A 114518-nucleotide genomic window follows, 5' to 3' on the forward strand; every position below is an offset into this window, starting at 1 on the left:
AGCAGGACCTGCACGAGATCTACGAGGGCGAGGTCCGCTACGCCCGGGACGCGTTCGAGGGTCTGCGGCTGATGGACGCGCTGATCGCGGTCAAGCGGGGGGTGCCGGGTGCGGTGCTGCCGGAGCTGAAGCAGCGCCGGCACGCCCGGGTCGAGGTCGCGGAGGTCGAGGAGGAGAACCTCGGGCAGATCCGCTCCGACGTCTCGGTGGCGAACCGGGTGCCGGAGCCGCCGTTCTGGGGTGACCGGATCGTCAAGGGAATCCCGTTCGCGGACTACTCGTCCTGGCTGGACGAGGACGCGCTGTTCAAGGGCCAGTGGGGTCTGAAGGCGGCGCGGGCCGGTGACGGGCCGTCGTACGAGGAGCTGGTGGAGACGGAGGGGCGGCCGCGGCTGCGGATGTGGCTGGACCGGCTGCAGACCGAGGGGTGGCTGGAGGCCGCGGTGGTCTACGGGTACTACCCGGCCGCGTCCAAGGGCGACGACCTGATCGTCTACGGCGAGGACGGCGCCGAGCGGACCCGCTTCACCTTCCCGCGCCAGCGCCGCGGCCGGCGGCTGTGCCTGGCGGACTTCTTCCGTCCGGAGGAGAGCGGCGAGCGGGACGTGCTGGGCCTCCAGGTCGTGACGATGGGCAACCGGATCTCGGAGGCCGCCAACGAGCTGTTCCAGGCGGACGCCTACCGCGACTACCTGGAGCTGCACGGCCTGTCCGTCCAGCTGGCGGAGGCTCTGGCGGAGTTCTGGCACGCCCGGGTCCGTTACGAGCTGGGCTTCGGCGACGAGGACCCGCAGGACGTCCGCGACATGTTCGCCCTCAAGTACCGGGGTGCGCGGTTCTCGCTCGGCTACGGCGCCTGCCCGGAGCTGGAGGACCGCGCGAAGATCGCCGACCTGCTGAAGCCGGAGCGGATCGGGGTGGTGCTGTCGGAGGAGTTCCAGCTGCACCCGGAGCAGTCCACCGACGCCATCGTGATCCACCACCCCGAGGCGAAGTACTTCAACGCCAGGTAATCCGACCGCCGCGCTGCGTTCGTCTCTTTCCGGCCGCGCAGGCGTATTCTGGATGATCCCTCACGGGCCGGTCCGCTGACCAGCGGGCCGGCCCGTGCCGTCCCCGGGCGCGCTCCAACGGGAAGGACCCACCAGTATGACGACCATCTCGACCCCCTCCGGCAGCCTCGACCGCTCCGGGGGCGACGGCCTGCAGGCGGTGCTGCTCGACATGGACGGCACACTGGTCGACACCGAGAACCTCTGGTGGCAGGCGGAGGTCACGCTCTTCGCGGAGCTGGGCCACCGGCTGACCGAGGCGGACCGGGCCCACGTGGTCGGCGGCCCGATGAGCCGGGTGCTCGACTACCTGATCGCCACCACCGGGGTCACGCTCAGTGCGGCCGAGCTGACCGTCCTGATCAACCAGCGCTTCGTCGACCTGCTGGCGGGCGGCGTGCCGCTGATGCCGGGCGCCGAGCGGCTGCTCAACACGCTCGGCGCGCACGGCATCCCGGCGGCCCTGGTCTCCGCCTCGCACCGCGCGATCATCGACATCGTGCTGCAGAGCCTGGGCGCCCAGCACTTCGCCTTCACAGTGGCCGGCGACGAGGTGGCCCGCACCAAGCCGCACCCGGACCCGTACCTGTACGCCGCCGCCCGCTTCGGTGCCGAGCCCGGCCGCTGCGTGGTGGTCGAGGATGCCCCGACGGGCGTGCTCTCCGCCGAGGCGGCCGGCTGCCCGGTGATCGCGGTGCCGTCCGTCGCACCGATCGAGCCGGGCCCGGGACGCACCGTGCTGGCCTCGCTGGAACTCCTCGATCTCGACCTGCTGCACGCGGTGGTCGCGGCCCACGTGTGAGATTGCTCTCTTTCTCCCGGCCCGCCGCATCCGCGCTGCGGCGTGGCGGCCACTGGTTGTGCACGGCATAGGGGAGAAATCGGGCATTGGCTGACAAGTCATCGGCCTGCTCAGGTCGATGTCCCGTCAGGCCGTCCGATGGGGTACTACTGGATGATTTTCGTCCGTGCCCGATGTGGCACGCTACATCCGATCAGTCCCCCCACGGCTGCATTCGACCCCTCGCACCGCCGCCCTCCGCAGGGTGATCCCTCCGGCCCGGCCCGGCGGTGCGGTCGTACGGACCCCGCGACGACGTCGTACCCCGACGGCGCCGCGGCAGCCACCGGCTCCACCGCCGGCCCGCATGGAGAAGGAACGTATTCCGCATGACTTCAGCCAAACGACTGGCCGTTCTCGGGTGCGCCGCCATGGTCGCCACCACGGCAGCGGGCTGCGCCTCCGCCTCCCGGGTCGTCGGCGGCGGTTCGAGCAGCGCGATCACCATGGGCACGGTCAATGTGACCAACGTGCTGGACCCGGCGGGCGCGTACGACGCGGGCTCCTGGCTGGTCCTCAACAACACGTTCCAGTCGCTGTTGCAGTTCCCCTCCGGTGCGACCGTCCCGCAGCCGGACGCCGCGCAGGCGTGCAGCTTCACCGGTGCCGACGCGACCACGTACGACTGCACGCTGCGCAGCGGCCTGAAGTTCTCCAACGGGCACCCGCTCACCGCCGCCGACGTCGTGTTCTCCGTGCAGCGGATGCAGAAGATCAACGACCCCAGCGGCCCTGCCGCGCTGCTGTCGACCATCAAGTCGGTCGAGGCCAAGAGCGACACCGAGGTGGTCTTCCACCTCAACACGCCGGACGCGGTGCTCCCCGCGAAGCTGGCCTCCGCCGCGGGCTCGATCGTGGACCATCAGGTCTTCCCGGCGGACAAGCTGCTCGCCAACGACAAGCTGGTCGGCTCCGGTCCGTACAAGATCGACTCGATCGAGAACATGACGGGCTCGGCCGGCCACGGCCCCGCGAAGATCGCGCTCTCCGCGAACAGCCACTACCAGGGCGACGACAAGCTCCAGAACAGCAAGTTCGTGGTGCGGTTCTTCAACCAGGCCGACGACCTCAAGACCGCCCTGGACAAGGGCGACATCGACCTGACGGACAACAACAGCCTCGACCCCACCGTCGCGACCCAGCTGAAGCAGGACCAGATCGCGGGCAACAGCAACGTCCAGGTCTCCGAGGGCGACAGCGCCGAGGTCAGCTTCGTGGTCTTCAACACCAAGGACCCCGTCACCGGCAACCCGGCCGTCCGCCGGGCGGTGGCCCAGCTGCTGGACCGCCAGGCCATCGTCCGCGACGTGTTCGCCCGCTCCGTGCAGCCGCTCTACTCGGTCGTCCCGGCCGGGATCGCCGGTCACAACACGGCGTTCTTCGACAAGTACGGCGAGCCGGACGTGTCGAAGGCGAAGCGGTTCCTGACCGACGCCAAGGTCTCGCTGCCGGTCAAGATGACGCTGACCTGGTCCCGCGCCCGCTCGGGCGAGACCGAGATGGCCACCATCAAGAAGCAGCTGGAGGCCTCCGGCCTGTTCCAGGTGACGGTCGTGCAGGAGCCGGACTGGGGCAAGTTCCAGGACGGCTGGAAGGCCGGCAGCTACCAGGCCTACGCCGCCCGCTGGGTCCCCGACTACGTCGACCCCGACGACTACATCACCCCGCTGGTGGTCGGCGGCGGCGCCTACCACAACGGCTGGGACAACCCGCAGATCAGCCAGGAGCTGGTGCCGCAGAGCATCAAGCAGACCGACCGCTCGGCCGGCGGCGCCTACGGGCAGATGCAGGACATCGTCGCGACCGAGGTGCCGCTGGTGCCGGTCTACCAGAACAAGGCGTTCTACGCCTCGCGCAGCGACATCACCGGCGTCGACTCCACCGTGGACAACTCCGGCATCTTCCGCTTCTGGGACATCGGCCGCAAGAACTAACTGCCGGCCAGCAGTACGAGGGGCGCGGGGGACCGCGCGGGACGGGAAGAGTGCGGCCGCCGCACCTTCCGCCCCGCACAGTCCCCCGCGCCCCTGCGCGTAGGGGTTGGCGGGAAGGGGCGCGTGGGGGCACCTCCCGGCCGAAGGCTGGGGGAGAACTGCGCGAATCCGGAAGGTACGGCGCCGCACGCACCCCCTCGCACAAGCCCCCCCGCGGAGCCTAGAGCGCTCCGGGCCGCACCAGCCCGCTCTCGTAGGCGTACACCGCGGCCTGGACGCGGTCCCGCAGCCGGAGCTTGGTGAGCACGTGCCCGACGTGGGTCTTCACCGTCGTCTCGCTGACGAACAGCTCTCCGGCGATCTCCGCGTTGGACAGCCCGCGCGCGACCAGCTTCAGCACCTCCAGCTCGCGCTCGGTCAGCGAGGCCAGCGCCTGCGGCGGGGTCTCGTCACCCGAGGGGAGTTTGGTGGCGTACATGTCCAGCAGACGGCGGGTGATGCTCGGGGCCAGCATCGCGGCGCCGTCCGCGACCACCCGGATCGCCTGCACCAGCTCCTCGGCCGGGACGTCCTTGAGCAGGAAGCCGCTGGCGCCCGCGCGCAGCGCCTCGACCACGTACTCGTCCAGGTCGAAGGTGGTCAGTACGAGCACCTTGGCCGGGCCGTCCCGCCCGGGGCCCGCGATCCGGCGGGTGGCCTCGACGCCGTCCATCCGGGGCATCCGGATGTCCATCAGCACCACGTCCGGCTGGAGCGCGCGGACCTGCTCCAGCGCCTGCTGCCCGTCCCCGGCCTCGCCGACCACCACCAGGTCGTGCTCGGCCTCCAGGATCATCCGGAAACCGGTGCGCAGCAGCGGCTGGTCGTCGACCAGCAGCACTCGGATCGTCACTTACGACTCCTTGTTCGTCGGCATCGGCTCATCGTGCGGTCCCGCCTGGACCGGCAGCGGGTACGGCGGGGGAGTGCCGCCGAACTCGGGGCAGCTGGCCTGGTGGTCGCACCAGTCGCAGAGCCGGTTGCGGGTGGCGGGGAAGTCGCCGGTGGTGACGGCCCGGGTGATGGTCTCCCAGAGGGCCGTCAGCTTGCGTTCGGTCGCCAGCAGGTCGGCCTCGTCCGGGTCGTAGGTGACGACGTCGCCGCCCCCGCCGAGGTAGACCAGCTGGAGCCGCTTGGGGACCACGCCCTTCCAGCGCCACACCACCAGGGCGTAGAACTTCATCTGGAACATGGCCTTGCCCTCGAAGTCCCGCCTGGGGGCCCGCCCGGTCTTGTAGTCGACCAGCCGCACGTCACCCGTCGGCGCGACGTCGACCCGGTCGATGTAGCCGCGCAGCAGCAGGCCGGACTCCACCACCGTCTCCACGTAGAGCTCGCGCTCCACGGGGTGCAGCCGGGTCGGGTCCTCCAGCTTGAACCACTGGTCGATCAGCTTCTCCGCGTCGCCGAGCCAGCCGGCCAGCGCGGCGCCGTCGGCGTCCGCAGGGCTGTGTTCGTCGTTCCCGCGGAACAACTCGCCGAGCTCCGGCCGCTCGCCGAGCAGCCGCTCCCACTGCGGACGCAGCAGGCTCAGCGCCCGCTCCGGGGTGCGTTCGGCGGCCGGGCTGTCGAAGAGCCGCTCCAGCACGGCGTGGACCAGCGTGCCGCGGGTCGCCGCCGCACTGGGCGGCTCGGGCAGGCGGTCGATCACCCGCAGCCGGTAGAGCAGCGGGCAGGTCATGAAGTCCCCCGCTCGGGAGGGGGACAGCCCCGTAGGCGCCGAGGCCGGCCGGGGCACGGCGGCGGTGGTCGGGCCGCTGTCGGTCTGGTGCATACCCCGAGCCTATGGCCCGCCACTGCCATCCCGCTGCCAGGGCCGCCCGCCGAGGGGCACGGATCGCGCTGACACCGGCGTTGAACGGGTATGACACCACCGGGGGCGCACGCGGATTTCACTTCGAGATCACGTAGCGTGGGCGGTCAGGCGGGGACGGATCGAGCGAAGGGGCCACGGTGAGTGACACCAGGGGGCAGCAGACCTCCGAGCAACCACCGGCGGGCGGTGCGCCGGCGCCCGGCGGCCAGGGGCGTCCGGAGCGGTCCGGCGGGATCCTGGTGGGGCGCCCGTTCGGCGTGCCGATCTACGTCACCCCGTCCTGGTTCGTGATCGCGGCGCTGATCACCTGGATCTTCGGCGGCCAGCTCACCGACGTCCTGCCCGAACTGGGCGGCACCCGCTACCTGGTCTCGCTGTCGTTCGCGATCGCCTTCTACGGCTCGGTGCTGGTCCACGAACTCGCCCACACCCTGGTAGCGCTCCGCTACAAGCTCGGGGTGCGGCGGATCCAGCTCCAGTTCTTCGGCGGCGTCTCCGAGATCGACAAGGAGGCGGAGACGCCGGGCCGGGAGTTCTGGCTCGCCTTCGTCGGACCGCTGCTCTCGCTGGTGCTCGGCGGCGTGTTCTACCTCGCGCTGCTCGCCGTCCGGCCCGACACCGTGCCGGGCGTGCTGCTGGCCGGGCTGATGGTCTCCAACCTGGTGGTCGCGGCGTTCAACCTGCTGCCCGGCCTGCCGCTGGACGGCGGGCGGATGCTGCGCGCCGTGGTCTGGGCCGTCACCGGCCGCCCGATGTCCGGCACCGTCGCCGCCGCCTGGGCCGGCCGCGGGCTGGCCCTCGTGGTGCTCTTCGGCCTGCCGATGCTCTCCGCGGCCCGGGGCGGCGCCAGCCGCAGCACCACCGACAGCCTGATCGACGGCGTGCTCTCGGCCGTCCTCGCGGTGATCATCTGGAACGGCGCGACCGGCAGCGTGCGCAACGCCCGGATGCGCGAGGCGCTCCCCGCCCTGCGGGTGCGGGAGCTGTGCCGCCGCGCCGTCCAGGTCGCCGCCGACACCCCGCTCGGCGAGGCGCTCCGCCAGGCCCGCGAGGCCGAGGCGGGGGCGATGGTGGTGGTGGACGGCCGCGGCGAGCCCATCGGCCTGGTCAAGGAGGCCGCCGTCACCGCCGTGCCCGAGCACCGCCGCCCGTGGGTCGCGGTCGGCGCGCTCGCCCGCGACCTCGAACCGGGCCTGCGGCTCGGCCTCGACCTGACCGGCGAGGAGCTGCTCGGGGCCCTGCGCCGGACCCCGGCGACCGAGTACCTGGTGCAGCGGCCGGACGGCTCGGTGTACGGGGTGCTGGCCCTGATGGACATCGAACGGCGGCTCAGCACCGCCGTCTCGGGGCGCCCGGCGCCCGGTTAACGATCAATCTGGTCGGCCGGACCCTCCGGTTCCCTTAGGATTGACCGCATGTCCGAACCGACCGGTGCCACCCGCCGACGCGGGCCCTTCCAGGTCGGGGACCAGGTCCAGCTGACCGACCCCAAGGGCCGCCACTACACGTTCACGCTCGAAACCGGGAAGCAGTTCCACACCCACAAGGGTGCCTTCCCGCACGACGAGCTGATCGGCGCTCCTGAGGGCACTGTCGTGCGCACCACGGGCAATGTCCCGTATCTCGCGCTGCGCCCCCTGCTCCCCGACTACGTCCTGTCCATGCCGCGCGGCGCCGCCGTGATCTACCCCAAGGACGCGGGGCAGATCCTGGCGATGGCCGACATCTTCGCCGGCGCCCGCGTGGTCGAGGCCGGCGTCGGCTCCGGCGCGCTCAGCACGTACCTGCTGCGCGCGGTCGGCGACACCGGCGTGCTCGCCTCGTACGAGCGCCGCCAGGACTTCGCCGACATCGCCCAGGGCAACGTCGAGCGCTACTTCGGCGGCCCGCACCCGGCCTGGAAGCTCACCGTCGGTGACCTCCAGGACAACCTGGTGGAGACGGACGTCGACCGCGTCATCCTCGACATGCTCGCCCCGTGGGAATGCCTGGACATCGCCTCCAAGGCGCTCGTCCCCGGCGGTCTGATCTGCTGCTACGTGGCCACCACCACCCAGCTGTCGCGGACGGTGGAGGCCCTGCGCGAGCACGGCACCTTCACCGAGCCGCAGTCCTGGGAGACCATGGTCCGCACCTGGCACGTCGAGGGCCTGGCAGTCCGCCCGGACCACCGGATGATCGGCCACACCGGCTTCCTGCTGACCTCGCGCCGGCTCGCGGACGGCGTCGAGCCGCCGCTGCGCCGCCGCCGGCCGGCCAAGGGCTCCTACGGCGAGGACTACGAGAACTCGCCCGAGCGCACCCTCGCCGAGCGCGCGGCCGCCCGTGCGGCGGCGCGTGAGGACGCGCCGGAGCTGGACTAGGCACTCGATCAGCCACGGACAGGGGCGCGGGGAACTGCGCGGAGCGGTAGGGCACACGTCGGTGCCTTCCGGTCTCGCGCAGTTCCCCGCGCCCCTGGTGGTTGGCCGGTCGCGTGCGTTCCCCCGGTGCTGTCGGACGTACCGCGATGTGGGACGATGCTGCCTCACATCACCCACCCTGGAGGGGACAGCGTTGGTGGAAGCTGCGGTCGAGACGGGGCAGAGCACGCCGATGACGGACGAGAAGCAGACACCCGCCCATGCCAGGCCCGCGCTCCGGCACTGGGCCCTGGTGGCCGCCGGCTGCGGAGCGGTGATCGCGGGCGCACTGGCGGTGAGCCCGGCACAGGGCAGTACCACCGCCAACGGGGCCGCCGGGCCGGTCGTACGGCCCGTCCCGGACGCAGACGCACCCGATCCGGCCAAGGCGGAACTGCCGCTCGACTGCGGGCCGTTCCCGGTCAAGGTGGCACTGCGGGCCAGCGCGAGCTTCGACGGCCGCGCCGTCACCGTGGCCGCCGCCCACTGCGCCGCCGACAACGGCACCCCGCCCGACGGCGCGTACCTGCTGGGCGCGGGCCCCGACGGACGGCCCGTGGTCCAGGCCACGCTGGTCCGGCCGGAGGAGGGCCTCACCCTCGCCGAGATGCGGCTGCGCAGCGACGGCACGATAACCGGCCGCGCCAAGGGCTACTCCAGCACCGACGTCCCGCACTGCTGCCCCGACCTGACGGTCAGCCTGACCTGGACCCCGCAGCACGGCCAGTGGACCCGCACCGAGACCAAGACCCCCCTCACCGGCATCTGACCGCCTCGCGCAGCAACCCCAAAAGGGGCGCGAGGAACTGCGCGAAAACGGAAGGCACACCGCCGCACCCTCCCGCCTCGCGCAGCCCCCGCGCCCCCGAAGAGCACGGGCCGGCCCGCACAGAGCGAGCCGGCCGCAGGTCACTCCGCGTCGGGCCCGAACACCTCGACCTTGTCCCGGACCCGCCGGACGTGGATGCAGTCGCCGGGGCACTCCTTCGCGGAGTCCACCACGTCCTGAAGCAGCGTCAGCGGCACCGGCACGGTGTCACCGGGCTGCTGGAGCAGCTCGTCGGACTCGCCGTCCCTCACGTACGCCAGGCCGTCGATGTCCAGTTCGAAGACCTCCGGGGCGTACTGCACGCAAATGCCGTCGCCGGTGCAGAGGTCCTGGTCGATCCAGACTTCGAGCTCCTCGCCCGCCACGGTCTCAGCCACGGTTTCGCCGGTTGCCGACATGTCCCCTGCCGTTTCTGTCCCAGGACGCCCTTCTTGGGGGCATTCCTGCCATTCGTACAACGATCCGACCGGTTTCCACGGTCACGATCAGGTATTGACCGCACCGACGATACCTCTGGTCCGCTTTGAGTGTTGAACGGTGGGTATCTCATGGGCAGAGGGGAAGCATGCAAGGGCGAAGATCGGACACGCCCGTTCCATCTTTCTGATCTAGGGGTTTACGAACGCCTGGGTCCAGGTAGGGTCTGGAAGCGTCCAGCTCCCCCCGGAGGAGGTGAGGACCGTGGCAGCCCACGATGACGACTACACCCGCAGCACCGGTAAGCCCGCGCGAGGTTCCGACGAGGCAGCTCAGCTCTCGTACCTCGAGCAGGAGATCGCCGTCCTGCGCCGCAAGCTCGCCGACTCGCCGCGCACCTCGAGAGTCCTCGAGGAGCGAGTCGTCGAGCTCCAGACCAGTCTGGCCGGCGTGACGGCTCAGAACGAACGGCTCGTCTCCACCCTGCGTGAGGCCCGCGACCAGATCGTGGCCCTCAAGGAGGAAGTGGACCGGCTCGCCCAGCCGCCGGCCGGATTCGGCACCTTCCTCAGCCAGAACGAGGACGGTACCGCCGACATCTTCACCGGCGGCCGCAAGCTCCGCGTCAACGTCAGCCCGAGTGTCGAACTCGACGAGCTGCGCCGCGGCCAGGAAGTGATGCTCAACGAGGCCCTCAACATCGTGGACGCGATGGCCTTCGAGAGCATCGGCGACATCGTCACCCTCAAGGAAGTCCTGGAGGACGGCGAGCGAGCCCTGGTCACCGGGCACACCGACGAGGAGCGGGTGGTCCGGCTCGCCGAACCGCTCCGCGACATCACCCTGCGCTCCGGTGACGCCCTCCTGCTGGAGCCCCGCTCCGGCTACGTCTACGAGGTCGTCCCCAAGTCGGAGGTCGAGGACCTGGTCCTCGAAGAGGTCCCGGACATCGACTACCGGCAGATCGGCGGTCTGGCCAACCAGATCGAGCAGATCCGCGACGCGGTCGAGCTCCCGTACCTGCACGCCGACCTGTTCAAGGAGTACGAGCTGCGCCCGCCCAAGGGCGTGCTGCTCTACGGCCCGCCCGGCTGCGGCAAGACGCTCATCGCCAAGGCGGTGGCCAACTCGCTCGCGAAGAAGGTGGCCGAGGTCACCGGGCGTCCGCAGGGCAAGAGCTACTTCCTGAACATCAAGGGCCCCGAGCTGCTCAACAAGTACGTCGGCGAGACCGAGCGGCAGATCCGCCTGGTCTTCCAGCGGGCTCGTGAGAAGGCCAGCGAGGGCACGCCCGTGATCGTCTTCTTCGACGAGATGGAGTCGCTCTTCCGCACCCGTGGTTCCGGTGTCAGCTCGGACGTGGAGAACACCATCGTCCCGCAGCTGCTCGCCGAGATCGACGGCGTGGAGGGCCTGGAGAACGTCATCGTGATCGGCGCCTCGAACCGCGAGGACATGATCGACCCGGCGATCCTGCGGCCCGGCCGCCTCGACGTGAAGATCAAGATCGAGCGCCCGGACGCCGAGGCCGCGAAGGACATCTTCTCCAAGTACCTGAAGAACTCGTTGCCCTTCCACCCGGACGACCTCAAGGAGCACGACGGCTCGGTGGACACCACCGTGGACGCCATGATCCAGGCCGTCGTCGAGCGGATGTACACCGAGACCGAGGAGAACCGCTTCCTGGAGGTCACCTACGCCAACGGTGACAAGGAGGTCCTGTACTTCAAGGACTTCAACTCCGGCGCGATGATCCAGAACATCGTGGACCGGGCGAAGAAGATGGCCATCAAGGACTTCCTCGACCACGGCCAGCGCGGGCTCCGCGTCTCCCACCTGCTCGCCGCCTGTGTGGACGAGTTCAAGGAGAACGAGGACCTGCCCAACACCACCAACCCGGACGACTGGGCCCGGATCTCCGGCAAGAAGGGCGAGCGGATCGTCTTCATCCGCACGCTCGTCACCGGGAAGCAGGGCGCCGAGTCCGGCCGCTCGATCGACACCGTCGCCAACACGGGGCAGTACCTGTAACCGAGTCGGTGCCACCGTCCGGCTGCGGCGCCCACGGGCCCCGCAGCCGGACGGTGCGTCTCGGCTCCACAACGGCGCCTGGAGTTCTAGGCTCGACCCGTCGCCCGGCGGCAGTCCCGCCCGGCGGCGGTTGCAGTGAGCGGTACGTCAGTGCTCGGCCCGGTGGGGGCGGAGCGCAGGGCAAGGAGGGCCGCATGACCGTACGGCGCGTGATGGGGATCGAGACCGAGTACGGGATCTCCGTGCCCGGGCACCCGAATGCCAACGCCATGCTCACCTCGTCCCAGATCGTCAACGCCTACGCGGCGGCGATGCACCGGGCGCGGCGGGCTCGCTGGGACTTCGAGGAGGAGAACCCGCTGCGCGACGCCCGGGGTTTCGACCTGGCGCGCGACGTGGCGGACGCCAGCCAGCTCACCGACGAGGACATCGGCCTGGCCAACATCATCCTCACCAACGGCGCCCGGTTCTACGTCGACCACGCGCACCCCGAGTACAGCTCGCCCGAGGTCACCAACCCGCGCGACGCCGTGCTCTGGGACAAGGCCGGCGAGCGGGTGATGGCCGAGGCCGCCGCCCGTGCGGCGGAGCTGCCGAACGGGCAGCGGATCAACCTGTACAAGAACAACACGGACAACAAGGGCGCCTCCTACGGCACCCACGAGAACTACCTGATGAAGCGGTCGACGCCGTTCGCCGACATCGTCCGCCACCTCACCCCGTTCTTCGTCTCCCGCCAGGTGGTCACCGGCGCGGGCCGGGTCGGGCTGGGCCAGGACGGCTCCGCCGACGGCTTCCAGCTCAGCCAGCGCGCCGACTACTTCGAGGTCGAGGTCGGCCTGGAGACGACGCTCAAGCGCCCGATCATCAACACCCGGGACGAGCCGCACTCCGACGCGGAGAAGTACCGCCGGCTGCACGTGATCATCGGGGACGCCAACCTCTCGGAGATCTCCACCTACCTCAAGCTGGGCACCACCTCGCTGGTGCTGGCGATGATCGAGGAGTCCTTCATCGCGGTCGACCTGGCCGTCGACCAGCCCGTCCGGACCCTGCACCGGGTCTCGCACGACCCCTCCCTCTCGCACCTGATCACGCTACGCAGCGGCCGCAAACTCACCGCCGTCCAGCTCCAGATGGAGTACTGCGAGCTGGCCCGCAAGTACGTCGAGGACCGCTACGGGCAGGACGCCGACGAGCAGACGGTGGACGTGCTGACCCGCTGGGAGGACGTGCTCGGCCGCCTGGAGCGGGACCCGATGAGCCTGTCCCGGCAGCTCGACTGGGTGGCCAAGAAGGAGCTGCTGGAGGGCTACCGCCAGCGCGACGGCCTGGACTGGGACAACTCCCGGCTGCATCTGGTGGACCTCCAGTACAGCGACGTCCGGCCGGACAAGGGCCTCTACAACCGCCTGGTGGCCCGTGGGCGGTTCGAGCGGCTGGTCACCGAGGACGAGGTGACCAGGGCCGTCCGCAAGCCCCCGGAGGACACCCGGGCGTACTTCCGCGGCCGCTGTCTGGAGCAGTACGCCGAGCACGTCGCGGCGGCCTCCTGGGACTCGGTGATCTTCGACCTCCCGGGCCGGGACTCGCTCCAGCGGGTCCCCACCCTGGAGCCGCTGCGGGGCACCCGCAAGCACGTCAAGGAACTGCTGGACCGGTGCCGGACGGCCGAGGAGCTCGTCCGGGTGCTGTCCGGCCAATGAGACGTCCGGTAACTTTTCGATCACTACGGGTGAACGCCCCCCGAATGGGAATCATTCGGGGGAGCGCGGAGCGTTGAAGTATCAGCGCCCACCACGAACCGGGGGCGAATCGGGCCCCCGGTGTATAGGGTCTGAGGAGCAGCGCAGACCGTACCGTGCCAGACGAGTCGAGCGGGGTGAGGAAAATGGCGAGCAAGGACACCGACGGCGGCCAGCAGCGGGCGAACCGCTCCTCCGAGAAGGCCGAGGAGGAGGCTGTCGAAGCGCAGAACTCCGACGACCTCAAGGAGCGCCAGGAAAAGCTGAGCGATGACGTCGACGCGGTACTGGACGAAATCGACGACGTGCTGGAGTCGAATGCCGAGGACTTCGTCCGGCAGTTCGTCCAGAAGGGCGGACAGTAGCCTGAATGCCCGATTCCGTTAATCGGGCAAATCCCGGGATCAGCCTCCCGGCCGTCGTTCGCGCGCAATGGGTCCTCGGGACTTGTTGCGCGCGAACGCGCACCGAGCGCGGCCGCGACGCCGGCCGGCGTGCGGCAGCGGTGCCCGCGACGGCGCGTGCCGGTGGTGCACACCGGCGGCGTGCGGTGACGGTGCGCGCCGGCAGCGCGCGCTGCCGGCGGGCGCCGGGCGCGCCGGGGCGGATCGCGCAGAATCGGACGGGCCCGGTAGGTGGACCAAGCCGTCGAACCGGGTAGGGTCCGGGCATCCTTGATGATCTACCTGGAAGGAATCGAGTGGAAGCCAACACTGGTGGCACCGGGCGTCTACCGGCTGCCTTCCTGACCCCCGGGTCCTCGTCGTTCATCGACTTCCTGGCCCAGCACTCGCCGCAGCTGATCCCCGGCAGCCGGGCCCTCCCCGAGGGCCTGACGATCGAGGCGCCGCACGGCACCACCATCGTCGCGGCGATCTTCGACGGCGGCGTGGTGCTCGCCGGCGACCGCCGGGCCACGATGGGGAACGTGATCGCCCAGCGCGACATCGAGAAGGTCTTCCCGGCCGACGACTACAGCGCGGTCGGCATCGCCGGCACGGCGGGCCTGGCGGTCGAGATGGTGCGCCTGTTCCAGCTGGAGCTGGAGCACTACGAGAAGATCGAGGGCGCCGTCCTCTCGCTGGAGGGCAAGGCCAACCGCCTCACCACGATGATCCGGGGCAACCTCGGGATGGCCATGCAGGGCCTGGCCGTCGTCCCGATGTTCGCCGGGTACGACCTGGAGCTGAACCGGGGCCGGATCTTCACCTACGACGTGACGGGCGGCCGCTCCGAGGAGCGTGGCTTCGCCGCCACCGGCTCGGGCTCGGTCTTCGCCCGGGGCTCGATGAAGAAGCTCTTCCGGGTCGGCCTGACGGCCGACGAGGCCGCGATGCTGGTCGTCCAGGCACTCTACGACGCCGCCGACGACGACTCCGCCACCGGCGGTCCGGACCTCGCCCGGGGCATCTTCCCGATCGTCTCGGTGATCACCGAGGACGGCTTCCGCCGGCTCTCCGATGCCGAGGTCTCGGCGATCGCGATCTCCGTCACGGACCGGCGCCGCGAGCAGCCGGACGGCCCGCAGGCCCCGCTGATCTAGGGCCTGTCCGACAAGCCCCAGTCCGCCCCACCCCACCACCGCCCTCCTCGCCCGCCGCCCGGGCGGGAGGGGCCCGTTTCCAGAAGGGGATGACCCGCCGGTGTCCACACCGTTCTACGTCTCGCCTCAGCAGGCCATGGCGGACCGCGCGGAGTACGCCCGCAAGGGCATCGCGCGCGGTCGAAGCGTGGTCGTGCTCACCTACGCCGACGGCATCGTCTTCGTCGCGGAGAACACCTCCCGCGCCCTGCACAAGGTCTCCGAGATCTACGACAAGATCGCCTTCGCCGCGGTCGGCCGCTACAACGAGTTCGAGAACCTGCGGATCGGCGGCGTCCGCTACGCCGACCTGCGCGGGTACTCCTACGACCGGGCCGACGTGACGGCCCGCGGCCTCGCCAACGTCTACGCCCAGACGCTCGGCACCATCTTCTCCTCGGTCGGCGAGAAGCCCTACGAGGTCGAGCTCGTGGTGGCCGAGGTCGGCCGGACCCCGGAGGACGACCAGATCTACCGGCTCACGCCGGACGGTTCGGTGGTCGACGAGAAGAACTCCGTGGTGGTCGGCGGCAACGCCGACTCCATCGGCACGTACGTCGGCGAGCGCCACCGGGTCGGGCTGACCCTCGCCGAGGCGCTCAAGGTGGCCGTGGACGCCCTCGCCAGGGACCCCAGCGGCGGCACCCCGCGCACCCTCACCACCGAGCAGCTGGAGGTCGCCGTACTGGACCGCCAGCGCTCCCAGAAGCGCAAGTTCAAGCGCATCCTGGGCGGCCAGCTCACCCGCCTGCTCGGCGGCGACGAATCCGCCGCCGCCGAGGACGAGGACTCCCCGGCCGCACCCCAGTAGCCCGCCCGCGTGAATCCCGTGCGAAGGCCTCCGCCGTCGCACGGGATTCCCGTGCGCCTGCGGCGAATTGACGGCACATCGTGATCGGATTGCCATCCTCCGAGAGGGTTTCGGAAGGCTCCGAAAAGAGAAAAGATGCCTCATGGACCGCCGAATTTTCGGGCTGGAGAACGAGTACGGTGTCACGTGTACGTTCCGGGGACAACGACGTCTGTCTCCGGACGAGGTGGCCAGGTACCTCTTCCGCCGCGTAGTTTCCTGGGGCCGCAGCAGCAATGTCTTCCTGCGCAACGGTGCCCGCCTGTATCTCGACGTCGGCTCGCATCCCGAGTACGCCACGCCCGAGTGCGATGACGTCACGGAGCTGGTGACGCACGACAAGGCGGGCGAACGCATCCTCGAAGGCCTCCTGGTGGACGCCGAACGGCGCCTGCACGAGGAGGGCATCGCCGGGGACGTCTACCTCTTCAAGAACAACACCGACTCGGCCGGCAACTCCTACGGCTGCCACGAGAACTACCTCGTGGGCCGGCACGGCGAGTTCTCCCGGCTCGCCGACGTGCTGATCCCCTTCCTGGTGACGCGTCAGCTGATCTGCGGGGCGGGCAAGGTGCTGCAGACCCCGCGCGGTGCGGTCTTCTGCGTCAGCCAGCGGGCCGAGCACATCTGGGAGGGCGTCAGCTCGGCGACCACCCGATCCCGTCCGATCATCAACACCCGCGACGAGCCGCACGCCGACGCCGAGCGCTACCGCAGGCTGCACGTGATCGTCGGCGACTCCAACATGTCGGAGACCACCACCCTGCTCAAGGTCGGCGCCACCGACCTGGTGCTGCGCCTGATCGAGGCCGGCGTGGTGATGCGCGACCTCACGCTGGAGAACCCGATCCGGGCGATCCGCGAGGTCAGCCACGACCTGACCGGCACCCACCAGGTCCGCCTCGCCAACGGCCGGGAGGCCAGCGCGCTGGACATCCAGGAGGAGTACTACTCCAAGGCCCTGGAGTTCTGCGACCGCAAGGGCATCAACGAGGGCACCATCGCCAAGGTGCTCGACCTCTGGGGCCGCACCCTGGAGGCCGTGCGGACGGAGGACCTGGCCAAGGTCGACACCGAGATCGACTGGATCATGAAGTACCGGCTGATCGAGCGCTACCGGGCGAAGCACGAGATGACCATGTCCAACCCGCGGATCGCCCAGATCGACCTGACGTACCACGACATCCACCGCCGCCGAGGGCTGTTCTACCTGCTGCAGAACAGCGGGAAGGCCCAGCGGGTGACCACGGACCTGAAGACCTTCGAGGCGAAGTCGGTGCCCCCGCAGACCACCCGGGCCCGGCTGCGCGGCGACTTCATCCGCCGGGCGCAGGAGCAGCGCCGGGACTTCACGGTCGACTGGGTGCACCTGAAGCTGAACGACCAGGCGCAGCGGACGGTGCTCTGCAAGGACCCGTTCCGTGCGGTGGACGAGCGGGTGGAGAAGCTCATCGCCGGGATGTGACCCGGTCACCGCGAGTCGCAGGGCTGAACCGCCTGGAGTGAGCAGAAAGAGGGGTGCCGACCGGAGCCGTCCGGTCGCCACCCCTGTGTCCGTGGTTGTGCCTCCCCGGCGGGGGACGAATCGGGTCATACGCTGACGGTCAAGACCGACCGACAGTTAGGACCGCCGTGCGTCGTATCGCCGGGTTGCTCGTAGCGCTACCGGTTGCCCTGCTCGCCGCGTGCAGCAGCGGGTCGCCGTCCCCGGCCGGGTCCTCGGCGTCCACGCCGGCCTCGGCCCCCGCCGTGCCGACCCCGGTCGGCTCGGCCTCGCCGATGCCGACGGTCACGGGGGACTTCGGCAGCAAGGCCGCCATCACCATCCCCGCCGGGCAGCAGCCGAGCGGGCAGTACGTGGTGCACACGGTGAGCGAGGGCGACGGCGCGACGGTCGCCAAGGGCGACTGGGTGACGGTCAACTACACCGCGAAGGACTGGACCAGCGGCAAGGACCTCGCGAGCTCGTACGACTCCGGGCAGAAGCCGCAGCTCTACCAGGCGGCCGGCGGCCAGCTGGTGCCCGCCTTCGACCAGAGCGTGCTCGGCAAGAAGGTCGGCAGCCGGCAGCTGGTGGTGGCGCCCCCGGCGGCGGCCTTCGGCGCGCAGGGGAACTCGGCGCTCGGCGTCGGCGCGGGGGACACCGTGGTCTTCGTGCTGGACATCATGGAGTCCGTGCCGCAGGACTCCACCATCGCGGGCACCATCACCCAGCCGCCCGCCGGTTCGCCGCAGGTGAAGGACAACGGCAAGGCCGCGCCGACCATCACCGTCCCGCCCGGCCCCCCGGCGCCGCCCGCCGACCTGCAGAAGTTCGTGCTGGTCAAGGGCGACGGCAAGCAGGTCCAGTCGGGCCAGACGCTGGTCGTGCAGTACACCGGCGTGCTGTGGAGCAACGGCCAGCAGTTCGACTCGTCCTGGAGCCACGGCGGCGCGCAGGCGCTCCAGGTGGGGACGGGCAGCCTGATCAAGGGCTGGGACCAGGGGCTGGTCGGCCAGACCGTCGGCAGCCGGGTCCTGCTGGTGGTGCCGCCGTCGCTCGGGTACGGCGACAAGGCGCAGAGTTCGGTTCCCGCGAACTCGACCCTGGTCTTTGTGATCGACATCCTGGAGGCTGTGTAGCCGTGCCGTGTGGCACACCCGACCGGGCCTGTTCGGGCCCACCCTCATCATCACCTGACATACTGCTGCCCGTCCGCACTGTGGTATGAGTCGTCGGGCCCCTGGTGAGGGCGTAGGACGGCTGGATGGATGGGGAGTCATGTCTGAGAAATCGTCGAGCCCGGGCGAGGCCGGTACCGCGAACGGCACCGCCGACCCGGCCGCCTCGCGGCCCGGCGGTCCGCTGCCGGGCGACGGTGAGTCGATCGTCGTCCCGCCGTCGATCCTGAAGCAGCAGGCGGGCTGGGGCCAGACCCCGGCGCAGCCGCGTACGGACGGGGTGAAGGACGACGAGCCGCAGGTGTTCGCGTCCACCGTGCGCCGCAAGGACCTGTCCGAGGCGGGCTACGACGAGAACCCGCCCGGCGCGGGCAAGCTCGGCGTGATCCTCGGCACCGTGCTCGCGCTGCTGCTGGTCGGCAGCGGCGTCACGCTGTACATGGTGAACCGGCCGGACTCCTCGAAGACCAAGGCGGCCGACGCGGCGCCGACCACGGCCCCGCCGACGCCGACGGCCGACCCGGTGCCGCCGATCAAGGACAGCGCCAAGGTGCTGCCGACGGTGGCCGGTGACTTCGGCAAGAAGCCGGTCATCACGCTGCCCACGGAGAAGCCGGACGGCACCTTCGTGGTGAAGCAGGTCAGCGAGGGCGACGGCCCGAAGGTCGACAAGGGCAACTGGGTCACCGTCGACTTCGCCGCCAAGGACTGGGCGACCGGCAAGGACATCGCCGGCTCGTACGACAACGGCAAGCCGCAGCTCTACCAGGCCGGTGCGGGCAAGCTCATCCCGGCCCTGGACGCCGCGGTGGCCGGGCACAAGGCGGGCAGCCGCCTGCTGGTGGTGGCCCCGCCGGCGGCCGGCTTCGGCTCGCAGGGCAACAGCCAGATGGGCGTCGGCGCGACCGACAACCTGGTCTTCGTGGTCGACATCAAGCAGGCCACCGCGCCGGACGCCACCATCGGCGGCGACCTGGCGCAGCCGCCGGCCGGCATGCCGACGGTGAAGGACAACGGCAAGAAGGCCGCCGACATCACCCCCGTCCCGGGCGTCGCGGACCCGACCGAGCTGAAGTCGGCCGTGCTGATCCCGGGCAAGGGCCCGAAGGTCGAGAAGGGCGAGAAGGTCGTCGTCCAGTACACCGGCGCGCTCTACAAGGACGGCAAGAAGTTCGACTCCTCGCTGGACCACGGGCAGGCGTTCAGCTTCGTCACGGGTGGCGGCAGCGTCATCGCGGGCTGGGACCAGGGCGTCGTCGGCCAGAACGTCGGCAGCAAGATCGAGCTGGTGATCCCGGCGTCGCTGGCGTACAAGGACCAGCCGCCGTCCGCCGCGATCCCGGCGAACGCGACGCTGGTGTTCGTGATCGACATTCTCGATGCGGGTGTCGGCGCTCCGGACCAGTAACCTGACCCGGATGGGCGGCGGACGCCCGTACCGTAGTGCTCGGACAGGCTGCGGCACGGAGGTCCGCCGCTCCGTCATGTACGTACCACCGAACGAGAAGAGTCTGTTGTGAGCATCACGAAGCCTGAGATCGACTTCCCGGGCGGCGAGGCGCCGACCGAGCTCCAGATCCGTGACATCGTCGTCGGCGACGGCGCCGAGGCCAAGTCCGGTGCGGTCGTCGAGGTCCACTACGTGGGCGTCGCGTTCAGCACCGGCGAGGAGTTCGACGCCTCCTGGAACCGCGGCCAGACCTTCCGCTTCCCGCTGGGCGGCGGCCGGGTCATCAAGGGCTGGGACCAGGGCGTCCAGGGCATGAAGGTCGGCGGCCGCCGCGAGCTGGTCATCCCCGCGCACCTCGCGTACGGGAACCAGTCGCCGAGCCCGCTGATCAAGGCCGGCGAGACCCTGATCTTCGTCGTGGACCTGGTCAACGTCTGACGGTCGCCGCGCGGTCGGAATTCCGAGGGCCGTGCCCCGCTCAGGCGGGGTACGGCCCTCGGCTTTCCCCGGCGCGGCCCGTACCGGTACGGTCGGGTCGCCGGGTCCGTGATTCCCGGCGGCGCACCTCGCGCGCAGTACCGTACCGGAAGGGTCAGCGATGGCGATCGCCAAGGCGGAGCGGCTGATGAACCTCGCCCTGTGCCTGATGAACACCCGGCGTCCGCTCTCCAAGAAGGAGCTGCGGGAGTCCGTCGAGGCCTACCGCGAAGCCTGGCAGCAGGGCAGCGAGGAGGCCTTCAACCGGATGTTCGAGCGCGACAAGGACGACCTGCGCGAACTCGGCCTGGTCATCGACGTCGACGAGAACGCGCTGGACGGCGAGGTCGGCTACCTGGCCCGCCGCGACCGCAACCGGCTGCCCGAGATCGCGCTGGACGCCGAGGAGGCGGCGGCGCTGACGCTGGCCGCCCGGGTCTGGCAGCAGGCCAAGATGTCCGGTGCCGCCAGCGGCGCGCTGCAGAAGCTCCGCGCAGCCGGCGTGCCGTTCACCGAGGAAGCCGAGCACAGCGCGCTGCAGCCCCGGATCCCGGCCCGCGAGGTCGCCTTCGAACCGCTGCTGGTCGCCGCCCGCGACCGACGCCCCGTCAGCTTCGAGTACCGCAAGGCCGGCGCCGCCGCCCCCGAACAGCGCTCGGTCGAACCCTGGGCGCTGGAGTGCTGGCGCGGCCACTGGTACCTGGCCGGCTGGGACCGCGACCGCGAGGCCGCCCGGGTCTTCCGGCTCAGCCGGATCACCGGCAAGGTCCGCTCCCGCGCCGGGCGGTTCACCGGCACGGTGCCCGAGCACGTCGACGTCCGGGCCGTGGTCGCCGCCTTCGCGGGCGAGGGCGCCACCGCCACCGCGACGGTGCGGATCCGCCGCGAGGCGGGCTTCCCGCTGCGCACCAAGGCGCTGGACACGCGCCCGGTCGACGCGCACTGGGACGAGCTGGAGATCCCGTACGGGCACGGCCTCGGCGCCCACCTCGCCGAGTTCGGGCCCGACCTGGTCGTCCTGGGGCCGGACGACCTGCGGGCCGATGTCATCGACCGGCTGCGCGCGGTGGCCGGCCTGAGCGCTGCGGGAGTGCAGGCATGAGCAACGCCATCGACCAGACCCGCCGGATGCTCTCGCTGGTCACCTATCTGAAGGAGCGCCCCGGGGCCGAGGTCGCCGAGGTGGCCCGTGCCTTCGGGATCTCCGAGCGCGAGCTGATCAACGACCTGAACGTGCTGCCGATGTGCGGCACCAGCTTCCGCGGCGGCGACCTGCTGGACATCGACACCGACGGCGACCGGATCTGGTGGCACAACGTCGACGACGTCGCCCAGCCGCTGCGCCTGGCCGCCGACGAGGCGACGGCGCTGCTGGTCGCGGCCCGCGCGGTGGCCGGGCTGCCCGGCCTGCGCGAGCGGGACCGGCAGGCGCTCACCCGGGCCGTCGCCAAGATCGAGGACGCGGCCGGCGAGAGCGCGGCGGGCAGCGCCCGGGTCGGCGTCACCTTCGAGGCCGAGGGCCAGGTCTTCGCCGACATAGACCGCGCGCTCAGCGAGGGCCGGCTGATCTGGCTGCGCTACTACTCGCACGGGCGCGGCGGCATGACCGAGCGCGAGGTCGACCCGATCCGCCTGGTCAGCGAGGGCCACACCTACCTGGAGGGGTGGTGCCGGGTCTCCGAGGACCGCCGGCTCTTCCGGCTCGACCGGGTCGCCGAGATCAAGGTGCTGGACGAGCCCGCCGACCCGCCCCGGCTGGAGCCGCGCGACCTGTCGGCCGGGCTGGTCAGCCCGGCGGCGGACGACCCCGAGGTGGTCGTCGAGGTCGGCCCCGGCGGGCGCTGGGTCGCCGAGTACTACACCCACGACTCGGCGGAGGAACTGCCCGACGGGGGTCTGCGGATCACCCTGCGCAGCGCCGACCCGGCGGGCCTGCGCCCGCTGGCGCTGCGGCTCGGCCGGGACGGCCGGATCGTCGCGCCCGCCGAGCTGGCCGAGCAGGCCAGGGCGGCGGCCGAGGCCGCACTCCGGGGCTACCAGGAGGGGCAGGCCTGAGCCGTGGGGGACAGCACCAGATTCAAGGTCTACTGCTCGGACTGCCGGGAGAAGGTCGAGCTCGCCGCGGCGGCGTTCCGGCTGGCGCTGGGCGCCACCAAGGAGCGCACCTTCTACAGCTTCACCTGCCCGGCGTGCGGCGCGGTGGTCCGCAAGCCCGCCGGTGAGAAGATCGTGGCGGCGCTGACCGGGGCCGGGGTCAGCACCATGCGCCTGCTGCCGGTCGAGGGTTAGGGGAGTCCGCCGTGCCGTGGACCGTTGTCGCCGCAGTCCTGCTGTCCACCGCCGGGCTGCTGGTCCTGGGGGTGCTCGCCGTCCGGCTCTGGCTGGACGTCCGCCGGCTCGCCCGCGAGGTGGGCACGGCGGCCAAGGCGCTCGCCGAGGCCTCGGGAGAACTGAGCAGGCCTTAGACCGACCGGCACATGGTGGGCGGCGTCGCGACGCCCGGGCTGTCGCCTGGACGGCTTCTCCTCAGTCGCCGCAGCTCCGCTGCTACTCCCTCGTCGGCACCGCCCAGACTCGGCCCGGACGCCGCTCCTTCCTCCACCCAGCATGTGCCGGTCGGTCTTAGACCCTGTCCCGAGGCGCGCGCCCGTACGTGAGCGGGGCGCCGCGGAGGTGACTGCTCCCTGGTCGGAGGGGTTGCGTCTTCCTGGTGGTTATCGCCGCGTCACCGCCACGGGCTACCATCGCCCGCAGTGGGGGAGTGCTTCCTCCGCGAGGAAGGTGGTCGCAGGATGAGGTCGCCCACCGCGATCCTGGTGCTCGTGGTCTTCGCCGTCGTGCTCTTCGGTGCCAAGCGGCTCCCGGACCTGGCCCGCGCGCTGGGCAGGTCGGCGCGCATCCTGAAGAGTGAGGCCAAGTCGCTGCGGTCGGAGTACGACGAGGCGGCCCGGCCCACGGCCGAGGCCCCGAAGGCGGTCAAGGCCGCGCCCGGCGACCCCGGCACGGCCGCCCGGCCGGTCCGGGAGCCCGACGCCGGGCAGAACAAGTAGCGGAACCCGCCGCCCGGCGGGTTCCATCGCACGAGTTGAGGACCGGGGTTGAGCAAGTCTTCGAAACCGCCCAAGGACCCCGAGGGCCGGATGGCCCTCACCGACCATCTCCGTGAGCTGCGGAGCCGGTTGGTGAAGTCGGTCCTGGCCATCGTGCTGATGACGATCGTCGCGATGATCTACCACCGGCACATCGAGACGTTCCTGATGGAGCCGCTGCCCAAGTGCAACACCCCGGCCGAGATCGCCGCCTTCCAGGCGTCGGGCAAGAAGTGCGCGCAGGTCTCGACCATCGGTCTGACCACGCCGTTCACCCTGACCCTGAAGGTCGCGCTGACGGCCGCCCTGGTCGCGACGGTGCCGGTCTGGCTGTACCAGCTGTGGGCCTTCATCACCCCCGGGCTCCACAAGCACGAGCGCCGGTACGCGCTCGGCTTCATGGCCGGCGGCGTCCCGCTGTTCCTCTCCGGGGTGACGACCGCCTACCTGCTGCTGCCGACGACCGTGCAGGTGCTGATCTCGTTCGCCCCCGGCGACACCACGCCGATCCTGCCGCCGGAGAACTACTTCAGCATCGCGACCCGGCTGGTGCTGCTGTTCGGGTTCGCCTTCGAGTTCCCGCTGCTGCTGGTGATGCTGAACTTCGGCGGTGTGCTCAGCGGTAAGCGCCTGCTCGGCTGGTGGCGCGGCATGATCATGGGGATCACCGTCTTCGCGGCGTTCGCCAGCCCCAGCGCGGAGCCGATCAGCATGCTCGCGCTGGCGGCGCCGATCTGGGTGCTGTACTTCGTCGCGGTCGGCATCGCCCTGCTCAACGACCGGCGCCGGGCGCGCCGCAACCCGGACGACGGGCTGGACGACGAGGAGGCCTCGCACCTGGACCTCTCGGTCGAGGAGGTCGCCTCCGCCGAGGCGGTGGGTGCCTCGGCGGCGCCGTCCGCGCCGGTGCCGGTGTCCGCTCCGGTGCCTGCCGCCCGGCACGAGCAGATGGACGACATCACGTAGCCGTCTGTCGTGGTCCAGGGCCCCGATCCGCCGTCTCCCGGCGGGTCGGGGCTTTTTGCTTTTGCATGCTCTTGGCAAGCCGCCATGCAGTGTGACATATTACTGAGGTGCTCAAGAGATCTTCCCACGACGTCGTGGTGATCGGCGCCGGAGTCGTCGGCGCCGCCTGCGCCTACTACGCGGCCCTGGCCGGCCTCTCGGTCGCCGTCGTCGACCGAGGACCGGTCGCGGGCGGCACCACCGGCGCGGGCGAGGGCAACCTGCTGGTCTCCGACAAGGAGCCCGGCCCCGAACTCGACCTCGCGCTGCTCTCCACCCGGCTCTGGCGCGAGCTGGCCGAGGTGCTGGGCGGACCGGCCGAGTACGAGCCCAAGGGCGGCCTGGTGGTCGCCTCCGGCGAGGCCGGGATGGACGCCCTGCGGGCCTTCGCCGCCCACCAGGGCGCCGCCGGGGTCGAGGCCGCCGAGATCCCGGGCGAGCGGCTGCGCGAGCTGGAGCCGCACCTGGCCCCCGGCCTGGCCGGCGGCTTCCACTATCCGCAGGACGCCCAGGTCCAGCCCGCACTGGCCGCCGCCCACCTGCTGCGCGCCTCGGGGGCCGACCGCTACCTCGGCGAGGCCGTCACCGCCGTCCGCACCGGCCCCGGCGGCGTGGTCACCGGGGTCACCACCGACCGCCGCCGGATCGACGCCCCCGCCGTGGTCAACGCCGCCGGCACCTGGGGCGGCGAGGTCGCGGGGCTCGCGGGCGTGGCGCTGCCGGTGCTGCCCCGGCGCGGCTTCGTGCTGGTCACCGAGCCGCTGCCGCGGATCGTCCGGCACAAGGTCTACGCCGCCGACTACGTGGCCGACGTCGCCAGCGGCTCGGCCGCCCTGCAGACCTCGGCCGTGGTCGAGGGCACCCCCGCCGGGCCGGTGCTGATCGGCGCCAGCCGGGAGCGGGTCGGCTTCGACCGCACCCTCTCGGTCGAGGTGCTGCGCCGGCTGGCGGGCCAGGCCGCCGCGCTCTTCCCGGTGCTCGCCGAGGTCTGCGTGCAGCGCGCCTACAGGGGCTTCCGCCCCTATCTTCCGGACCACCTGCCTGCGATCGGCGCCGACCCCCGGGTGCCCGGCCTGTACCACGCCTGCGGCCACGAAGGGGCGGGCATCGGGCTGGCCCCGGCCACCGGGCTGCTGATCAGCCGCCAGCTCTGCGGCACCCGGCCGGAGCTGGACCTGACCCCCTTCCGCGCCGACCGCTTCGCCACCGAACGGGGAGCGGCGTCATGACGAATGGAGCCGGCATGCGCCGTACCCCCGCCTCGCTGGTCGACGCCCGGCCCGGCCCCGCGCACACCATCGAGTTCGACGGCCGGGAGATCCCCGCGCTGCCCGGCCAGAGCATCGCCGCCGCCCTCTGGGCCGCCGACATCCTGGCCTGGCGCAGCACCCGGGTCGAGGGCCGCCCGCGCGGCGCGTTCTGCGGGATCGGCGTCTGCTTCGACTGCCTCGCCACCGTCAACGGCCGGGCCAACCAGCGCACCTGCCTGCTGCCCGCCCGTCCGGGCGACACCGTCCGCACCCAGGAGGGCCACGGCCGTGCCGACCTCGCCGTCTGACCCCGCGGCCCGCTCCGGGCGCTCCGCGCCGTACGACCTGGCCGTGATCGGCGCCGGCCCGGCCGGGCTGGCCGCCGCCACCACGGCCGCCGACCTCGGGCTGAGCTGCGCCCTGCTGGACGCCGGCCCGCGGCCGGGCGGCCAGTACTACCGCCACCCCGCCCCCGGCCTCGGCGCGGCGCACCCCGAGCGGCTGCACCACGACTGGCCCGCCTTCGCCCGGCTCTCGGCCCGCCTCGACGCGCACACCCGCGAGGGCCGGATCGACCACCTGGCCGAGCACCAGGTCTGGACGGCCGAGCGCGGCGAGGTCTGGACCCTGCACGCCACCCTCGGCCCGGCGGCGGACGGCCGCGCGGCCGTCCGGGCGCGCGCGGTGCTGCTCGCCACCGGCGCGTACGAGCGCCAGCTGCCCTTCCCCGGCTGGACGCTGCCCGGGGTGGTCACGGCGGGCGGCGCGCAGGCGATGCTCAAGGCGGGCCTGGTGCTGCCGGGCCGCCGGATCGTGGTCGCGGGCAGCGGCCCGCTGCTGCTCGCCGCCGCCTCCTCACTGGTCGCGGCGGGCGCCGCGGTCCCGGCCGTGGTCGAGGCGACCGGCTACCTCGGGTACGCCCGGGGGCTCGGCACGCTGGCCGCCAACCCGGCGAAGCTGGCCGAGGGCGCCCGGCACGGCGCGGTGCTGCTGCGCCACGGCGTACGACTGCGCCGCAACAGCGCGGTCGTCGAGGTGCACGGCACCGACCGGGTGACCGGTGTGACGGTCGCCCGGCTGGACGCCGACTGGCGTCCGGTGCCGGGCAGCGGGCGGCGGATCGACTGCGACGCCGTCGCGACCGGGCACGGGCTGCTGCCGCAGATCGAGCTGGCCACCGAACTGGGCGCCGAGACCCGGCGTGCCCCGGACGGCGCGGTCGCCCTGCGGGTGGACGACGGGCTGCGCACCAGCCTGCCCGGTCTCTGGGCGGCCGGGGAGACCGGCGGGGTCGGCGGCGCGGACCTGGCGATCGCGGAGGGCGAGCTGGCGGCCCGGGTGATCGCCGGCCGGCCGGTGCCGGCCGCTCTGAAGGCCCGCCGGCGCCGTCGCCGGGCCTTCGCCGAGCTGATGGCGGCGGCCCACCGGCCCGGCCCCGGCTGGACGGACTGGTTGCGCGCGGACACCGACGTGTGCCGCTGCGAGGAGGTCCCGGCCGGGCGGATCCGGGAGGCGGTGGAGGAACTCGGCGCGGGCGACGCCCGGACGGTCAAGCTGCTCACCCGGGCCGGGATGGGCTGGTGCCAGGGCCGGATGTGCGGCCCGGCGGTGGCCTGTCTGGCCGGGGACACCGCACCGCCCGCCGACAGCCGCCCGCTGGCCTGCCCCGTTCCGCTCGGGCAGCTGGCGGGGCTCGCCCCGGCGGCCGATCCCGCCGACTGACCGTTACCAGCGGGTAGCCCTTGTGGCCGCCCTGCTTCTCTTAATAAAATGTCACACCTCACATTTAGGGAGTTGCCCCCGTGTCCCTCGCTTCGCACGAGCCCACCCGTCCCTGGCGCGGCATCATGGTCGCCACCACGCTGCCGCTGCGCGCCGACCTCTCGGTCGACTACGACGCCTACGCCGAGCACGTCCGCTGGCTGATCGACTCCGGCTGCGACGGCGTGGTGCCGAACGGCTCGCTCGGCGAGTACCAGACGCTGACCGCCGAGGAACGCGCCCGGGTCGTCACCACCGCCGTCGAGGCGGCCGGGGACGGCTCCCGGGTGATGCCCGGCGTCGCCGCGTACGGCAGCGCCGAGTCCCGCCGCTGGACGGAGCAGGCCGCCGAGGCCGGTGCCGGCTCGGTCCTGCTGCTGCCGCCGAACGCCTACCGCGCCGACCACGCCACCGTGCGGGCCCACTACGCGGAGGTGGCCAAGGCCGGGCTGCCGGTCGTCGCGTACAACAACCCGTTCGACACCAAGGTCGACCTCGTCCCGCAGCTGCTCGCCGACATCCACGGCGACGGCTCGATCGTGGCCGTCAAGGAGTTCAGCGGCGACGTCCGCCGGGCATACGAGATCGCCGAGCTGGCCCCCGGGCTGGACCTGCTGATCGGCGCCGACGACGTCCTGCTGGAGCTGGCGCTGGCCGGCGCGGTCGGCTGGATCGCCGGGTACCCGAACGCCCTGCCGGAGACCACCGTCCGGCTCTACCGGGCCGCCGTCGCCGGTGACCTGGAGACCGCCCTGCCGCTCTACCGGGCCCTGCACTCGCTGCTGCGCTGGGACTCCAAGACCGAGTTCGTCCAGGCCATCAAGCTCTCGATGGACATCGCCGGGCGCCCCGGCGGCCCGGTCCGCGCACCGCGCGGCCCGCTGTCGCCGGAGATCGAGGCGGCCGTCCGCGCGGCCACCGAGAAGGCGATCGCCGACGGCCTGGTCTGACCGACCCCGCGACGAAGGCCGGCTGCGGGGGCAGCCGGCCCGCCGCCCCCACCGAGCCGCCAACCCGCCGACCCCACGAGGGAGAACCCATGCGCAGCCGTCACGTCTTCCACGCCGTCGACTCGCACACCGAAGGCATGCCGACCCGGGTCGTCACCGGCGGGTTCGGCGTCATCCCGGGCGCCACCATGGCCGAGCGCCGGGTGCACTTCCAGCAGCACCTGGACCACTTCCGCACCCTGCTGATGTACGAGCCCCGCGGCCACGCCGCGATGAGCGGCGCCATCCTGCAGCCGCCCACCCGGCCGGACGCCGACTTCGGCGTGCTCTTCATCGAGGTCTCCGGGCTGCTGCCGATGTGCGGCCACGGCACCATCGGGGTCGCCACCGTACTGGTGGAGACCGGCATGGTGGAGGTGGTCGAACCGGTCACCACCGTGCGCCTGGACACCCCGGCCGGTCTGGTGGTCGCCGAGGTGCGGGTCGAGGACGGCGCCGCCAAGGCGGTGACCATCCGCAACGTCGCCTCGTACACCGTCGGCCTGGACCGCAAGGTGGAGGTGCCCGGGTACGGCACGGTGACCTACGACCTGGCGTACGGCGGCAACTTCTACGCGATCCTGCCGCTGGCGGACCTCGGCCTGCCGTTCGAGCGCGAGCGCAAGCAGGACATCCTGGACGCCGGACTGGCCGTGATGGACGCGATCAACGCCACCGACCTCCCGGTGCACCCGGAGGACCCGTCCATCCACAGCTGCCACCACGTCCAGCTGCTCGCCCCCGGCTCGACCGCCGAGCACTCCCGGCACGCGATGGCCATCCACCCGGGCTGGTTCGACCGCTCCCCGTGCGGCACCGGCACCTCGGCGCGGATGGCCCAGCTGCACGCCCGCGGCGAACTGCCGATCGGCCGGGACTTCGTCAACGACTCCTTCATCGGCACCAGTTTCACCGGCCGGCTGGTCGGGGAGACCACCGTCGCGGGCCACCCCGCCGTCGTCCCGACCGTCACCGGACGCGCCTGGGTCACCGGCACCGCCCAGTACTTCCTGGACCCGTCGGATCCGTTCCCGGCCGGTTTCCTGCTCTAGCCCGACCGGCCCCGCACCGACCGCGGACACTCCGCACCAGACACCGTCCAGGACGCGGGAACCGCGCGGTCCGGGAGACGCGGCGCCGTCATCCCCGGTCCCCGTGCCGCCCCCGCGCCCTGGGCGGGCCCATCCCGAAGGGTTACCACCGTGCTCGTCTCGTCCTACAACCCCGCCGACCCGTCCGACCTGGTCGTCTCCGTCGAGAGCCCGGGAGCCGCCGGTGTCGCCGCCGCGGTCACCCGGGCCCGTGCCGCCCAGGCGGGCTGGCAGGCCGCGGGTGCGGCCTTCCGCTCCGCCGCGCTGACCCGGGCCGCCGAGGCGCTGGAGGCGCACGCCGAGGAGCTCGCCGAGCTGGTGGTGCGCGAGGTCGGCAAGCCGCTCACCGAGGCGCGCGGCGAGGTCGCCCGGACGGTGGCGATCTGGCGCTACTACGCCCAGGCCTCGTACGCGCCGGCCGGCGCCGTGCACGAGCCGGCCGCCGGCGAGGGCCTGCTGCTGACCCGGCGCCGCCCGTACGGCGTGGCCGGTCTGATCACCCCGTGGAACTTCCCGGTGGCCATCCCGACCTGGAAGGCCGCCCCGGCGCTGGCCGTCGGCAACACCGTGGTGATCAAGCCGGCCCTGGACGCCACCGCCTGCGCGCTGCGGCTGGCCGAGCTGGCGGGCCTGCCCGAGGGCGTGCTGACCGTGCTGCCGGGCGGCGCGGAGGAGGGCGACGCGCTGGTCTCGGCGGCCGACGTGGTCTCCTTCACCGGCTCCACCGCCGTCGGCCGGGTCGTGGTCGCCACCACCACCGCGCTCGGCACCCCGGTGCAGGCGGAGATGGGCGGCCTGAACGCGGCCCTCGTCCTGCCCGACGCCGACCTCGGCCAGGCGGCCGCCCAGGTCGCCGCCGCGATCGCCGGGTTCGCGGGCCAGAAGTGCACCGCCACCAGCCAGGTGATCGCCGTCGGCGCCGCGTACGAGCCGTTCGCCGAGGCGCTGGCCAAGGCGCTCGCGGCCGCCGACGACAGCGTCTGCGGCCCCGTCATCACCGAGGCGGCGCGCGAGCGGCTGACCGGCGCGATCGAGTCGGCGCGCGCCGCCGGGGCGACCGTGCTGACCGGCGGCAACCGGCCCGACCGCCCCGGCTGGTTCATCGAGCCGACCCTGGTGGCCGACGTCCCCGCCGGGCACCCGCTGCTGCTGGAGGAGTTCTTCGGCCCGGTCGCCGTGCTGCTCCGCGCCGCGGACCTGGACGAGGCGATCGCCCTCGCCAACACCACCCGCCACACCCTCGCCGCCTCGGTGCACACCCGCGACCTGGACACCGCGCTGGCCGCCGCCGACCGGCTGGACGCGGGCATGATCCGCGTCAACGCGCCGTCCAGCGGCGTCGACTTCCACCTCCCCTTCGGCGGCGCGAAGGCGGCCAGCCACGGCCCGCGCGAGCAGGGCCAGGCGGCACTGGACTTCTACACCGCGAGCCGTACCGTCACCCTGCTGCCGTCCGGAGCCGCGCGGTGACCGGCGGTGTGCTGCCTGTCGCCACGGTGGTCGAGACCGTCGACTACCACACGGCGGGCGAGCCCTTCCGGATCGTCACCGCCGGGCTGCCGCCCGTCCCGGGCGACACCGTCGCCGAGCGCCGGGCCGTCGCGCTCGGCGCCGGCGGCACCGCCACCGACCCGCGCCGCAGCCCGCTGGACGAGGTCCGCCGGCTGCTCACCCGCGAGCCGCGCGGCCACGCCGGGATGTACGGCGGCTTCGTGGTGCCGCCGGACGACACCGAGGCGCACCTCGGAGTGCTGTTCTGGCACAAGGACGGCTACTCCACCGCCTGCGGCCACGGCACCATCGCGCTCGGCGCCTGGGCCGTGGACTCCGGCCTGGTCGCGGCCCCCGACGACGGCGTGGCGCGGGTCCGGATCGACGTCCCGTCCGGCCGGGTGACGGCCGCCGTGCACCGCAGCGCGGGCCGCACCACCGCCGTGGCCTTCCGCAACGTGCCGACCCTGGTCAGCGCTCGCAAGCTGCCCGTCCGCACCTCGCGCGGCACGGTCGCCGTCGACCTCGCCCATGCGGGCGCCTGCTACGCCTCGGTCTCGGCGACCGCGCTCGGCCTCTCGGTGACCACCGCCGAACTGCCGCTGCTCACCGCCCTCGGCCGGGAGATCCGCGCCGCGCTGGCCGACGAGCCCGCGACCGGGCACCCCACGGACCCCCGGCTCTCGGGCGTCTACGGCGTGATCCTGTACGAGGAGCTGCCCGACACCCCCGCCGGGCTCAGCCAGCGCAACGTCACGGTGTTCGCCGACGGGCAGGTCGACCGCTCGCCCTGCGGCTCCGGCACCTCCGCCCGGCTCGCCCTGCTGGCCGCCGACGGGCGGCTGGGGCCCGGCGACGAGCTCCGCCACGAGTCGGTGATCGGTACGGTGTTCACGGGGCGGCTGGCCGGCCGGCACCGGGACGGCATCGTCACCGAGGTCACCGGCACCGCCCACCGCACGGGCGAGCACCGCTTCGTGCTGGACCCGCACGACACGCTCGGAACGGGATTCCTGCTGTGACCCTGCCCCAACTCGCCGTCGACCTGACCCCGGCCCAGGCCGTCGAGGCGCTGGAAAGCGTCCTGCTCGCCGGGCTCGACCCGGAGGAGGGCCCGCCGCGCTCCAACCTGGCCGTCCCCGCCGGCGAGCTGCTGCTGATGCCGGCCGCCACGGCGGCGTACGCGGGGGTGAAGATCGCCGGGGTGGCCCCGGCCAACCCCGCGCGCGGGCTGCCCCGGGTCACCGGCAGCTACCTGCTGCTGGACGGGCCGACCCTGCAGCCCGTCGCCCTCCTCGACGGCATCGCGCTCACCTCGCTGCGCACCCCGGCGGTGACGGCCGTCGCGCTGCGCAGGCTCGCCGTACCCGAGGCCGCGCACCTGGTGCTGTTCGGCGCCGGACCGCAGGCGTACGGGCACCTGGACGCGCTGCTCGCCGTCCGCCCGCTGACCCGGCTCACGGTGGTCGCCCGGCGCGCGGCCCCGGCCGCCGCGCTGGTCGGGTACGCCCGGGCGCTCGGCCTGGACGCGGCCGCCGGCACACCCGAGGCGGTCTCCGGCGCGGACCTGGTGGTCTGCTGCACCACGGCCCGGACCCCGCTGTTCGACGGGCGGGCGGTGCCGGACCACGCGGCGGTCGCGGCCGTGGGCTCGCACGAGCCGGTGGCGCGGGAGGTGGACGGCGTGCTCGTCGCCCGGTCGGCGCTCTACGTGGAGGCGAGGTCGGCGGCGCTGCGGGAGGCGGGCGATCTGATGATCGCGCTGCGGGAGCGGAGCATTGCCGAATCCGCCCGGCTTGCTAATCTGTCAGAACTGGTCAACGGTGGGGCAGTTGTGCCGACCGACCGGCCGAGGTTCTTCAAGGGCGTCGGGATGGCCTGGCAGGATCTCGCGGTGGCGGCGGCACAGTACGAGCGCTCCGGGCTTTACACAGTGCGGTCAAATGTCCCATCATCAACATAACGTGACATTGTACAATGGTGTCCTGAAGACCCACCGGAGGAACACCATGGCCGACCTCAAGCCCCGCGCCCTCATCTCCGTCCAGGAGCGGCTGCGCGACCAGGTCGCCCACGCGCTGCGCGCCGCGCTGATCTCCGGCGAACTGCGGCCGGGTGTCGTCTACTCCGCCCCCGCGCTGGCCGCCGACTTCGGCGTCTCGGCCACCCCCGTCCGCGAGGCGATGCTCGACCTGGCCCGCGAGGGCCTGGTCGAGGCCGTCCGCAACAAGGGCTTCCGGGTCACCGAGCTCACCGAGCACGACCTCGACGACTACACCGAGATCCGCGCCCTGATCGAGGTCCCGACCGTCGCCCGGGTCACCCGGATGGCCACCCGGGAGCAGCTGGAGGCCCTGCGCCCGCAGGCGGAGGCCATCGTCGCGGCGGCCCGCAAGCACGACCTGATCGAGTACCTGGAAGCCGACCGCCAGTTCCACCTCGACCTGCTCGCGCTGGCCGGCAACGCCCGCCTGGTCGAGACCGTCGGTGACCTGCGCAAGCGCTCCCGCCTCTACGGCCTGACCCGCCTCGACCAGCGCGGTGAGCTGACCTCCTCCGCCGAGGAGCACATCGAGCTGCTCGACCTGATGATCTCCGGCGACGTCGAGGCCGTCGAGCAGTGCATGGTCCGCCACCTCGGCCACGTCCGCTCACTCTGGGCGGCCGGCGCGGAGAGCGCGCCGGAGGAGCGGTCGGTCCTGCGGCTCGGGACGCGCTGACCGGGCCCCTCCCGGACGGCCCCTGACGTGGACACCGTCCTCGGCCGGGGGGAAGTGGAAGCTCTCGAATGCGACACGGTTGGGACTCGGTCCGGGTGACCCACCGTCACGCCGGTCCGACGGTCCGTACGTTCGGCTGCCATGAGCAACTCTTCCAGAGCCCCACGGCTGTTCGCCGCCGTCACGGTGTCCGCGCTGGCGCTGTTCACCGCCGCCTGCCAGCCGGACGGTACGGGTGCCGCCGGTGCTCCGGCCGCCCCTGCGGTCGCTTCACCGAGCAGCACCGCGCCGAGCAGCGCCGCGCCGAGCACCCCCGCCGTCCCGGCCTCCTCGGCGCCGGTCGTGCCGCCGAGCCCGAGCGCCAGTGCCGCCCCGGCCCACGTGCCGAGTGCCGCTCCGTCGAGCCACCCGCCGGTGCTGCAACACTCGCCGAGCAGTGCGCCGGCCTGGCAGCCCACCACCTCGGAGGGCGGCCCCCAGCCGCCGGCCACCACCCAGCCGCCCGCCGCACCGCAGCCGCCCGCCGCACCGCAGCCGGCGGGCTCCTGTGCGCACCACACCACCGGCTCCTGCGGCTGGGACGCGGGCCAGACCCCGGTCGGCTCCGGCGAGATGGCCCAGTGCAAGGACGGCTCCCCGTCCTACTCCGCGAACTTCTCGGGCACCTGCTCGCACCACGGCGGGGTGCTGTACTGGTTCAAGTGAGCCGAGACGCGGTCGAATCGGGTCGGGGCAGGTCAGGTCAGGCCAGCCGGCCGTCGTGCATCCGCAGCACCCGGTCGACCCGGTCCAGCAGGTCGCGGTCGTGGGTGACCATCACCGTCGCCGTCCCGTGGGTGCGGGTGACCTCGGCCAGCAGGTCGACGATCTGGGCGCCACGCTCGTGGTCGAGGGCCGAGGTCGGCTCGTCCACCAGCAGCACCGACGGGTTGCCGAACAGCGCCCGCGCGATGTTCACCCGCTGGCGTTCGCCGCCGGAGAGCTGGTGCGGACGGCGGTGCTGCTTGGAGCCGTCCAGGCCGACCGAGGCCAGCAGCGCGGCCGCCCGCTCCCGGGCCCCGCGCGGCCTGCCCCCTCGGACCGACTCCAGCACCAGCAGCTGTTCCAGCGCGGTGAGCGAGGCCAGCAGGTTGGACTGCTGGAAGACGATCCCGAGCCGGTCGCGCCGCAGCGCCGCCCGGGCCGCGTCGCCGAGCGCGCCCGCGTCCTGACCGTCTATCAGCACCTCGCCGCTGTCCGGCCGCAGCAGCGTCGCCGCGACCGCGAGCAGGCTGGACTTGCCGGAGCCGGACGGCCCGGCGACGGCGGTGAACTCGCCCGGCGCCACCTCCAGCGTCACCCCGTCCAGTGCGGTGAGCCGGTGCTCGCCGTCCGGGTACGTCAGGGTGACGCCCCGCAGCGCGAGGCCGGTCCGGGTCTTCAGAGCGGTGGTCATCGGTTGCCTCCCAGGGCGGCCAGCGGGTCGACGGAGGTGATGCGGCGGACGGCCAGCGCCGCCCCGGCCAGGCCGAGCAGCACCATGGCGGTGACCGGGACGGCCACGCTGAGCGGGCTCACGTCGAAGGGCACCGCCGAGGAGGCGACCAGCCCGCCGACCGCGCCGACCGCGCCCCCCAGCACGGCCCCGCCGAGCAGCACGGCCGCCGCCTGCGCGAGCGCGTCCCGGACCAGGTACGCGCTGCTCGCGCCGACCGCCTTCAGGACGGCGATGTCGGGCTTGCGCTGCACCGTCCAGACCGTGAAGAACGCCCCGACCACCAGCGCGCTCACCGCGAACAGGAAGCCCTGGATCATCTGCAGGCTGCCCTGCTCCGCCGAGTAGCCGTTGATCCCGGCCAGCGCGTCGTCGAGGGTGACCGTACTGGTGCCCTGGGCGGCGTCCAGCGCGCCGAGCCCGGCGCCGGATGAGGAGCGCAGCGCCAGCGCGGTCGGCCGGCTCTGGCCGCTGAGCTGCTCCCAGGTGGTGAGGGTGGTCCACACCGTCGGCGCGTGCGAGAGCGAACGCTCGGCGGTGACCCCGGAGACGGTGAGCGTGCTGGGGCCGACCTTCACCCGGTCGCCCGCCGACAGGTGGTACGTCGCGGCGGTGTCCGCGCCCAGCACGACCTGGCCGTCGCCCGCCGCGCCGCCGGAGCGCAGCGGCGGCAGCAGCCCGGCGGGCCCGCCGACCACGCTCACCGAGGCGGCCGCGTCGCTCGCGGTGAGCCGGGTCATCGAGATCCCGAACGGCTGCGCGGACTCGACGCCGGGCGCGGCGGCGAAGGCGGCGGCCTGGCCGGGGGAGACGCTGCTGTTGCTGAACGAGACCGTCGGCGCGGCGCCCGCCGGGGCGCCGAAGACGATCCGGTCGGCCGGCAGGCCGGCGACGGCGGACGAAGCGGCGGAGGCGAGCCCGCCGGTCAGGCCGTAGAGGAAGACGACCAGGGTGGTTATCAAGGTGACGACCGCGCCCATCAGGGCGAAGCGCCCCTTGGCGAAGCGGATGTCACGCAGTGCGACGAACACGGGGACCTTTCCGGGCAATCGGAGGTTTCGGTCTGCTCCTCCACTCTGTCGGCGCAGGCGGCCCGTTCCATCAGGGAGAGGAAGGGGCCCGGACCCGTGCGGGGGATGGACCCGGGAATCCATCGAACGGTTGATGCCCGGGCAGCCGGACCGGCCGGCCCGACCCCGTACCCTCGGACAGCGTGACCCGTACCGAACCACCCGCGCCGGAGGGCCCCGGCCATTCTGCGAACACCCCCGCCCTGCGGCTGATGAACCTCGCCCTGCACGGGCTGTTCTTCACCCTGCTGGCCGTCCTGGTGGCACGCGGGCTGGCCGACGGCACGCTCGGCGCGGCCGCGCTGGCCACCGCCGGCGCGCTCGCGGCCGCGTACGCGGCGGGCGGCGTGGTGGAGCGGATCCGGACCACCCGGCTCTGGGCCGGGGTCTGGCTGGCCACCGTGGTGCTGCTCTGGACCGGCCTCACACTGTGGCACCCCGAGTACTGCTACCTGGCCTTCCCGCTGTACTTCGTCTGCCTGCACCTGATGCCGGTGCGCTGGGCCGTCCCCGCCGTCCTCGGCCTCACCGCCGTCGTGGTCGCCGCCCAGGCCGGCACCGACGGCGGGCTGACCACCCCCAAGGTGCTCGGCCCGCTCGCGGGCGCGGCCGTCGCGCTGCTCACCGCGTACGGCTACGCCGCGCTCTACCGGGAGAGCCGGGAGCGCCAGCGGCTGATCGACGACCTGGTGCGGACGCGGGACGCGCTCGCCGCCAGCCAGCGGGAGGCCGGCGTGCTCGCCGAGCGGCAGCGCCTCGCCCGGGAGATCCACGACACCCTCGCGCAGGGGCTGTCCAGCATCGTGCTGCTGGCCCGCGCCGCCGACGCCGCACTGCCCGCCGACCCGGCGGTGGCCGGCGAGCGGATCCGCGAGGTCGGGCAGACCGCCGCCGCCAACCTCACCGAGGCCCGCCGCTTCGTCCAGGCGCTCACCCCGCCCGCGCTGGACGACGCCACGCTCACCGAGGCGCTGCGCCGCCTGGCGGCCGGGCCGGGCGCGGCCTTCCTGCTGGACGGCGAGCCGTACCCGCTGCCGGTGGAGGCGGAGGTGGCGCTGCTGCGGCTCACCCAGGAGGCGCTGGCCAACGCCGTCCGGCACGCGCGGGCGCGGCGGATCGCGGTCACCCTGACCTATCTCGACGACGAGGTGACCTTGGACGTCTTCGACGACGGCGTGGGCTTCGACCCGCAGTCCGCCCCCGCCGACCACGACCGCCCGACCTTCGGCCTGCACGGCATGCGCGAGCGGATCGCCGAGCTGGGCGGCAGCCTCACCGTCGAGTCGGCGCCGGGCGAGGGCACGGCCGTGGCGGTCTCGCTGCCGCTGCGGGTGCTCGCCGAGGCGGTGGCGCGGTGAATCCGGGTGCCGGCCGAGGCGGTGGCGCGGTGATCCGGGTGCTGCTGGTGGACGACCATCCGGTGGTCCGGCGCGGGCTGCGCGCGATGGTGGACGACCTGCCCGAGCTGGAGGCCGTCGGCGAGGCGGCGGACGGCGCCGAGGCGCTGCGGGTGCTGGAGTCGCTCGGAACCCGGCCCGACGTGGTGCTGATGGACCTTCAGATGGGCACCGGCATGCACGGCGTGGAGGCCACCCGGCGGATCACCGCGCTGCCCGACCCGCCCGCCGTGCTGATCCTCACCACCTACTCCACCGACGCGGACATCCTGGCCGCCGTGGAGGCGGGCGCGACCGGATACCTGCTCAAGGACGCCCCGCCGGAGGAGGTGGCGCTCGCCGTCCGGGCCGCCTCGCGCGGCGAGACCGTGCTCGCGCCGCCGGTCGCGGCCCGGCTGCTGGGCCGGGTCCGGGCCGGCCGGCCGACGCTGTCCCCGCGCGAGACGGAGATCCTCGGGCTGCTGGCGGAGGGGCTGGCGAACCGTCAGATCTCCAAGCGGCTGTTCATCAGCGAGGCCACCGTCAAGACCCATCTGGTGCACATCTACGACAAGCTCGGGGTCGACAGCCGGACGGCCGCGATCGCCTCCGGCCTGACCAGCGGCCTGATCCGCCCGGCCTGACCCGCCCGTGCCGGGCCGCCCGGTCGCCGCCCGGCCCGGGCCGCGCCGGGCGGCGAGCCGTGCACGGGGGGTGGGCCCCGGATAGAATGGCCGGGCTCGCCGGTTGACCGAACGGCCCGCGTCACGGGCCGGGCACCCCTCAGGAGACGGTCATGGTCGAGATTCCCCCGGATCCTCCGGGCGGTCCCACCCCCCGGGCCGGCGAAGGGCCGCCGACCGCCGCGAACGACCGGCTGGCGCTCAACGGCATGGGCAGCTTCGACTGGGACCTCGACACGGGGACGTACCACCTGGACGAGGTGGGCCTGGACGTCTTCGACCTGCGCCCGGACGAGTTCGACGGACAGGCCACCTCGCTGGCCGTCCGGGTGCCCCCCGAGGACAGTGCCCGCCTGGACGAGACCGTGTCGCGGGCGCTGCGCCAGGGCGACCTGACCTTCGCCTCGTACTTCCGCCTGGTCTGCCGCGACGGCACCCCGCGCTGGGCGCACACCCAGGGCCGGATCCTGCGCGACGAGCAGGCCCACCCGTACCGGATCGTCGGAATCGTCCGCAACGCCGAGGAGGAGCTCGCGCACGCCACGGCGATGCGCACGCTCGCCGCGGACCGGCGCCGCCAGACCGACTCGGTCCGCAGCACCACCGCGGCACTCGCCCGCGCGCTCACCGTCCACGACGTGACGAGCGTGCTGACCGACCCGGAGGGGCTGCGGCGGTTCGGGGCGGACGGGCTCGCCCTCGGGCTGACCGACGGGGTCCACATGCGCCTGGTGGCCGCGACCGAGGAGCCCTCGCCCGACCTGAAGGCCCTGGACGACCTCTCGCAGACCCGCCTGGAGGACGGGCTCCCGCTGGCGGAGGCCGTCCTCACCCGGCGCCCGCGGTTCATCGGCGCCGAGGACGAGCTGATCGCGCGCTACCCGCGGCTGCGCCCGTACGTCGAGCAGATGGGGATCCGCGCGGCCGCCTTCCTGCCGCTGGCCGCCCAGGCGCGCTCGCTCGGCGCGCTCGGGCTGTTCTACCGGGACCGCCGCCGGTTCAGCACCGAGGACCGCAACATCTGCATCGCGCTCGGCAGCGCCGTCGCCCAGTCACTGCAACGGGCGATGCTGTTCGACCAGGAACGCGAGTTCGCCACCACCCTGCAGACCACCATGCTGCCCCGGCGGATCCCCGAGATCACCGGCGGCGAGGTCGCCGTCCGGTACCGGGCCAGCCGCAGCGGCCGCGAAGTGGGCGGGGACTGGTACGACGTGGTGGCGCTGCCCGGCCGCCGGGTCGCGGTGGTGGTCGGCGACGTGGAGGGCCACGACAGCCACGCGGCCGCCATCATGGGCCAGCTGCGGATCGCGCTGCGCGCCTACTCCGCGGAGGGCCACACCCCGGCCACGGTGATGGCCCGCGCCTCGCGCTTCCTCGCCGAACTGGACACCGAACGGTCCGCGACGTGCATCTACACCGAGGCGGACCTGGAGACCGGCACACTGCGCCTGGTCCGGGCCGGCCACCTCGAACCGCTCGTCCGGCACGCCGGCGGCCGGATCGGCTGGCCGCCCGTGCGCGGCGGCCTGCCGCTCGGGGTCGCCACCCTGTTCGCCCAGGACGACTTCCCCGAGACCCGGCTCGACCTGAACCCCGGCGACACCCTGCTGCTCTGCACCGACGGGCTGGTCGAACACCCCGGCCGGGACATCTCCGACGGCCTCGCCGCGCTCGCGGACGCCGTCCGCACCGGCCCGGCGGACACCGAGGAACTCGCCGACCACCTGTGCCGCCTGCTGCTGGAACAGACCGGGCCCGACGACGACATGGCCCTCCTGCTGCTGCGCCGGTCGGCGGTACCCGGCGTCCACGCCTCGCGCCGGATGGTCCAGCACATCCACCAGGCCGACCCGGACGGCCTGGTCGAGGCCCGCACGATGCTCCGTCAGGCCCTCGCCGCATGGGGCGCGGTCGCGCTGAGCCCCGACATCGAACTGGTGGCGGACGAACTGCTCACCAACGCGCTGGTGCACACCGACGGCGGTGCGATCCTCACCGCCGAACTCGTCGCCTCGCCCAGCCCCCGGATCCGGCTGGCGATCCAGGACCGCTCCACCGAGTGGCCCCGGCGCAGGGCCCCCGGCGAGACGGCGACCTCCGGGCGCGGACTCCTGCTGGTCGACGCCCTGGCGGCGGGGTGGGGGGTGGAACCGCAGGGGACGGGGAAGAGCGTCTGGTGCGAATTCCCCGTCCCGGGGGGTTAGCCGTCCGGCTCGCCTTCAGTTGTACGGTCCAGGGGCGCGTGGGACTGCGCGAGGGCGGAAGGCGCGGGTCCGTGACTTCCGATGCGCGCAGTTCCCCGCGCCCCCTTGGGGGCCGGCCCTAACGGCCGGGACAACCCAGCGGAGCTTTCCGTGCTTTTAGCCGTGGGTGACGCACTTGTTGGCGCTGTTGGACCAGAGCCCCTGGAGGTCGAAGGTCCCGGTGGTCAGCGCGACGTACGCGTCGAGCTGCACGCAGGCGTCGCCGATCTCGCCGCCGCCGCCGTTCCAGCCGATGCTGGGCCAGGTGTCGGTGACGGTCTCGGCGTACTCGTGGGTCTCGGTCGACTCGATGCCGGAGAGCAGGCGTCCGTCGGTGAAGGTGGTGCAGGCGCCGGCGCCGCTGTCCGGGATGTACGGCAGGTTGGTGTAGGCGAGCTTGCCGTACGAGGCGGAGGTGGTGAAGTCGTGCCAGGCGCAGAAGCCGGAGTTCGGGAAGCCGTCCGGGTGGGTACCGGTCGGTGAGACGACCACGTACTGGGAGTTGAGGTTCGACGCCTGGGTGGTGTTGCCGAAGTGCCCGGCGGCCTTGACCGCCTCGGCGGCGAGGTTGGCGGCGGTCCCGTTGGCGGGGGCGGCGGCGGCGTTGTCGAACCAGACGCCGGCCAGCGGGGTGCTGGTCGGGTGCTGGACGTGGGTGCCCTTGGTGCCGCAGGTGACGGTGCCCTTGGCGACGCCTTCGCAGTACTGGTCGAGGATCGTGCCCCAGGTGTCCGACGCGCCGTAGAGGCCCTTGAACATGTTCTGCATGTCGGGGGCGACTCCGGCGGGGTCGGAGGACCACTGCGAACCCCAGAACACCAGGTAGACCTTGGGGGTGGGGGAGACCACGCCCTGGGTGGCGCTGGATCCGACCTTGAGGGTGTTGGTGGACCTCAGGGCGGGCGTCGCCTGCCCGGCGTGCGCGAGCGGCTTGGCGCCGTAGTGGGCGGCGGTCGGGGCGGCCTGGGCCTGTGCGCCGGAGGCGAGCGAGGTGGTGGCGAACGCGGCCAGGGCGAGCGCCGTGAGGGTGTGGGCGGCGGCCTTGAGCGGGCGTATGCGCACGATTTCCTCCCGAGTGAGGGTGTGGGGGTGAACTGCGTGCAGTGAAACGCGAGTTACCCAACCAGCCGGGGAGGAGGGCGTCCATAGTCCGGTCGCAGCTGGCCGAAAATTTTGCTGTGCCTATGCCAACTCGGCGAAGAATCACCGGTTCTGACCTTGCCTCGGGCGGCGCCGCTAGGGTGGGGAGTGTCGTCCGAGGACAAGTGCAAGAGGACAAGTGCAAGGGGAGTACGCATGACCGTGGATCTCGCCGGACTCGCCGTGCCGGTGGTGGCCGCGCCGATGGCGGGCGGGTCCTCCACCCCGCAGCTGGTGGCGGCCGTGAGCGGTGCGGGCGGGCTGGGGTTCCTGGCCGCCGGGTACCGCTCGACCGCCGCGCTGGCCGAACAGATCGCCACCGTACGGGGTCTGACGGACCGGCCGTTCGGGGTGAACCTCTTCGTCCCGGCCGGGCCCGGCGATCCGGCGGCGGTCGCCGCCTACCGGGCCCGGCTGCTCCCGGAGGCGGAGCGCTGGGGCGTCGAACTGCCCGCCGCCGTCGCGCCGGACCGCGACGAATGGGACGCCAAGATCGCCGCGCTGCTGGCCGACCCCGTCCCGGTGGTCTCGTACACCTTCGGCCTGCCCTCGCCCGCCGAGGCGGCGGCGCTGCGTGCCGTGGGCAGCACCCAGGTCGGTACGGTGACCACCGCGGCCGAGGCCCTGGCGGCGGTCGCCACCGGGATGGACGTGCTCTGCGTCCAGGGCCCGGAGGCCGGCGGCCACCGCGCCACCCACCGGGCCGACGCCGTCCCGGGGGAGACGCCGCTGCCGGCGCTGCTGGCCGAGGTCCGCCGGGTGACGGACCTGCCGCTGATCGCCGCGGGCGGCCTCGGCGACGGCCCGGCCGTCGCCGCCGCGCTGCGGGCGGGGGCCACCGCCGTCCAGCTCGGTACGGCCTTCCTGCGCGCGGACGAGTCCGGGGCCTCGCCGGCCCACCGGGCCGCGCTGGTGGACGGCCGGCTCACCGAGACCGTGGTCACCCGGGTCTTCACCGGCCGCCCGGCCCGCGCCCTGCGCAACGCCTTCGTCGACCGCTACCAGCCCTACGCCCCCACCGCCTATCCCGAGGTGCACCACCTCACCCAGCCGCTGCGCGCCGCCGCCGCCAAGCGCGGCGACACCGAGGCCCTGCACCTGTGGGCGGGCACCTCCCACTGCCTGGCCCGCACCGGCCCGGCGGCGGACATCACCCGTGAACTCTGGCGCGAGGCCCAGGCCTGACCGGGGGGCGCGGGGCGCTGCCACTCTCGTCCCCCGTGGGAGTGGATACGGGCGGAACCTGCCGGTACGGTATAAGGGACAACTTAATGTGGCGGCATGTGGGAGATCACTCTCGTAGGTCCGGTGAACGACTGGTTCCTGGACATCTGCGTGAACGAGCCGGACACCGCCAACCAGATTGCCGACGCGATCAACCTGCTGGCCCGAAGAGGCCCCCTGCTCGGGCGCCCGCTGGTCGACCGGATCCAGGCGAGTCGGTTGCACAACCTCAAGGAGCTGAGGCCCGGGTCGGTCGGCCGCTCGGAGATCCGGATGCTGTTCGTCTTCGATGCCGAGCGTGAGGCGATCTTCCTGGTGGCCGGGGACAAGAACGGTAAGTGGTCCCGCTGGTACGAGGAGAACATCCCCCTGGCCGAGCAGCGGTACGAGGAGTATGTCGAGGATCGAGCGAAGGGAGCGGGCGCATGAAGGGCCGTAGTTGGACCGATGTATGGGCCGAGGCACAGCGACTCAATCCGGACTTGGCCACGCCCGAGGCCGAGGCCGATCGTGCTCGGATCCGTACCGAGTCGCTCGCCCGGATCCGCGGCCACGAGCTGGCCGAGCTCCGGCGGGTCGCCGGGCTGACGCAGCGTGAGGTGGCGGGGCTGCTTGGGGTCAGCCAGGCGCGGGTGTCGCAGATCGAGCACGGCCAGGTGGACAGCCTCGACAATCTGCGTGCGTATGCCGCCGCGATCGGCGGCGAGGTGGACGTGACCGTCCGGCGTGGCGACCGGACGGTCAAGGTCGCCTGAGGAGAGATTCTGCGGAGGTAATCCTGAGGGCGGACTCCTGAGGGCGGACCCCCTGCGGGGCCCGCCCGCGGGCGGCGTCAGCCGAGGAGCGTGCCCATCCACTCCTCGATGCCCGCCACGGTGCGCGGCAGGGCGCCGGACATCAGGCGGGCGCCGTCGGCGGTGATCACCAGGTCGTCCTCGACCCGGACGCCGAGGCCGCGCAGCTCCAGCGGCAGGGTCTCGTCGTCGGGCTGGAGGTAGAGGCCGGGTTCGACGGTGAGGACCTGGCCCTCCTCCAGGACGCCGTCGAGGTAGGTCTCGGCGCGGGCCTTCGCGCAGTCGTGGACGTCCAGGCCGAGCATGTGGCCGGTGCTGCAGAGGGTGTAGCGGCGGAACAGGCCGCTGTCCTCCTGGAGGGCCTCCTCGGCGGAGATCCGGAGCACGCCCCAGTCGGCCAGCCCCTCGGCGATCACCCGCATCGCGGCCCGGTGGAAGTCGCGGAAGCTGGCGCCGGGCCGGAGCGTCGCGATACCCGCGTCCTGGGCGGCCAGCACCAGCTCGTACACCTGGCGCTGGACGGGTGAGAAGGTGCCGCCGAGCGGCAGGGTGCGGGTGATGTCGGCGGTGTAGAGCGTGTCGGTCTCGACGCCCGCGTCGAGCAGCAGCAGCTTGGACGGGTCGAGCGGGCCGTCGTTGCGGATCCAGTGCAGGACGCAGGCGTGCGCCCCGGAGGCGACGATGGTCTCGTAGCCGGTGCCGTTGCCCTCGGCGCGGGCGCGCTGGTTGAAGGCGCCCTCCAGCCAGCGTTCGCCGCGGGCGTGCCGCAGGGCGGCGGGCAGCGCGCGGACCACGTCGGCGAAGCCGGCGACGGTGTGGTCGACGGAGAGCTGCAGCTGTTCGATCTCCCAGGCGTCCTTGACCAGGCGCAGTTCGCCGAGGGTGGTGGCGAGCGCGGAGTCGCGGTCCGCGTCGGCGGCGCTCGGCCGGCCGGTGGCGGCGTCCAGGGCGGGGTCGGCGCCGGCCAGCACGCGGGTGGCGGGCTGGGGGCCGGTCAGCAGCTTGTCCAGGTCGTCCAGGTGCGCGGTACGGATGCCGGTCAGCTGCGCGGCCTCGTCGAGGTCGGCGCGGCGGCCGACCCAGAACTCGCCGTAGCGGCGGTCGCGGTAGAACTCCGAGCCGTACGGGCTGCCGCCGCCGCGCGGCGAGCGCGGGCGCAGGTAGAGCACGGGCTCGCCGCTGGGCTCGACCACCAGGACGTGCCCGACCTGGTCCTCGCCGGTCAGGCCGGTGAGCCAGGCGTACGCGCTGTGCGGGCGGAAGCGGTGGTCGCAGTCGTTGGTGCGGACCTTCAACTGCCCCGCGGGGACGATCAACCGCTCGCCGGGGTAGGCGGCGGCGAGCCGGGCGCGGCGGGCCGGCATGACGTCGTACCCGGCGACGCGGTGGCTCGCGGAGAGCGGGGTGGGGGCCCACTGGGTGCCCATGAAGGCGTCCAGGGCGGCGGAGACGGGCAGGTCGTGACTGCCGGTGTTGAGGACGGGGGTCTTGGGGTCGGTGGTCACTGCGGCGGCTCCTCTGCCGTGGCGGCGGGTGGGCGGTTTGTCCGTCCCGGTAGGGCTGATCTGCACTGATCGTCCTTGTGGCGGAAAGGAGTTGACACGGCGTCCGGACACAGCTCGGTAACGGCCCGCTCCACCTCTTGCCAGTGCAATTTCACATTACTATGTTACGGGTCACACCCCGGCGACGGCTAGACCTCAGGTCGCCGCGTCGGGGGTGACCCGGATCAGCCCCGGGGTCCGAACAAGGCCACGACCATGGCCCCCCACTGCGGAGTTGCACATGACCAGGCGTACCCACACCGCCCTCGCGGCGGCGATCGCGGCAGCACTCACCCTCGGCCTCGGAGCGTGTTCCAGCAGCACCGGCGGCGACTCGGCCGCCGTCGACGGCAAGGGCATCACCACCGAGGGCAACGGGATCATCGGCGGTACGCCGGTCAAGGGCGGCACCCTCAACATCCTCTCCAACCAGGACTTCTCGCAGCTGGACCCGACCCGCAACTGGGTGGAGCCGGAGATGGACTTCGGCCTGCGGACGCTCTACCGCACGCTGACCACCTTCAAGGCCGCCCCCGGCGCGGAGGGCCTGCAGATCGTGCCGGACCTGGCCACCGACCTCGGCACCCCGAGCGACAACGGCAAGACCTGGACCTTCCGCCTGAAGGACGGCCTCAAGTACGAGGACGGCTCCCCGATCGTCACGGACGACATCAAGTACAACGTCGAGCGCTCGTTCTCCCCCGAGCTGCCCGGCGGCCCGGACTACGCCAAGCAGTACCTGAACGCCCCGAAGGGCTACGCGGGCCCGCTGAAGGGCCAGCGCCTGGGCAAGGAGGCGATCGAGGTCCCCGATGCCAAGACGATCGTCTTCCACCTCAAGCGCCCGGTCGCCGAGTTCGGCTACACCGTCACCCTGCCGACCTTCGCACCCGTCCCGGTCGCCAAGGAGACCGGCGCCAACTACAGCAACCACCCGTTCTCCTCGGGCCCGTACAAGATCGACTCGTACGACCGCGGCAAGCGCCTGGTCCTGGTCCGCAACACCAACTGGGACCCGGGCACCGACACCGTCCGCAAGGCGTACCCGGACAAGATCGTGGTGGACCAGACCCTCGGCAGCGCCGGGATCGCCGACCGGCTGGTCGCCGACCAGGGGGACGACAAGAACGCCATCATGTACGCCGACCTGACGCCGGCCAAGATTCCCGACGTGATCACCAACCCGTCGGTCAAGTCCCGTCTGGTGAGCCAGAGCGAGGGCTGTACGGCGATGCTGGACATGAACACCAGCAAGGCGCCGTTCGACAACCCCAAGCTGCGCCTGGCCATGCAGTACGCGGTGGACAAGGACGCGTTCCAGGCCTCCGTCGGCGGTCCGGCGCTCAGCGACATCGCCACCAGCTACCTCCCCCCGGCGCTGACCGGCGGCTCGCCCGTGGACCACTTCAAGATCCCGGTGGCCGGTGACCCGGCCAAGGCCAAGCAGCTGCTGGCCGACGCGGGCTTCGCGAACGGGTTCTCCACCGAGATCACCGTCTCCACCGGTGCCAAGCAGCAGGCCGAGGCGGTCCAGGCGGCGCTGAAGAAGTTCAACATCAACGTCACCATCAACGCGGTCGACGCCAGCGTCACCAACTCGGTGATCGGCAGCAAGGACAAGCAGACCGGCCTGGCCATCACCGGCTGGTGCCCCGACTACCCGTCGGCCGCCACCTTCCTGCCGATGATCTTCGACGGCCGCTCCATCGTCGACACCGGCAACCAGGGCGACGTCACCCGCTTCAACGACCCGGCCGTCAACGCGGAGCTCGACCGGATCGCCGCGCTGACGGACGTCAAGGCCGCCAACGACGCCTACCTGGCGCTGAACGACAAGATCATGGACGAGTCGCCCGCCGTGCCGATGAGCTGGCAGAAGAAGCCGCTGCTGGTCGGCTCCAACATCGCCGGCGCGTACGCCAACTCCGTCTGGTCCGGCGAGCTCGACTACGCCGCCATCGGCCTCAAGTCCGTCAAGTAGAGCGGGAGCCGCGACCATGACTGCCCCGCTCTCCACGGGCCTGCCCGGGGGAGCGGGGACGGCGGCCAGTGACCCTGGCGACGCCGTTCCCGCCCCCGACGCCGAGGCCCCCGCCTCCCCCTGGCGGCTGACCTGGAGCCGGCTGCGCCGCCGCCGGATCGCCCTGGTCGGCCTCGCCATCATCGCCTTCTTCGTGCTGACCGCCGCCTTCGCCCCGCTCATCACGGCCGTCAGCGGCCACGGCCCGACCGACACCGACAAGAAGTCCGTCGACCCGTACCTCGGCGGCCTGCCGCGCGGCACGCTCGGCGGGGTCAGCCCGAGCCACTGGCTCGGGGTCGAGCCGATGCTCGGCCGGGACGTCTTCGCCCGGCTGCTCTACGGCGCACAGGTCAGCCTGCTGGTCGCCTTCAGTGCCGCCCTGATGATCACCCTGATCGGCGTGCTGCTCGGCATCACGGCCGGCTACTTCGGCGGCCGCACCGACACCGTGATCAGCCGGTTCATGGACGTCATGATGTCCTTCCCCAGCCTGATCTTCATGATGGCGCTGCTCTCGGTGGTCAAGGACGTCAACCGCGTCCTGCTGCTGATCGTGGTGATGAGCCTGTTCAGCTGGCCGTACATCGCCCGGGTGATCCGCGGGCAGACGATGTCCCTCAAGCACCGCGAGTACGTCGAGGCGGCCCGGGTCAGCGGCACCTCCAGCGCCCGGATCCTGTTCACCGAGATCCTGCCCAACCTGACCGGCACGATCATCGTCTACGTCACGCTGGCCATCCCCGGCCTGATCGGCACCGAGGCCGGGCTCACCTACCTGGGTGTCGGGGTCCGCCCGCCGACCCCCAGCTGGGGCCAGATGATCGCCGACTCGGCGCTCTACTACAAGGTCGACCCGATGTTCTTCGTCCTCCCCAGCGCCTGCCTCTTCCTGGTGGTGCTGGCCTTCACCCTGCTCGGCGACGCGCTGCGGGACGCCCTGGACCCGAAGGGCAGCCGCACATGACGGGCTTTCTGATCCGCCGCCTGCTCGGCATCGCGGCCACCCTGCTGGTGATCTGCGCGGTCACCTTCTGCATCTTCTACCTGCTGCCCAACGACCCGGCCACCCAGTTCTGCGGCAAGGACTGCGCGCCGGACCAGATCGCCCTGGTCCGCAAGCAGATGGGCCTGGACGCCCCGCTGATCGTCCAGTTCGGCCACTACGTGGCCGCCATCTTCGCCGGCCGCACGATGGGCAGCGGGCAGTACGCGGTGCAGTGCGGCTTCCCCTGCTTCGGGTACTCCTTCCAGAGCGGCCGCCCGGTCTGGGACCTGATGATGGACCGGCTCCCGACCAGCGCCTCGCTGGCCGTCGGCGCCGCCCTGCTCTGGGTGCTCTTCGGGATCAGCGCCGGGGTGCTCTCCGCGCTGCGGAAGAACTCCTGGATCGACCGGACGGTCATGGTCGGCACGATCGGCGCCGCCGCGCTGCCGGTCTACTTCACCGCGATGATCCTGCTGTACGTGGTCGTCACGGTGCTGAACCTGATCCCGTACCCGCGCTACATCGCCTTCTCCGAGGACCCGGTCGGCTGGCTGCGCAACCTGATCCTGCCGTGGGTCACCCTGGCGCTCGCCTCCGCCGCCATCTACGCCCGGATGACCCGCAGTTCGGTGATCGAGACGCTCGCCGAGCCGTTCGTCCGGACGGCCCGCGCCAAGGGCCTGCGCGAGCGGCGGGTGGTCGCCAAGCACGGGCTGCGCCCGGCGCTCACCCCCGTCGTCACCATGCTCGGGATGGACCTGGGCAGCCTGCTGGCCGGCGCGATGATCACCGAGTCGCTGTTCGGGCTCCCGGGCGTCGGCAAGCTGTTCGCCGACTCGCTCAACAAGTCCGACCAGCCGGTGATCATGGGCATCACCCTGCTGGCCTCCTTCTTCATCGTCAGTTCCAACCTGGTCGTGGACCTCGTCTACGCCTGGATCGACCCCAGGGCGAGGCTGTCATGACACTGCTCGAAGTCCGCGACCTCGCGGTCGAGTTCAGCACCCCCGAGGGCACCGTCCGGGCCGTCAAGGGCGTCGACTTCACCGTCGGGCGCGGCCGGACGCTGGGGATCGTCGGGGAGTCCGGGTCGGGCAAGTCCGTCACCTCGCTGGCCGTGATGGGCCTGCACCGGGGCGCGAAGGTCACCGGCTCGGTCCGGTACGAGGGGACGGAGCTGCTCGGTGCGCCCGAGGAGACCGTCCGCAAGCTGCGCGGCCGCCGGATGGCGATGGTCTTCCAGGACGCGCTGACCTCGCTGCACCCGTACTTCACCATCGGCGACCAGATCGCCGAGGCCTACCGGGAGCACCACGGCGGCACCCGCAGGGCGGCGCTGAAACGCGCGGTGGAGGTGCTCGGCGACGTCGGCATCCCCGAGCCCGCCCGCCGGGCGGGGGAGCACCCGCACCAGTTCTCCGGCGGCATGCGCCAGCGCGCCATGATCGCCCTCGCGCTCTCCTGCGAACCGGACCTGATCATCGCGGACGAGCCGACCACCGCGCTGGACGTCACCGTCCAGGCGCAGGTGCTGGAACTGCTGGCGAAGATCCAGCAGGACCGCGGCCTCGGCATCATCATGATCACCCACGACCTCGGGGTGATCGCCCGGGTCGCCGACGACGTGCTGGTGATGTACGGCGGCTCGGCCGCCGAACAGGCCCCCGCCGACACGCTGTTCACCGCCCCCCGGCACCCCTACACCCGCGGCCTGCTCGACTCGCTGCCCCGGCTCGACGCCGAGGACGGCGAGGCGCTGCGCTCCATCCCCGGCAGCCCGCCCTCGCTGCTCGACCCGCCGGCCGGCTGCGCCTTCCACCCGCGCTGCCCGGTCTACGCGGCGAACCCCTCCCCGCTCTGCACCGGCGAGCGCCCGCTGCTGCGGCAGGTCGCGCCCGGACACCAGAACGCCTGCCAGCTCGACGAGGTGACCGTATGACGGGGAACGACCCGAAGACCGCCCTGCTGACCGTCAAGGACCTCGGGATGACCTTCCCCGGGCCGCGCGGCACCTTCCGCCGAGGCGGCGGGATCAAGGCGGTGGACGGCGTCAGCTTCGACGTCCGGCCGGGGGAGACCCTCGGACTGGTCGGCGAGTCCGGCTGCGGCAAGTCCACCACCGGGCGGATGCTGGTCCGGCTGCTCGACCCGACCGCCGGCCGGGTCGACTTCCGGGGCAAGGACATCACCCGGACCGGCCAGCGCGAGCTGCGCCCGCTGCGCAGCAAGCTCCAGATGATCTTCCAGGACCCGTTCGCCTCGCTGAACCCCCGGCAGACCGTCCAGCAGATCGTCTCCGCGCCGCTGCGCGCCCAGGGCACCTCCGCCGACGCGATCCGCCGCGAGGTCCGCGAGCTGATCCAGCTGGTCGGCCTCGCCCCCGAACACCTGGAGCGCTACCCGCACCAGTTCTCCGGCGGCCAGGCGCAGCGGATCGGCATCGCCCGCGCGCTGGCCACCCGCCCGGAGCTGGTCGTCGCCGACGAACCGGTCTCCGCCCTCGACGTCTCCATCCAGGCCCAGATCGTCGGGCTGATGGAGCGGCTGCAACGCGAACTCGGGGTCGCGTACGTCTTCATCGCCCACGACCTGGCCGTGGTGAAGCACATCAGCCACCGCGTCGCCGTGATGTACCTCGGCCGGATCGTCGAGATCGGCGACAAGCACGAGGTGTACGGCAACCCCGCGCACCCGTACACCAAGGCCCTGCTCTCCGCCGTTCCGCTGCCCGACCCGGCGGCCGAACGCGTGCGGGAGCGGATCGTCCTGCTCGGCGACCCGCCGAGCCCGGCCAACCCGCCGAGCGGTTGCACCTTCCATCCCAGGTGCGCCAAGGCCCAGGACGTCTGCCGCACGGAACCCCCGCTGCTGCAGATCACCACGGCGGGCGGCGGCAGGCAGGCCGCCTGCCACTTCCCGGAGGCCTGACCCCGGGCCGGACCCGCCCGCCGCCGTACCGCCGCCGCCACCCCTCCCCGGCGGCGGTACGGCCCCGAGCGCGCCCGACCGGCGTCCGTACCGTCCACGCCCTCGTACCGTCCAGCCCGTCCAGGCCCCTGTACCGCCAACCCGCCCGCGTCGCCCACCCCACTCGCGCCGTCCGGCACCCCCCACTCCTCCACTCCATCCGGAGCACACGTGTCGACCCCCCGCACCGCGCGAAGAGTTCTGATCGCCACCGCGCTGGCAGCCTCCCTCACGCTGCCGGCCGTGCAGAGCGCGCAGGCCCTCGCGCCCGCCGCCGTGACGGCGGCACCCCACGCCGCCACCACAGCCGCCACCGCCACCACCCCCGACCCGACCGGCTACGACGACACCGCCGACGTCGGCTCCGCCGACGTCGTGCCGGGCGGGGCCGCACCCGGCCCCGGCGGCGGGTCCAACAACAACGTGCACGGGGTACCCGGCCTGATGCCCGCGCGGATCGGCGCCCCCGGCCCGAACGCCACCACGGCGGCGCCGAACGCCCCGCTGGCGGTCTCGGCCGCCGGTGTGCCGTGCACGGTCGACGCCTTCTCGGCGCTGACCCCGCAACAGCTGGTCACCTTCCTGGGCGACCCGGCGATCACCGTCGACGGCTGCCTGCGCAACGTCATCTGGAACTGGGACGCCCGGCTTGCCCCCGCCATGGACGCCGCGCACATCCAGGCCGTCGCGAACGCGATCGTCGCCCGCTCGGCGGCCGAGGGCGGCACCGGCGGTCAGCACCTGTACGAGATGTGGACCTACCTCCAGGCCGTCGCCTACCTGGCCTGGGGCAACCCCGCGATCAGCGTGGACGCCCCGGCCACCCAGGCCGCCCTCCAGCAGGCCGTCACCGCGTACGGCGCGAGCGCGCACGCCTTCGACCCGACCACCCTGGCGGGCAACACCCTGCGGGAGGTGCTGATCACGGGCGGCATCACCGGCCTGCGGCAGCACCAGCTGCCGCTGATCAAGAAGGTGCTCGCCATGTTCGCCCCCGGCAGCGCCGTCACCGGCGACCCGGGCTGGGGCAACGCGGCCTTCGGCGCCCTGAACGCCAACTACCTGGGCATCGCCAACAACGACCCGGCCTTCGAGGCCGCCGTGACGGCCGACCCGTCCTACGTCGCGGCCTTCCGCGCGTTCGCCGGCTACGGCCACCTCACGGGCACCGCCAACGCCTGGGTGGCCCGCGACGCGATGGGGGAGTACGGCCGCTTCGGCCAGGTCCCGGCGCTGAAGAGCGCCGTCACCGCCGACCTCGGCAACGTCTTCACCCAGGTCGCCACCGTCTTCGGCGCCTGGTCCGACCCGTGGGTCAAGCTGGCCGGCTGGCTCAACACGTACGGGCTGTGCCGGCAGTACAACGTCTGCACCACGGACATCGAGGCCAGGCTCTTCCCGTACACCTACAAGTACGACAACGGCGCCGTCGAGGTGCACACCGCCCTCGACAAGGCCACCGTCGACCAGATGTACTACGCCAGCAAGCAGGTGAAGACCCAGTACTTCCGGGTGCTCGGCACCGACGTCCCGCTGGCCGGCGACGTCAACTCCACGCTGCACATCCACCTGTACGCCTCGCGCTCCGACTACGAGGTCTACCACCCGCTGCTCACCGGGATGAGCACCAACAACGGCGGCATCTACATCGAGCAGGGCGCCACCTTCTACACCTACCAGCGCCGGGTGCCGCAGGACTCCACCCTGACGCTGGAGGAGCTGTTCCGGCACGAGTACACCCACTACCTCAACGGCCGCTGGGCGATCCCGGGCTACTTCGGCGACCCGCGCTGGTACGCGGGCGACATGCTCACCGCGATGGACGAGGGGACGGCCGAGTTCTTCGACGGTTCGACCCGCGACCAGGGCATCCTGGTGCGCAAGTCGCTGGTCGCCAAGCTCGCGCAGGACGAGGCGGCCGGCATCCCCCGGATGACCGTCAGCGAGCTGCTGCACGCCAAGTACACGGACACTCCGGCGTTCCACTTCTACAACTACGCCGGGACGTTCTTCGAGTTCCTCTGGCAGAGCCACCCCTCGCTGATCCGCGAGATGTACGGCTACCAGCGCGCCGACGACCCGGCCGGCTTCGACGCCTGGCGCACCCGGCTCGGCAACGACGCGGGGCTGCAGGCCGCGTACTACGCCTTCCTCGACGCGCAGATCGAGAACGTCGACGGCCTCTACGTCCCGAGCACCTCCTTCACCGCGAACGGCTCCCTCCAGTACGCCTACCCCGCCGAGGTGCAGGCCGCGTTCGCCAAGGCCACCGCCAACACGCCCAGCTGCGTGGACAACGGCGACTGGGCCAACAAGCCGATGCGTTTCGTCTGCACCGGGCAGATCACCGCGAACCTCTCCAACTCCGGTAACCCGGACCAGGTGTTCAAGGACATGTCGGGCACGGTCGACTACTTCGTCCTGCAGCGGACGAAGGGCGTCGCCAACAACCTCGACGACATGAACTGCTACTTCGGCCCCGTCAACGTCTGGCCCACGGGCCGGGCCGGCACCTCCAACTACACCTGCGAAGGCCCCCTCCGCCGGTGACCCGACCCCCGGTCGGGCGCGGCGGGGAACCGTCATTACGCGGGCCGCGCCCGACCGGGCCCCTCTCCACACCTGACAGAAAGGCCCCACCCACGTGACCCAGACCCCGCCGCCGCTCAGCTGGGACGGCAGCGCCCGTCCGTCCGGCCGCACCGAGCACACCGGCTCCGTGGACACCGGGCTCGACGTCCCCGGCCTGCTGGTCCGGGCCACGGCCGTCGGCGCCGGACCGGCCACCGTCACGGTGACACCGCAGCGGACGCCCGGCGTGGTGCTGATCGAGGTCACCACCGGCGAACCCGACGACGGGCTGCCCGCCCGGGTCCGGGTGGAGTGGCGGCTGCCGTGCACCGGGGCCACCGCGCTCTGGACCCCGACCACCGACACCCGCTGGCTGCCGCCGTCCTGGCGCGAGCCCCGGACGGCCGCGCTGGCCAAGGGCGCGCCGGTCGGCAGCCTGGTCGGCAGCGGCGACGCCGCGCTGTGCACCTTCGCGGCCGGCGAGCTGGTACTGCCCGTCGACATCGGCGAGGGCGCGGTCGAGGAGACCGGCGAGTTCACCTGGTGGGTCGAGCACGAGGGCCCGACGCTGCGCCTGCTGCTCGACCTGAGCGGCCGCCACTTCGCCGACACGGTACGGGACTGCGCCGCCTGGTGGGCCACCCTGCTGCCGCCCGCGCCGGTGCCGCCCGCCGCCTTCGCACCGGTCTTCTGCACCTGGTACGCGCTGCACCTGGCGATGACCTCCGCCGACGTGGAGCGGCTCGCCGCCCTCGCCGCGCCGCTCGGCTTCGGCGCCCTGATCGTCGACGACGGCTGGCAGACCGACGAGCGCTCCCGCTCCTACGCCACCACCGGGGACTGGCAGCCCGCCCCGGCCGGCTTCCCCGACTTCGCCGCGCACGTCGAGCGGGTGCAGGCGCTCGGCCTCGACTACCTGGTCTGGTACGCCCTCCCGTTCGCCGGTGACCGCAGCGCGGCCGTCGGCGAGCTGGCCGCCCACTCGCTGGCCCGGCTGCCGCAGCTGGAGACGTACGTCCTGGACCCGCGCAGCGCCGCCGTCCGGGCCCACCAGGTCGAGCGGCTGGCCGCCGCCGTGGAGAAGTACGGCGTGGACGGCCTGAAGATCGACTTCATCGACACCTTCGTCCGCACCACGGCCACCGGCGCCTCGCCCGACCCCGACTGCGCGACCGTCGACGAGGGCGTCCGCAAGCTGCTCGCCGAGCTCGACGCACGGCTGCGGGCCGCCCGACCGGACGTGCTGGTCGAGCACCGGCAGCCGTACGTCGGCCCGGGCCTGTGGCCGTACGCGACGATGGTGCGGGCCACCGACTGCCCGCACAACGCCGCCGAGAACCGCGCCCGGACGGCCGACCTGCGGCTCACCGCCGGGCCCCTCGCCGTCCACGCCGACCCGCTCACCTGGCACCCGTCCGAGAGCCCCGAGCAGATCGCGGTGCTGCTGCTGTCGGTGCTCTTCTCGACCCCGCAGGTCTCGGTCGACCTGGGCGTCCAGGGGCCGGAGCAGCTCGCCGCGCTGCGGTTCTGGCTCTCCGTGATGCGCGAGCACACCGCGCTGCTCCAGCGCGGCGACCTGCGGCCGTACCGCCCGGAACTCGGCTACCCGCTGATCGAGGCCCGGCACGGCCGCAGCCTCGCCTTCGGCCGCTACGCCCCGCTGCCCGCATCCGTCACCGGCGACTGGGACACCCTGCTGCTGGCCAACGCGGACCCGGACACCCTCGTCCGGCTGGCCTTCGACACGGCGCCGGGGCAGCTGTCGGTGCTGGTGCAGGACTGCTTCGGCGGCACCGTCGCGGAGGCCGCGACGGCCGTGGACGGGCGGGAGCTGGCCCTGCACGTGCCGCTCGGGGGGTTGCTGACGCTGCGGCGCTGAGGCCGCCCCCGCCGGGCCGGGCGCGCCCCGCCGCGCCCGGCGGGGCCGTCAGGTCCGCTGCTCCTGCGGCGCGTTCTGCCGCCGGTCCAGCTCGGCGATCTCGGGGTGGTGCAGGTCGAAGGCCGGGCACTCCGAGCGGATCCGGGGCAGGGTGGTGAAGTTGTGCCGGGGCGGCGGACAGGAGGTGGCCCACTCCAGTGAGCGGCCGAAGCCCCACGGGTCGTCCTCCTCGACCTTCGTCCCGTGCCTGCTCGTCGTCCAGACGTTGTAGAGGAACGGCAGGGTCGAGAGGCCGAGCAGGAACGAACCGATGCTGGAGACGGTGTTCAGCGTGGTGAAGCCGTCCGAGGCGAGGTAGTCGGCGTAGCGGCGGGGCATGCCCTCGGCGCCGAGCCAGTGCTGCACCAGGAAGGTGGTGTGGAAGCCGACGAACAGCGTCCAGAAGTGCAGCCGGCCGAGCCGCTCGTCGAGCATCCTGCCGGTCATCTTGGGCCACCAGAAGTGGAAGCCGGCGAACATCGCGAAGACGACCGTGCCGAAGACCACGTAGTGGAAGTGGGCGACGACGAAGTACGAGTCCGAGACGTGGAAGTCGATCGGCGGGGAGGCCAGCAGCACGCCCGTCAGGCCGCCGAACAGGAAGGTGACCAGGAATCCGCAGGCCCAGAGCATCGGGGTCTCGAAGCTCAGCGAGCCCTGCCACATGGTGCCGATCCAGTTGAAGAACTTGACCCCCGTCGGCACGGCGATCAGCAGGGTCATCACCGAGAAGAACGGCAGCAGCACCTGGCCGGTGACGAACATGTGGTGCGCCCAGACCGTGATCGACAGCCCGGTGATGGCGAGGGTGGCGGCGACCAGGCTGGTGTACCCGAAGACCGGCTTGCGGCTGAAGACCGGGATGATCTCGGTGATGATCCCGAAGAACGGCAGCGCGATGATGTAGACCTCGGGGTGGCCGAAGAACCAGAACAGGTGCTGCCAGAGCATCGCGCCGCCGTTGGCCGGGTCGAAGACGTGCGCCCCGAACTTCCGGTCCGCCTCCAGCGCGAGCAGCGCGGCGGCCAGGACGGGGAAGGCGAAGAGCACCAGCACGCTGGTGAGCAGGATGTTCCAGACGAAGATCGGCATCCGGAACAGCGTCATGCCCGGCGCGCGCAGGCAGATGATGGTGGTGATGAAGTTGACCGCTCCGAGGATCGTGCCGAAGCCGGAGAGCGCCAGGCCCATCGCCCACATGTCGGCGCCGACGCCCGGCGAGTGCAGTGTGCTGTTCAGCGGCGCGTAGGCGAACCACCCGAAGTCGGCCGGGCCGTCCGGGGTGAGGAAGCCGCCCATCGCGATCAGCGAGCCGAACAGGTAGAACCAGTAGGCCACCATGTTCAGCCGGGGGAAGGCCACGTCGGGTGCGCCGATCTGCAGCGGCATGATCCAGTTGCTGAAGCCCGCGAAGAGCGGGGTCGCGAACATCAGCAGCATCGCGGTGCCGTGCATCGTGAACAGCTGGTTGAACTGCTCGTTCGTCATCAGTTGGAGGCCAGGCCGGGCGAGTTCGGCCCGCATCAGCATCGCCATCAGGCCGGCCAGCAGGAAGAAGCCGAACGAGGTGACCAGGTAGAGCGTGCCGATCTGCTTGTGGTCGGTCGTCGTCAGCCAGCTCACCAGCACCCGGCCCCGGGCCCGCCGGGTACGGCCCGCGGGCGCGGGCGGCCGGGGCCTGCCCAGGTTCTCGTTGAGAATCGTCACCGACGCCCGCCTCCCGTCGCCCGGAACTCCTCCGGGTAGCTGACCCATCACTATCAGTCAGCACTGACAGGCGCATGCGGCGCGCCGAGCGGCCCCCGGGGCGGCGCCGGGAGGGCCGGGGCCGAGGGGCGCGGAGCCGAGTGGCCCGGTGCCCGCGCAGGGGGGCGCCTGTGGCGGCGCGGGCACCGAGAGAAGCCCGGGCGGGGGCTAGGGGACCCCGGCCCGGGCCGGCCCGTCGCTCACCGGGTGGCCGTCGGCGGCCATCCGGTGAGCACCTTCGTCACCGGGTCCTCCGGTGGACAGATGAGCGGCCGTCCGCAGGACCTGCCGCTGAGCCGACTCTAGAAGCCCGCCGCCCTGCGGCGGTACTGCACGAGTGCACGGTCCGCGCCGGGCCGGCTGTCACGGGTGCACGGTCTGCGGCAGCTCCAGCTCGCCGAGAGCGGCGAAGGCGAGCGCCACCTCGTAGACCCCGCCGCCGCCCGACAGCAGCTGGCGCTGCAGCAGCCGTTCGGCGCCGCGCAGGTGGTCGCGGACGGTCTGCGGGTGCAGGCCCAGCCGCTCGGCGGCCCGCTCGACGCCGGTGTTCGCGGTGAGCCAGCCGAGCAGCGTGCCGCGCAGACCGCGCCCGTCCTCCTCCAGCCGGCCGAGCAGCCCGGCGGCCCACCCCCGGGCGCCCTCCCCGGCCAGCAGCCCGGTCAAGGCCACCGGGCCCGGTCCGGCGGGCCCGGAGCCGGAGCCGCCGACCCGCAGGGCCAGGTGCAGCACCGCCCGGCCGAGCACCTCGGAGAGGTCGAGGCCGAGGAGCCCGGCCGCCCGGTCCAGCCTGGCCCGGACGGTGTTGCGGCTGACCCCGAGAATCTTTCCGGCGCTGGTCGCGGGGAACTCCAGCCCCAGGTGCAGCGTCCCGAGCAGCTGGTCCCGGCCGACCAGCGGTACGGCATGCAGCGGCCGGAGCACCTCGGCCGCCCAGCGGGCGGCCGTCGGCGCGTCGAGCACCTGGGTGAGCCGGCTCTCGACGGTGTAGAGCGCGGCCCGCCCCGGGGCCAGCCGGGCCACCGCCAGGGCGCGGACGGCGTCGCCGTAGGCCCCGGCGGTCTGGGCGGGCGGCAGCGGGCCGCTGCCGCCGAGGAACCGTTGCGGGTGGCCGGCGGCGAAGCGGCGCAGCGTCAGGCCCACGACGTCCCACCCGTCGTCCGGGCTGTCGTCCCGGGCGCTTCCCGGGCCGTCGTCCGGGCCGGTGTTCGGGCTGTCGTCCCGACTGTCGTCCGGACCTTCGTCCCGGGCCGGGCCGGCCGGATCTTCGAGGGGAGCCACCACGATCAGGTGCTGCTCGGTGGCCGGACAGCGGACCACCAGGGCCCGTCCCTCGGTGGCCGCGCCGCACGCGCGTGCCAGTGCGTCCCGTTCGTCCGCCGGGCCTTCCAGGACGTAGACCCGCGCGGTCGCGGTGTCGAGCAGCCCCCGGGCGAGCCCTTCGGCGGCCCGCTGGGCGAGGGTGACCTCCCCGCCCATCAGCAGTTGGAACACCCCGACGCGCAGGTCGGCCGCGACCTCGGCCAGCCGGTCGCGGTCGGTCTCGGCCCGCCGGAGGGCGATCAGCGGCGCGAGCAGTTCGGCGGCGCGGGTGACCAGGGCGCCGGCCTGCGGGTCGAAGGGCGCCGGCAGACCGACCGTCAGCACGGGCCGGCCGCCGCCGTCCCCGGTGCGTCCGACGGCCGTCAGCCGGATGCCGAGTCCGCCGTCGTCGAGGGCGGCGGAGTCCAGCCGCCCCTTCGAGACCTCGGCGGCGGCGGCCGCGCTCGCGGCGAGCTGGTGCCAGGCCGTCGGCGGTGCCGCGGCCGGGGCGGGGCCGCTCAGCGTGACGCAGCCGCCGATCGCCCGGGCCAGCCAGTCGACCAGCCGCTCGACCCGCCGGTCCTGCGGGCCCTGGTCACGGGCGTGGCCCAGGAGTTCCTCGTACAGGCGCAGCTGGTGCCGGGCCTCGCGCAGCCGTTCGGCGTCGACCAGTCGGGCGACCCGGGCCCAGCAGACCTCCGGACCCACCGTCAGGAGCGGTACGCCGTGCCGCACGGCCGCCTCGGCCAGGGCGGCGGGGACGGGGACGGGGCCGGGGACGGCCAGCGCGGCGACCCGGACGGCCGCGAGGCCGCGCAGCCGGCGGTCGGCCCGGCCCCCCGCCGCCCGGTCGGCCGCCTGGGTGGTGTCCTGCGGCTCGGCACGGACGATCAGCTCCGCGAGCTCCGGGCCCGGTGCCCGGCCCGCCGGCAGCTCCGCCGCGCCGGTCACCGGCCGGGTCGCGGCCCGCTCGGCCCAGCCGGGCGCGAACGCCAGTTCCAGCTCCGGTATCCCGGTCAGCCACCCCAGTGTGGGCACTGCCCCTCCCGACACTCGTCACGGCACGTCCGGACGATCCTGCCAGTCTCCGCGCCGGGTGCCTACCGGGCACTCAACGGCCCAGCGTGGCCAGGTAGTCGCGCACCGCGCCGCTGTCGGAGGCCGGGACGGTCAGCGCGACGTGGTGGTCCGGGCGGACCAGCACGAGGGCGTCCCGCTCGACGCCGTAGGCACGCCGGGCGTGGCCGTCCGGGTCGCGGAACGAGCCCGGTCCGGCCTCGACGGCTACGGTGCGGACCGCCGGGCCGATTTCCGGGGCCGGGCACCCGAACGAGAGCAGGGTGAACCGCCCGCCCGCGTACAGGTCGAAGAGCCGGGTGCCGACGCCCTCGGGGCTCTCCAGCGGCGCGTCGGGTGCACGGTCGCCGGCCCGCAGCGGGCCGGCGAGCCGGTCGTCGGAGAGGGCGCTCCAGCGGTAGTCGATGCCGAGCCCGGTGAGGTCGTCGGTGCGCCCGGCCTCAAGGCCGACGCCGGGTGTCCGGACGCTCTCGTTGATCGTGGCGAGCGCGGCGGAGGTCAGGTTCAGCGTCCAGGCCGCGATCGGCAGCCGCTCCTCCTGGTAGCTGTCCAGCAGGCCGGGGCCCGCGAGGCCGTCGAGGACGTGGCCGAGCTTCCAGCCGAGGTTCCAGGCGTCCTGGATGCCGGTGTTCATGCCGAGCCCGCCCGCGATCGGGTGGACGTGCGCGGCGTCCCCGGCCAGCAGCACCCGGCCGACCCGGTAGCGCTCCGCCATCCGTACGTTCACCCGCCAGGTGGAGAGCCAGGTCGCGTTGTGCAGCCGGACGCCGGGCAGGCCCGCGTAGCGGTCGAAGATCCGCTGGAAGCTCTCCAGCGAGGGCTCGACCATCGCGCCCGAGGCGTCGCGTTCGGGCGCCGCCTGGAACTGCCACTTCGGGCTGTCCTCGAAGGGGCAGAGCAGCAGCGCGCCCTCGGCCCCGAACCACTGGTGCCACACGCCGCGGTCCAGCCCCTCGACCTCGACATCGCCGCAGACCATCGCCTGCTCCGGGTCGCTCGACCCCTCGAAGGGGATGCCGAGCCGCTTGCGGATCGGGCTGCGCCCGCCGTCGCAGCCCACCAGGTAGTCGGCGGTGATCTGACGGCCGTCCGTGAGCACGGCCGTCACACCGTGCTCGTCCTGGCTGAAGTCGGCCAGTTCGGTGCCGAGTTCGACCTCGACCCCGTAGCCGGCCAGCTGCTCCCGCAGCAGCCCCTCGACCCGCCACTGCGGGATGAAGAGGCCGAAGGGGTAGCGGCTGTCCGGGGCGGATCCGGCCGTGGCGACCGGGTCGGAGTCGGCGACGAACTCCCCGTCGAAGTACTTGCGGAAGGGGAGGCTGGTCCGGCCGGCGGCGAGCAGCCGGTCGCCGAGGCCCAGATCGCCGAGCACCTCCAGGCTGCGGGTGTTGAGCGCCTTGCCGCGTGAACTGGTCTGGAAGCCCGTGGACTTCTCGATGATCCGGACCTCGGTGCCCTGGCGGGCGAGGCTGCAGGCCAGGGTCAGCCCGGTCGGCCCCGCTCCCACGATCAGTGCTGTTCCCATGGTGTGTCCCCTCGTCGTCGGTGATCCCCATCGAACAGCAACTCGGTAAGAAAAGCAACCGAGTAACGAAAGTATCCGGGTTATGATCGGACTATGAATGAGCCCGAAGGTCTGCGGACCCTCAAGAAGGAGCGCACTCGCAAGGCCATCGCGGACGCGGCGATCGCACTCTTCCTGGCCGAAGGCTTCGACCAGGTCTCGGTGGCGCAGATCGCGGCCCGCGCGGAGGTCTCGAAGCCGACGCTGTTCCGGTACTTCGCCAGCAAGGAGGAGCTGGTACTGCACCGCTTCGCCGACCACCAGGGCGAGGCGAGCCGGGTGGTCCGGGCGCGCCCGGAGGGCGTCCGGCCGCTCGCCGCGCTGCGGGCGCACTTCCTCGCCCGACTGGCCGAGCACGACCCGGTGAGCGGGCTCAACGACCACCCGCAGGTGCTGGCCTTCTACCGGCTGGTCTTCGAGACGCCGAGCCTGTCGGCGCACCTGCGCGCCTACATCGGGGCCGACACGGGGGCGCTGGCCGAAGCCCTGGAAGGCCCGTCCGAACTGGCGGACCGGCTGGTGGCGGCCCAGTACGTCACCTTCCGCCAGAGCCTCGCCCACGACAACTGGGCCCGCCTCGCAGGCGGACTGCCGATGCCCGAGGCGTACCGCAGGGCGGTGGACGACGCGGAGACGGCCTTCGCGCTGCTCGCCTCGGGGGCCGAGCGGCTCGGGTACTGACGCGGGGGCGCAGGGCGCAGGGCGCGGGGCGCGGGCGCGGGCGTGGCCCGGGTTCCGGTGCCGGGGCGCGGCCCGGGGCGGCCCGGCCCGGGTGCTGACGCGGGACGGGCGCCCGGGAGGGGACTCCGGGGCGCCCGTCGGGGTGGTGCGCGGTCAGGCCGGCGCTGTGGCGCGCCGTCAGGCCAGCGCCCCGCGCAGGAAGGCGAGTTCGGCCCGGGTGAGGTGTTCGTTCACCCCGTTCGGCGTCATGTGGCTGACGCCCGGCAGAGGCAGCACGCTGTGCGGGCGGCCGGCCCGGGTGAGGGCCTCGGAGAGCAGCAGGGTGTGCGAGGGGTGCACGTTGTCGTCGGCCAGACCGTGGACCAGCAGGAGCGGGCGGGTCAGTGACGGTGCGTCGGCGATCAGCGAATCCGCCTGGTAGCCCTCGGGGTTGTCCTGCGGAAGGCCGAGGTAGCGCTCGGTGTACGCGGTGTCGTAGCGGCGGAAGTCGGTGGGCGCGGCGCCCGCGCAGCCCGCGTGGAAGACGTCGGGGCGCCGCAGGACGGCCAGCGCCGCGAAGTAGCCGCCGTAGGACCAGCCTCGGACGCCGACCCGGCCGAGGTCGAGGTCCGGCTCGGTCGCGGCGAGGGCGTGCAGGGCCGCCACCTGGTCGTCCAGCGCGACCTGGGAGAACCGGCGGAAGATCGCCCGGGTGAAGTCCGGTGACACGAAGGGCGTTCCCCGGTTGTCGGTGGTGACCACCGCGAACCCCTGGTCGGCCCACCACTGGCGCAGCTGCCAGCGGCGCGGCTCGTTGGCCACGGCCTGGAAGCCGGGGCCGCCGTACACGTCCAGCAGGACCGGCAGCCGCTGCCCGGCGACGTGGCCGCGCGGGTACACCACGGCGGTGGGCAGGCCGAGTTCGGTCACCCGGGCCAGCTTCGGGCGCACCAGGTAGGGCAGCGGGACGCTGCGGTCGTCGAGCGTGAACTCCCCGCCGGCGTGGTGCAGTCGGCGGCTGACGCCCTCGGGGGTGGCCGAAGTGAGCAGCAGGGTCTCGCCGCCCGCCAGCGCGGAGTGCACGCCGGAGCCCTCGCTCAGCCGCTGCGGCGCGCCGCCGTCCGGGTCCAGCAGGAAGACGTGCTGGTCGGCCGGGTCGCCCTCGCCCGCCTCGACCAGCAGCCGCCCGCGCAGGCGGCCGACCACCCGGCGGACCTGGAGCCGTTCGTCGCTGAGGATCCGCCCGTCCAGCGCGATCCCGCGCGCGGAGCCGTCCGGGGTGTCGGCGGCGGTGAGCAGCCGTCCGTCCGCCAGCCGGGCCGGCGTGCCGGGCAGCTCGTCCACCCAGAACTCGTCGACGGTGCGGGACAGTTCGCGGGTGTCACCGGTCACCGGGTCGGCGCTGAGCAGCAGGACGGTCTGCTGCAGCCGGTCGGCGACGGTCAGCAGGATCTCCCCGCCGCCCTCCCAGCCGGCGGCGCAGAGGTACGGGAAGGCGTCGGTGTCCCAGCGCAGCCGGATCCGGCCGCCGTCCAGTCCCAGTACCCAGAGCCGCACGTCCGCGTTCGGGCCGCCCGCCTGCGGGTAGGCGAAGCTCTCGGGGGCCTGCTCGGGGTGCGCGGGGTCGGCGAAGTGCCGCAGCGGGAGGGCGGATTCGTCGATCCTGGTGGCGAGCAGCGCGGTGCCGTCCGGTGACCACCAGTGGCCCCTGGTCCGGCCGAGCTCCTCGGCGGCGGCGAACTCGGCGGCACCCCAGACCGCGCCGTCGGCCGGGCTGAGCGGGCCGTCCGTGCCGGTGACGTGCAGCGCGCCGCCCGCGACGTACGCGACGCGCTCGCCCGCCGGGTCCGGGCGGGGGTCGAACGCCGGCCCGGCGACCGGGAGTTCGGAGCAGGCACCGGTGGCGGTGTCGGTGCGGAAGACCCGTCCGTCGAGTGCGAAGACGGCGGTGGCGCAGTCGGCGGTGGCCGCGTACGAGCCGATGCCGGGGGCCCACAGGCGCAGCCGTTCGCGCAGCCGCCGCTCCAGCACGGGCAGTTCGGACGGTTGCCCGGTGCGTCCGGGGGCGAGGGCGACCGGGTCGGCGGCCAGCTGTTCCCGCTGGGTGGCCAGGTCGAGCAGCCAGAGCCGTTCGACCGGGTCCTCGGGGCCGGTCGAACGCAGGAACAGCAGGCGCGAGCCGTCGGCGGCGATGGTGACGGCACGGGGTGCGCCGTAGCTGAAGCGGCCGGTTCGGGTGCTCAGGGCGAGGAAGGAGTCGGTGGAGGTCACCGCCCGATGGTTGCCGTGAGCAGGTGATCTCGGCTAGAAGTATGCAGTGTGAAATGTCACACATCATGATGAGGAGTCGGCATGCCCGTCGAACCGCCCCGCCCGGTACCCGGTGCCAACGGCCTCTTCGGCCTGGACCCGAACGTGGCACACCTCAACCACGGCTCGTACGGAGCCGTACCGCTGCCCGTCCAACGGGCCCAGGCCCGGCTCCGCGCCGAGCAGGAACAGGACCCGGACGGCTTCTTCGCCGACCTGCCGGACCGGATCGCGCACGCCCGGGCCCGGATCGCCGGATCGCTCGGCGGACGGCCCGACCGGCTGGCACTGCTCACCAACGTCACCGAGGGCATCGCCGTGGCCCTCGACTCGATCCCGCTCGCCGAGGGTGACGAGATCCTGGTCACCGACCACGGCTACGGCGTGGTGAACCAGGCCGCCGAACGCCGGGCCGCCGAGTGCGGCGCCAAGGTCCGCACCGTCCGGCTGTCGCTCCACACGCCGGACCTGGACGGGGTGCGCGAGCAGGTGCTGGCCGCCGTCGGGGAGCGGACCAGGGTCGCGGTCCTCGACCTGGTCACCTCGCCCACCGCCCGCGAGATCGCCGGGCGGCGGCTGCTCGCCGAGCTCGCCGAACGCGGCGTGATCACCGTGGTGGACGCCGCGCACGCCCCCGGCATGCTCCCGGTCGACCTCGGGCAGGCGGCGGGCGGCGCCGACTTCTGGGTGGGCAACCTGCACAAGTGGGCCTTCGCCCCGCGCGCCGGCGCCGTCCTCGCCGTCACCGGCGCCTGGCGGAACAGGGTCCGCCCGCTGATGCTCTCCTGGGAGCACGACCGGGGCTTCCCCGCCCGGGTCGAATGGCGCGGCACCGCCGACTACACCCCCTGGCTCGCCGCCCCCGCCGGCTTCGCGCTGCTCGACCAGCTCGGGGCCGAGCGGATCCGGCTCCACAACGAGGCGCTCGCCGCGTACGGCCAGCGGGAGCTGGTCGAACGGGCCGGCCTGCGGGCGCTGCCCGCGATGCCGGGGCTCGCCATGCGGGCCGTACGGCTGCCGCCCGGCGTCGCGGAGGGCGAGCACGCGGCCAAGGCCCTGATGGTCACGGTCCGCCGGAGGCTGAACACCCGGATCGCCGTCCGGCCGTGGGCCGGCGGGGGAGTCCTGCGGATCAGCGCCCAGGTCTACAACCGCCCCGAGGAGTACCAACGGCTGGCCACGGGGATCGGCGACCTCCTCACCCGCTGAGCCCCCTCCGGGGGGGCACTGTTCAGGACCGGTTACCCCAAGGGGCGCGGGTTCACCGTGCAGAACCGGTTACCCCAAGGGGCGCGGGTTCACCGTTCAGAACCGGTTACCCCAAGGGGCGCGGGGAACTGCGCGACCAGGGCACGACGGAGGTGCACGGTTGCGCGCGCAGTTCCCCGCGCCCCTGCTGTGGTTGCCCTGAGCCGTACAGTCCCGCGCCCGCGAGCCGGCCGCACGGCCACTGCTCATCCCGGCTCGCGGAGTTCCGCGAGAAGCGCTCCCTGGTCGGTGATCATCTCGGTGAGGATCCGCCGGGCGGCCCGCAGCAGGTCGGCGACGTCGCCGCCCGCCAGGGCGTACACCACGGTCGAGCCCTCCCGGGTGGCCGTGACCAGGCCGTAGCGCCGGAGCAGTGCGAGCTGCTGGGAGAGGCTGGACGGTTCCACGCCCAGTGCCGCCACCAGTTCGCGGACCGGGGTCGGCCCGGCCTGAAGCAGTTCGAGCACCCTGATCCGCATCGGATGCCCGAGCATCCGGAAGAACTCGGCCTTCGCCTGGTAGAGCTGTACCGCCACGCCCCCTGCCCCCTCTCCGCCCGCCCGCCGGCGGTTCCCGCCCCGGTTCAGATCTCAAGCGTGGTCTCGATGCGCTTGAGCTGGTGCCTGGCCATCGCCAGGTTGGCACGGCTGCGGGACAGTGCGAGGTAGAGGAAGAGCCCGCGCCCGGTCTGCGTGGTGAGCGGCCTGAGCAGGTGGTACTGGGTGGTGAGGCTGATCAGGATGTCCTCGATCTCGTTGTCGTGGAGGTTGAGCATCTCCATCGTGCGCATCTTGGCCCGGACCAGGTCGGTGTTGCCGGCCGCCGCCACGTTGAGGTCGATCTCGGCGCTGTCGCCGAGTGTGCCGAGGGCCATCCCGCTGCCGTAGTCGACCAGTGCGACGCCGAGCGCACCGTCGATGGACATGGCTTCCTTGAGCGAGGTCTCCAGATTCGGCATCGCGATCCTCCTGTCGACGAGTCCACGCCGAGGTGGCGGGCTCGGTGTCCGACTGTAGGGAGCGGGGTGCGGGAGGCGGTCAAATGACCGTAAGTGACCGACAACTGCCTGAGTTTGATCCGGTCAAGGTGTTTCATCGACCGTATGAAGACATTTGCAACTGCCGATCTGATCCATTCGCTGATCACCGACCGGCTGCGGGCCGTCGGCAGCCGTTCGCCGAAAGGCCCCGAAAAACGGTGCTATCGATGTCTGCCCCGGCGGGTAACCTCAGGCTGAGATGCTCGATCACCACACCAAACACATCCGCTGCGCCCCGGTCCCGGCCTCCGCCGCTCCGGCTCCGCAGCCGCAGGCGTCGCCGTCTGCACCCCCGTCTCGCCCGTACGGGCACCAGCCGTCCGGGAAGCAGCAGTCCCACGGGAAGAAGAGGTGACGCAGATGAACAGCGCCATGCCCGAAGAACGGGACACCGAGGAGCTCGGCCCCGCCGAGGCGTACGCGGCCTTCCGCCGCCGCGCCAAGGAGCAGGCCACCGCCCTCTACGGCTTCCAGCAGCTGTACGACTTCCCGCTGGACGACTTCCAGGTCGAGGCCTGCCAGGCACTGGAGGCCGGTTCGGGGGTCCTGGTCGCCGCGCCGACCGGCTCCGGCAAGACCATCGTCGGCGAGTTCGCCGTGCACCTGGCCCTGCAGAGCGGCCGCAAGTGCTTCTACACCACGCCGATCAAGGCGCTGTCGAACCAGAAGTTCGGCGACTTCGTCAAGCGCTACGGCGCCGACAAGGTCGGCCTGCTGACCGGCGACAACACCGTCAACGGTGACGCGCCGATCGTGGTGATGACCACCGAGGTCCTGCGCAACATGCTCTACGCGGGCTCGCAGACCCTCGACGGCCTGGGCTACGTGGTCATGGACGAGGTCCACTACCTCGCCGACCGCTTCCGCGGCGCCGTCTGGGAGGAGGTGATCATCCACCTCCCCGAGTCCGTCACGCTGGCCTCGCTCTCCGCGACGGTCTCCAACGCCGAGGAGTTCGGCGACTGGCTGGACACCGTGCGCGGCGGCACCAAGGTGATCGTCTCCGAGCACCGCCCGGTGCCGCTCTGGCAGCACGTGATGGCCGGCAACCGGATGTACGACCTGTTCGCCAACCCGGACCGCGACGGCCGCCCCAAGGACGCGCCCCGCAACCCGGCCAAGGCCGTCAACCCCGAACTGGTCCGGCTGGCCCGCTCCGAGCAGGCCGCGAACCCGCGGGCCGGCAACGACCGCTTCGCCAAGGGCCGGGGCCGGTCGATGCCCACCGGCCGCCCCACCCGGGTCTGGACCCCGGGCCGGGTCGACGTGATCGAACGCCTGGACGCCGAGGGCCTGCTGCCCGCGATCACCTTCATCTTCAGCCGGGCCGGCTGCGAGGCCGCCGTGCAGCAGTGCCTCGGCTCCGGGCTGCGCCTCAACCGGGACAGTGACCGCGCGCTGGTCCGCTCGATCGTGGAGGAGCGCTGCGCCGACATCCCCGACGAGGACCTGCACGTCCTGGGCTACTTCGAGTGGCTGGACGGCCTGGAGCGCGGCATCGCCGCCCACCACGCCGGCATGCTGCCGAGGTTCAAGGAGGTCGTCGAGGAGCTCTTCGTCAAGGGCCTGGTCAAGGCGGTCTTCGCGACCGAGACGCTCGCGCTCGGCATCAACATGCCCGCCCGCTCGGTGGTCATGGAGAAGCTGGTCAAGTGGAACGGCGAGGCCCACGCCGATGTCACCCCCGGCGAGTACACCCAGCTCACCGGCCGGGCCGGCCGGCGCGGCATCGACGTCGAGGGCCACGCGGTGGTGCTCTGGCAGCGCGCGCTCGACCCGGAGGCGCTGGCCGGGCTGGCGGGGACCCGTACGTACCCGCTGAAGTCCTCGTTCCGCCCGTCCTACAACATGGCGGTCAACCTGGTCTCGCAGTTCGGGCGGCACCGCTCGCGCGAGCTGCTGGAGACCTCCTTCGCGCAGTTCCAGGCCGACCGGTCGGTGGTCGGGATCGCCCGCCAGGTCCAGCGCAACGAGGAGGGCCTGGAGGGCTACCGCGAGTCGATGACCTGCCACCTGGGCGACTTCCAGGAGTACATGGGCCTGCGCCGCGACCTCAAGGACCGGGAGAACGACCTCGCCCGCGAGGGCTCCGGCCAGCGCCGGGCCGCCGCCATAGAGGCGATCGAGCAGCTCAAGCCGGGCGACGTGATCCACGTGCCCACCGGCAAGTTCGCCGGTCTCGCACTGGTCCTCGACCCGGGCCTGCCGCCGGGCAGCCGCTCGCCGCGCACCCACCGCCACCCGGATTACCAGGACGGCCCGCGCCCGGTGGTGCTCACCGCCGAGCGGCAGGTCAAGCGGCTCGCGATGATCGACTTCCCGCACCCGGTGGCGGCCGTCGAGCGGGTGAAGATCCCCAAGTCCTTCAACCCGCGCAGCCCGCAGTCACGGCGCGACCTGGCCTCCGCCCTGCGCACCAAGGCCGGCCACCTGGAGCCCGAGCGGTTCCACAAGGGCCGCGCGGCCGCCGCCGACGACCCGGAGATCTCCCGGCTGCGCGCAGCGCTCCGCCAGCACCCGTGCCACGGCTGCGACGAGCGCGAGGACCACGCCCGCTGGGCCGAGCGCTACCACCGGCTCACCCGGGACACCGAGCTGCTGGAACGCAAGGTCAAGTCCCGTACCCACACCATCGCCCGCACCTTCGACCGGGTCTGCGCGCTGCTCACCGACCTCGGCTACCTCCGGGGCGACACCGTCACCCCGGACGGCAAGCGCCTGGGCCGCCTCTACGGCGAGCTGGACCTGCTCGCCTCCGAGTGCATCCGCGAGGGCGTCTGGGACGGCCTGGCCGCCGCCGAACTCGCCGCCTGCGCCTCGGCGTTGGTGTACGAGGCCCGGCAGGCCGACGACGCGGCCGCCCCCCGGGTGCCGGAGGGCGGTGCGAAGGAGGCGCTCGGCAAGATGGTCCGGATCTGGGGCCACCTGGACGCGCTGGAGGAGCAGCACCGGATCAACACCGCCGAAGGCGTCGGCCAGCGCGAACCCGACCTCGGCTTCGCCTGGACCGCGTACCGCTGGGCGCTCGGCCACGACCTGGACTCGGTGCTGCGCGACGCCGACATGCCGGCCGGCGACTTCGTCCGCTGGACCAAGCAGCTGATCGACGTGCTCGGCCAGATCCAGGACGCGGCGGGCGAGGACGCCAAGCTGCGGAGTACCTCGCGGAAGGCGGTGGACGCGCTGCGGCGCGGCATCATCGCGTACTCCTCCGTCGGGTAACCGTAAGCACTCGGCGAACGAACAGGGGCGCGGGGAACTGCGCTGCCAACCATGCACCTTGGTGCACGGTTGCGCGCGCAGTTCCCCGCGCCCCTGGGGCCCGGCGTCAGCGGGAAGTTCAGCCGGCGAACTGGAAGGTGGCCTCGACCGGGTAGTGGTCGCTCGGGGCGTTGGTGTCGAGCTGCCCCTGGGTCCAGCCGGCCTGCGGGTCGAAGTCGATCGAGACGGTCGGCAGTGCGAGCGGCACCGGGCGGCCCGGGGCGTTCAGGTAGCCGATGTAGTCGAGGTTGTCCCGGTAGTCGGTCGGGAAGGTCTCGACGCCCGCCATGTACTGGCACCAGGAGGAGACCGGGCAGTCCATGGTGGTGTGGGTCTCGTTCGGGTCGGTCGACGGGGTGCCGAGCACGCCGCCCACCGCCGCCTGGGAGTTGGCGTAGTCGCCGCGCGACTGGCCGTGGAAGTACTCGACGTTCAGGTCGCCGCCGAGCAGCACCGGGGCGGAGGAGCCGACGATGCCGTTGACCCAGTTCTTGATCTCGCCGAGCTGGCCGAGGCGGGTGGCCTGGGTGGTGTCGGTGGACTTGTCGGACTCGTCGGCCTGGAGGTGGGTACCGGCCACCCAGGTGTTGACGCCGTTCTTGTTGATCTTGACCAGCGCGGCGCCCTTGTCGGCGTGGTAGTCCCAGGTGCCGTAGGTCGAGTTGCTGAAGATGTGGGCGTACTGGGCGGTGATCGGGTACTTGGAGAGGATCATCGTGCCGCCGTTGATGACGAACGGCGAGCTGGAGCAGTTGCCGCTGACGCCGTTCCAGCCGCCGCCCGAGCAGGTGCCGCCGACCACCGGGGTGCGGTAGGGGTACAGGTCGGCGAGGTTGCTGTTGATGTCACTGGTCGACGAGTTGTTGAACAGCTCGTCCAGGATCACCACGTCGGCGCTGTGCTGGCGGACGATCGACTCGATCACGGGGGTGCGCGCCGCGGCCTGCTCGTTCTGCGACCAGTCGACCACCGAGGTGCCGAGGTCCACGTTGAAGGCGAAGACGGACAGGGTCGAGGGGGTGGCGGCCTGGGCCGTGGCGGCCTGGACCGAGCCGCCGAGCAGCATGGTGGTGGCGGCTATCGCGGTGACGGCGGTGGCGGAGCGGCGAGCGAGCATGGCGTTCTCCTGAGGGTGCGTCAGCTCTGTGGCCCGGTGCCGCGCTCGGCGGCCCGGGGCATGACAACGGAACAGTAGCTACTGGCCGGTACCTCGGGGGAGAACTGCAATCGATCAAATGTGATCCATCGTGTGGCGGCAAGGTGTCTGTACAGGTTCACGCACCAATTGCCCGGCCGGGCAGGCCGGCCGACCGCCGGTTCGGGAGCCGTCAGCGTGGGCGGGCCATGACGGTGAGCCGGGGCGAGTCGGGCGAGGAAGCCTGGCTGTTGACGGGCCGGTAGTCCCAGGACACGTACAGGGCCTGGACCTTGCCGTCCCCGGCGAGCGGATTGACCATGAGGATGACGCGGTCTTCGGCGCGGTGGGCGAGGAGTGCGTCGTGGATGCGGCGGGCGGTGCCGGTGCCGCGCCAGGGGGTGCGGACACCGATCTCCTTGAGGGCCAGCACGGGGGTGTCGGTGTAGCCGTCGGGCAGCGGCTCGGCCATGCGCTTCCAGTACCGGTCGCCGGAATCGACGCTGTTGCCGTAGGCGTACCCGACCGGGACGTCGCCGTCGTAGCCGAGGACGAGCTCGAAGCCGGGCTCGCCGACGTGCCGGTCGAGGCGCTCGGTGAACGCCTCGACGCTGTAGTTGGCCAGGTGCAGCAGCGGGGCCCGGACGTCGGCATAGACGTCCATCAGGTCCCGGCGGGTCTCGGCGGCCAGGTCGGTGTGGTGGCGGAGCTCGATGGTCACGCGGCTGTCCTCTTGCTGTCGTGGGCGTACTGGGTGCGGAAACGGCCGCTGACCACAGTTCTCAGTGGGTGGCGGCGAGGGTGTCGAGGAGGCGGGTGAGGGAGGTGCCGAGGCCCCAGCGCTCCGACAGTGCTTCGAGGGTCATGGGGTCGAGGGGTTCGCGGGGGAGGGTGGGGTCGAAGGCGGGGAGGGGGATGCCGGTGGCGACGCGGACGACGGTGGGGGCGACGTCGAGGTAGGGGGCGGCTTCGAGGATGTTCTTGCGGCGGGCCGGGGTGAGCTTGGAGAGGGGGTCGGCGGCGGCGGCGCGGATGCCGGCGAGGTCGCCGTATTCGCGGATGAGCTGGGAGGCGGTCTTCTCGCCGATGCCCTTGACGCCGGGCAGTCCGTCGCTCGGGTCGCCGCGCAGCGCCGCCAGGTCGGCGTAGGAGGCGCCGTTGACCCCGTACTTCTCCAGCAGCCACGAGTCGTCGGTGACCTGCGGGCTGCCGACGCCCTTGAGCGGGTAGAGCACGGTGACCTGCCGGACGTCGTCGACCAGTTGGTAGAGGTCGCGGTCGCCGGTGACGATCTGTACCGGGCCCTCGGCGCGGGTGGCCAGGGTGCCGATCACGTCGTCCGCCTCGTAGTCCGGCACGCCGACCCGGGCGATGCCGAGGGCGTCGAGCACCTGCTCGATCACCGGCACCTGGGGGGCGAGGGTGTCGGGGATCTCCTCCTCGCCCTCGGCGGCGGCCTCGGCGACGCGGTGGGTCTTGTAGGTCGGGATGAGGTCCACCCGCCACTGCGGGCGCCAGTCGGCGTCCATGCAGGCGACCAGCTGGTCGGGGCGGTGGTCCTGGACGAGGCGGGAGATGAAGTCCAGCAGCCCGCGCACGGCGTTCACCGGCTGCCCGTCGGGGGACCGGAGGGAGTCCGGCACGCCGAAGTAGGCCCGGAAGTAGAGGCTGGCGGAGTCGAGGAGCATCAGTCGCGGTGCGGTCACGCACCGATCATGCCGTACGGGGAGGACAGAACCCCGGCGCCGGGACCGGCCGGCACACGGTGGGTGACGTCACGTCACCCACCGCGTGCCGGGCGGTCAGTGCTCGTGCGGTCCGCTGCGGTGGACCGGCCCGTGCGAGTCGGCGCAGTGGTCGGCGGCGACCGCTCCCGCCGTGGGGCGGGTGATCTGCAGCAGGTCCTGCTCCTCGTCCTCGCCGAGGTGGTCGACCTGCAGGGTGGCGTGGGTGATCCGGTAGTCCTCGCGCAGCTGCCGTTGCAGGTCGCGGCGGACGGCGTGGCAGTCGCCGCCCGGGGCGACCAGGATGTGCGCCGAGATCGCGGGCTGGCCCGAAGTGATCTCCCAGATGTGCAGGTCGTGGATCTCCACCACCTCCGGCGCGGCCACCAGCTGGTCGGCGACGGCGTCGGGGTCGATCCCGGCCGGTGCGGCCTCCAGGAAGATCCGCCCGGAGTCCCGGACCAGGCCGAAGCCGGCGCGCAGCATCAGCGCCACCACGATCAGGGAGGCGATGGCGTCGGCCCGCAGGAAGCCGGTGGTCAGCATGATCGCGCCGGCGACGGCCGTCGCGATGAACGCGTAGAGGTCGGTCACCACGTGCTGGAAGGCGCCCTCGACGTTGAGCGAGGTGCGGTTGGCCTTCGACATGCACCAGGCGGCGGCCAGGTTGACCACGACGCCCACCAGCGCCGTGACCAGCACCAGCGAGCCCTTCACCTCGGGCGGGCTGATCAGCCGGCCGACCGCCTCGTACGCCAGCCAGGCCGAGAGCAGCAGCAGGGTGAGGCCGTTGGCCTGGGCGGAGAGGATCTCGGCCCGCTTCAGCCCGTACGTGTAGCCGCCCCGGGCGGGCCGTGCGGACAGCCGCATCGCGATCAGCGCCAGCACGATCGAGGCGGCGTCGGTCAGCATGTGCGCGGCGTCCGAGATCAGCGCCAGCGACTGGGCCGCGAAGCCGACCACGACCTCGCCCGCCATGAAGACCACGATCAGCGTGAGCGCGCTGACCAGCCAGCGCCGGTCCGCGTCCGCCGCCACCCCGTGCGAGTGGCCGCCGTGACCGCCGTGGCCGTGGCCACCGTGTCCGTCACGGCCGCCGTGCGCGTGGTCGTGCGTGTGCTCATGGTCGTGGCTGGACATCGCCGCCCTCTCCTGGACGCTCGGGGGCCGGGGCTCGACCGCCCCGCACCGGAAGTGAACCGCAGATCGTACGAAGATCCAAAGGCTGCACTGGTGACCGTTGTCGTTCCCGCGAACGGGTCTCCCACCACTCGGCCGACGGCCGATCGGCCGGTCGGCTGTCGGGTTGTCGGTGGGAGGCCGTACGGTTCGCAGTAGTCGATTCGGCACGGTGAGTGAGCGGGGAGGTGGCCGGCCCATGAGGGAGGAACCGGTCTGCCGGCGGCTGGTCGGCCGGGTGGCGGTGGTGACCGGCGCCGGCGGCGGCATCGGCCTGGCGTCGGCCCGGCGGCTCGCCGCCGAGGGCGCCAAGGTGGTCTGCGCCGACCTGGACGAGGCCGCCGGCCGGGCGGCCGCGCGCGAGGTGGGCGGCCTCTACGTGCACACCGACGTCACCGATCCGTACCAGGTCGAGGCGCTCTTCGACGAGGCGTACGAGACGTACGGCAGCGTCGACGTGGCCTTCAACAACGCGGGCGTCTCGCCGCCCGAGGACGGCTCGATCCTGACCACCGGCCTGGACGTCTGGCGCCGGGTCCAGGAGGCCAACCTGACCTCGGTCTACCTCTGCTGCCGGTCCGCGCTGCCGTACATGCGCCGGCACGGGCGCGGTTCGATCATCAACACCGCGAGCTTCGTGGCCCGGATGGGCGCGGCGGCCTCGCAGATCTCCTGGACCGCGTCCAAGGGCGGGGTGCTGGCGATGTCGCGGGAGTTGGGCGTGCAGTTCGCCCGGGAGGGTATCCGGGTGAACGCGCTCTGTCCGGGCCCGGTGGACACCGCGCTGCTGCGGGAGCTGTTCGCCGCGGACCCGGAGCGGGCGGCCCGCCGGCTGGTGCACATTCCGCTCGGCAGATTCGCCCGGCCGGAGGAGATCGCCGCCGCCGTCGCCTTCCTGGCCTGCGACGATTCCTCCTTCATCACGGCGAGCGAGTTCCTGGTGGACGGCGGGATCGCGGGTGCCTACGTGACGCCCCCGTAGCCCGTCAGGGCCTTCTCACCTGAATCTCATCAGAAAAAGGGCAAATACACCGGCGCATTGATATCGCGCTTACCCGAATACGTTTAGATTCGGTGCCGTGAGCGAGATTCCCGCCGGGTGGTACCCGGATCCGCAGGAGACCAGCAGCGACCCCCGGCCGGAGCGCTGGTGGGACGGCCACGGCTGGACGGCCACCACCCGCCCCGCTCCCGGCGTGGCGCTGGAGGGCGAGGTCCTGGACAGCGGGCCGACGGTCCGCTTTCCCGAGCTGCCCGAGCCGGGTGAACCGGGCGCCATGGCGCCCGTCACCAAGCGCCGCAGCCTCTCCCGTCCGGTGGTCGTCGCGGCCACGGTCGCGGCGCTGGCCGGTCTGGCGGTCGGCTCCGGGATCACCTTCCTGGCGATGGACGGCAAGTCCACCACCAAGGTGGTCCAGCGTGCGGGAGGCCAGCCCGGCTACCACTTCGGCGGCAACGGCGGCGGCTTCGGCAACGGCGGGTCCCAGGGCGGTGGCGGTACCGGTGGTAACGGCGGCGGCTTCGGCAACGGCGGGTCCCAGGGCGGTGGCGGTACCGGTGGTAACGGCGGCGGCTTCGGCAACGGCGGCAGTGGTAACGGCAGCGGCGGTGGTAACGGCGGCGGCTTCGGCAGCGGCGGTACCGGGGGCGGCAGCGGCGGCCTGGGCGGCGGCACCGGTGGCGGGTCCCCGGACGGTCTGGCGGTGGACGCCATCAACGGGATCAGCCTGGCCGTCCCGACCGGTTGGACGGGTGGCACCACCACCAACGGATTCGCCGCGCTCAGCGTCGGCTCCTACACCTGCGCCGACGGTACGAGCACCTGCTCCCTCGGCGGGGTGAACACCGCCTCGCTCAAGGGCACCGACCCCAAGCAGGCCGCCCAGCAGGACATCGTGGCGGCCGCCAAGGACTCCTACGGGGACATCAAGGGACACACCGAGCTGAAGTCCGAGGCGGTCACCGTCGACGGCCGCAGCGGCTACCTGGTCCGCTGGAAGGTCTCCGCGCCGAAGGGCAATGACGGCTACGTCGAGACGGTGGTCTTCCCGAACGCCAACAGCTCCGCGCTGATCTCGGTGCACCTCGGCTTCGACGTCGACCCCAAGGCGCCGACGGTGGACCAGATGGACACCATCGTCAAGAGCATCACGGACTTCAACGGCCAGGTCCCCGGGGGCGTCTCGGGCGGCACCAAGACCTGAGCACCCGGAGGTGGACCCGTACCGGGTGCGGGTCCACCTCCGCGCGCTGCCCTCCGCGCGCTGCCCTCCGCGCGCTGCCCTCCGCGCGCTGCCCTCCGCCCGCTCCGGCGGCTCAGGAACCCGAAGTGAAGCCGATCTTCCCCACCGACCCGGTCATCAGCACCGGCGCGTGGTACGTCCCGCCGTTGATGGTGTTGTGGACCGAGCCCGGCTCCGCCGCCTCCGGTGCGAACTCCGCGAGCAGGGCCAGTAGTTCGGCCATCGCTGTCGCCATCGCCGGGTCGGCGGCCAGGGCGCGCCGCAGCCGGGGAGCCAGCTCGGCGACGGCCTCCGCGCTGTCGCCGCCGGCGGCGATCTCCTCGCGCACCACGTCGAGCTGCTCGGCCACGCCCTGGTGTCCGAAGCGTGCCAGGAACGCCCCGAACCGGTCCCGGGCCTGCGTCCAGGCGTCCGTCACCATCAGCCCGACCAGCGTCGTGGCTCCCGTCGTCGCCAGCTCCGCGAGCTCCGCGCCCATGACGTCCCCCTCCGCACCACAGGTGTCCAAGTACCCGCCAGCCTAGGACAGCTGACGGACCCTGTCAGAGGAAGGTGCGTCCTTCACCCCGGTAGGTCGGGACGGTCCGCACCACCCGGTCGCCCTCGACCAGGTGCAGTTCGGCGAAGCGCTCGCACAGCTCGCCCGCCTTGGCGTGCCGGAACCAGACCCGGTCGCCGATCAGCAGGTCGTCGGCGGCCGAGCCCAGCAGCGGCGTCTGCACCTCGCCCGCCCCCTCCTGCGGGTCGTAGCGCAGGCCCTCCGGCAGGTAGGGCACCGGCGACCGGTCGGCTCCCGCCGCACCCGAGGCCGGGTACCCGCCGCCGAGCACGGTGACCACCCCGATCCCCGGCCGCCGCACCACCGGCTGGGCGAACAGTGCCGCCGGACGGCCCTGGAACGAGGTGTAGTTGTCGAACAGGCGCGGTACGTACAGCCCGGAGCCGGCCGCCACCTCCGTCACCGCGCGCTCGGCGACCGTGGACTCCACGCTCCCCGTCCCGCCGCCGTTGACGAACTCCAGGTCCGCCACCTCGCGCAGTCGCCGCACCACCGCGGCCCGCCGGACGGCCAGTTCGGTGCGGGCCTTGGCCTGCATCAACCGGATCGCCCGCGAGCGGACCGGGCGGCCCGCCAGCCGGTCCCCGACCCCCGCGACGTGCCCCTCGTACGCCATCAGCCCGACCACCCGGAACCCCCGGCGGCGCTGCACCAGCTCGGCGAACGCGCCGAGCGCCTCCGGCGTGCGCAGCGGCGAGCGGCGCGCGCCGACCCGGACGCGCCCGCCGAGCAGGTGCAGCGCGGTGTCCAGTTCCAGGCAGACCCGGACCTCCTCGTCGCCCGCGCGGGCCGCGTCGACCAGGTCCAGCTGCGCCGGGTCGTCCAGCAGCACCGTGATGCCCGCCGCCAGCTTGGGGTCGGAGGTCAGTTCGGCGAAGCCGGCCCGGTCGGCGGAGGGGTAGGCGAGCAGGACGTCCTCGAAGCCCGAGCGGGCCAGCCAGACCGACTCGGCGAGGGTGAAGCTCATCACCCCGGCGAAGCCCTCGACCGCGAGCACCCGTTCCAGCAGTGCCCGGCAGCGCACCGACTTGCTCGCCACCCGGATCGGCTTGCCCGCCGCCCGGCGCACCAGGTCGGCGGCGTTGGCGTCGAACGCGTCCAGGTCGACGAGGGCCAGCGGCGCGTCGAGGTGGGCGGTGGCCCGGTCGTAGCGGGCGCGGTCGGAGGCGGCGGTGGGGGAGGCTACGAGGTTGGCCATGGGCGCAGACTGCCACACCGTCGTACCGGTGGGTAGGGCTGTGGCGGGACGCAGTGGCATAGGCTCACCAGGTGGACCGCAAGAACATCCCGAACCCCGGATTCGCCGACGACGACGGCACCGCCGACCCGCGCCTGGCCCGGGCCCTGGCCGCCTGGTCCCAGGACCATGCCGCCGAGCCCGAGCTGCTGGCCGCCCTGACGCCCAGTCGGCTGATGGTCCCGATCGTCGCCCTGCTGGGCGAGGTGGAGACCGACGCGAACGGCCTGAAGCACGAGAAGACCAGCGACATGGCCGTCCCGGTCATCGAGGCGCCCGACGGGCGCCGCGCGCTGCCCGCCTTCACCTCGCTCGAAACGCTGACGCGCTGGCGCGCCGACGCCCGCCCGGCCCCGGTCGCCGCCCCGCAGGCCGTGCTCGCCGCCTACGCCGAGCGGGCCGGCTCGCTGCTGATCGACCCGGCCGGCCCGGTGACGTACGAGCTGACCGGCGCCCGGATGCGCGCCGTCGGCGAGAACCGCCCCTACCTCCCGCCCGCCGAGGACCCCGAGGTCCAGGCCGCGGTGGGCGCGCTGCTGACCGCCGAGCCGGACGTCCTGCGCGCCGAGTTCCGCCCCTCCGCCGACACCGACGGCATCCTGGCCCTCACCCTGACGGACGGCCTCCCGCCGGAAACCGTCCAAGCCCTGGCCGGCCGCCTCGCCACCGCCCTCGCCGCCGACCCCGTCCTTCGCGTCCGCCTCACCAACGGCCTGGATCTTGCTCTGCTGAAGGGCTGACCACCAGGGGCGCGTGGAGGCACCCCCAGCCTGCCCCCACGCGCTCCTACTGGCTAGCCGTACACGGGCCCCGTGAACTTCTCGCCGGGCCCGGCGCCCACGGCGTCCGGCACCAGCGAGGCCTCGCGGAACGCGAGCTGCAGCGACTTCAGCCCGTCCCGCAGCGGCGCCGCGTGGAAGTTGCTGATCTCGGGGGCCCCGGCGGTGACCAGGCCGGCCAGTGCGGTGATCAGCTTGCGGGCCTCGTCGAGGTCCTTGTCGGCCTCGCCGCCCTCGGCGAGGCCGCACTTGACGGCCGCCGCGCTCATCAGGTGCACCGCGACGGTGGTGATCACCTCGACGGCCGGGACCTCCGCGATGTCGCGGGTGAGGTCGTCGAAGCCGATCGCGGCCTCGTCGTTGTGGTCGGTGGGCTGGCTGCTCAAGATGGCTCACTCCGTCGTGCCGGTGTACGTACACAGGGAGCGTACAAGGGGCTCGGAGCGAGCCGGTCTGCCTACTGCCGGGAGACGGGCTGTCCACTGTCAGGAGAGAGTCAGGAGAGAGACTGTCTCCCGGCAGGAGACAAGACTGGTATGCTTCAGAACTGACCGGCCGGTTGCTTTGACGAGTTCCCGGCCAGCAAGTGGAGGCTCCACCCATGGAGGCCCGAGAGGGCAACCGCGAAAGTCTCCCACCCGATCGCGCCTCACGGTCGACGGGTCCCGGTCCGCGAGAGCAGCCCAGGCTGCCGATCGCCAGCAGCGCCCCGCATCGGGCGCCGTTCCCGGTTGTGTGGAGCCCCGCTTGTACCGAGCGGGGCTTTTTTCGTGTCGCGGTGCAGAGCACTTGAGCGGCAGCGCAGCACGAATGAAGCCCCGCCCAGTGGTCGTGTCCATCACCCGCGGCCGCCGAAGGCCGCGGTGCAGAAGGTGCAACCAAGGAGGCCCCATCAGCACCGAGCCCCGCATCAACGACCGGATTCGCGTCCCCGAGGTGCGACTCGTCGGTCCCAGCGGCGAGCAGGTCGGCATTGTGCCGCTTGCCAAGGCGCTGGAGCTCGCGCAGGAGTACGACCTCGACCTGGTCGAGGTCGCGGCGACCGCCCGGCCGCCGGTGTGCAAGCTCATGGACTACGGCAAGTTCAAGTACGAGTCGGCCATGAAGGCCCGTGAGGCGCGCAAGAACCAGGCGCACACGGTCATCAAGGAGATGAAGCTCCGGCCGAAGATCGACCCGCACGACTATGACACCAAGAAGGGTCACGTCGTCCGGTTCCTCAAGCAGGGCGACAAGGTCAAGATCACGATCATGTTCCGCGGTCGTGAGCAGTCCCGCCCCGAGCTGGGCTTCCGACTGCTGCAGCGGCTGGCGAACGACGTCCAGGACCTGGGCTTCGTGGAGTCCTCGGCCAAGCAGGACGGCCGTAACATGATCATGGTGCTTGGCCCGCACAAGAAGAAGACCGAGGCGATGGCCGAGGCCCGTGCGATCGCGGACGCCCGCAAGGCCGAGCGTCAGGGCCGCAACATCGGCTCGGACGACGCTCTGGACGCGGACGACGACGCTGCGCTCGAGGCCGAGAACGCCGCCGCCGAGGCGGAGGCCGACTCCGACGACGCGGACGAGACCGACGAGCTCGACGAGGTCGCCGAGGTCGACGCCGAGGCCCCCGAGGCCGAGGCAGTCGCCGAGGTCGAGAAGCCGGCCGAGGCCACCCAGGACGCCTGAGCCCGCAAGGCTCGCGCAGTCCGAGTGGATCGGCCACCACGGTTCCGGGGCGTCCCGCCCCGGACACCGGAGATCCAATCCAGTTCCCGCCCACGCGGCAACGCGCGGGCAGGAGCGGACCGACGAGGAGATACGGCGATATGCCGAAGCAGAAGACTCACAGCGGCGCCAGCAAGCGCTTCAAGATCAGCGGCTCCGGCAAGGTGCTGCGCGAGCGGGCCGGCCGTCGCCACCTGCTCGAGCACAAGCCCTCGACGCTGACCCGCAAGCTTGCCGGCACCGTCGTTGTGGCCCCGGCTGACGCGAAGAAGATCAAGAAGCTTCTCGGCAAGTGATCGCCCTCCCGCCGCCTCCGGGCAGCGGGGCCAGTTGATCCTTCCCGACCCATTCGAATGACGGACCACGTGAAGTAGTCCGTGGTCCAACCCAAGGAGTAACAAAGTGGCACGCGTCAAGCGGGCAGTGAACGCCCACAAGAAGCGCCGGGTCATCCTCGAGCGAGCGAAGGGTTACCGCGGCCAGCGGTCGCGCCTGTACCGCAAGGCCAAGGAGCAGGTCACCCACTCGCTCGTTTACAACTACAACGACCGCAAGAAGCGCAAGGGTGACTTCCGTCAGCTCTGGATCCAGCGCATCAACGCTGCGGCCCGTGCCAACGGCATCACGTACAACCGCTTCGTGCAGGGCCTGAAGATCGCGAACGTCGAGATCGACCGCAAGATGCTGGCCGAGCTCGCCGTCAACGACCCGGGCGTCTTCGCGACGCTGGTCGAGGTGGCCCAGAAGGCGCTGCCGGCCGACGTCAACGCGCCGAAGGCCGCCGTCGCCGCCTGATCCTCCCCGGATCAGGTGCCATGGCACCCGTAGTTGAGCTGTACTCGGACCCGCAGGCACTCGCGTCTGCGGGTCCGAGTGTTTTCCGGCCAGGGGCCCAGCGGCTCCCCCCACAGAGAACGAGAGCATGCAGAGCACCGACACCCCCCTGCTCACCTCCCTGCGCTCGCCCCGCGTCGTCGCCGCCCGCAAGCTGGCCCGGCGCAGCAACCGCAGCAAGGAGCGCCGCTTCCTCGCGGAGGGGCCGCAGGCCGTCCGGGAGGCCGTCGCGTACGGGCGTCCGGCCGGGTCGGACGAGCATGTGGTGGTGGAGGTCTACCTGACCGTGGAGGCCGCCGAGCGGCACGCGGACATCGTGGAGGCCGCCCACGCGGCCGGGCTCGCGGTGCTCACCGCCACCGACGAGGTGATCGCGGAGATCTGCGACACCGTCACCCCGCAGGGCATCGTCGCGCTCTGCCGCTTCCTGGACACCCCCTTCGAGGAGGTGCTGCGGGCCCGCCCGCAGCTGGTCGCCGTGCTGGCCCACGTCCGCGACCCCGGGAACGCCGGGACGGTGCTGCGCACCGCCGACGCGGCCGGCGCCGACGCGGTGATCCTCACCGACGCCTCGGTGGACCCGTACAACCCGAAGGCCGTCCGGGCCTCGGTCGGCAGCCTGTTCCACCTGCCCTTCGCGGTCGGCGTCCCGGTCGAGGAGGCCGTCGGACGGCTCCGCGAGCAGGGCGTGCGGGTGCTGGCGGCCGACGGGGCGGGGGAGCGGGACCTCGACCAGGAGCTGGACGAGGGCACCCTCGGCGCGCCCGGGGCCTGGGTCTTCGGCAACGAGGCCTGGGGCCTGCCGGAGGAGACCCGCGCACTGGCCGACGAGGTGGTGCGGGTGCCGATCCACGGCCACGCCGAGAGCCTCAACCTCGCCACCGCCGCCGCCGTCTGCCTCTACGCCTCCGCGCGTGCCCAGCGGCTGCCCGGAGGGTGTCGCGCACAGGGGTAGGGGCGCTAGGGTCGGACAGTGGGGGCACGTGCACAGTGGGTAATTGGGTAGCGGTGGGTCATTGGGGAGGACGCCCATGCTCGGCAGCGGGTCCGGCAGCGACGGGGGCGAGGAGCCCGGGTTGAACCCGGACGACCTCCCGGACGGTCTGGTGATCGCCGACCGGTCCGGCCAGGTGGTCTGCTTCAACACGGCCGCCTACCGGCTCACCGGCCTGCGGCCCGGTACGGCGCTGGGCACCCGGCTGGAGCACGCCCTCCCGCTGGAGGACCTGGACGGGCGCCGCTGGTGGCAGCTGACCGACCCGTACGGCGGCCTGGCCACCCGCACCGGCCAGCCCGAGCGGAACCTGCTGCTGCCGGGGGGCCGCGAGGTGCTGGTCTCCGCCCGGTACGTGCGGGCGCATCCGCAGGGCCCGGTCCTGCGGGTGGTGGTCGCGCTGCGCGGCACCGAGGCGCGCCGCCGTACCGAGCGCAGCCACGCCGAGCTGATCGCCACCGTCGCCCACGAGCTGCGCTCGCCGCTCACCAGCGTCAAGGGCTTCACCGCGACCCTGCTGGCCAAGTGGGAGCGGTTCACCGACGGCCAGAAGCGCTGGATGCTGGAGAGCGTGGACGCGGACGCGGACCGCGTCACCCGCCTGATCGCCGAGCTGCTGGACATCTCCCGGATCGACGCCGGGCGGCTGGAGATCCGCAAGCAGGTGGTCGACGTCCCCGCCGCCGTGCGCCGGCACGTGGACCGGCAGGTCGCCGCGGGCATCCCGTCCGAGCGCTTCGACATCCGGATCGCCGAGCCGCTCACCCAGCTCTGGGCCGACCCGGACAAGCTGGACCAGGTGCTCGCCAACCTGCTGGAAAACGCGGTGCGGCACGGCGACGGAACTGTCACCATCGAGGTGGCGCCCGCCAAGGAGGTCGTCGAACCGGCCCCGTGGGAGCACACCCACACCCCGCCCCGAGTCCTGGAAGGGACAGCGGTCACCGTGAGCGACGAAGGCAGCGGCATCCCCGAGGAGTCGATGCCGCGCGTCTTCACCCGCTTCTGGCGCGGCTCCAAGCGCGGCGGCACCGGCCTCGGCCTCTATATCGTCAAGGGCATCGTCGAGGCCCACGGCGGCACCATCAGGATCAGCCGCGCCCCGGGCGGCGGCGCCCGGTTCCGATTTATCCTGCCCGCCGGGGTGCCCGACTTCATGCTCTGAGGTCCGCGGCCCGGCGGGCTCCAGCGGAGCGGACACCGCGTGAAGCGGTGGGCCCGGCGCCGCCCCCGGTTCCACGCGGTTCCCCGCGTCGCCGGGGCCGGCCGGGTGCCTGCCCTCCCGGGGCGATGCCGCTCTGCGACTACACTCGACCTTTGGCGTTGTGGGACGCCCTGCGCGGCCGCGCCGCGGACACCCTCCCTGACTCGTACCGGGAACGGCTGCCCGCGCCCTGGCCACGCCGGGCGTAGCGCAGAGGCGAGCCACCCCTTACCTGAGCACACACGAGCAGGAGCACGGGAAAGATAGAGATGTCGGCACCCAATAAGTCGTACGACCCGGTAGAGGTCGAGGCATTGAAGCCCGAAGAGGTCGAGCGAGCCCGGGACGAGGCCGTCGCGGCGTTCGCCGCCGCCGGCACGCTGGACGAGCTCAAGCAGGCCAAGGTCGCCCACACCGGCGACCGCTCGGCGCTGTCGCTGGCCAACCGCGAGATCGGCGCGCTGCCCCCGCAGGCCAAGGCCGCGGCGGGCAAGCTGATCGGGCAGGCCCGTGGCGCCGTCAACCAGGCGCTGGCCAGGCGCCAGGTGGAGCTGGAGGCGGAGCGCGACGCGCGCGTGCTGGTCGAGGAGGCGGTGGACGTCACGCTGCCGTACGACCGCACCCCGCGCGGCGCCCGGCACCCGCTGACCACCCTCGCGGAGCGGATCGAGGACACCTTCGTGGCCATGGGCTACGAGGTGGCCGAGGGCCCCGAGGTCGAGGCGGAGTGGCTGAACTTCGACGCCCTCAACCTGGGCGAGGACCACCCGGCCCGCTCGATGCAGGACACCTTCTTCGTGCAGGCCCCCGACGGCTCGCCCGACTCCGGTGTCGTGCTGCGCACCCAGACCTCCCCGGTCCAGGCCCGCACGCTGCTCGACCGCGAGCCGCCCGTCTACGTGGTCTGCCCCGGCCGGGTCTACCGCACCGACGAGCTGGACGCGACGCACACCCCGGTCTTCCGGCAGGTCGAGGGCCTCGCGGTGGACGAGGGCATCACCTTCGCCGACCTCAAGGGCACCATCGAGCTGCTGGTCTCCAAGCTGATCGGCGACGGCCTGGAGCTGCGCTGGCGGCCCTCGTACTTCCCGTTCACCGAGCCGAGCGCCGAGATCGACCTGCAGTGCTTCGTCTGCCGCGGCGAGAGCGTCGGCAACCCGGACAAGCCCTGCCGCACCTGCTCCTCCGAGGGCTGGATCGAGCTCGGCGGCTGCGGCGTGGTCAACCCGCGGGTGCTGGTCGCCTGCGGCGTCGACCCGAGCCGCTACAGCGGGTTCGCCTTCGGCCTGGGCCTCGAGCGAATCCTGATGAACCGCCACAACGTCGCCGACATGCGCGACATGGTCGAGGGTGACGTCCGCTTCACCCTCCCGTTCGGGATGGAGATCTGATGCGCGTCCCGCTTTCCTGGCTGCGCGAGTACGTCGACCTGCCGGCCGGCGAGACCGGCCGCGACGTGGCGGCCCGGCTGGTCCGCGCCGGTCTCGAGGTCGAGACCGTCGAGCAGCTGAACGCCGACCTCAAGGGCCCGCTGGTCGTCGGCCAGGTGCTCTCGATCGAGGAGCTGTCCGGCTTCAAGAAGCCGATCCGGCACTGCTTCGTCAACGTCGGCGACGCCAACGGCACCGGTGAGCCGCAGGAGATCGTCTGCGGCGCGACCAACTTCGCCGTCGGCGACAAGGTCGTCGTGGTCCTCCCGGGCGCCGTCCTGCCCGGCCCCTTCCCGATCGCCGCGCGGCAGACCTACGGCCACACCTCGGCCGGCATGATCTGCTCCGCCCGCGAGCTGGGCATGGGCGACGACCACAACGGGATCATCGTCCTCCCGCCGGAGTACGAGCCCGGCACCGACGCCGTCGAGCTGCTCCAGCTGGTCGACGAGGTGCTGGACATCGCCGTCACCCCGGACCGCGGCTACTGCCTGTCGATGCGCGGGGTGGCCCGCGAGGCCGCCGCCGCGTACGGGCTGCCGCTGGCCGACCCGGCGCTGCTGGACGTGCCCCCGGCCAACTCGTACGGCTACCTGGTCAAGGTCGCCGACCCGGCGGGCTGCGACCGCTTCGTGGCCCGTACGGTCACCGGCGTCGACCCGACCGCGCAGTCGCCGATCTGGCTCCAGCGCCGCCTGCAGAAGTCGGGCATCCGCCCGATCTCGCTGACCGTCGACATCACCAACTACGTGATGCTGGAGGTCGGCCAGCCGCTGCACGCGTACGACCGGAACCGGGTCGACGGCCCGATCCAGGTCCGCCGCGCGCAGGACGGCGAGAAGATCACCACCCTGGACGGCGTCGAGCGCAAGCTGGTCGCCGAGGACCTGGTGATCTGCGACAACACCGGCCCGATCGGCATCGCCGGCGTGATGGGCGGCGCCTCCACCGAGATCCTCGACGCGGCGGCCGGTCCCGGCACCACCGAGGTGATCATCGAGGCGGCGCACTTCGACGCCGTCACCGTCGCCCGCGCCGCCAAGCGGCACAAGCTGCCCTCCGAGGCGTCCAAGCGCTTCGAGCGCGGCGTCGACCCGGAGGCGGCCCGCGCCGCCGCCCAGCGCGCGGTGGACCTGCTGGTCCTCATCGCGGGCGGCACCGCCGAGGCCGGGGTCACCGACATCGCGGCCCCGCACCCGCTGCGCACCATCGCCATCGACGCGGACCTCCCGGACCGCGTCGCGGGCACCGAGTACGGCCGCGAGACCGTCACCCGGCGCCTCCAGGAGGTCGGCTGCACCGTCGCGGGCGCCGACATCGCGGGCGCCGACATCCTGCAGGTCACCCCGCCGACCTGGCGGCCGGACCTGACCGACCCGTACGACCTCGCGGAGGAGGTCATCCGCCTGGAGGGGTACGACAACGTCCCCGCCCGGATGCCCACCGTGCCGCCGGGCCGTGGCCTGACGGAGGCCCAGCGCTTCCACCGCCGGACGGGCGTCGCGCTGGCCGGTGCGGGCTACGTCGAGGTCAACAACTACCCCTTCGTCGGGGAGGCCGCGCTCGACGCGCTCGGCTTCGAGAAGGACGACGAGCGCCGCCGTACGGTGAAGCTCGTCAACCCGCTGAACGACGAGGAGCCGGCGCTGCGCACCACGCTGCTGCCGGGCCTGCTCGGCGCGCTGCGGCGCAACATCGGCCGGGGCAACACCGACCTGGCGATCTACGAGACGGGTACGGTCTTCCTCCCCAAGGAGGAGCTGCGGGTCGCCCCGCGCCTGCCCGTCGACCGCCGTCCGACCGACGAGCAGCTGGCGTCGCTGGACGCCGCGCTGCCGGACCAGCCGCGTCGCGTGGCCGTCGCCCTGGCGGGCGAGCGGCTGCCGTCCGGCTGGTGGGGCAAGGGCGCGGGCGCGGGCTGGGCGGACGCCGTCGAGGCGGCCCGCACGGTCGCCCGTGCGGCGGGCGTCGAGCTGACGGTCCGTCAGGCCCAGCGGGCCCCTTGGCACCCGGGCCGCTGCGCCGAACTGCTGGCCGGCGAGCGCGTCGTCGGGTACGCCGGTGAGCTGCACCCGCGCGTCATCAAGGCTCTGAACCTGCCGGAGCGCACCAGCGCGATGGAGGTCGACCTCGACCTGCTGTCCGCCGACGGCGCGCAGCGGGTCAGCGGCCCGGCGGTGTCCTCCTACCCGGTGGCCACCCAGGACGTCGCGCTGATCGTCGACTCCGCCGTCCCGGCCGCCGAGGTGGAGGCCGCGCTGCGCGACGGCGCGGGCGAACTGCTGGAGGCCATCCGGCTGTTCGACGTCTTCACCGGCGAGCAGGCGGGCGCGGGCAGGAAGTCGCTGGCGTACACGCTGCGCTTCCGCGCCACCGACCGCACGCTGACGGCCGACGAGGCCACGGCCGCCCGCGAGTCGGCGGTGGCCGCGGCCACCGCCCGCACGGGCGCGGTGCTGCGCGGCGCCTGACGCCTGCCGGTTGCCTGAAGGGCCCCACCTCCGGATTCGTCCGGGGGTGGGGCCCTTTCGCGTACGCCTTGCTGGGCGCTCTCGCGGGCGGGGGAGGCAACGCGCAGGCCGGGACGGGTGGAGCGGGTGCGGAGCGTCGTCCGGGGGCGGGCCGCCGGAGCCCTGGGGGCCGGCTTTCGGCTAATGGTCCGGACCAACATGCGGCCAACATGCACCGGTCAAAACTCTTGCGGCGGGAGGCGCGGGGGCGCTTCAATCAGTTAGGAAGGTTTCCTAACTCTCTTCAAGGGCACCCCTGCGCCCGTGACGGAAGACGGAGCACCACATGCGCACGCAGCACCGCACCGCACGCCTCGCCCTCGCAGTCGTTCTCGCCGCGATACCCGTGTCGGTCGCGACCGCCGGCATCAGCCAGGCGCAGACCCCCGCGGCCGCCACGGTCCGCGCGGGCGTCGGGCTCGACGACGCCCACAAGAAGGAGATCGCGATGGAGCTCGTCTCCAGCGCCGAGAACTCCTCGCTCGACTGGAAGGCGCAGTACAAGTACATCGAGGACATCGGCGACGGCCGCGGCTACACGGCCGGCATCATCGGCTTCTGCTCCGGCACCGGCGACATGCTCGACCTGGTCCAGCACTACACGGCCCTGAAGCCCGGCAACGTCCTCGCCAAGTACCTCCCCGCACTGAAGAAGGTCAACGGCAGCGCCTCGCACGCCGGTCTCGGCACCCCGTTCATGAAGGACTGGGCGACCGCCGCCAAGGACACCGTCTTCCAGACCGCGCAGAACGACGAGCGCGACCGGGTCTACTTCACCCCCTCGGTCGACCAGGCCAAGGCGGACGGCCTGCGCGCCCTCGGCCAGTTCATCTACTACGACGCCATCGTGATGCACGGCCCGGGCAACGACCCGACCAGCTTCGGCGGCATCCGCGCCACCGCCATGAAGCACGCCAAGACCCCCGCCCAGGGCGGCAACGAGACCACCTACCTGAACGCCTTCCTGGACGCCCGCAAGGCCGCCATGCTCACCGAGGCCGCCCACGACGACACCAGCCGGGTCGACACCGAGCAGCGCCCCTTCCTGAAGGCCGGCAACCTCGACCTCAACCCGCCGCTCAAGTGGAAGACGTACGGCGACAGTTACAGCATCAACAGCTGACGTCCTGCATCGGCCACAGCTGCCCCTGTACCGGCCCGCCGGTACAGGGGCAGCTGTGTGACAGGGGTCCGCGATGCTGCCGCACTTCCGTTACCTGGGAAAACACGCATGTCGAGCACAAGGACCGCCAGGCATAGGTGCCTGGGTAGCCGGCCCACCGGCCCACCGGCCCACCGGCCCGACCGCAACCGTCACTCGGAAGCCGTGCCTGGCCGTACGGAGATCAGGGCCCGGTTCCCCGTCGGCCGCTCCAACGCAGTGGCGATCCGCCGCGCCTTGGCCGGTGGCCGCTTCATCCGCGCGACGCCTGCCAGTCGTGCAAGCCGCCCGGAGCATCGTCCGGCGGGATCAACTCACCCACCCGTAGCGTCTGTTCCCGCCCGCCACGCAGAGGCCGGACGTACACGCGGCCCTCACTGAAGTCCATCACCCGCACGGACTCGCCCGTGGACCGCAGGTACGCAGTCTGCCCCTCCTGCGGAACCCACGCGGCGGTCACCGCAGCACCTCCACCCGGACGTAGTGCGAGCGCCCGGCCATGGCGAAGGTCAGCATCAGCCGTCCGTCGCGTTGCAGGAACTCCTCGACGCGTTCGACCGCGCCGTCGCCGAAGAACTCGCGGTACGCCTCGTACTGGAAGCTCCCCATTGGCAAGGCGCGCAGCGAATTCCACAGTGCCGCGATTGCGGCGGCCAGGTCACCGAACTGGGCAGGCTGGGTGATGTCCTCGATCTCTACCGTAACCGGCATACGAACGGTTGTTTCGGGCATGGCGCCACCTCCGCAGTCTCCTGCCCCGGCCGCTGCGAGCCTGGCCGAGGGCTGATCGTCATGGGCAGAGCATCGGGCCAGGACTCCAGAGGGGGCAATGGCGGGTGATTCGTGAAACCCGCGTTCTCTCATCGGTAGCCCGTGAGCTGCTGACGCTTCATCACGACTGACTCGTGAAACGGGTGCTCTGCACAGCCCCGGCCCGGCTACGGTGAGAGACACCTCCTCTACGGCAGGCTGGAGCCCGCCCATGTCACGCGCGAATCCCCGACCGGTTGCCCAACGACTCCGTCAAGAAGCGGCCGTCGGCAGCTGGACTCCGTGGCAACTCGCTCACCAGATCTCCGTCACGTGTGGCATTTCCTTGCTGCAGGCTCACCGGCTGGGCCACGGCTGGACACTGGAAGCGGCGGTCAACGCCTACGCGGGACTCGGAGGATGTCTCACGGTGCAGCAGCTGTCCGCGTGGGAGAACGGAAAATCGCGACCCGGGGAACGCCACCTGGACGGGCTGTGCCGGCTGTACGCGACGCGCCCGGACCGGCTCGGGTTTGCTACCGACTACACGCCCGGTGCCCCCGTGAACGACGCACCACGCCCCGTCCGGACCGAAGCGGCCGCGTCCGCCGAAACCCCTGAGCCCCACGGCATGTTGGCGGAGCGACGGACGATTCTCCGCACCTTGCTGACCGGAGTTGGCCTGACCCTTTCCGGGCCGGTGCTGACAGCGCTCGCGGACGTGCGCCGGACCATGGCCGAGACGCTGAGCGAGTCTCTCAGCGAGACCACGATGGAACAGTGGGAACGGTCAGCTGCCGAGTACGGACATGCCTACCAGATGAGCCCGCCGGGTCGGCTCCTTGCGGATGGCGTCCTCGACTTCGTCGAAGTACAGCAGCTCCTCGCACGCCGGCAGCCGTCCGACTACCGGCTCCGTCTGTGCCGCGTCGCCGCGCAACTGGCCGGAACTGCTGGGATCGCTCTCGTGGCGCTCGGCGAGCAGCGTGAGGCCCGCAGCTGGTTCCGGTGTGCTCAGCTCGCGGCAGAGGAGACGGGAGACCGGGCACTACGGGCGTGGCTGCTGGCCCGCGAGGCTGTGATCCCGTTCTACTTCGGGTCGCCGCAGGCTGCGGCCGAGCTGGCAGAACGTGCCAGTCTTGTGGCGGGCAACACGGCCTGTGCCACGGCCGCGTGGGCGCCCGCACTGGAAGCCCGGTCTCTCGCCAGGCTGGGCCGGGCGGACGATGCCCGACAGGCGATGCAGATCGCAGAGCGGGCCTTCGCCCGCCTCGGCGGCAACCAGAAGAGCGATACGGCCTACGGCTATACCGAGCGTCAGATGCGCTGGCACATCGGGAGCATGCACACCGTCCTCGGAGACACCCGCCGCGCGCAGGCCTCACTCGATGAGGCGCTGACGATGTACGCCCCCATCGAGCATCTCGACCGGGCTCTGATCGCGCTCGACCAGAGTGCCGGGCTCATCCACGTCGGAGAGGTCACGACAGGCGCGAAGGTCGCCGTACAGAGCTTGGAGCTTCTGCCTACGGAACACCGGACCGGCATCGTTGTTGCCCGAGCCCGGGAGGTCGCGTCCGCGATTCCCGCATTGGCCGGCCGGATGCCAGCCGTGCGGGAGCTGCGTGATGCTATCGCCGCAGCAGTTCCAGTGCTGCCCGGCTAGGGACGGCGGGCAAGGAGCTGTAGCAGCCCGGTGACGGCGACTCCGGCGACGATCTGTCGCTGGTCGATCATCTCCTGGATGTGGTCCAGGGGAATCCAGCCGATCCGATCAGCCTCGTGAGTGTCGACCGGCGGGCCGATGAGCTCGGCTTCGCGGGCAAGGAAGACGTGGTGCTCGGCGTTGGACATGCCGCCGACCGGCTGGTTGTAGGCCAGGGGCTCCACCCTGGCGACGCGCCACCCGGTTTCTTCCTCGACCTCGCGCGTGGCTGCGTCCTCCAAGGTCTCGCCGTCTTCGACGATGCCGGATGGAATCTCCCAGTTCCAGGTGTCGGTGGCGAAGCGGTGACGCCACATCATGAGGACCTCGTCCCGGTCGTTGAGCACCACCGTGGCGGCGACCGGCGCCCATTTCACGAGGTGGTGCTCGTACCGGCTCTGGCCAGGCGGTTCCACATCGACCAGGTCGAGCTCGACCCAGGGACTGGTGTAGATCGTGCGGCTGCCGTGGACGGTCCACTCGCTCAAGATGTCACCTCTCCGAGGGGCTTTTCCGGGACGATCGTGTCACAGGAGTGCTGTCCAGCCATAGGTGATCCGGCCGGGGCCCGCGGGCCGCATGCCTATGGCGCGAGCCGTTCGACAGCCATGAAGCCACTCACAGTGTTGCCCGCGACGGGCTGACCATATGAGGCACGCTGCGCGCGGTGATGCACCCCGCGCCGCACCGGTCCCAGCTCGGCGAGGCCGCACAGCGCTGGGTCGCGCACCGGTTCGGCGACTGATGAGTTCCCCGCCGAGTAAGGCGAAGCCTGGTGGAGTGGATCTCTACGGTGGCCGCCCGCAGGCGCGCCAGGGGAGTTCGGACGACGCGGCAGCGAGGAGGCCAAGTCAACAGACGGGGCCTTCTCGCTGCCGGGGGAGCGGGAGGTTCAGGGCTTCCAGTTGCTGAGGGCCTGGTCAGGCGCTCGCGGTGTAGTCGTAGAAGCCGCGGCCGGACTTGCGGCCCAGCAGACCCGCGTCGACCATCCGGGAGAGCAGCGGCGGAGCGGCGAACAGCGGCTCCTTGTACTCGTCGTACATGCTTTCGGCGATCGAGACGATGGTGTCCAGGCCGATCAGGTCGCACAGCCGCAGCGGGCCCATCGGGTGGGCGCAGCCGGCCTCCATGCCCTTGTCGATGTCGGAGGCGGTGGCCACGCCCGACTCGAACATCCGCACCGCCGACAGCAGGTACGGCACCAGCAGCGCGTTGACCACGAAGCCGGCCCGGTCACGGGCCCGGATCGGCTCCTTGCCGAGCACCTGGACGGCGAAGTTCTCGGTGCGGGCGGTGGTCTCGGCGGAGGTGGTCAGGGTCGGGACGACCTCGACCAGCTTCTGGACCGGCGCCGGGTTGAAGAAGTGCAGACCGATGATCTGCTCCGGACGCGAGGTGGCGGCGGCCAGCTTCACGATCGGGATGGAGGAGGTGTTGGAGGCCAGGATGGCGTCCCGGCGCTCGACGACCTTGTCCAGCGTCTGGAAGATCTTGACCTTGATGTCCTCGCGCTCGGCCACCGCCTCGACCACCAGGTCGCGGTCGGCGAAGTCGCCGAGATCGGTGGTGAACGTGATCCGGCCGAGCGCCTCGTCGCGCTGCTCCTCCGTCAGCTTGCCCCGCCTGACGGCCGTCTCAAGGGAGTTGGTCAGCCTGGTCCGGCCGAACTCGAGGGCCTCGCCGCTGGCCTCGGAGACCAGGACGTCCAGCCCGGAGCGGGCGAAGACCTCGGCGATGCCCGAACCCATGAGGCCGCAGCCGACTACTCCGACGCGCGCGATGTCACTCACTCAGTTGCCCTTCACGGTGGTGCTGGGCGGTGACCCAGCAGGGTGCTCTGCGGCGGGCGGAAGGCACCGGTGGTGCCGGTGGGTGCCGCCTTGACGACCGTACTACTCCGAGGGGAACGCTGGTTCACCCGGACCGGGGATAGGCCGACCGGATGAGATGTGTCACGTCCGTGCCGTGCGGCCGCCGGGCGCCCCGCACCCGGGCCCGGACAATGCGGAGCAGCCGACGAGGCGGAGCAACCGGCGAGGGAGTGCGGATGCCGACGGGTTCACTGGCAGGACAGGTCGGGCTGGTCACCGGAGCGGGCCGGGGGATCGGCCGGGAGATCGCGGTGGGCCTGGCCGCCGAGGGCATGGCGCTGGGCCTGCTGGGCCGGACCCACGACACCCTGGACGAGACCCTTCGGCTCTGCGCCCGGCACGGCGCCCGGGTCGTGGCCGTGACGGCCGACGTGACCCGTCCGGGCGCGGTCCGGGAGGCCGTCCGGGCGGTGGAGCGCGCCCTCGGGCCGGTGGACTTCCTGGTCAACAACGCGGGCCGGGTCGACCCGGAGGAGGTACCGCTCTGGGAGGTGGACGCCGTCCAGTGGTGGCAGGTGGTGGAGACCAACCTGCGCGGGCCGTTCAACCTGATGCGCAGCGTCCTGCCGGGCATGGTCGAGCGCCGGCGCGGCCGGGTGCTCAACCTGAACTCCGGCTTCGCCTTCCGCCCCGACGGGAACTACACCGCGTACGCGACCTCCAAGGGCGCACTGCTCCAGCTCTCCGACAACATCGCCGACTCGCTCGCCGCCCACCACGTGGTGGTGCTGGACGTCAGCCCCGGTGCGGTCGCCACCGACATGACGGCCGGGATGCCGATGTTCGCCGGAATGAAGGAGTGGGGCAGCATCCCGTACATGGTCGCCGTCACCGTGGACGCCGCGCGCGGCCGCTTCGACGGCCTGCACGGCCGCTTCATCCACGTCGGCCGGGACAACCTGGAACACCTGGTCGACCAGGCCGACGCCATCCGCGAAGCCGACGCCCGCACCCTCCGGCTCCGCCCGTACGGACCCGACGACCCGCTGACCTGAGGCGCCCGCGGACCTCGTTCGCCGGGCCGGGCCGGCCCGGCCCGGGCCGGTCCCGGCTCACAGGGCCAGCAGTGCGTCCAGTTCCGCGTCCGTCAGGCTCCCCGCCGCCCGGCCCGTCCGGGCGAACTCGTTCGCCAGGCGCTGGAGAGCCTCGTTGACCGGTGTCGGTACGCCGTGCAGGCGGCCCAGCAGGACGGCCTCGCCGTTCAGGTAGTCGGCCTCGATCGTGCCGGTGCCCCGGCTGAGGCTCTGCCAGGAGGAGCCGCCGGGCCGTGCGCCGTCATCCAGCCGTTGGAGCTCGACGAGCCCGCCGCGCATCGCCTGCTGCTCCTCGGCGCTCGGGTACGCGATGCCCGCCGCCTCCAGTGCCGCGACGTACTCGGCCGCCACGCGGCGGTAGAGCTCCGCCCGCGACCCCTCCACGACCGGGCCGCCGACGGCCTCCAGCGCGTTGCCGACGTTGCCCAGCAGCTTGCCGTACTTCCAGGCCATCACGTCGGGCTGGACGGGTGCCAGGAACACCGACCTCTCCAGGTCGGCGGAGATCACCCGGACGGTGTCGTCCGTCCCCGAGGGGTACCTCCCCAGGTGCAGGATGCCGGTCATCGGAGCGCCGTGGGCGCTCACCCGGCCGGGCTCCAGGTTGGACGAGGGCAGCCAGACGCACATGCCGTAGACCCGGCGGAAGCGCCGCAGCGCCAGCCGCTCGCCCTCCACCCCGTTCTGCGCGCAGACCGCCGGCAGCAGCTCGCCCGCCGTGCCGGGGGACACCCCGTCCGCACCGGTGACGGGCCGCGCCGCCCACTCGGTGAGCAGGGCCTCGGTGTGCTGGGTCTTGACCGCGAAGACCAGGACGTCGTCGGCGCGCAGCTCCAGCGCCCCCGGCCCGTCCACCGCCGGGATCGGGAGCACCCGGGTGCCCTCGGCGGTGGTGAAGTGCAGGCCGTCCGCGCGCAGGGCCGCCAGGTGCGCTCCGCGTGCGACGAGGACCACCTCGTGGCCGCTCTCGAACAGCCGCCCGCCGATCGTGCCGCCGACCGCGCCGGCCCCGATGATGATGTATCGCATGGCCCGAGCATGGCACGCGGCCCGCCGGTCCGGGCAGGCCCTTACGCGCAGAGCTGACTGGCGGTCACCGCGCTGAGCCCCAGCTTCGCCAGCCCGTCGAGGATGCCGGGCAGCGCGTCCGCCGTGCCCTTGTGGCCCATGTGCAGGGCGACCACCGAGCCGCCGCTGACGGCCTTGAGCAGGCGGCGTTGCACCACGTCCGCCCCCGGGTCGGTGTAGTCGCGCGGGTCGACGTCGAAGGACAGGCAGTGCTGGTACCCGACCAGTTTCGCCTGCTCCCGCACCATCGGGGTGGCGTACTGGGCGGCGGACGGCCGGAACCAGCGGCCGATCGAGCCGGTGAGCTTCTGCAGGCGCTCGGCGCACTGCGCGATCTCGTCGTGCGCCTGGTCGGCGGGCATCGTCGAGATGTCCAGATGGTTCTGGGTGTGGTTGCCCAGCTCGTGGCCGCCGTCCAGGATCCGCCGGGCCATCTGCGGCTGCTGGTCGAGCCAGCTGCCGACCGCCAGCACCGTCAGCCTCGCGCCGCGCTGCTCGGCGGCCGCGAGTATCGCGGTGGCCAGCACGGGATCGCCCTGGCCGTGGAAGGTGAGGGCGACCTCGCGGCGCTCGCGCGGCCCGTTCACCACCTCGTCCGGGGTGTTGACGGCGAGCGGCGGTGCGTCGGTGGCACCGGCCGGGGGGTGCGCGGCCGGTGTGCCGGTCGGCGCGGCGGGCAGGCCGGTCGCGGCCGGTCCCGCCGTGCTCAGGTGCGCGGGCTGCACCTGGGCGGCGAAGGACGCCGGGCCGTGGGCGGTCCCGGCGGGGGAGTCGCCGCAGGCGGCGACCAGGCTCCCGGTGGCGGTGAGCGCAGCCAGTCGTGCCGTGGAGCGCAGCACGGTGCGTCGGTCGACAGTCATCGTGCGACAGCCTAGACACTGCGCCGTGCCCCGGCGATTCGACCGGGAGCGGACCGGCCCCGGCACGAGGGTGTGTTGTACCCGGGGGTCGGCGCCGGGGTGGGGCAGGCTTGGGCGAGCGGGGCGCGAGGTGGCCGGCCCCGCCCGCCTGCGGCGATGGGAGGCCGATGACTGCCAGCCGCGAGGTCCGGATCACCGCCGTGCTGGCCGTGCTGACCGTGACGAGCGGGGTGATCGACGCGGTCAGCTTCCTGGGCCTCGGCCGGGTGTTCGCCGCGCTGGCCACCGGCAACCTGCTGCTGCTCGCGTTCGGCATCGCCGGATCCGCCGCGCTCCCCGTGGCCCGGCCCGCGCTCGCGCTGACGAGCTTCGTCCTGGGCGCCGCAGCCGCTCACGTCACGATCGGCCGGCTGCGGCGGCGTGGGTGGCGCTGGTTGGTGCCGGGCCTGCTGCTGGAGTCCGCCCTGCTCGGTACGGCCGGCGGGTACGCCGTCGCCACCGGCGGGTCGGGCAGCCCACCCGGAGGCGACGCCACGATCGTCTTCGGCGTGGTCGCGCTCGCCATGGGCTGGCGCAGTCGGGTCGTGCTGGAGGCCCGGATCCCCGAGATGCCGACCACACTGGTGCAGCTCACCCTGGTCAAGCTGGTCGGGGACCTGCTCTCGTTCCGTCGGCCCGCCACAGCAGGGGGCCTGACGCGGATCCAGCGGCTGGCGACCGTCCTCGGCATGCTGGGCGGCGGCATGCTGGGCGCGGCCGCGCTGCCGTACGGCCTCGGTGCGGTCCTGCTCGCGGTGGCCGGCTGCGTCGCCGTGCTGGCGCTGGTGTACCACCGCGCCTCGCGCGGGCTGCCGCCGCTGCCGGCCACGCCGTCCTGAGCGATGCGGGACGGGGCCCGCCCCTGCGAGCGGCGGGATGACCGCGCTCTCGGTGCCGCGTGCGCAACCGGGAACCCCGAGGCGGTCCGCCTACCGGGCCTCCTGCTCCAGCCAGGCCAGGTGGGCCGCCCGGGTCCGCCGCCAGAGCGTCGCGCGCTCGGCTGCGCCCACCTCGGGCAGGGCCAGCCCGAAAACCTCCGAGAGGACGCCGAACCACTCGGCGGAGGTGGCGAGTTCGCGGGAGGTCCGGTGGTCGCCGTCGATCCGGAGCAGGACGCAGCCGCGCAGCGAGTCCAGCCCGGTGGCGTGCCGCCGGGCGGCCTGCGGGAAGCGGCGGAAGCCGGAGTCCGGCGCGGTGGAGAGCCAGTGGTGCCGCTCCGCGAAGTCCGCGGGCCCGGCCGGTTCGAGCCGGAAGTCCATACCGGGGAAGCCGTTCCCCGGATCGTTGTGGAACCGCCAGCCGCCCGGCGCCACCGCCGAGGGCTCCAGCCCGAAGGTGAACGGCCCCTGCCGGTAGGTGCCTTCGCGCAGCGGCAGCGGTTCGTACAGGCACTCGCCGAGGCCCACGTCGACGAACCAGGTCCCGCCCTCGCACTCCACCGTCAGCGCGAGGTGCCCGCCGTCGGCGGCGGCGGGCACCGCCCGGTCCGGCTGCACGCCGCCGAGGTGCCAGCGCACCCGGTAGCCGAGCGCCGTCAGCAGGGTCGCGAACGCGCCGTTGAGGTGGAAGCAGTAACCGCCGCGTCCGCTCAGGACGCGTTCCACCGACTCGTGCGGGTCGACGGTCGTCGGGCGTCCGAGCAGGATGTCCAGTGTCTCGTACGGCACCCGTTCGACGTGCGCCCGGTGCAGCGCACGCAGCCCGGCCACCGAGGGGGCACCGGGGCCGGCTGTGCCGAGCCGTCGAAGATACCGACCGACCACCCTGCTGTTCACCATGGCAGCAGAGTAGTTGTGGCCGCGCCCCCGGCGGCGGTGGCCCCCGGGGCTCCCGGTGCCGGGGGACCCGCTAGGCTCCGAGCAAGATCGCACACGGGGGTGGGGACATGCCGGATCACCGGGACACGGAGCCTGGGCGGATCATCTTCCTGAACGGCACGTCGAGTTCGGGCAAGTCGAGTCTGGCCGTCGAACTGCTGCGCACGCTCGACTCGCCGTACTTCCACCTGTCCGTGGACGCGTTCAACGCGATGGGCGCCCGGCGGGCCGAACTGCTGCCCACGCCGGACGATTTGGCCGCCGCGCTCACCCGGATGCGACGGGGCTTCCACCGGGCGATCGCCGGGATGGCGGCCGCCGGGAACAACGTCGTGGTCGACCACGTGTTCAGCGAACCGTGGCGGCTGCTCGACTGCCTGGACGTCCTGGCCGGGTACGACGTGGTGCTGGTCGGCGTGCGCTGCCCGCTCGACGAGCTGCGGCGCCGCGAACTCGCCCGGGGCGACCGCCAACCCGGCACGGCCGAGCTCCAGTTCGACCTCGTGCACGCGCACGGCGTCTACGACGTCGAGTGCGACACCGGCGCCGCCGGCACCGAGGACTGCGCCCGGCAGGTCAGGGACTTCCTCGCCCGGCGGGACCGGACGGCCCCGACCGCCTTCGAACGGCTCCGCGCGCTGACCCTCCCGGCGAGCTGACGGCCAGTCGGCCGGTCGGCCGGTCGGCCTTTCGGTTCGTCAGTCCGTCAGTTCATCGGCCAGCAGGTCCATCAGCAGTCCGTCGTGCCAACTGCCGTCCGACCCGCGCTCGTACTGCCGCATGACGCCGACCGGCCGGAAGCCGACCTTGGTGTAGCAGCGGATCGCGGCGGTGTTGTCGGCGGCGGGATCGATCACCAGCCGGTGGAACCCGTATGCGGTGATCAGATGGCGGGCGAGGGTGCGGACGGCGTCGGTGCCCAGGCCGCGACCGTGCACCGCCGGATCGAGGTAGACGTCCATACCCGCGTGCCGGTAGTCCGGCGTGGTCTCGGCGTGCCACTGGATCGCGCCGACCACCCGCCCGTCGTACTCGACCGCCAGCGTCGGCGCCTCGTGGTCGGCGATGTCCTCGGCCACCTCCGCCGCCAGGTCGGGGTCGCCGCGCCAGCGGGCGTAGACCTCGGGCGTGGCCCGGATCGCCGCCAGGGCCGGGATGTCGGCGGCGGTCGCCGGGCGCAGCGCGACAGTGGCGCCGTAGAGCGTCGTCTGCATGATCCGGACGGTACCAGCGGGCCGGGCACGGGGGTGGGACGGGCACGGTGGGTCTCCGCCGGGCATCCGGAGCCCGCTGCCGCTACCGCCGCTGCCGACCGTGCCCGGGTCAGGCCGGCCGACCGCCGGGACGCCGGGCCGACACCTCGCCCGGGTAGGGTGCGCCCGGCATCGGGCAGTGACTGCTGAGGAGTGATCGAGTTGACCGGTTCGGCCGCGCCGCCTGCGGACACCCCCGGACTCCGGCGGCGGCTGGGCGTCTTCGACGCCGTGGTGATCGGCCTGGGCGCGATGGTCGGGGCGGGGATCTTCGCGGCCCTCGCACCCGCCGCCGCCACGGCCGGCTCCGGCCTGCTGCCCGGGCTCGGGCTGGCCGCGCTGGTGGCGTACTGCAACGCGACCTCCTCGGCCCGGCTGGCCGCCCGGTACCCGGCCTCCGGCGGCACGTACGTCTACGGTCGCGAGCGGCTCGGCGAGTTCTGGGGCTACCTGGCCGGCTGGGGCTTCGTGGTCGGGAAGATCGCCTCCTGCGCGGCGATGGCGCTCACCGTCGGCGGCTACGTCTGGCCGGCGCACGCCCGGCCGGTCGCGGTCGCCGCCGTGGTGGCGCTGACGGCGGTGAACTACGCGGGCGTGCAGAAGGCCGCCTGGCTGACCAGGTCGATCGTGGCGGGCGTGCTCGCCGTCCTGGCGGCCGTGGTCACCGCCTGCCTGACCGGCGGCACCGCCGAGGCCGCCCGGCTCGGCATCGGCGCCGACATCACGGCGGGCGGGGTCCTGCAGGCCGCCGGGCTGCTGTTCTTCGCCTTCGCCGGATACGCCCGGATCGCCACCCTCGGCGAGGAGGTCCGCGACCCCGAGCGCACCATCCCCAGAGCCGTCCCGCTCGCGCTGGCCATCGCGCTGGCCGTGTACGCGGCGGTCGCCGTCGCCGTGCTGGCCGTGCTCGGTCCGGACCGCCTCGCGCACTCCCCGGCGCCGCTGGTGGAGGCCGTCCGGGCGGCCGGTGCCCCCGCGCTCGCGCCGCTCGTCCGGGCCGGTGCGGCGGCGGCCGCGCTCGGCTCGCTGCTGGCACTGATCCTCGGGGTCTCGCGGACCACCCTGGCGATGGCCCGCGACCGCCACCTGCCGCCCGCCCTCGCGGCCGTCCACCCCCGCTTCCACGTCCCGCACCGCGCCGAGCTCGCCGTCGGCGCCGTCGTCGCCGTGCTCGCCGCCACCACCGACCTGCGCGGGGCGATCGGCTTCTCCTCCTTCGGCGTCCTCGCCTACTACGCGGTGGCCAACGCCGCCGCCCTCACCCTCACCCGCGCCGAGCGCCGCCCGCCCCGGGTGGTGCCGCTGGCCGGGCTGGCCGGCTGCCTGGCCCTGGCCTTCGCCCTGCCCCTCGCCTCGGTGCTCTCCGGCGCGGCCGTCCTCGGCGCCGGCGCCGCGACGTACGGCTTGCGCCGGGCCCGGCGCGCTCGCGGGTAGGGCACCCTCGCGGGTAGGGCGCGCGGCCCGCCGGGCGGGGTCAGCTCAGCGGGATGCCCTGCGGGAAGCGGAAGAGGCCCGTGGGGTCGTACGTCCGTTTCACCGCCCGGAGCCGCGCCGCGTTCGCGCCGTAGTAGGCCTGCTCCCAGCCGGCCAGCGTCGGGTCGGCGTAGTTCTGGTAGGCCTCCCCGCTCGCCCAGGGGCGCATCGCCCCCCAGACCGAGTCCAGCCACGACCAGGAACGGTCGGCGCCCGTGCCGCCGACGACGCCGGAGGGGTAGTTGGCGGTGTACTGCGCGGTGAACAGGCCGTTGCGGTGGACGAAGGCGGTGTCCGCCGCCCCGACCCGGTTGACCGCCCCGCCGAGGGCGTCGAAGGCCACCCCCGCGCTACCGCCCTGCGGACCCGTGTGCGGGTAGCGCTCCACCGCCGCGACCAGGGCCGCCGCCCCGGCGTCGGTCAGCGGACGGTTGAAGACGTCGGAGCGCGCGCCGTACGACTCGCGGGTCACCCGGCCGTCCGGGGTCCGGCCCGGCAGGGTGCCCGGCAGGTGGGCCGCCGACTGCGACCAGCCCTGGACCCCGCCCATCACCTGCATCGTCGCCAGGTAGGAGGCGGAGTGCAGCGAGGTCGAGGCCGGGGCGGCGCCCAGCCCGTCGACCAGGTTGCCGAGCTCGCCCTGCGCGCCGAGGTAGACGACGGTGCTGCCGAGCTGGAGCCGGCCGTCCGCCCAGGCCAGCAGGTGCAGGTCGGCCCACATGCCGTCCGGCGCGCCCGGCGCCCAGGCCTGCCAGGCCCGCACCACCTCGGCCGCGCGGGACCACGGCCAGGACAGGAAGGCGTACGAGCAGTCGGCGGCCGGGTGGGTCCGGAAGGACAACGAGGTGACGACGCCGAAGTTGCCGCCGCCACCGCCGCGCAGCGCCCAGAACAGATCGCCGTCGCTGTCGGAGCCGACCCGGCGGATCCTCCCGTCGGCCGTGACGACCTCCGCCCCGGTGAGGTTGTCGCAGGTCAGCCCGTACGCCCGCCCGGTGACGCCGATGCCGCCGCCGAGGGTGAGCCCGGTCACCCCCACGGTCGGGCAGCTGCCGGCCGGTATGGTGACGCCCCGTCCGGCCAGCCCCGCGTACACGTCGACGAGCCGCGCGCCCGCGCCCACCACGGCCCCGCCGGAGTCCGCCGTCACGGAGGCGAGCCGGCCCACGTCCAGCACCAGCCCGCCGCCCGAGGACCAGCCCGCGTAGCTGTGCCCGCCGCTGCGGGAGGTCACCGGCACGCCGTACCGCTGCGCGAAGGCCAGGCAGGTGGCGACGTCGGCGGCGCCCCCGACGTAGGCCACCGCGCTCGGCCGGAGCGAGTCGAAGCGCGGCTGGAACAGCTGGCGCGCGGAGTCGTAGCGGCTGTCGCCCGGCCGGATCAGCAGCCCGTCGAGATCCTTCGCGAGGGCCGCCCAGTCGCCCGGCCCGGCAGGGCCGGAAGGTACGGCGGACCTGCCGGGAGAGGCGGGGGAGGCGGGGGAGGCCGACCCGCCGGAGGCGGCCGGCGGCGTCGCCGTGGCGGGCGGCTGCGCCGTCCCCCGGCCGTCGGAGCAGGCGGCGGCTCCCGCCGTGACCGCCGCCAGAGCGGCCGCGCGCAGCACGGTACGTCGGGAAATGCTCGTCTCGGCCATCCGGGCAGTCTCCTCGCACTCGTGACCGGTGCGCCACCGGTCACCGGAAGAATCCCGCGCGCCCGGCAACCCGGCGGCCCCGGGGGCGACTTCCGCCGCACAGCGCACCTCCCGGCCCGCACGGGTCCGGTCCGGGCGCCGGACTCGGCTAGCCTGAGGGCACGATGAACAGTTTGACGACGTCATGGGGCGAGTTCGCGCTCACCCGCTTCCCTGAGGACCCCCGCGACCTGCTCCGCGCCTGGGACGCCGCCGACGAGTACCTGCTGCGCCACCTCGCGGGCACCGCCGGCGACCCCGCCGACCCCGCCGAGCCGGTCGACCTGTCCGGCACCGTCGCCGTGGTCGGCGACCGCTGGGGCGCCCTGGCCACCGTGCTGGCGAGCCGCCGCTCCGCGAGCGACCACCCGCTGGTGCAGATCACCGACTCCTACCTGGGCCAGCAGGCGACCCGCGCCAACCTGCGGCGCAGCGGCGCCGGCCCGGACGCCGTCCGCCTGCTCTCCACCCGGGACACCCCGCCGGAGCGGATCGACGTGCTGCTCGTCCGGGTGCCCAAGAGCCTCGCGCTGCTGGAGGACCAGCTGCACCGGCTCGCGCCGCACGTGCACGCGGGCACCGTCGTCGTCGGCACCGGCATGGTCACCGAGATCCACACCTCCACGCTCAAGCTGTTCGAGCGCATCCTCGGACCGACCCGGACCTCGCTGGCGGCGAAGAAGGCCCGGCTCATCCTCTGCACCCCGGACCCGGCGCTCGCCCGGCCGGGCAGCCCGTGGCCGCGCAGCTACGAACTGCCCAGCGGCAGCGGCGCGGGCACCGGCCTGACGGTCGCCAACCACGCCGGGATCTTCTGCGCCGAACGGCTCGACATCGGCACCAGGTTCCTGCTGCGCAACCTCCCGCACAGCCGGGGACCCGAGCGGATCGTGGACCTGGGCTGCGGGAACGGCGTGCTCGGCACGGCCGTGGCCGTGGGCAACCCCGAGGCCGAGGTGCTGTTCGTCGACGAGTCCCACCAGGCGGTGGCCTCGGCGGAGGCCACCTTCCGGGCGAACGCCCGCAGCAGCGCCCTGGCGCGGTTCATCGTGGGCGACGGCCTGGCCGACGTGCCCGCCGGGTCGGTCGACCTGGTGCTCAACAACCCGCCGTTCCACACCCATCAGGCCACCACCGACGCGACCGCCTGGCGGATGTTCGCCGGGTCCTGCGACGCGCTGCGCCCCGGCGGGGAGCTCTGGGTCATCGGCAACCGGCATCTCGGCTACCACGTGAAGCTGCGCCGCCTCTTCGGCAACTGCGAAGTGGTCGCCAGCGACCCGAAGTTCGTCATCCTGCGGGCCGTCAAGAACTGACCGGCGGCTCCCCGGCCACTCCCCGGTTACTCCCCGCCGGGGGAGCCGGGGGAGCCGACCCGGGGCAGGTTGACGCAGATCGTCGTGCCGTTCCACCGGAAGCAGTACGGACGCCGCGGGATCCTGGCGAACGACGACTCCTCGGTCGCCGCCTGCTCCGGAGCCGCGCCACGGCTCAGCTCGACGCCCAACACCTTGAGCCGCTCCTGCAGTTGCTCGTAGGTCAGCGCCTGCCGCCCCTTGCCCAAGGTGTCCGAGAGGGCCCCGGACAGGGCCGCCGCGCTCAGCGCCGCGGTCTCGCCGAGCTGGACCTCGCCCTCGATCGGATTCGGATCGCCGCCGTGGATCGCGAGCCAGAGAGCGACGATCCAGGCGACGTCGAGTTCGTGCGCGAGGCCGATGGCGGGGGTGGGGGAGGTGTGCGGCATGGTCGGTCCCTTTCCTGCTGTCTGCGAGTCCCGCTGTCTGCGAGGGCGGAAGGCGCGGACCGGCCCGGTCTGCGCGGAACGGCCCGAGCCGCCCGACGGTGACCGGGCGGCTACGCCCAGTGTCGGTTCGGTTCCGGTGCGCCGCCACCTGGGCCGCCGACGCACGGGCCGCCGTTCCGGTCCGGCCGCTCACCCTTCCGTGCGGGGGAAAGCCCTTCCGGCAAGGGAGTTCGCGAAGATGCGGGCCCGGCCCGTGCGGCGCAGGCTGGGAGGTGACCGGATCACTGCGGTCTGCCCGTCGGCGGGCCTGCCGCGGCTCCTCCTACGGAGCGGATCCCGCACCTCGACAGAACCCCGAGCGCACGGCGGCTGTCCACCGCCGGGCGCCGCCACTCCACCCCTCCCGCCTGCCCGCCGCGGCCGGTCGCCCGACGCGATCACCGGTCGCCGCGGGAGTGCCGTGCGAGGGCGGAGGGAGACGACCTGAGATGACCAGCGCTGAGCCACGGGACGGCCGCGAACCCGAACCCGGACCCGCCGCAGGACCCGTCCCTGTCCCGGACGGTCCGGTCCGGCCGCGCCGGATCCGGCTGCCCGGGTTCGTCGGGGACGAGGACGTCGGCCTCGGCGACGCCCTCAAGCGGGTGACCTACACGATGGGTTTCAGGAGGCCCTGCGGCGGTTGTGAGCGCCGTGCCGCCATGCTCAACCGCCGGGTGGTGCTGTCCGGGGGGACGGGCCGTCGGCACTGACCACGTTCGATCGAGGAGTCTGTGATGGAGCAGGAGTTTCCGGACCTCGGCGACGACCGGCCGCCGCAGCCGTCCGACCGGCCGGAGCCGGCCGCCGTCGAAGTGGAGCCGGCCGCCGCCCTGGGCGTGACGCCGGCGTGCGGCTGCGGCGGTGGCGGGGCCGCCCCGGCCGCAGGCGCTGCGACCGGTGGCGGCCGGGCCACGCCCGTGAGCCCGTCGCACGTCTACGCGATCGGCCAGGTCGACTTCCACATCCCGAGCCTGGAGATCGAGAAGGAGATCGCCCAGAGCGTGGGCCGGGGCGAGAAGGTGAACCTGACCGACCGGCAGGCCGTCCACGCCGTCCTCGCGCAGCCGGAGTACCGGTACCTGGCGCGCAGCCTCTGCTACGTGCTGAGCGTCCAGGGGATCGAGACGTACATCCTGCGGCCGGCCGACCCGTTCGACCTGGCGCTGCTGGTCGAGGCCGTGCGGCCGGAGCCGCAACCCGGCGACCTGGACGTGGTGATCGGGACGCGCGGGCCGCTGGCGCCGCCGACGCTCTGCAACGGTCTGACGCTGCCGGTCGTCGACTTCGAGCAGATCTTCTCGTTCGACCGCGAGGAGTTCGTCCGGGCGATGCCGCGGCCCGAGCAGCTGCCGGCGGACCGGTTCGAGCCAGCCGCGGCCGAACTGATGAGCAGGCTCATGCAGTTGGGCGACAACGCGGGCGACACGGACGAGCACCGGGCGGCCAACTACCTGCTGGCCAGGTACCCGCGGATCTACCACAAGACCGTGGAACTGTTCGCGGCCGGCTGTGCGTTGAGTGCGGTCGACTTCCGTGAATCCCCCCTGGGCGGCGCCCGCACGATCGTCGACGTGGTGTTCTCCTACACCGACCGGCAGACCGACGTCACGGAGAAGCAGATGGTGAGCGTGGACGTCCAGGGGAGGCACCCGTTCCTGGTGAAGAAGCTGTCGCCCTACTACGACCACTGACGGCCGTCGATGACCGGGACGGCGGGACCGCACGAACTGGTCGGGCTCAGCGCGCTGATGGCGCGGGGGCCGGGCCGGCCGGAGGTCGTGGTGGGGCTGGTCGACGAGCCGGTGGCGCTCGACCACCCCGCGCTGGCCGGTCAGCGGGTGCGGGTGCTCGCGGCCGGCGGGTCGTCGGCGGCCGGGCCGGCGGCGGGGGGCGACGGGTGCGGCGTGCCGGCCGGATGCTCGCCCTGTCGGCACGGCACCTTCGTGGCGGGGCTGTTGAGCGCGGCGCGGTCGTCGGCCGCACCCGGGATCTGCCCGGGCTGCACGCTGCTGGTCCGTCCGGTCTTCCCGGGCCGCCGGGGCCCGGAGTGGGGGCTGGGCCGGGACCGGGCCCCGGGCCGCACCGGGTGCGGGCGGTCCGCCGCGCGGGTGGAGGAGCTGGCGGCCGCGATCGTGGAGTGCGTGGACGCCGGGGCCCGGGTGCTGAACCTGAGTGTCGCGCCGGAGCAGCCCTCCAGCGCGCGTCGGCGCGAACTGGAGTCGGCGTTGGACTACGCGGCGCACCGGGGCGTGATCACGGTGGTGGCCGCCGGGAACCAGGGCCGGCTGGGCAGTTCCGCGCTCACCCGGCACCCGTGGGTGCTGCCGGTGGTGGCGTACGACCGGCGGGGCCGGCTGATGGACCTGTCCAACCTGGGCGGCTCGATCGGCGGGCGCGGCGTCGGCGGGCCGGGCGAGGCGGTGACCGGCCTGGGCGTCGGCGGCGGGCCGGTGACGCTGACGGGGACCAGCGTCGCGGTGCCGTTCGTCGTCGGGACGGTCGCGCTGCTGCTGTCGGAGTTCCCCGGCGCCCCGGCGGGCGAGGTCCGGGCGGCCGTCGCGGGCACCTCGGGCGGGGCCCGGCGCGCGGTGGTGCCGCCGCTGCTGGACGCGCGCGCGGCGTACGGGACGCTGCTGGCCGCGTACGGACCGTGGCCGGTCCGGGGTGCCGGCCGGCGTGCCGGTTCGGGCGGCGGCGGACCGGCACGGCGTTGACCGCCGCCTCGCGCGGACACCGCCGAACAGGCGGGCGCGGGCTGTTGATCCGTCCACGACTCGCTTGTGCCGCCCGCGAGTTCGCGAAGGTGCGCGCGTGACCGCGGCGGCGCAGGCTGGAAGATGGACGGATTCCCGGAAGAGGAGTGCTGTGATGAGGATTCCGGACTTCACCGCCGAAGCGACGCTCTACCGCACCGCCGGCCACTACCGGTCGACCCGCCGCACCATGGCACCCGGCCGGCTGGTCGTCCCCCAGGACGACGAAACCGGCGTGTGCGACTGGGAGTGCGACACCATGCCGGAGCTCTGCCCCGCCTGCTACGGCTCGCCCAGCGCCCGGTGGTCGTACACGTGCCAGACCTGCCTCGCGAAGTGCCATCGCGACTGCTCCTCCTACTCCCCCCGTTCCCGCTGAGGCCAGGGCGCGCGCGGCCGGCCGGGGAGGAGACCAGGTCCGGCCCCGGCGGCTGTCACCCCGGCCGACGAGCTGACGGGCGGTGGCCCGAGCGGTGGCCGGGGGTTCCGCGAGGCCCCCGGCCGTGACGAGCTACCCGGCGGCGGTCGGCCTGGTGCCGATGACCACCGTGGCGTCCAGGTCGTCGCAGGTCACCAGCCGGGGGATCAGCCCGTGCCGGGTGAAGGCGTCGACGGTCAGCGGCGCCTGCCGGTCGCTCGTCTCGACCAGCAGGTGGCCGCCGGGGGCCAGCCACCGGGTGGCCTCGGCCGCCACCCGGCGCTGGATGTCCAGCCCGTCCGCCCCGCCGTCGAGCGCCACCCGGGCCTCGTGGATCCGGGCCTCCGGCGGCAGCAGCCCGATCGCGTCGGTCGGGACGTACGGCGCGTTCGCGAGCAGGATGTCGACCCGGCCCCGGAGTGCGGCGGGCAGCGGCTCGTAGAGGTCGCCCTCGTACACCGCGCCGGCGGCGCCGATGTTGCGGCGCGCACAGCTCACCGCGGCGGGGTCGATGTCGGCGGCGTGCAGTTCGACCCGGCCGACGGCCGCGGCCAGCGCCGCGCCCAACGCGCCCGAGCCGCAGCACAGATCGACCACGACGGCCGGTGACCGCCGCCCGGGCCCCAGCGCGCGGGCGAGTTCGGCCGCCTGCCCGACGAGGAACTCGGTACGGATCCTGGGGACGAACACCTGCGGGTCCACGGCGACCCGCAGACCGCAGAACTCGGCCCAGCCGAGGACGTGTTCGAGCGGCAGGCCGAGGACCCGACGCTCGACCATGGCGTCGAGCCCGGCGGGGTCGGGGGCGGCGGAGATGAGCAACTGCGCCTCGTCCTCGGCGAATACACAGCCGGCGGCGCGGAGCCTGGTGACGATGGCGGACTCGGAGAGGACTGACGGGGTGACGGACATGAGGGCCTTCCGGGATGCCGAAGGGCGCTCTCCCGGCCGGCTATGCCTGGCGGACCGCGGATTCGTGAGATGAGAGCACCCAGCCTGATACAGCGGTAATGGGTCCCACCTCCTCGGTCGGTCACTGTCGAAGACGGCCTCACTGTACCCGATCCGGGCCGCGCCCCACAGTGTTCACCGGCCCCTGCCGGGGGAGCGGTGGCCGTGCGGGGCACGGCCCGTACGCGGGTCAGACCGGCGGGACGAGGCTGAAGTACCGGTCGAGCACCTCCTGCTCGCCGCTGACGGTGAGCCGGTCGGCGGGGAGCCGCCCCCAGAGGAACAGCATCAGGTCCGAGGCCGTCCCGGTCAGCTCGACGTCGCAGGGGCCGGCTCCGCCGCTGCCGTCGAGCCGCACCTCGTCGCCCTCGAAGAGCACCGTCCAGCGGCCCGGGCCGTCGCTCCGCCGGAAGCCGAACCGCTCGCCCGAGCCCGGCAGCGCCTGCTGCCGGGCCCGCCGGCCCGGGGCCATCACCTCGAACATCTGGCCGACGGCGTCCGTGGCGAGCCCCGCCGCGACCGGCCGGGCGGTGCCGACCGCGTTCTCGGCGTCCCAGCGGTGCACGGCCGCCTCGATGCTCTGCATCCGCCGCCAGAACCCGGTGCTCTGCTCCGGCGCCCAGGTCCATACCGGCACGGCCGGGTCGGTGCTGCGGAACAGCTCCTCCAGCGCGGCGGCGCCCTCCGCGAACCAGTCGACCAGATCCGCCGGCACCGGGCCGCGGTTGGGCGCCTCCTCCGGCCGTGGCCAGCCCACCGGGTCGGCCGGGAAGGCGAGGAAGGAGAGGTCGGTGCTGTCCGGCAGCTCGGTGAGCCGCTCCCTGATCACGCCCGCCACGTACCGGTGCACCGAGCCCAGGTGCATCACCAGGTCGGACACGGACCAGCCGGGACAGGACGGCACCAACGGAGCCTCGCCGGCGCCCACCGCACTGCGGGCCGCGGCCTCGAACGCCCGGACCTCACGGCTGAAATCGGAAATGTAGTCCATGGGCCGACTCTGCCAGCTGACGCCGCCGGCTGACGTCGGCTCAGGCCGGTGATCCGGATGGCGGTGTCCTCGCGGGCGCCGGAAAACCGTGGCCGCCCCGGCGCCGCGCGTGACAGGATCGGCCGCGTGATCGAATCCCCTGTCCGGAACGGCAGCCCCTGCCCCGCCCGGTGAAGTGGCTGGACCAGGCCCTCGCCACCGGCGCCGCCTCCACACCCGGCCATCCCTCCCGCACCGCGATCTTCGACGCGGTACGCGCCGAGCGCACCGGACCGGTCGCCACCCGGCTGCTGCGGCTCAGCAGGGACGAGGACCCGCTCGTCCGGCGCGAGGTGCTTGACCTGCTGTGGAGCCTCGGCTTCGGCGGGCCCTGGCCCGAGGCCGCGGACGCCGCACTGGCCCGGCTCACCGACCGCGACGCGGAGGTCCGCCGCCGGGCCGCGCGACTCGTCGTGGCGGCCGGACGCCGCGACCTCGCCCTCGCAGCCCTCGCCGAACTCACCGACCCCGTCGTGCGCTCGGCCCTCGCCGAGGCGCTCGGCACCGGTCTGGCCCACCTGCGGGCCGACCCGCTGGCCGCCATCCGCTTCCGCGCGCATCTGGAGACCCTGCGGGCGGCCCCTCCCGCACAGTGGCCGGCCCTGGACGCGGCGCTGCACGCGGACGCCCGGGAGGCCGCGCTCCACTGGGAGCGCCTCGGACAGGCCTGGGGACGGACGCTGTGCGGGCTGGGGCGTGAGCAGGACACGTACGCCGTGACGGCCGGTCTGCTCGCCGACCCCGCGACCCGGGAGACCGGCGCCGACCTGGCCCGCGAGGCGTGCCACCAGTGGCGGGCGGCACCGGTCGAGCTGCTACCGCTGCTCGTCCGGCACTGCGGGCCGGAGCCCGGCCCGGCCCTGGCGAGGGCCCTCACGACGGCCTCGATCTCCGAGGCGGCGATGCGCAGGCACGGCGCCCTGACGGCCACCGTCCCGTTCCGGCCGTATCCGAAGCCCCGTCGTCCGTCCTGCCCCGCCGTGCCACCGGCGTACGACAGCCTGTCCGCCGCAGGGGTTCTCGCGGCCAGACCGGTGGGTATCGGCCGCCTCGGCCGCGCTCCCGAGATCTTCGGCGCCCTGCTGGACGCGGGTCCGCTGACCTTCCGACAGGCGGCGCAGCTGTACAACCTCACCTTCCTGCGGCCGGGTGCGACGCAGGCCCGGTGCGTCCCGCTCTGGCTCCGCCACGCGGGCCCTGCCGCGCTGCCCCGGCTGCTCGCCCTCCTCGTCCCGCACCTGGGTGACTACACGATCGGCGAGCACTACCTCGCCTGCCTCGCACGGATGGGCCGTCAGGCCCTCCCCGCACTGCCGGCCGTGGCCGCGCTGATCGACCGGCGCACCCGGATCCCGGCGAACGACTCCACCCGCGACGCCGAGATGCGACTGGACGAACTCCTGCTGGCCGCCGCCCTCGCCGCACGTCGCGCGATCCTCGCGGCCCCCGCTGTCAATCCTGCTGCCCGGTAGGCCAATTCACGCATCGTCAATGCTGTCGCAGGTCTTGCCATGCCCATGGCAGTCAGTAATCCTGTACTGCCACCCTTCGCAGCCGCCCACACGGCTCGGACTGGCGCGTGTGTTTCCTGATCGTCCCCCACATAGGAGCCACCATGCGCAGATTCCTGATACGCGTCGTCACCCTCGCAGCGGCGGCGACCGCCCTCGCCGTCCCCGCCGTGCCGGCCACCGCGTCGGCCGCACAGGGACTGGCGTTCCGCCCCCTGCAGTACAACACCAACGGCTACAACTGGGGTGGTTACGCCGCCACGGGCAGCGGCTTCACCTCCGTCTCGGCGTCCTGGACCGAGCCGAGGGCGACCTGCAACTCCAGCAACGACCTGTACGCCCCCTGGGTCGGCATCGACGGGTACGGCTCGTCCAGCGTGGAGCAGACCGGGGTCGCGACCGACTGCTCCAGCGGCAGCCCCGTGAACCAGGCCTGGTACGAGATGTACCCGGCGAACCCGGTCTACCTGAGCCTCAGTTCGTACCCGGTGTCGGCCGGCGACACCATCTCCGCCTCGGTGACCTACGCCGGGAGCAACAAGTACACCCTGAAGCTGACCGACTCCTCGCGAGGCTGGACCTACACCACCTCCAAGACCCTCTCCGCGAGCCGCGCCAGCGCCGAGGTCATCATCGAGTCGCCGACCGGGGCCTACCCCAACTTCGGTACCCTGAAGTTCAGTTCGGCCACCGTCAACGGGAAGTCCCTCGGCTCCTTCAACCCGGTCGCGCTCGACCCGTCGAACGGCGCCTACGAGGCCCGTACCAGTGCGCTCGGCTCCGGCGGCACCAGCTTCAGCGACACCTTCCTGCAGGAGTAGCCGCACCCGGCGCCGGGGTGTGCACCCGCCCGGCGCCCGCAAGCACCCACGGCTGAGATCCACGCCGCCGACGCCACGCCGTTCGCGTGAGCCGTCGGTCCCGCACGCGCAGCCCGCCGACCCGGTCGGCGGGCTGCGCGTCGGTGTGTCGGGCGACGGTGCAGCCGGTGGCCGCCGGATCCCGGGTGAATCCGAGGCGGACGGAGCGGCCCGGTTCCCGCCGCCGTGTCAGGGCCCAGCGGAGGGGCTCCTTTCCTGAGCGTGAGCCCTCCTTGTGGTGTCGGCCCGGCCGCACGTCTGTGACTGAGCGCTTCCTGGTCACGCATGGTGGAACCAGGCAGCATCCGGACGGAAGATCATCCACTACGACCATGTGAAGCGCGCACTCCTCGTGGCTGCCCCACCGCCGGAGAACTGACCCCTCCACTGTGCTCCAGCGGGCGGGACGCGGCGGTCGCCCAACCGAAGGGGTGCGTTCAGGCGGCATGCTCTGGTCAATCCTTCATGCAATCACGCCGCCGGCGGCATTGGATGATCTTTCCCGGTATTCCTTCGCCGGCTCTGTCGCCGCCAGGAGCATGGTCCGGTCCGGTCCGGCAGCGCGTCGGCAGGCAGCCCGTGTCCTCTCGGCTGCCTCACGCCCTGTCGGACAGCAGTCCGTTCGGTCACGATTCGGGCATGACCATTTCTTGAGGGAGATTGATGAGCGAGAACACGGTTACGCCGGTGCTGGGTCAGCTGTTGGCGGCCCTGGCGGCATCCCCTGCCACGGCGGCCAAGTTCGACTCGTGGACGGCCGGCGGTGCCAACGAGCCGCTGACCGGGGACGAGGTCACCGCCGCAGCACCGGCCGGCATGCTGGCGGAGCTGGCCGAACTGGCCCAGCTGAGCGAGGGGGAGGCGGCGGCCGCGCTCGCCGAGGAGATCCCCGCACTCGTGGACGCCATCCCGGCCGAGACCATCGAGCTGTTCCGGGCCGCGTCGCGGATCGCGGACCTGACCCCGGAAGAGGACTGGGCGGCTGACCAGATCGAAACCGAGGCCCTCGCCCTGGCCGCCGCCCTGCCGCAGACCTCCTCCTGGCTCGGCGCCGGGCCCAACGAACCGCTCACCGAGGAACAGGTCACTCAGGCCCTCGGCGACGAGACGCTCGCCGCCCTGGCCGAGATGCGCGGCTGGGACAAGGCGGAGGTCGTCGCGGAGCTGACGCGCGTCCTGCCCGGGTTCATCGATGCGATCTCCCCGAACGGCTGGGTCGACCCGGACCTCCTGCGGCTCGTCCTGACACAGGACGACGTGACCGTGACCGACACATCCGCGTAGCGGACCTCCCGCCGACAGCCGCACAGACCATTGACTGGGGACGATCACATGCTGACGCTCAACACCAACATCATGTCGCTCACCACGCAGAACTACCTGAACATCACGAGCCTGGCGATGACCGGCGCAGCCGAACGGCTCGCCTCCGGCAAGCGCATCAACTCCTCGAAGGACGACGCCGCGGGGCTGGCCATCTCCGACCGGATGACCACCCAGATCAACGGGTCCGTCCAGGCGTCCCGCAACAGCAACGACGCCATCTCCCTCGCGCAGACCACCGAAGGCGCGCTCAAGGAAGTCACCACCAACCTCCAGCGCATCCGCATGCTGACCGTGCAGGCGGCCAACGGCATCTACGCCGTCACCGACCGGCAGGCCATCCAGCAGGAGGTCGCGCAGCGGCTGGAGGCCATCGACACGATTTCCCAGCAGACCCAGTTCAACGGCGTCAAAGTGCTGGCCAAGAACACCAGCATGAACTTCCAGACCGGAGCCAACGACGGCGACATCATCGCCGTCGCCATGAAGACGCTGAACGTCAACACCCTCGGCCTGGAGTCGTACGACGTCTCCAAGACCCTCGCCTTCACCGACGCAGCCGACCCCCTCAAGATCAACTACACGGGCGCGGACGGGCGGACGACAACCACCGACAAGGCGGACGCGGTCACAGCGGGAACTGTCCTCATCGACCCGCTGTCCACCATCGACGCCGCCCTCGTCGAGGTCACCAGCCTGCGCTCGATCCTCGGCGCCGTCCAGAACCGCTTTGAGTCGAACATCCGCACCCAGGACACCGGTGTGGTGAACCTCAGCGCTGCCCGGGAGCGCATCGAGGCCACCGACTACGCCCTGGAGACCGCGAACTACACCCAGGCCAGCATCCTCCAGCAGGCCGGAATCTCCGTCCTCGCCCAGGTCAACGCCCAACCGAAGAACATCCTCCCCCTGCTCCAGCAACTCGGCTGACCCGCCGAAACCGAACCGGCCCACGTACCCAGCCGCCCCCGGCCGCAACAACGGCGCTGCGCCGGGGGCCGCTACGGCATGGAGAGCCGAGGCGAGCGAACCTGGCGGATCGGAATGCGGGAGGCCGCAGATCGCTGTACAGGCAGAACGCCGGACACTCAAGACGCCAGATCAACTGCGCACCCGCTGACCATAGCGCTCAGTCACAACCTCCAGCCGTGGCCTCACCCGAAGCTCCTTGCATGAATGTTCCGTGGTGCGTATATTCATGCCTAGTCGTAGGAGAGGGAAACGCCATGGCATTGCGAGTCGCCGTCGCCGGCGCCAGTGGGTATGCGGGCGGCGAGGTGCTGCGTCTGCTGCTCGGCCACCCGGAGGTGGAGATCGGGGCACTGACCGGCGGGTCGAATGCCGGGGCGCGTTTCGGGGGGTTGCAGCCGCATCTGCTGCCGTTGGCGGACCGGGTGCTGGAGGCGACCACGCCGGAGGTGCTGGCCGGGCACGACGTCGTGTTCCTCGGGCTGCCGCACGGGCAGTCGGCGGCCGTCGCCGAGGCGCTCGGCGAGGACGTGCTGGTGGTGGACTGCGGGGCGGACTTCCGGCTCAAGGACGCCGGGACGTGGGAGAGGTTCTACGGTTCGCCGCACGCCGGCACCTGGCCGTACGGCCTGCCCGAGCTGCCCGGCCACCGGGCCGCGCTCAAGGGCACGAAGCGGATCGCCGTCCCCGGCTGCTACCCGACCGCCGTCTCGCTCGCGCTCTTCCCGGCGTACGCGGCGAAGCTGGTCGAGCCCGAGGCCGTGATCGTCGCGGCCTCCGGCACCTCCGGCGCCGGCAAGGCCGTCAAGGCGCACCTGCTCGGCAGCGAGGTGATGGGCTCGATGAGCCCGTACGGCGTCGGTGGCGGGCACCGCCACACGCCCGAGATGGCGCAGAACCTCGACCCGGTCGCGGGTGAGCCGGTCACCGTCTC

The 114518-nt window shown here is 72.8% G+C and carries 103 protein-coding genes and 1 pseudogene (1 of these 104 running past the window's edge); 73 read left to right on the plus strand and 31 right to left on the minus strand.

The window, feature by feature from the left end:
• The 3 genes from ABD330_RS17015 to ABD330_RS17025 all read left to right on the plus strand — a co-directional run.
• Window positions 1-1013 (plus strand): vitamin B12 dependent-methionine synthase activation domain-containing protein (locus tag ABD330_RS17015; RefSeq protein ID WP_344465811.1); only part of this gene is annotated, 1013 nt, incomplete at its 5' end.
• A gap of 136 nt (window positions 1014-1149) precedes the next feature.
• Window positions 1150-1854 (plus strand): HAD family hydrolase, encoded by a 705-nt coding sequence (locus ABD330_RS17020; protein WP_344465814.1) that lies wholly within the window; start codon window positions 1150-1152, stop codon window positions 1852-1854.
• Between the two features lie 368 nt (window positions 1855-2222).
• A complete protein-coding gene (locus tag ABD330_RS17025; protein WP_344465816.1) occupies window positions 2223-3827 on the plus strand; it encodes an ABC transporter substrate-binding protein in 1605 nt (534 codons plus the stop codon).
• Window positions 3828-4047: 220 nt separating this feature from the next.
• Here ABD330_RS17025 and ABD330_RS17030 read toward each other — a convergent pair whose 3' ends face one another.
• Both ABD330_RS17030 and ABD330_RS17035 read right to left on the minus strand, forming a co-directional pair.
• Window positions 4048-4719, minus strand: a complete 672-nt coding sequence (locus ABD330_RS17030; RefSeq protein WP_344465818.1) for a response regulator — start codon at window positions 4717-4719, stop codon at window positions 4048-4050.
• Window positions 4720-5640, minus strand: a complete 921-nt coding sequence (locus tag ABD330_RS17035) for a RecB family exonuclease (RefSeq protein WP_344465820.1) — start codon at window positions 5638-5640, stop codon at window positions 4720-4722.
• Window positions 5641-5819: 179 nt separating this feature from the next.
• Between ABD330_RS17035 and ABD330_RS17040 the strand changes: the two genes are divergently transcribed.
• The 3 genes from ABD330_RS17040 to ABD330_RS17050 all read left to right on the plus strand — a co-directional run bounded on the left by ABD330_RS17040 (window position 5820) and on the right by ABD330_RS17050 (window position 8853).
• Window positions 5820-7049 carry a site-2 protease family protein gene (locus ABD330_RS17040; protein ID WP_344465822.1) on the plus strand — a complete coding sequence of 410 codons (1230 nt, stop codon included), beginning with the start codon at window positions 5820-5822 and terminating at the stop codon, window positions 7047-7049.
• 48 nt (window positions 7050-7097) lie between these two features.
• A complete protein-coding gene (locus ABD330_RS17045) occupies window positions 7098-8045 on the plus strand; it encodes a tRNA (adenine-N1)-methyltransferase (RefSeq protein ID WP_344465824.1) in 948 nt (315 codons plus the stop codon).
• A gap of 193 nt (window positions 8046-8238) precedes the next feature.
• Complete coding sequence (locus tag ABD330_RS17050; protein ID WP_344465826.1) at window positions 8239-8853, plus strand: hypothetical protein; 615 nt, start codon at window positions 8239-8241, stop codon at window positions 8851-8853.
• 140 nt (window positions 8854-8993) lie between these two features.
• Here the strand turns inward: ABD330_RS17050 and ABD330_RS17055 are convergent, their stop codons facing one another.
• Complete coding sequence (locus ABD330_RS17055) at window positions 8994-9311, minus strand: ferredoxin (protein ID WP_344465828.1); 318 nt, start codon at window positions 9309-9311, stop codon at window positions 8994-8996.
• A 283-nt stretch (window positions 9312-9594) separates the two neighbouring features.
• On the opposite strand from ABD330_RS17055, the gene arc reads away from it, so the two are divergent.
• From arc to ABD330_RS17180, 25 genes are all read left to right on the plus strand, one after another.
• Entirely contained in the window at window positions 9595-11361 is a 1767-nt protein-coding gene (gene arc / locus ABD330_RS17060; protein WP_344465830.1) for a proteasome ATPase, read from the plus strand.
• A 194-nt stretch (window positions 11362-11555) separates the two neighbouring features.
• Window positions 11556-13067 (plus strand): depupylase/deamidase Dop, encoded by a 1512-nt coding sequence (gene dop / locus ABD330_RS17065; RefSeq protein ID WP_344465832.1) that lies wholly within the window; start codon window positions 11556-11558, stop codon window positions 13065-13067.
• A 185-nt stretch (window positions 13068-13252) separates the two neighbouring features.
• Window positions 13253-13471: a ubiquitin-like protein Pup gene (locus ABD330_RS17070; RefSeq protein WP_344465834.1), complete on the plus strand. Its 219-nt coding sequence runs from the start codon at window positions 13253-13255 to the stop codon at window positions 13469-13471.
• Between the two features lie 335 nt (window positions 13472-13806).
• Window positions 13807-14649 (plus strand): proteasome subunit beta, encoded by an 843-nt coding sequence (gene prcB / locus ABD330_RS17075; RefSeq protein ID WP_344465836.1) that lies wholly within the window; start codon window positions 13807-13809, stop codon window positions 14647-14649.
• Window positions 14650-14749: 100 nt separating this feature from the next.
• Entirely contained in the window at window positions 14750-15499 is a 750-nt protein-coding gene (gene prcA, locus ABD330_RS17080) for a proteasome subunit alpha (protein WP_344465838.1), read from the plus strand.
• A 142-nt stretch (window positions 15500-15641) separates the two neighbouring features.
• The gene (gene pafA, locus ABD330_RS17085; RefSeq protein ID WP_344465840.1) at window positions 15642-17003 is read left to right on the plus strand and encodes a Pup--protein ligase; all 1362 of its coding nucleotides are present in this window, start codon (window positions 15642-15644) and stop codon (window positions 17001-17003) included.
• 185 nt (window positions 17004-17188) lie between these two features.
• The gene (locus tag ABD330_RS17090) at window positions 17189-18160 is read left to right on the plus strand and encodes an FKBP-type peptidyl-prolyl cis-trans isomerase (RefSeq protein WP_344465842.1); all 972 of its coding nucleotides are present in this window, start codon (window positions 17189-17191) and stop codon (window positions 18158-18160) included.
• 139 nt (window positions 18161-18299) lie between these two features.
• On the plus strand, window positions 18300-19607 hold the full coding sequence (locus ABD330_RS17095; RefSeq protein WP_344465844.1) for an FKBP-type peptidyl-prolyl cis-trans isomerase: 1308 nt from the start codon (window positions 18300-18302) through the stop codon (window positions 19605-19607).
• 108 nt (window positions 19608-19715) lie between these two features.
• Window positions 19716-20087 carry an FKBP-type peptidyl-prolyl cis-trans isomerase gene (locus tag ABD330_RS17100; protein ID WP_344465846.1) on the plus strand — a complete coding sequence of 124 codons (372 nt, stop codon included), beginning with the start codon at window positions 19716-19718 and terminating at the stop codon, window positions 20085-20087.
• A gap of 160 nt (window positions 20088-20247) precedes the next feature.
• The gene (locus ABD330_RS17105; protein WP_344465848.1) at window positions 20248-21228 is read left to right on the plus strand and encodes a helix-turn-helix transcriptional regulator; all 981 of its coding nucleotides are present in this window, start codon (window positions 20248-20250) and stop codon (window positions 21226-21228) included.
• Entirely contained in the window at window positions 21225-22181 is a 957-nt protein-coding gene (locus tag ABD330_RS17110) for a helix-turn-helix transcriptional regulator (protein WP_344465850.1), read from the plus strand. Before ABD330_RS17105 ends, ABD330_RS17110 begins: the two co-directional genes overlap by 4 nt.
• A 3-nt stretch (window positions 22182-22184) precedes the next feature.
• A complete protein-coding gene (locus ABD330_RS17115; RefSeq protein ID WP_344465852.1) occupies window positions 22185-22415 on the plus strand; it encodes a hypothetical protein in 231 nt (76 codons plus the stop codon).
• A gap of 11 nt (window positions 22416-22426) precedes the next feature.
• On the plus strand, window positions 22427-22591 hold the full coding sequence (locus ABD330_RS17120; protein ID WP_344465854.1) for a hypothetical protein: 165 nt from the start codon (window positions 22427-22429) through the stop codon (window positions 22589-22591).
• 327 nt (window positions 22592-22918) lie between these two features.
• Window positions 22919-23176, plus strand: a complete 258-nt coding sequence (gene tatA / locus ABD330_RS17125) for a Sec-independent protein translocase subunit TatA (protein ID WP_344465856.1) — start codon at window positions 22919-22921, stop codon at window positions 23174-23176.
• A gap of 48 nt (window positions 23177-23224) precedes the next feature.
• Entirely contained in the window at window positions 23225-24181 is a 957-nt protein-coding gene (tatC, locus tag ABD330_RS17130) for a twin-arginine translocase subunit TatC (RefSeq protein WP_344465858.1), read from the plus strand.
• Between the two features lie 107 nt (window positions 24182-24288).
• The gene (locus ABD330_RS17135) at window positions 24289-25449 is read left to right on the plus strand and encodes an NAD(P)/FAD-dependent oxidoreductase (RefSeq protein WP_344465860.1); all 1161 of its coding nucleotides are present in this window, start codon (window positions 24289-24291) and stop codon (window positions 25447-25449) included.
• Window positions 25450-25463: 14 nt separating this feature from the next.
• Window positions 25464-25778, plus strand: a complete 315-nt coding sequence (locus ABD330_RS17140) for a (2Fe-2S)-binding protein (RefSeq protein WP_344466044.1) — start codon at window positions 25464-25466, stop codon at window positions 25776-25778.
• A complete protein-coding gene (locus ABD330_RS17145) occupies window positions 25759-27192 on the plus strand; it encodes an FAD/NAD(P)-dependent oxidoreductase (protein ID WP_344465862.1) in 1434 nt (477 codons plus the stop codon). The genes ABD330_RS17140 and ABD330_RS17145 overlap by 20 nt, the downstream gene beginning before the upstream one ends.
• 125 nt (window positions 27193-27317) lie before the next feature.
• Complete coding sequence (locus tag ABD330_RS17150; protein WP_344466046.1) at window positions 27318-28181, plus strand: dihydrodipicolinate synthase family protein; 864 nt, start codon at window positions 27318-27320, stop codon at window positions 28179-28181.
• Window positions 28182-28270: 89 nt separating this feature from the next.
• A complete protein-coding gene (locus tag ABD330_RS17155; RefSeq protein ID WP_344465864.1) occupies window positions 28271-29272 on the plus strand; it encodes a proline racemase family protein in 1002 nt (333 codons plus the stop codon).
• Between the two features lie 150 nt (window positions 29273-29422).
• On the plus strand, window positions 29423-30781 hold the full coding sequence (locus ABD330_RS17160) for an aldehyde dehydrogenase family protein (RefSeq protein WP_344465866.1): 1359 nt from the start codon (window positions 29423-29425) through the stop codon (window positions 30779-30781).
• On the plus strand, window positions 30778-31824 hold the full coding sequence (locus ABD330_RS17165; RefSeq protein ID WP_344465869.1) for a proline racemase family protein: 1047 nt from the start codon (window positions 30778-30780) through the stop codon (window positions 31822-31824). Before ABD330_RS17160 ends, ABD330_RS17165 begins: the two co-directional genes overlap by 4 nt.
• Window positions 31821-32765 carry an ornithine cyclodeaminase family protein gene (locus ABD330_RS17170; protein ID WP_344465872.1) on the plus strand — a complete coding sequence of 315 codons (945 nt, stop codon included), beginning with the start codon at window positions 31821-31823 and terminating at the stop codon, window positions 32763-32765. Before ABD330_RS17165 ends, ABD330_RS17170 begins: the two co-directional genes overlap by 4 nt.
• Before the next feature lie 46 nt (window positions 32766-32811).
• Complete coding sequence (locus ABD330_RS17175; protein WP_344466048.1) at window positions 32812-33522, plus strand: GntR family transcriptional regulator; 711 nt, start codon at window positions 32812-32814, stop codon at window positions 33520-33522.
• A 141-nt stretch (window positions 33523-33663) separates the two neighbouring features.
• Entirely contained in the window at window positions 33664-34227 is a 564-nt protein-coding gene (locus tag ABD330_RS17180; protein ID WP_344465874.1) for a DUF3761 domain-containing protein, read from the plus strand.
• A gap of 37 nt (window positions 34228-34264) precedes the next feature.
• On the opposite strand, the gene ABD330_RS17185 is transcribed toward ABD330_RS17180, so the two are convergent.
• Window positions 34265-34957: an ABC transporter ATP-binding protein gene (locus tag ABD330_RS17185; protein ID WP_344465876.1), complete on the minus strand. Its 693-nt coding sequence runs from the start codon at window positions 34955-34957 to the stop codon at window positions 34265-34267.
• Window positions 34954-36027 (minus strand): ABC transporter permease, encoded by a 1074-nt coding sequence (locus ABD330_RS17190; RefSeq protein ID WP_344465878.1) that lies wholly within the window; start codon window positions 36025-36027, stop codon window positions 34954-34956. The genes ABD330_RS17185 and ABD330_RS17190 overlap by 4 nt, the downstream gene beginning before the upstream one ends.
• Window positions 36028-36209: 182 nt before the next feature.
• Here ABD330_RS17190 and ABD330_RS17195 point away from each other — a divergent pair, with 182 nt between their 5' ends.
• The 3 genes from ABD330_RS17195 (at window position 36210) to ABD330_RS17205 (ending at window position 40332) form a co-directional block, all read left to right on the plus strand.
• Entirely contained in the window at window positions 36210-37424 is a 1215-nt protein-coding gene (locus ABD330_RS17195; protein ID WP_344465880.1) for a sensor histidine kinase, read from the plus strand.
• 29 nt (window positions 37425-37453) lie between these two features.
• Complete coding sequence (locus tag ABD330_RS17200) at window positions 37454-38086, plus strand: response regulator (RefSeq protein ID WP_344465882.1); 633 nt, start codon at window positions 37454-37456, stop codon at window positions 38084-38086.
• A gap of 152 nt (window positions 38087-38238) precedes the next feature.
• Window positions 38239-40332, plus strand: a complete 2094-nt coding sequence (locus ABD330_RS17205; protein WP_344465884.1) for a SpoIIE family protein phosphatase — start codon at window positions 38239-38241, stop codon at window positions 40330-40332.
• Between the two features lie 156 nt (window positions 40333-40488).
• On the opposite strand, the gene ABD330_RS17210 is transcribed toward ABD330_RS17205, so the two are convergent.
• Window positions 40489-41433, minus strand: coding sequence for a hypothetical protein (locus tag ABD330_RS17210; RefSeq protein WP_344465886.1), 945 nt, complete (start codon window positions 41431-41433; stop codon window positions 40489-40491).
• Between the two features lie 234 nt (window positions 41434-41667).
• On the opposite strand from ABD330_RS17210, the gene ABD330_RS17215 reads away from it, so the two are divergent.
• From ABD330_RS17215 to ABD330_RS17225, 3 genes are all read left to right on the plus strand, one after another.
• Entirely contained in the window at window positions 41668-42696 is a 1029-nt protein-coding gene (locus ABD330_RS17215; protein WP_344465888.1) for a nitronate monooxygenase, read from the plus strand.
• Between the two features lie 96 nt (window positions 42697-42792).
• A complete protein-coding gene (locus tag ABD330_RS17220) occupies window positions 42793-43164 on the plus strand; it encodes a type II toxin-antitoxin system RelE/ParE family toxin (RefSeq protein WP_344465890.1) in 372 nt (123 codons plus the stop codon).
• 53 nt (window positions 43165-43217) lie between these two features.
• Window positions 43218-43490 (plus strand): XRE family transcriptional regulator, encoded by a 273-nt coding sequence (locus ABD330_RS17225; RefSeq protein WP_344465892.1) that lies wholly within the window; start codon window positions 43218-43220, stop codon window positions 43488-43490.
• 77 nt (window positions 43491-43567) lie between these two features.
• Here the strand turns inward: ABD330_RS17225 and ABD330_RS17230 are convergent, their stop codons facing one another.
• On the minus strand, window positions 43568-45034 hold the full coding sequence (locus tag ABD330_RS17230; protein WP_344465894.1) for an aminopeptidase P family protein: 1467 nt from the start codon (window positions 45032-45034) through the stop codon (window positions 43568-43570).
• 280 nt (window positions 45035-45314) lie between these two features.
• Between ABD330_RS17230 and ABD330_RS17235 the strand changes: the two genes are divergently transcribed.
• The 7 genes from ABD330_RS17235 to ABD330_RS17265 all read left to right on the plus strand — a co-directional run bounded on the left by ABD330_RS17235 (window position 45315) and on the right by ABD330_RS17265 (window position 55498).
• Window positions 45315-47054: an ABC transporter substrate-binding protein gene (locus ABD330_RS17235; protein WP_344465896.1), complete on the plus strand. Its 1740-nt coding sequence runs from the start codon at window positions 45315-45317 to the stop codon at window positions 47052-47054.
• Window positions 47055-47070: 16 nt separating this feature from the next.
• A complete protein-coding gene (locus tag ABD330_RS17240) occupies window positions 47071-48060 on the plus strand; it encodes an ABC transporter permease (protein WP_344465898.1) in 990 nt (329 codons plus the stop codon).
• A complete protein-coding gene (locus ABD330_RS17245) occupies window positions 48057-49046 on the plus strand; it encodes an ABC transporter permease (protein WP_344465901.1) in 990 nt (329 codons plus the stop codon). Before ABD330_RS17240 ends, ABD330_RS17245 begins: the two co-directional genes overlap by 4 nt.
• Complete coding sequence (locus ABD330_RS17250) at window positions 49043-50020, plus strand: ABC transporter ATP-binding protein (RefSeq protein WP_344465903.1); 978 nt, start codon at window positions 49043-49045, stop codon at window positions 50018-50020. Before ABD330_RS17245 ends, ABD330_RS17250 begins: the two co-directional genes overlap by 4 nt.
• A complete protein-coding gene (locus ABD330_RS17255; RefSeq protein WP_344465905.1) occupies window positions 50017-51009 on the plus strand; it encodes an ABC transporter ATP-binding protein in 993 nt (330 codons plus the stop codon). The genes ABD330_RS17250 and ABD330_RS17255 overlap by 4 nt, the downstream gene beginning before the upstream one ends.
• Before the next feature lie 210 nt (window positions 51010-51219).
• Window positions 51220-53598, plus strand: a complete 2379-nt coding sequence (locus ABD330_RS17260; protein ID WP_344465907.1) for a collagenase — start codon at window positions 51220-51222, stop codon at window positions 53596-53598.
• A 94-nt stretch (window positions 53599-53692) separates the two neighbouring features.
• The gene (locus ABD330_RS17265; RefSeq protein ID WP_344465909.1) at window positions 53693-55498 is read left to right on the plus strand and encodes a glycoside hydrolase family 36 protein; all 1806 of its coding nucleotides are present in this window, start codon (window positions 53693-53695) and stop codon (window positions 55496-55498) included.
• A 48-nt stretch (window positions 55499-55546) separates the two neighbouring features.
• Here the strand turns inward: ABD330_RS17265 and ctaD are convergent, their stop codons facing one another.
• The 3 genes from ctaD to ABD330_RS17280 form a co-directional block, all read right to left on the minus strand.
• Entirely contained in the window at window positions 55547-57244 is a 1698-nt protein-coding gene (gene ctaD, locus ABD330_RS17270; protein WP_344465911.1) for an aa3-type cytochrome oxidase subunit I, read from the minus strand.
• A gap of 402 nt (window positions 57245-57646) precedes the next feature.
• On the minus strand, window positions 57647-59620 hold the full coding sequence (locus tag ABD330_RS17275; RefSeq protein WP_344465913.1) for a helix-turn-helix domain-containing protein: 1974 nt from the start codon (window positions 59618-59620) through the stop codon (window positions 57647-57649).
• Window positions 59621-59693: 73 nt separating this feature from the next.
• On the minus strand, window positions 59694-61184 hold the full coding sequence (locus ABD330_RS17280; RefSeq protein WP_344465915.1) for an FAD-dependent monooxygenase: 1491 nt from the start codon (window positions 61182-61184) through the stop codon (window positions 59694-59696).
• A 93-nt stretch (window positions 61185-61277) separates the two neighbouring features.
• On the opposite strand from ABD330_RS17280, the gene ABD330_RS17285 reads away from it, so the two are divergent.
• Entirely contained in the window at window positions 61278-61904 is a 627-nt protein-coding gene (locus ABD330_RS17285; protein ID WP_344465917.1) for a TetR/AcrR family transcriptional regulator, read from the plus strand.
• Window positions 61905-62081: 177 nt separating this feature from the next.
• On the opposite strand, the gene ABD330_RS17290 is transcribed toward ABD330_RS17285, so the two are convergent.
• Window positions 62082-64154, minus strand: a complete 2073-nt coding sequence (locus ABD330_RS17290) for a S9 family peptidase (RefSeq protein WP_344465919.1) — start codon at window positions 64152-64154, stop codon at window positions 62082-62084.
• A gap of 81 nt (window positions 64155-64235) precedes the next feature.
• On the opposite strand from ABD330_RS17290, the gene ABD330_RS17295 reads away from it, so the two are divergent.
• On the plus strand, window positions 64236-65402 hold the full coding sequence (locus ABD330_RS17295; protein ID WP_344465921.1) for an aminotransferase class V-fold PLP-dependent enzyme: 1167 nt from the start codon (window positions 64236-64238) through the stop codon (window positions 65400-65402).
• Window positions 65403-65647: 245 nt separating this feature from the next.
• Here ABD330_RS17295 and ABD330_RS17300 read toward each other — a convergent pair whose 3' ends face one another.
• Together ABD330_RS17300 and ABD330_RS17305 are read right to left on the minus strand one after the other, a co-directional pair.
• Window positions 65648-65977, minus strand: a complete 330-nt coding sequence (locus ABD330_RS17300) for an ArsR/SmtB family transcription factor (RefSeq protein ID WP_344465923.1) — start codon at window positions 65975-65977, stop codon at window positions 65648-65650.
• Between the two features lie 47 nt (window positions 65978-66024).
• The gene (locus ABD330_RS17305) at window positions 66025-66399 is read right to left on the minus strand and encodes a hypothetical protein (RefSeq protein ID WP_344465925.1); all 375 of its coding nucleotides are present in this window, start codon (window positions 66397-66399) and stop codon (window positions 66025-66027) included.
• Window positions 66400-66840: 441 nt separating this feature from the next.
• On the opposite strand from ABD330_RS17305, the gene ABD330_RS17310 reads away from it, so the two are divergent.
• On the plus strand, window positions 66841-69702 hold the full coding sequence (locus tag ABD330_RS17310) for a DEAD/DEAH box helicase (protein WP_344465927.1): 2862 nt from the start codon (window positions 66841-66843) through the stop codon (window positions 69700-69702).
• 118 nt (window positions 69703-69820) lie between these two features.
• On the opposite strand, the gene ABD330_RS17315 is transcribed toward ABD330_RS17310, so the two are convergent.
• The 4 genes from ABD330_RS17315 to ABD330_RS17330 all read right to left on the minus strand — a co-directional run bounded on the left by ABD330_RS17315 (window position 69821) and on the right by ABD330_RS17330 (window position 73740).
• Complete coding sequence (locus ABD330_RS17315) at window positions 69821-70858, minus strand: sphingomyelin phosphodiesterase (protein ID WP_344465929.1); 1038 nt, start codon at window positions 70856-70858, stop codon at window positions 69821-69823.
• A gap of 211 nt (window positions 70859-71069) precedes the next feature.
• Window positions 71070-71540 carry a GNAT family N-acetyltransferase gene (locus ABD330_RS17320; protein WP_344466050.1) on the minus strand — a complete coding sequence of 157 codons (471 nt, stop codon included), beginning with the start codon at window positions 71538-71540 and terminating at the stop codon, window positions 71070-71072.
• A 118-nt stretch (window positions 71541-71658) separates the two neighbouring features.
• The gene (locus ABD330_RS17325; RefSeq protein ID WP_344466052.1) at window positions 71659-72564 is read right to left on the minus strand and encodes a 5'-3' exonuclease; all 906 of its coding nucleotides are present in this window, start codon (window positions 72562-72564) and stop codon (window positions 71659-71661) included.
• Window positions 72565-72678: 114 nt separating this feature from the next.
• Window positions 72679-73740, minus strand: coding sequence for a cation diffusion facilitator family transporter (locus tag ABD330_RS17330; protein WP_344465931.1), 1062 nt, complete (start codon window positions 73738-73740; stop codon window positions 72679-72681).
• A gap of 238 nt (window positions 73741-73978) precedes the next feature.
• Between ABD330_RS17330 and ABD330_RS17335 the strand changes: the two genes are divergently transcribed.
• Together ABD330_RS17335 and ABD330_RS17340 are read left to right on the plus strand one after the other, a co-directional pair.
• Window positions 73979-74761, plus strand: coding sequence for a 3-oxoacyl-ACP reductase (locus ABD330_RS17335; protein WP_344465933.1), 783 nt, complete (start codon window positions 73979-73981; stop codon window positions 74759-74761).
• A 97-nt stretch (window positions 74762-74858) separates the two neighbouring features.
• On the plus strand, window positions 74859-75983 hold the full coding sequence (locus ABD330_RS17340) for a DUF2510 domain-containing protein (RefSeq protein WP_344465935.1): 1125 nt from the start codon (window positions 74859-74861) through the stop codon (window positions 75981-75983).
• Between the two features lie 112 nt (window positions 75984-76095).
• Here ABD330_RS17340 and ABD330_RS17345 read toward each other — a convergent pair whose 3' ends face one another.
• Both ABD330_RS17345 and ABD330_RS17350 read right to left on the minus strand, forming a co-directional pair.
• On the minus strand, window positions 76096-76500 hold the full coding sequence (locus ABD330_RS17345) for a hypothetical protein (RefSeq protein ID WP_344465937.1): 405 nt from the start codon (window positions 76498-76500) through the stop codon (window positions 76096-76098).
• Between the two features lie 64 nt (window positions 76501-76564).
• Window positions 76565-77779 (minus strand): amino acid deaminase/aldolase, encoded by a 1215-nt coding sequence (locus ABD330_RS17350; RefSeq protein ID WP_344465938.1) that lies wholly within the window; start codon window positions 77777-77779, stop codon window positions 76565-76567.
• Window positions 77780-77850: 71 nt separating this feature from the next.
• Here ABD330_RS17350 and ABD330_RS17355 point away from each other — a divergent pair, with 71 nt between their 5' ends.
• Window positions 77851-78558, plus strand: coding sequence for an SseB family protein (locus ABD330_RS17355; RefSeq protein ID WP_344465940.1), 708 nt, complete (start codon window positions 77851-77853; stop codon window positions 78556-78558).
• A gap of 53 nt (window positions 78559-78611) precedes the next feature.
• On the opposite strand, the gene ABD330_RS17360 is transcribed toward ABD330_RS17355, so the two are convergent.
• On the minus strand, window positions 78612-78983 hold the full coding sequence (locus ABD330_RS17360; protein WP_344465942.1) for a DUF1844 domain-containing protein: 372 nt from the start codon (window positions 78981-78983) through the stop codon (window positions 78612-78614).
• Between the two features lie 424 nt (window positions 78984-79407).
• Between ABD330_RS17360 and infC the strand changes: the two are divergent.
• From infC to ABD330_RS17400, 8 genes and pseudogenes are all read left to right on the plus strand, one after another.
• A pseudogene (infC, locus tag ABD330_RS17365) lies at window positions 79408-80139 on the plus strand (translation initiation factor IF-3); the annotation flags it as partial.
• 269 nt (window positions 80140-80408) lie between these two features.
• Window positions 80409-80603: a 50S ribosomal protein L35 gene (gene rpmI / locus ABD330_RS17370; RefSeq protein WP_329486877.1), complete on the plus strand. Its 195-nt coding sequence runs from the start codon at window positions 80409-80411 to the stop codon at window positions 80601-80603.
• A 106-nt stretch (window positions 80604-80709) separates the two neighbouring features.
• The gene (gene rplT, locus ABD330_RS17375) at window positions 80710-81102 is read left to right on the plus strand and encodes a 50S ribosomal protein L20 (RefSeq protein ID WP_344465946.1); all 393 of its coding nucleotides are present in this window, start codon (window positions 80710-80712) and stop codon (window positions 81100-81102) included.
• A 127-nt stretch (window positions 81103-81229) separates the two neighbouring features.
• On the plus strand, window positions 81230-82096 hold the full coding sequence (locus ABD330_RS17380; RefSeq protein WP_344465948.1) for a TrmH family RNA methyltransferase: 867 nt from the start codon (window positions 81230-81232) through the stop codon (window positions 82094-82096).
• 76 nt (window positions 82097-82172) lie between these two features.
• Window positions 82173-83300: a sensor histidine kinase gene (locus tag ABD330_RS17385; RefSeq protein WP_344465950.1), complete on the plus strand. Its 1128-nt coding sequence runs from the start codon at window positions 82173-82175 to the stop codon at window positions 83298-83300.
• 308 nt (window positions 83301-83608) lie between these two features.
• Complete coding sequence (gene pheS, locus ABD330_RS17390; protein WP_344465952.1) at window positions 83609-84730, plus strand: phenylalanine--tRNA ligase subunit alpha; 1122 nt, start codon at window positions 83609-83611, stop codon at window positions 84728-84730.
• A complete protein-coding gene (gene pheT / locus ABD330_RS17395; RefSeq protein WP_344465954.1) occupies window positions 84730-87240 on the plus strand; it encodes a phenylalanine--tRNA ligase subunit beta in 2511 nt (836 codons plus the stop codon). Before pheS ends, pheT begins: the two co-directional genes overlap by 1 nt.
• A 325-nt stretch (window positions 87241-87565) precedes the next feature.
• Window positions 87566-88402, plus strand: a complete 837-nt coding sequence (locus tag ABD330_RS17400) for a chitosanase (protein ID WP_344465956.1) — start codon at window positions 87566-87568, stop codon at window positions 88400-88402.
• Between the two features lie 495 nt (window positions 88403-88897).
• Here ABD330_RS17400 and ABD330_RS17405 read toward each other — a convergent pair whose 3' ends face one another.
• Window positions 88898-89152, minus strand: coding sequence for a hypothetical protein (locus tag ABD330_RS17405; protein WP_344465958.1), 255 nt, complete (start codon window positions 89150-89152; stop codon window positions 88898-88900).
• A gap of 271 nt (window positions 89153-89423) precedes the next feature.
• Between ABD330_RS17405 and ABD330_RS17410 the strand changes: the two genes are divergently transcribed.
• Window positions 89424-90857, plus strand: coding sequence for an NsdA family TPR-like regulatory protein (locus tag ABD330_RS17410; protein ID WP_486327078.1), 1434 nt, complete (start codon window positions 89424-89426; stop codon window positions 90855-90857).
• Here ABD330_RS17410 and ABD330_RS17415 read toward each other — a convergent pair.
• Window positions 90854-91384, minus strand: a complete 531-nt coding sequence (locus ABD330_RS17415) for an NUDIX hydrolase (protein ID WP_344465962.1) — start codon at window positions 91382-91384, stop codon at window positions 90854-90856. The genes ABD330_RS17410 and ABD330_RS17415 overlap by 4 nt on opposite strands.
• 432 nt (window positions 91385-91816) lie before the next feature.
• Window positions 91817-92686 carry a 3-hydroxybutyryl-CoA dehydrogenase gene (locus ABD330_RS17420; RefSeq protein WP_344465964.1) on the minus strand — a complete coding sequence of 290 codons (870 nt, stop codon included), beginning with the start codon at window positions 92684-92686 and terminating at the stop codon, window positions 91817-91819.
• A 257-nt stretch (window positions 92687-92943) separates the two neighbouring features.
• On the opposite strand from ABD330_RS17420, the gene ABD330_RS17425 reads away from it, so the two are divergent.
• Window positions 92944-93762 carry an SDR family NAD(P)-dependent oxidoreductase gene (locus ABD330_RS17425; RefSeq protein ID WP_344465966.1) on the plus strand — a complete coding sequence of 273 codons (819 nt, stop codon included), beginning with the start codon at window positions 92944-92946 and terminating at the stop codon, window positions 93760-93762.
• 57 nt (window positions 93763-93819) lie between these two features.
• On the opposite strand, the gene ABD330_RS17430 is transcribed toward ABD330_RS17425, so the two are convergent.
• Complete coding sequence (locus tag ABD330_RS17430) at window positions 93820-94830, minus strand: ketopantoate reductase family protein (RefSeq protein WP_344465968.1); 1011 nt, start codon at window positions 94828-94830, stop codon at window positions 93820-93822.
• A 41-nt stretch (window positions 94831-94871) separates the two neighbouring features.
• A complete protein-coding gene (locus ABD330_RS17435) occupies window positions 94872-95729 on the minus strand; it encodes a polysaccharide deacetylase family protein (protein WP_344465970.1) in 858 nt (285 codons plus the stop codon).
• Between the two features lie 167 nt (window positions 95730-95896).
• On the opposite strand from ABD330_RS17435, the gene ABD330_RS17440 reads away from it, so the two are divergent.
• On the plus strand, window positions 95897-96607 hold the full coding sequence (locus ABD330_RS17440) for a DUF1275 family protein (RefSeq protein ID WP_344465972.1): 711 nt from the start codon (window positions 95897-95899) through the stop codon (window positions 96605-96607).
• A gap of 90 nt (window positions 96608-96697) precedes the next feature.
• On the opposite strand, the gene ABD330_RS17445 is transcribed toward ABD330_RS17440, so the two are convergent.
• Window positions 96698-97546, minus strand: coding sequence for an arylamine N-acetyltransferase family protein (locus tag ABD330_RS17445; RefSeq protein ID WP_344465974.1), 849 nt, complete (start codon window positions 97544-97546; stop codon window positions 96698-96700).
• Between the two features lie 107 nt (window positions 97547-97653).
• Between ABD330_RS17445 and ABD330_RS17450 the strand changes: the two genes are divergently transcribed.
• A complete protein-coding gene (locus ABD330_RS17450; RefSeq protein ID WP_344465976.1) occupies window positions 97654-98244 on the plus strand; it encodes a chloramphenicol phosphotransferase CPT family protein in 591 nt (196 codons plus the stop codon).
• Window positions 98245-98283: 39 nt separating this feature from the next.
• Here ABD330_RS17450 and ABD330_RS17455 read toward each other — a convergent pair whose 3' ends face one another.
• Entirely contained in the window at window positions 98284-98799 is a 516-nt protein-coding gene (locus ABD330_RS17455; RefSeq protein WP_344465978.1) for a GNAT family N-acetyltransferase, read from the minus strand.
• 201 nt (window positions 98800-99000) lie between these two features.
• Between ABD330_RS17455 and ABD330_RS17460 the strand changes: the two genes are divergently transcribed.
• A complete protein-coding gene (locus tag ABD330_RS17460; RefSeq protein ID WP_344465980.1) occupies window positions 99001-100272 on the plus strand; it encodes an APC family permease in 1272 nt (423 codons plus the stop codon).
• Between the two features lie 40 nt (window positions 100273-100312).
• On the opposite strand, the gene ABD330_RS17465 is transcribed toward ABD330_RS17460, so the two are convergent.
• Complete coding sequence (locus tag ABD330_RS17465) at window positions 100313-101944, minus strand: FAD-binding oxidoreductase (protein WP_344465982.1); 1632 nt, start codon at window positions 101942-101944, stop codon at window positions 100313-100315.
• 173 nt (window positions 101945-102117) lie between these two features.
• Here ABD330_RS17465 and ABD330_RS17470 point away from each other — a divergent pair, with 173 nt between their 5' ends.
• Window positions 102118-103299: a methyltransferase gene (locus ABD330_RS17470; protein WP_425555562.1), complete on the plus strand. Its 1182-nt coding sequence runs from the start codon at window positions 102118-102120 to the stop codon at window positions 103297-103299.
• A gap of 26 nt (window positions 103300-103325) precedes the next feature.
• On the opposite strand, the gene ABD330_RS17475 is transcribed toward ABD330_RS17470, so the two are convergent.
• On the minus strand, window positions 103326-103727 hold the full coding sequence (locus ABD330_RS17475) for a hypothetical protein (RefSeq protein ID WP_344465986.1): 402 nt from the start codon (window positions 103725-103727) through the stop codon (window positions 103326-103328).
• Between the two features lie 488 nt (window positions 103728-104215).
• Between ABD330_RS17475 and ABD330_RS17480 the strand changes: the two genes are divergently transcribed.
• From ABD330_RS17480 to ABD330_RS17495, 4 genes are all read left to right on the plus strand, one after another.
• On the plus strand, window positions 104216-104479 hold the full coding sequence (locus tag ABD330_RS17480) for a hypothetical protein (RefSeq protein ID WP_344465988.1): 264 nt from the start codon (window positions 104216-104218) through the stop codon (window positions 104477-104479).
• 24 nt (window positions 104480-104503) lie between these two features.
• Window positions 104504-105460: a cyanobactin maturation protease PatG family protein gene (locus ABD330_RS17485; protein ID WP_344465990.1), complete on the plus strand. Its 957-nt coding sequence runs from the start codon at window positions 104504-104506 to the stop codon at window positions 105458-105460.
• Between the two features lie 9 nt (window positions 105461-105469).
• The gene (locus ABD330_RS17490; RefSeq protein WP_344465992.1) at window positions 105470-106483 is read left to right on the plus strand and encodes a S8/S53 family peptidase; all 1014 of its coding nucleotides are present in this window, start codon (window positions 105470-105472) and stop codon (window positions 106481-106483) included.
• A 154-nt stretch (window positions 106484-106637) separates the two neighbouring features.
• The gene (locus ABD330_RS17495) at window positions 106638-106901 is read left to right on the plus strand and encodes a hypothetical protein (RefSeq protein ID WP_344465994.1); all 264 of its coding nucleotides are present in this window, start codon (window positions 106638-106640) and stop codon (window positions 106899-106901) included.
• A 132-nt stretch (window positions 106902-107033) separates the two neighbouring features.
• On the opposite strand, the gene ABD330_RS17500 is transcribed toward ABD330_RS17495, so the two are convergent.
• Window positions 107034-107852, minus strand: a complete 819-nt coding sequence (locus ABD330_RS17500) for a putative protein N(5)-glutamine methyltransferase (RefSeq protein ID WP_344465996.1) — start codon at window positions 107850-107852, stop codon at window positions 107034-107036.
• A 229-nt stretch (window positions 107853-108081) separates the two neighbouring features.
• Window positions 108082-108882, minus strand: coding sequence for a maleylpyruvate isomerase family mycothiol-dependent enzyme (locus ABD330_RS17505; protein ID WP_344465998.1), 801 nt, complete (start codon window positions 108880-108882; stop codon window positions 108082-108084).
• Between the two features lie 170 nt (window positions 108883-109052).
• On the opposite strand from ABD330_RS17505, the gene ABD330_RS17510 reads away from it, so the two are divergent.
• The 5 genes from ABD330_RS17510 to argC form a co-directional block, all read left to right on the plus strand.
• Complete coding sequence (locus ABD330_RS17510) at window positions 109053-110393, plus strand: HEAT repeat domain-containing protein (protein WP_344466000.1); 1341 nt, start codon at window positions 109053-109055, stop codon at window positions 110391-110393.
• Between the two features lie 143 nt (window positions 110394-110536).
• Window positions 110537-111253, plus strand: coding sequence for a G1 family glutamic endopeptidase (locus tag ABD330_RS17515; protein ID WP_344466002.1), 717 nt, complete (start codon window positions 110537-110539; stop codon window positions 111251-111253).
• A gap of 702 nt (window positions 111254-111955) precedes the next feature.
• On the plus strand, window positions 111956-112576 hold the full coding sequence (locus tag ABD330_RS17520) for a YidB family protein (RefSeq protein WP_344466004.1): 621 nt from the start codon (window positions 111956-111958) through the stop codon (window positions 112574-112576).
• A 48-nt stretch (window positions 112577-112624) separates the two neighbouring features.
• Window positions 112625-113545, plus strand: coding sequence for a flagellin N-terminal helical domain-containing protein (locus ABD330_RS17525; RefSeq protein WP_344466006.1), 921 nt, complete (start codon window positions 112625-112627; stop codon window positions 113543-113545).
• A gap of 296 nt (window positions 113546-113841) precedes the next feature.
• A protein-coding gene (gene argC, locus ABD330_RS17530) for an N-acetyl-gamma-glutamyl-phosphate reductase (protein WP_344466009.1) crosses the window boundary here: on the plus strand, window positions 113842-114518 show its 5' portion. Its footprint extends 352 nt past the window's final position; only the first 677 of its 1029 coding nucleotides appear in the window; the start codon lies at window positions 113842-113844; the stop codon falls past the right edge of the window.

Source organism: Kitasatospora kazusensis (genome assembly GCF_039529945.1).
In the GTDB taxonomy this organism is placed as follows: domain Bacteria; phylum Actinomycetota; class Actinomycetes; order Streptomycetales; family Streptomycetaceae; genus Kitasatospora; species Kitasatospora kazusensis.

What these genes read in the sequence shown, in the direction of transcription:
- ABD330_RS17020 (WP_344465814.1), top strand. Translation starts at nt 1,150, where the DNA reads ATGACGACCATCTCGACCCCCTCCGGCAGCCTCGACCGCTCCGGGGGC.
- ABD330_RS17025 (WP_344465816.1), top strand. Translation starts at nt 2,223, where the DNA reads ATGACTTCAGCCAAACGACTGGCCGTTCTCGGGTGCGCCGCCATGGTC.
- ABD330_RS17035 (WP_344465820.1), bottom strand. Translation starts at nt 5,640, where the DNA reads ATGCACCAGACCGACAGCGGCCCGACCACCGCCGCCGTGCCCCGGCCG.
- ABD330_RS17045 (WP_344465824.1), top strand. Translation starts at nt 7,098, where the DNA reads ATGTCCGAACCGACCGGTGCCACCCGCCGACGCGGGCCCTTCCAGGTC.
- ABD330_RS17055 (WP_344465828.1), bottom strand. Translation starts at nt 9,311, where the DNA reads ATGTCGGCAACCGGCGAAACCGTGGCTGAGACCGTGGCGGGCGAGGAG.
- dop (WP_344465832.1), top strand. Translation starts at nt 11,556, where the DNA reads ATGACCGTACGGCGCGTGATGGGGATCGAGACCGAGTACGGGATCTCC.
- ABD330_RS17070 (WP_344465834.1), top strand. Translation starts at nt 13,253, where the DNA reads ATGGCGAGCAAGGACACCGACGGCGGCCAGCAGCGGGCGAACCGCTCC.
- pafA (WP_344465840.1), top strand. Translation starts at nt 15,642, where the DNA reads ATGGACCGCCGAATTTTCGGGCTGGAGAACGAGTACGGTGTCACGTGT.
- ABD330_RS17095 (WP_344465844.1), top strand. Translation starts at nt 18,300, where the DNA reads ATGTCTGAGAAATCGTCGAGCCCGGGCGAGGCCGGTACCGCGAACGGC.
- ABD330_RS17105 (WP_344465848.1), top strand. Translation starts at nt 20,248, where the DNA reads ATGGCGATCGCCAAGGCGGAGCGGCTGATGAACCTCGCCCTGTGCCTG.
- ABD330_RS17110 (WP_344465850.1), top strand. Translation starts at nt 21,225, where the DNA reads ATGAGCAACGCCATCGACCAGACCCGCCGGATGCTCTCGCTGGTCACC.
- tatA (WP_344465856.1), top strand. Translation starts at nt 22,919, where the DNA reads ATGAGGTCGCCCACCGCGATCCTGGTGCTCGTGGTCTTCGCCGTCGTG.
- ABD330_RS17140 (WP_344466044.1), top strand. Translation starts at nt 25,464, where the DNA reads ATGCGCCGTACCCCCGCCTCGCTGGTCGACGCCCGGCCCGGCCCCGCG.
- ABD330_RS17150 (WP_344466046.1), top strand. Translation starts at nt 27,318, where the DNA reads ATGGTCGCCACCACGCTGCCGCTGCGCGCCGACCTCTCGGTCGACTAC.
- ABD330_RS17155 (WP_344465864.1), top strand. Translation starts at nt 28,271, where the DNA reads ATGCGCAGCCGTCACGTCTTCCACGCCGTCGACTCGCACACCGAAGGC.
- ABD330_RS17175 (WP_344466048.1), top strand. Translation starts at nt 32,812, where the DNA reads ATGGCCGACCTCAAGCCCCGCGCCCTCATCTCCGTCCAGGAGCGGCTG.
- ABD330_RS17180 (WP_344465874.1), top strand. Translation starts at nt 33,664, where the DNA reads ATGAGCAACTCTTCCAGAGCCCCACGGCTGTTCGCCGCCGTCACGGTG.
- ABD330_RS17185 (WP_344465876.1), bottom strand. Translation starts at nt 34,957, where the DNA reads ATGACCACCGCTCTGAAGACCCGGACCGGCCTCGCGCTGCGGGGCGTC.
- ABD330_RS17205 (WP_344465884.1), top strand. Translation starts at nt 38,239, where the DNA reads ATGGTCGAGATTCCCCCGGATCCTCCGGGCGGTCCCACCCCCCGGGCC.
- ABD330_RS17215 (WP_344465888.1), top strand. Translation starts at nt 41,668, where the DNA reads ATGACCGTGGATCTCGCCGGACTCGCCGTGCCGGTGGTGGCCGCGCCG.
- ABD330_RS17220 (WP_344465890.1), top strand. Translation starts at nt 42,793, where the DNA reads ATGTGGGAGATCACTCTCGTAGGTCCGGTGAACGACTGGTTCCTGGAC.
- ABD330_RS17235 (WP_344465896.1), top strand. Translation starts at nt 45,315, where the DNA reads ATGACCAGGCGTACCCACACCGCCCTCGCGGCGGCGATCGCGGCAGCA.
- ABD330_RS17240 (WP_344465898.1), top strand. Translation starts at nt 47,071, where the DNA reads ATGACTGCCCCGCTCTCCACGGGCCTGCCCGGGGGAGCGGGGACGGCG.
- ABD330_RS17245 (WP_344465901.1), top strand. Translation starts at nt 48,057, where the DNA reads ATGACGGGCTTTCTGATCCGCCGCCTGCTCGGCATCGCGGCCACCCTG.
- ABD330_RS17250 (WP_344465903.1), top strand. Translation starts at nt 49,043, where the DNA reads ATGACACTGCTCGAAGTCCGCGACCTCGCGGTCGAGTTCAGCACCCCC.
- ABD330_RS17255 (WP_344465905.1), top strand. Translation starts at nt 50,017, where the DNA reads ATGACGGGGAACGACCCGAAGACCGCCCTGCTGACCGTCAAGGACCTC.
- ABD330_RS17280 (WP_344465915.1), bottom strand. Translation starts at nt 61,184, where the DNA reads ATGGGAACAGCACTGATCGTGGGAGCGGGGCCGACCGGGCTGACCCTG.
- ABD330_RS17285 (WP_344465917.1), top strand. Translation starts at nt 61,278, where the DNA reads ATGAATGAGCCCGAAGGTCTGCGGACCCTCAAGAAGGAGCGCACTCGC.
- ABD330_RS17295 (WP_344465921.1), top strand. Translation starts at nt 64,236, where the DNA reads ATGCCCGTCGAACCGCCCCGCCCGGTACCCGGTGCCAACGGCCTCTTC.
- ABD330_RS17305 (WP_344465925.1), bottom strand. Translation starts at nt 66,399, where the DNA reads ATGCCGAATCTGGAGACCTCGCTCAAGGAAGCCATGTCCATCGACGGT.
- ABD330_RS17310 (WP_344465927.1), top strand. Translation starts at nt 66,841, where the DNA reads ATGAACAGCGCCATGCCCGAAGAACGGGACACCGAGGAGCTCGGCCCC.
- ABD330_RS17315 (WP_344465929.1), bottom strand. Translation starts at nt 70,858, where the DNA reads ATGCTCGCTCGCCGCTCCGCCACCGCCGTCACCGCGATAGCCGCCACC.
- ABD330_RS17320 (WP_344466050.1), bottom strand. Translation starts at nt 71,540, where the DNA reads ATGGACGTCTATGCCGACGTCCGGGCCCCGCTGCTGCACCTGGCCAAC.
- ABD330_RS17325 (WP_344466052.1), bottom strand. Translation starts at nt 72,564, where the DNA reads ATGCTCCTCGACTCCGCCAGCCTCTACTTCCGGGCCTACTTCGGCGTG.
- ABD330_RS17330 (WP_344465931.1), bottom strand. Translation starts at nt 73,740, where the DNA reads ATGTCCAGCCACGACCATGAGCACACGCACGACCACGCGCACGGCGGC.
- ABD330_RS17335 (WP_344465933.1), top strand. Translation starts at nt 73,979, where the DNA reads ATGAGGGAGGAACCGGTCTGCCGGCGGCTGGTCGGCCGGGTGGCGGTG.
- ABD330_RS17345 (WP_344465937.1), bottom strand. Translation starts at nt 76,500, where the DNA reads ATGGGCGCGGAGCTCGCGGAGCTGGCGACGACGGGAGCCACGACGCTG.
- ABD330_RS17350 (WP_344465938.1), bottom strand. Translation starts at nt 77,779, where the DNA reads ATGGCCAACCTCGTAGCCTCCCCCACCGCCGCCTCCGACCGCGCCCGC.
- rpmI (WP_329486877.1), top strand. Translation starts at nt 80,409, where the DNA reads ATGCCGAAGCAGAAGACTCACAGCGGCGCCAGCAAGCGCTTCAAGATC.
- ABD330_RS17380 (WP_344465948.1), top strand. Translation starts at nt 81,230, where the DNA reads ATGCAGAGCACCGACACCCCCCTGCTCACCTCCCTGCGCTCGCCCCGC.
- ABD330_RS17385 (WP_344465950.1), top strand. Translation starts at nt 82,173, where the DNA reads ATGCTCGGCAGCGGGTCCGGCAGCGACGGGGGCGAGGAGCCCGGGTTG.
- pheS (WP_344465952.1), top strand. Translation starts at nt 83,609, where the DNA reads ATGTCGGCACCCAATAAGTCGTACGACCCGGTAGAGGTCGAGGCATTG.
- pheT (WP_344465954.1), top strand. Translation starts at nt 84,730, where the DNA reads ATGCGCGTCCCGCTTTCCTGGCTGCGCGAGTACGTCGACCTGCCGGCC.
- ABD330_RS17400 (WP_344465956.1), top strand. Translation starts at nt 87,566, where the DNA reads ATGCGCACGCAGCACCGCACCGCACGCCTCGCCCTCGCAGTCGTTCTC.
- ABD330_RS17405 (WP_344465958.1), bottom strand. Translation starts at nt 89,152, where the DNA reads ATGCCGGTTACGGTAGAGATCGAGGACATCACCCAGCCTGCCCAGTTC.
- ABD330_RS17410 (WP_486327078.1), top strand. Translation starts at nt 89,424, where the DNA reads ATGTCACGCGCGAATCCCCGACCGGTTGCCCAACGACTCCGTCAAGAA.
- ABD330_RS17425 (WP_344465966.1), top strand. Translation starts at nt 92,944, where the DNA reads ATGCCGACGGGTTCACTGGCAGGACAGGTCGGGCTGGTCACCGGAGCG.
- ABD330_RS17430 (WP_344465968.1), bottom strand. Translation starts at nt 94,830, where the DNA reads ATGCGATACATCATCATCGGGGCCGGCGCGGTCGGCGGCACGATCGGC.
- ABD330_RS17435 (WP_344465970.1), bottom strand. Translation starts at nt 95,729, where the DNA reads ATGACTGTCGACCGACGCACCGTGCTGCGCTCCACGGCACGACTGGCT.
- ABD330_RS17440 (WP_344465972.1), top strand. Translation starts at nt 95,897, where the DNA reads ATGACTGCCAGCCGCGAGGTCCGGATCACCGCCGTGCTGGCCGTGCTG.
- ABD330_RS17445 (WP_344465974.1), bottom strand. Translation starts at nt 97,546, where the DNA reads ATGGTGAACAGCAGGGTGGTCGGTCGGTATCTTCGACGGCTCGGCACA.
- ABD330_RS17450 (WP_344465976.1), top strand. Translation starts at nt 97,654, where the DNA reads ATGCCGGATCACCGGGACACGGAGCCTGGGCGGATCATCTTCCTGAAC.
- ABD330_RS17455 (WP_344465978.1), bottom strand. Translation starts at nt 98,799, where the DNA reads ATGCAGACGACGCTCTACGGCGCCACTGTCGCGCTGCGCCCGGCGACC.
- ABD330_RS17465 (WP_344465982.1), bottom strand. Translation starts at nt 101,944, where the DNA reads ATGGCCGAGACGAGCATTTCCCGACGTACCGTGCTGCGCGCGGCCGCT.
- ABD330_RS17475 (WP_344465986.1), bottom strand. Translation starts at nt 103,727, where the DNA reads ATGCCGCACACCTCCCCCACCCCCGCCATCGGCCTCGCGCACGAACTC.
- ABD330_RS17480 (WP_344465988.1), top strand. Translation starts at nt 104,216, where the DNA reads ATGACCAGCGCTGAGCCACGGGACGGCCGCGAACCCGAACCCGGACCC.
- ABD330_RS17485 (WP_344465990.1), top strand. Translation starts at nt 104,504, where the DNA reads ATGGAGCAGGAGTTTCCGGACCTCGGCGACGACCGGCCGCCGCAGCCG.
- ABD330_RS17490 (WP_344465992.1), top strand. Translation starts at nt 105,470, where the DNA reads ATGACCGGGACGGCGGGACCGCACGAACTGGTCGGGCTCAGCGCGCTG.
- ABD330_RS17495 (WP_344465994.1), top strand. Translation starts at nt 106,638, where the DNA reads ATGAGGATTCCGGACTTCACCGCCGAAGCGACGCTCTACCGCACCGCC.
- ABD330_RS17500 (WP_344465996.1), bottom strand. Translation starts at nt 107,852, where the DNA reads ATGTCCGTCACCCCGTCAGTCCTCTCCGAGTCCGCCATCGTCACCAGG.
- ABD330_RS17505 (WP_344465998.1), bottom strand. Translation starts at nt 108,882, where the DNA reads ATGGACTACATTTCCGATTTCAGCCGTGAGGTCCGGGCGTTCGAGGCC.
- ABD330_RS17515 (WP_344466002.1), top strand. Translation starts at nt 110,537, where the DNA reads ATGCGCAGATTCCTGATACGCGTCGTCACCCTCGCAGCGGCGGCGACC.
- ABD330_RS17520 (WP_344466004.1), top strand. Translation starts at nt 111,956, where the DNA reads ATGAGCGAGAACACGGTTACGCCGGTGCTGGGTCAGCTGTTGGCGGCC.
- ABD330_RS17525 (WP_344466006.1), top strand. Translation starts at nt 112,625, where the DNA reads ATGCTGACGCTCAACACCAACATCATGTCGCTCACCACGCAGAACTAC.